Genomic DNA, 109,725 nt, shown 5'->3' on the forward strand with positions numbered 1-109,725 from the left:
TGTCGTCATCGCTGCTTGGCGTGCTGGCCCAGCGCCTGGTGCGGGTGCTCTGTCCGTCGTGCAAGGAACCCTATGCGGCCGATGAGGCCGAATGCGCGCTGCTCGGTGTGCCGGCCAGTTCGCCGCCGACGCTTTACCACGCCAGTGGTTGCGCCCATTGCCATCAACAGGGCTATCGTGGACGTACCGGCATCTACGAACTGGTGGTCTTCGATGAAACCATGCGCACTCTGGTGCATAGCCGCGCTTCCGAGCAAGACATGACCCGCCACGCCCGCACTCTGGGCCCGAGCATCCGTGACGATGGCCGGCGCAAGGTGTTGGAAGGGGTGACCACGGTCGAGGAAGTGCTGCGCGTGACGCGAGAGGAATGATGGCAAGTGGGATGTTTTTAGGTGCGACTTCAGCCGTGGGTCGGGGCAGATCGCGACTGAAACGGAATGCCGCCCAGCCGTTCCTACGGGAACAACCGGAGCGATTTGCCGATGGCTGCCTTTGAATATATCGCCCTCGACGGGCGCGGCCGCCAGCAGAAGGGCGTGCTGGAAGCCGACAGCGCGCGCCAGGTGCGCCAACTGCTGCGCGAGCGCCAGCTGGCGCCGCTGGAGGTCAAGGCCACGCGCAGCCGCGAGCAGGACAGCGGGCAGGCGCGCCTGGGTTTTGTACGTGGCCTGTCGGCGCGCGACCTGGCGCTGGTCACTCGCCAGTTGGCGACGCTGATCCAGGCGGCGCTGCCCATCGAAGAAGCGCTGCGCGCCGCCGCTGCGCAATCCACCAGTTCGCGTATCCAGGGCATGCTCCTGGCGGTGCGCGCCCGCGTGCTGGAAGGTCACAGCCTGGCCGGCAGCCTGAAGGAGTTCCCCGCTGCTTTTCCCGAGCTGTACCGCGCCACGGTGGCAGCGGGTGAGCATGCCGGGCACCTTGGTCCGGTGCTGGAGCAATTGGCCGACTACACCGAACAGCGCCAGCAGTCGCGGCAGAAGGTGCAACTGGCGTTGCTCTATCCGGTGATCCTGATGTGCGCCTCCTTGCTGATTGTCGGCTTTCTGCTCGGCTACGTGGTGCCGGACGTGGTCAAGGTGTTCGTCGACTCGGGGCAGACCCTGCCGGCGCTGACGCGCGGGCTGATTGCCCTGAGCGATTGGGTCAAGGCCTGGGGGCTGGTTGCCCTGGTGGCGCTGATACTGGCGGTCGTCGCCTTGCGTGCAGCCCTGCGTGACGAGGCGTTCAGGCTGCGCTGGCATCGATTTCTGCTGCGCATACCGCTGGTGGGGCGACTGGGCCGTGCCACCGATTGCGCGCGTTTTGCCTCGACCCTGGCGATCCTTACCCGTAGTGGTGTGCCGCTGGTGGAGGCGCTGGCGATTGCCGGCGAGGTGATCGGTAACCGGGGGATCCGTGGCGAGGTGCTGGTGGCGGCGCAGAAGGTGCGCGAAGGTGGCAGCCTGACCCGCTCGCTGGAGGCCACCGGCCAGTTCCCGCCGATGATGTTGCATATGATCGCCAGCGGCGAACGCTCCGGTGAGCTGGATCAGATGTTGGCGCGCACGGCAAAGAATCAGGAGAACGACCTCGGCGCACAGATCGCTCTGCTGGTCGGCTTGTTCGAGCCGTTCATGCTGGTATTCATGGGGGCAGTGGTGCTGGTGATCGTACTGGCCATCCTGCTGCCGATTCTTTCTTTGAACCAAATGGTGGGATAGCAGGTGAGAAAATCTCAGGCGGGCTTCACGCTCATCGAAATTATGGTCGTGGTGGTGATTCTGGGCATTCTGGCGGCACTGGTGGTGCCGCAGGTGATGAGTCGGCCCGATCAGGCCAAGGTCACCGCCGCGCAAAACGACATCCGCGCCATCGGCGCGGCGCTGGACATGTACAAGCTCGACAACCACAACTACCCCAGCACCCAACAGGGTCTGGAGGCGCTGGTGAGCAAGCCGAGCGGTAACCCACAAGCGAAGAACTGGAACAAGGACGGCTACCTCAAGCGCCTGCCCATCGACCCCTGGGGCAACCCTTATCAATACCTGGCCCCCGGCACCAAGGGTGCCTTCGACCTCTATTCGCTGGGGGCCGATGGCAAGCAGGGTGGCAGTGACCTGAACGCCGATATCGGCAACTGGGATCTCTGACTCGACCATGCCGTCGTTCGCCTGTGGGAGCGAGCGTCGCGAGCGAAGCATGCGTCGCAGAAAACCTTCGCGAGCAGAGCTCGCTCCTACGTTTAAGGCGCAGCGTGGCTTCACCCTGATCGAGCTGCTGGTGGTACTGGTCATTCTCGGCAGCCTGATCGGCCTGGCGGTGTTCAGCACCGGCATCGCCGGGCCGGCGCGCGAATTGCGCAGCGAGGCCGAGCGCCTAGGTGGGTTGATCGGTGTGCTGGTCGACGAGGCGGTGCTGGACAATCGTGAATATGGCTTGAGCTTTACCCGCGATGGTTACCGGGTGCTGCGCTACGACCCGCAGCGCGGCGAATGGCAGGCGCTGGATCGTCAGTCTCATCGCCTGCCGGAGTGGGCCGAAGTGACGCTTGAGGTGGAGGGCGAAGTGGAAGGCGAGGCCTTGACTCTCGGGGGCGAGGCCAGTGCTGATGCACCGCAGTTGCTGATCCTTTCCAGCGGTGAGATGACGCCCTTCCGTCTGCGCCTGGCCGAACGCCGTCGTGACGGCCTGCGTCTGCAACTGTCCAGCGATGGCTTCGGTCTGCCGCGTGTCGAGGAGCTGGGCATGGGGCGCGCCAGATGAGATCAGCGCGCGGCTTTACCCTGCTCGAAGTGCTGGTGGCCCTGGCCATCTTCGCCCTGATTGCCGCCAGCGTACTGACTGCCAGCGCACGCAGCGTGCGCACGGCCAGCCAGCTTGAGAACAAGACCCTGGCCATGTGGGTGGCGGACAACCGACTGACCGAGCTGCAGCTGGCTGACACGCCACCGGCTGATGGCCGCGACCAGGGCCAGGTGGAGTTCGCCGGCCGTCGCTGGTCGTGGCAGAGTGAAATTCAGGCCACCAGCGAGCCGGCCATGCGCCGCGTGACGCTGTGGGTCGCCGCCGAAGAGCGGGGCGCCAGGGGCGATCTGCGTGAGCGGGCGCAGGTCACGCTCAGCGGTTTCCTGGGGGCGCCGCAGTGACTCGTCCGCAGCGCGGCTTCACCTTGCTGGAGCTGCTGATCGCCATCGCCATCTTCGCCCTGCTGGGGTTGGCCACCTACCGCATGCTCGACAGCGTGCTCAGCGCCGATGCCGTCACTCGCGAGCACGAACGTCAGTTGCGCGAGTTGACCCGCGCCCTGTCAGCCTTCGAGCGTGATCTGCGCCAGGTCACGGTACGGCCGATTCGCGATGCTTTCGGTGATGCCCAGCCAGCGCTGCACGGCGATCTGGCTGATGCCACGGCGCTGGAGCTGAGTCGCGTCGGCTGGCGCAACCCGCTCGGCCAACCGCGTGCCGAAGTACAGCGGGTGCGTTGGCAGCTCAGTGGCGAGCAGTGGCAGCGGCGTTACTGGCGCGTGCTGGATCGCGCGCAGGACAGCACGCCGCAGATCCAGCAGGCGCTCGATGGTGTCGAGTCGTTGAGCCTGCGTTATCTGGACAAGGACGGCCAGTGGCAGCCTGACTGGCCGCCAGCCAATGCCTCTGGCGACGGTCTACTCACCGAGCTGCCGCGCGCTGTGGAACTGCGCCTGCAGCATCGCCGCTATGGCGAACTGCGCCGTCTGCTGCGCCTGCCCGATCTGCCGGCGCAGAACGCTGTCGGCGCGCCGCCGGAGGATTCTAACGAGGTGCCGCAGTCATGAAGCGGCAGAATGGGGTGGCGTTGATCACCGTGCTGCTGGTGGTCGCCTTGGTCACGGTGGTGTGTGCCGGGCTGATCGCCCGTCAGCAGCTGTCGATCCGCAGCAGCGCCAACCAGTTGCACGTGACCCAGGCCTGGCACTACGCCCTGGGGGGCGAGACGCTGGCCACGGCGGTGCTGGAGCGCGATCTGCGCCGGGGCGATCCGCGTCAGCCGGTGGATCACCTGCTGGAACCTTGGGCCGGGCCGCTGACGTTCCCGCTGGATGAAGGCGGCGAGCTACGGGTACGCATCGTCGACCCCAACGGCCGTTTCAACCTCAACAGCCTGGTGCGCCAGGGCCGGCCCAACGAATTGGCGGTGCTGCGCCTGCGCCGCCTGCTGTTGCGTCTGGGCATCGATAAACCCTATGCCGAGCGCTTGCTGGACTGGCTCGATAGCGACAATGAGTTGCAGGGCGGCAATGGCGCCGAGGACGGCCAGTACCTGCTGGCGACACCGGCTTATCGCACGGCCAATCGCGAGATCACCGACGTGTCCGAACTGCGCCTGCTGCTGGAGATGGAGGAGGCCGACTATCGCCGCCTGCGGCCTTTCGTCAGTGCGCTGCCGAGCGAGGCGTTGCTCAACGTCAACACCGCCAGCGCGATGGTGCTCTCCAGCCTGTCCGATGGACTGACGCCGGATGCGGCCCTGGCATTGATCGCCGGGCGTGGTGACGAGGGGTACCTCAGCCCGGCCGCTTTCGCTGCTCAGCCTGCGCTCGCCGGGTTGGGCGAACAGGTGCTACAGGGGCTGGCGGTCGGCAGCCAGTATTTCGAGGTGTTCAGCGAGGTGAACCTGGGTGAACGCCGGGTGGTATTGCGTAGCCTGCTACAGCGCAGCAATGATGGCCAGGTCAGTGTCCTGGCGCGTGATCTGGGGCAGGGCGGTATGCCGCCGCGGCCCATCGAGGAAGAACAAGAATGAACCCGTTATGGATTTTTCTGCCGCCTGAGGCGTGTCACGCGCTCTCGGCGGATCTACCCGTGCAGCGCGTCACGGCAGACGACAGTCGCACGCTCGGTCTGGCCGAGGCTCTGGTCGATTTGCCGGCACACTGGGAGCTGGTGCTGCCGGTTGAGGCGGTCACCGCCTGCGCCGTGCAACTGCCGACGCAGAAGGTGCGCTGGATGCGCCAGGCGCTGCCGTTCGCGGTGGAGGAACTGCTGGCCGAAGAGGTCGAGCTGATGCATCTGGCCCTGGGTGAGCAACTGGCCGATGGCCGTCACCGCGTCTATGCGCTGCGCGCCAGCTGGCTGCGCGAGTGCCTGGCCCTGTGCGCGGCGCAACCGCCGCAGGCGATTCGCGTCGATGCCGATCTGCTGCCACGCCAGGGCAGTCAGCTGCTCTGGTTGCAGTCGCGCTGGTTGCTCGGTGGCGAGGCGCCCTGGCGCCTGGCTTTGCAGAGTGAGGATTGGCCAGCGCTGGCAGGCCGTTGCCCATCGCCATGCGTCGCCAGTGCGCCAGCCGGGCAGGTGCTGCCCGAGCCGGTGGATGAGGTGCATCTGCTGGAGGACGCGCATCAATGGCTGGTGCGTCAGGGCAACGGTGTCGATCTGGCTCAGGGGGAGTTCGCCCTGCGCCAGGGTGGCGACAGTTGGCGGCGTTGGCGCCCGCTAGCGGGGGTATTGGCACTGTGCCTCGTGCTGCAGTGGGGCTTCAATTTCGCGCAAGGCTGGTACCTGCAGCGTGAAGCCGATGCTTATGCCGCGTCCAGCGAGGCGCTGTACCGCGAGTTGTTTCCTCAGGACAGCAAGCTGATCAACCTGCGTGCGCAGTTCGATCAACATCTGGCGCAGTCCACGGGCGGCGATAGTCCGGTGCTGGGCCTGCTGGCCGAAGTAGCAGCGGCGCTGCAGGCCGATGGCGCAGCGCTGGTGCAGGTCAATCAGCTCGATTACAGCGCGACCCGTGGCGATCTGTCGTTGCAATTGCAGGCGCCGGGTTTTGCCGAGCTGGAGCGTTTGCGTGAGCGCCTGGAGGAGTCCGGCCTGTCGGTGCAGATGGGCTCGGCCAGCCGTGAAGCCGAGGGCGTCAGTGCCCGCGTGGTGATAGGAGGATGATGGGCATGTCGAGGACGGGGTTGAGCGAAGGCCTGCAACTGCACTGGCAGCGCTCGCCGCTGGCGCAACGCTGGCAAACGCTGCCGGCACGTGATCGTCTGGCACTCGTGGCGCTGAGCGTTTTCCTGCTGTTGGTGCTGTTCTATCTGGCGCTGTGGCAGCCGGTGCAGCGTCAGGCTCAGGCTGCGCGTGCCGCGTTCGAAGAGCAGCGCGCCCTGTACGCCTATATGCAGAGCCGTGCGCCACAGGTGCAGGGGCGTGACCTGCAGCCACGCGCCAGCCTCGACCCGGCGCGCCTGCAGGGGGTGGTCACGGCAAGTGCCGCCGAGCAGGGCCTGGTGATCGAGCGTCTGGATACCGAGGGCTTTGGCGCGGTGCAGGTCAACCTGCAGCCCGTGGCATTCGCCCAGTTGCTGCGCTGGATTCAAGCGCTGGAGGGGCAGGGGGTGCGCATCGAGGAAGCCGGGCTGGACCGCGCCGAGGAAAATCGCGTGATAGCGCGCTTGAGCCTGCGCGTAGACGGGTAGGGTGCGCCATGCGCACCGGCTTCTTATGGGGCTCGCTACCACGCTGGGTCATCTCGGTGTGCGCGGCGCACCCTACGCGGTGGTGGTCTTGCGGGTAACAGCGCGCACCCGATTGGGCGGTTAGGGAACGTTGGTGCGCCGATACGGTGCCATTTACAACACTGGATGACACGCGAAACCGGCGGTGAGGCCCATGAATCGGGCTTTTGCTGATTTATGGCCTGAGTATTGCTGTAGATATCTGTTTACCCTTTTCTGCTTGATCACTCCTTTTGCGGGCTGTCAATATCTGCCGCCGGCGCTTCCTGTGCTTCTGTAATTAGTTGTCGCATTGAGGAAATATCGCCTCATTGCCTGCCGCTAGAATGCCGCACACCCAGCCAAGGCCCCTTTGTCGCTCGTCCACCACGACAGCGCAGCACCGCCTTCTACAATTCATAAAAGGCCCGGGCCCCTCACTGCCATCGATGTCATACCCAATTCGAAGGAGCAAAGAATGAAGAAGATCGCACTGCTTGGCGCCCTGGCGCTGTCCCTGATGTCGCCCCTGGCCATGGCCGAGAAGCCGCTGCGCATCGGCATCGAGGCGGCCTACCCGCCCTTTGCATTCAAGACTCCCGATGGCCAGATTGCCGGCTTCGACTACGACATCGGCAACGCCCTGTGCGAAGAGATGAAGGTCGAGTGCAAGTGGATCGAGCAGGAGTTCGACGGCCTGATCCCGGCCCTGAAAGTGCGCAAGTTCGACGCCGTGCTGTCTTCCATGTCGATCACCGAAGACCGCAAGAAGTCCGTGGACTTCACCGGCAAGTACTACGCCACGCCGGCCAAGCTGGCGATGAAGGCCGGTACCGAGATCAAGGACCCGCTGGTCGACCTGAAAGGCAAGAAGATCGGCGTGCAGCGTTCGTCCGTGTATGACCGCTACGCCACCGACATCTTCGCCCCGGCTGGCGCCGAGGTCGTGCGCTACAGCTCGCAGAACGAAGTGTTCCTGGATATGCAGTCCGGCCGTCTGGACGCCACCCTGGCCGACTCGGTCAACATCGATGACGGCTTCCTCAAGACCGATGGCGGCAAGGGCTTCGCATTCGTCGGCCCGGACTTCACCGACGTGAAGTACTTCGGCGAAGGCCAGGGCATCGCCGTGCGCAAGGGTGACAAGGCGCTGGCCGACAAGATCAGCGCGGCCATCCTGGCCATCCGCGCCAACGGCAAGTACAAGCAAGTGCAGGACAAGTACTTCGACTTCGACGTATACGGCGAGTAAGCGTCCCAGATAGATGAAGTGGCACTAACCTTTTGAGGTTGTGCCACTTTTTTCTTGGTTCTGCGGGGGCGGTGAATACCAATGCGGCTATTCGACCTGCGGTCCGTCGCGTGAGCGACAGAATTTTCTTTGTGCTAGGCGGCGCCAGGGGTGCCTGAGAGGTATTAGCGCATGCTTCAAGGCTACGGCTCGACCATTCTCGATGGTGCCTGGCTTACCGTGCAGTTGGCGCTGCTGTCGATGGCAGTTGCCGTCGCGCTTGGCTTGCTCGGTGCGGCTTTTCGTCTGTCACCGGTGAAATGGCTGGCCCTGCTGGGCGAGACCTATGCCACGGTGATTCGCGGTATTCCTGAGCTGGTGCTGATTCTGCTGATCTTCTTCGGCGGTCAGGACCTGGTGAACCGCATCGCCCCGTTGCTGGGCCATGAGGATTACATCGACATCAATCCGTTTGTGGCAGGTGTCGGCACGTTGGGCTTCATTTACGGCGCCTATTTGTCGGAGACCTTTCGTGGCGCCTTCATGGCTATCCCGAAAGGGCAGGGCGAGGCTGGCCTGGCCTATGGCATGAGCCCGCTGCGGGTGTTCTTGCGCATCCTCGTGCCGCAGATGATCCGCCTGGCGATTCCCGGTATCACCAACAACTGGCTGGTGCTGGTCAAGGCCACCGCGCTGATCTCCCTGGTCGGCCTGCAGGACATGATGGCCCGCGCCAAGAGCGCCGGTGATGCGACCCGTGAGCCTTTCACCTACATCCTTCTGGCAGCGGCTGTGTACCTGGCGATCACCAGTGTGTCGCTGCTGGTGCTGCGCTATCTCGAACGGCGCTATTCGGTCGGCGTGAAAGCCGCCGAGCTCTGAGGGAGTGACCATGCTTTTCGATTACAACGTGGTACTCGACAGCCTGCCGCTGTACTTCGGCGGCGTGCTGGTGACCCTCAAGTTGCTGATCATCGCGCTGGCCGTGGGCCTGCTGCTGGCTGTGCCGCTGGCGATCATGCGGGTGTCCAGGCAAAAGCTGATCAACTTCCCGGCATGGCTCTACACCTACGTGATCCGTGGTACGCCGATGCTGGTGCAGTTGTACCTGCTTTACTACGGCCTGGCCCAGTTCGAGGCCGTGCGCGAAAGCTTCATGTGGCCTTACCTGTCCAGCGCCACGTTCTGCGCCTGTCTGGCCTTTGCCATCAATACCAGTGCCTACACCGCTGAAATCCTCGCGGGCAGCCTCAAGGCCACACCGCCCGGCGAGATCGAGGCGGCCAAGGCCATGGGCATGTCGCGCAGCAAGCTCTATCGGCGCATCCTGCTGCCGTCGGCGTTGCGCCGCGCGCTGCCACAGTACAGCAACGAGGTGATCATGATGCTGCATACCACCAGCCTGGCCTCGGTAGTGACCCTTATCGACATCACCGGTGCGGCCAAGACCGTCAGCTCGCAGTACTACCTGCCGTTCGAGGCCTACGTCACCGCCGGCCTGTTCTACTTGGCACTGACGTTCATTATGGTGCGCCTGTTCAAGCTGGCCGAACGCCGCTGGCTGGCCTATCTGGCACCACGCAAGGCCTGATGCCATGACGATTGAAGAGAACCCGAACATGTACAAACTCGAAGTTCAGGACCTGCACAAGCGCTACGGCAGCCATGAAGTGATCAAGGGCGTGTCGATGGCGGCCAAGGCCGGCGACGTGATCAGCATCATCGGCTCCAGCGGCTCGGGCAAGAGCACCTTCCTGCGCTGCCTGAACCTGCTCGAGCAGCCGCATGCCGGCAAGATTCTGCTCAACAACGAAGAGCTTAAGCTGCTACCGGCCAAGGACGGTTCGCTGCGCGCCGCCGATGCCAAACAGCTGCAGCGCATGCGCTCGCGCCTGGCCATGGTGTTCCAGCACTTCAACCTGTGGTCGCACATGAGCGCCCTGGAAAACGTGATGGAGGCGCCGGTGCACGTACTCGGCGTAAGCAAGGCCGAAGCCCGCGACAAGGCTGAACATTACCTGGCCAAGGTCGGCGTCGCGCACCGTAAGGACGCCTACCCTGCGCACATGAGTGGTGGTGAGCAGCAGCGCGTGGCCATCGCCCGTGCCCTGGCCATGGAGCCGGAGGTGATGCTGTTCGATGAACCCACTTCGGCGCTCGACCCCGAACTGGTTGGTGAGGTGCTCAAGGTGATGCAGGACCTGGCCACCGAAGGTCGCACCATGGTGGTGGTGACCCACGAAATGGGTTTTGCCCGCGAGGTGTCGAATCAGCTGGTGTTCCTGCACAAGGGATTGGTCGAGGAGCGCGGTTGCCCGAAGGAAGTGCTGGTCAATCCGCAATCCGAACGGCTGCAGCAGTTCCTTTCCGGCAGTCTCAAATAATAAGAAGCTAGACTTCGCACTTAACTGGTGCGTTGAACCCATTGAATAGACACTAATGACTCCCCATCGAATCGGCTTTTTGTACTGGCCCGGCACCAAGGCCCTGACCCTGTCCCTGGCGGAGGAGGCCCTGCGTGTCGCCCAGCGCGTGCATCCGGAAGTGGTGTACGAGCTGGTGTTCCTTCAGGCCGAGCCGCTGGCAGCGGGTGACTGGCGTCTACCGGGCGAGCCCTGGGCCGGGCACCTGGAAGGGTTGGACAAGCTGTTCCTGCTGGCCGATGCGCCGCCAGCGCAGGTGTCTGCGGGGCTGGCGGCGGCGCTCAAGCAGCAGGTGCGCAGCGGTTGTCTGATCGGCGGGCTGTCTGCCGGGGTCTATCCGCTGGCTCAGCTCGGTTTGCTCGATGGTTATCGCGCGGCAGTGCACTGGCGCTGGCAGGACGATTTCGCCGAGCGCTTCCCCAAGGTCATCGCCACCAGCCATCTGTTCGACTGGGACCGTGACCGCCTGACCGCCTGCGGTGGTCTGGCGGTGCTCGATCTGCTGTTGGCGGTGCTGGCGCGCGATCACGGCGCCGAGCTGGCCGGTGCGGTGAGCGAGGAGCTGGTGGTCGAGCGCATTCGCGAGGGCGGCGAACGTCAGCGCATTCCGCTGCAGAATCGCCTCGGCTCCAGCCACCCGAAGCTGACCCAGGCCGTGCTGCTGATGGAAGCTAACATCGAGGAGCCGCTGACCACTGACGAGATCGCCCAGCACGTGTGCGTGTCGCGTCGTCAGCTCGAACGCATCTTCAAGCAGTACCTCAACCGCGTGCCCAGCCAGTATTACCTGGAGCTGCGCCTGAACAAGGCACGGCAACTGCTGATGCAGACCAGCAAGTCGATCATCCAGATCGGCCTGTCCTGCGGCTTCTCCTCGGGGCCGCACTTCTCCAGCGCCTACCGCAACTTCTTCGGCGCCACGCCGCGCGACGACCGTAACCAGCGCCGCAGCAACAGCCCCTTCGAGTTGACGTCGACGCCGGTCGAGCGCGGTTGATCCATTCTGTGGGAGCCGTAGCCCGGATGAAATCCGGGGGGGCGGGTCGGTCCCGGCTTTATTCGGGCTATGCATAGCAGGGTTCGATACTGACCGGTCAGCCTGCGGAGAATTTTTCCAGCGGCGTGCTCCAGGCGGCGATCTGCGATTAAACTGCGCCTTTCCGACGCTTTCTGTCGCTTGGACGAAAACCCGCGGAAAACCTGGGGTGGCGCTGTAAGAAGTTGTCGCATGGCGACAATGCCGACCCCGATTCAGTCCCTACAATCCTTGCATTCCCTGTCGTTTCGGGCGCTTCGTCGCCTCTCTGCGGCCGGTATTTCTCATCAGGAGAGCTTTGATGTCCGTTCAGCACGATGCGGTGCAACGCGCCGATTTCGATCAGTTCATGGTCCCCAACTACGCCCCTGCTGCCTTCGTCCCCGTGCGCGGCCTGGGTTCGCGAGTCTGGGATCAGAGTGGTCGAGAGCTGATCGACTTCGCCGGCGGCATTGCCGTCAACGTGCTTGGCCACTGCCACCCGGCACTGGTCGCGGCGCTGACCAAGCAGGCCAATACCCTGTGGCACATCTCCAACGTATTCACCAACGAGCCGACCCTGCGCCTGGGCAAGAAGCTGGTCGAAGCGACCTTCGCCGAGCGCGTGTTCTTCTGCAACTCCGGCGCCGAGGCCAACGAGGCTGCGTTCAAGCTGGCGCGTCGCGTTGCCCATGACCGCTTCGGCCCGGAAAAGCACGAGATCATCGCCGCTACCAACAGCTTCCACGGCCGCACTCTGTTCACCGTCAGCGTCGGCGGCCAGCCGAAGTACTCCGACGGTTTCGGGCCGAAGATCCAGGGCATCACCCATGTGCCGTACAACGATCTGGAGGCTCTGAAAGCCGCGATTTCCGACAAGACCTGCGCCGTGGTGCTGGAGCCCGTGCAGGGCGAGGGCGGCGTGCTGCCGGCCGAAAAGGCCTATCTGCAAGGCGCTCGCGAACTGTGCAACGCACACAACGCGCTGCTGGTGTTCGATGAAGTACAAAGCGGCATGGGCCGTACCGGCGAGCTGTTCGCCTATATGAATTACGGCGTGGTGCCGGACATTCTCTCCAGCGCCAAGAGCCTGGGCGGTGGTTTCCCCATCGCGGCGATGCTCACTACCACCGATCTGGCCAAGCACTTCTCGCCCGGCACCCACGGCACGACCTACGGCGGCAACCCGCTGGCCTGTGCGGTCGGTGAGGCAGTGCTGGATATCGTCAACACCCGCCAGACCCTGGACGGTGTGAAGACCAAGAGCGAACAGTTCAAGACGCGCCTGTTGGCTCTGGGCAAGCAGTACGGTCTGTTCGAGCAGGTACGAGGCATGGGCCTGCTGCTCGGCTGCGTACTCAACGAGGCGTGGATGGGCAAGGCCAAGCAGGTGCTCGATGCCGCTACCGCCGAGGGTCTGATGATTCTGCAGGCCGGCCCGGATGTGGTGCGTTTCGCTCCGAGCCTGGTGGTCGAAGATGCCGATATCGACGAAGGCCTGGCGCGTTTCGAGCGTGCGCTGAGCAAACTGACGGCCGCCTGAGTCCCTGCTGACTTGCTGCGGGAGGCGCTTTAGCTGCGACAATCGCCGCTGCGACTGCATGGATGCAGAAGGTAGAGCGAATCAGGATGCCCGAGCCGAAAGCGCCTCCCACGGCTGTTTGCCCGACCCGGGCTATGAATACCCTGTTTAGAAGGAGTGACCCATGCTGGTGATGCGCCCTGCGCAAATGGCGGATCTGGCCGAAGTGCAGCGATTGGCTGCTGACAGCCCGGTAGGTGTCACTTCATTGCCGGACGATGCAGGCCGGCTGGGCGACAAGATCGCCGCCTCGGATGCGTCGTTCGCCGCTGAAGTCAGTTTCAACGGCGAGGAGAGCTATTTCTTCGTCCTCGAGGACACCGAGAGCGGGCGCCTGGTCGGTTGTTCCGGCATCGTCGCTTCGGCGGGATATTCCGAACCCTTCTACAGCTTTCGCAACGAAACCTTCGTGCACAACTCGCGTGAGCTGAAGATCCACAACAAGATCCACGTGCTGTCGCTGTGTCACGACCTGACCGGCAACAGCCTGCTCACCAGCTTCTACGTCGAACGCCCGCTGGTCAGCAGCGTGTTCGCCGAGCTCAATTCGCGCGGCCGCCTGCTGTTCATGGCGGGGCACCCGGAGCGTTTCGCCGATGCCGTGGTGGTGGAGATCGTCGGCCACAGCGACGAGAACGGTGATTCTCCGTTCTGGGACGCGCTGGGGCGCAACTTCTTTGACATGACCTACGCCGAGGCCGAGCGCCTGTGCGGTCTCAAGAGCCGCACCTTCCTCGCCGAGCTGATGCCGCATTACCCCATCTACGTGCCGCTGCTCTCCGATGAGGCGCAGGAGGCCATGGGCCAGGTGCATCCGCGCGCGCAGATCACCTTCGACATCCTCATGCGCGAAGGCTTCGAGACCGACCATTACATCGACATCTTCGACGGTGGCCCGACCCTGCATGCACGCACCTCGGGCATCCGCAGCATCGCGCAGAGCCGCCTGGTGCCGGTGAGGATCGGCGAGGCCGAGGCGGGCGGGCGCCAGTATCTGGTGAGCAACGGCCAACTGCAGGATTTCCGCGCCATCGTCGCCGATCTCGACTGGGTGCCGGGTAAGCCTGTGGTGCTCAGCGCACAGGCGGCCGAGGCCCTGGGTGTCGGCGAAGGTGCCAGCGTCAGGTTGGTAGCGGTTTAACAGGCTCGCTCCGGCTGGAGTGGGCGCCCTTCAAGGGCAGAGGAGAGTGCCGGCGGCACTCTTGAGGAATCTGGAGGCTTTATGATCGTTCGTCCCGTGCGCAGTGCCGACTTGCCGGCTCTGATCGACCTGGCTCGCAGCACCGGCGCTGGCCTGACCACGCTGCCGGCCAACGAGGAGCGCCTGGCGCACCGGGTCGGCTGGGCGGAGAAGGCATTTCGTGGCGAGGCCGAGCGTGCCGATGCCGACTACCTGTTCGTCCTCGAAGACGATGCCGGCAAGGTGGTGGGCATTTCTGCGGTGGCCGGCGCCGTCGGCCTGCGCGAGCCCTGGTACAACTACCGGGTCGGCCTGACCGTCAGCGCTTCTCAGGAGTTGAACATCCATCGCCAGGTGCCGACGCTATTCATGGCCAACGACCTGACCGGCAACTCCGAATTGTGCTCGCTGTTTCTGCATGCCGATTACCGCACTGGCCTCAACGGCCGTTTGCTGTCGAAGGCGCGCTTTCTGTTCATCGCCGAGTTTCGCCAGCTGTTCGGCGACAAGGTGATCGCCGAGATGCGCGGCATGTCTGACGAGCGTGGACGCTCGCCGTTCTGGGAAAGCCTCGGTCGGCATTTCTTCAAGATGGAGTTCTCCCAGGCGGACTACCTCACCGGCGTCGGCAACAAGGCCTTCATCGCCGAGTTGATGCCCAAGTTTCCGCTGTACACCTGTTTCCTTTCCGAGGACGCACGTGCCGTGATCGGCCGTGTCCACCCGGACACCGAACCGGCGCTGGCCATGCTCAAGGCCGAGGGTTTCAGCTACCAGGGCTATGTCGATATCTTCGACGCGGGCCCGGCCATCGAGGCGGAAACCGCGAAGATTCGCGCCGTGCAGGGCAGCCAGAACCTGGTACTGGCCATCGGTACGCCGGGTGATGACGCCGAGCCGTTCCTGGTGCACAACCGCAAGCGCCAGGACTGCCGTATCACCGCTGCACCAGCGCGCCTGGCGGCCGGCACTTTGGTGGTCGATCCGCTGACGGCCAAGCGTCTGCGCCTTTCTGCGGGTGATCAGGTACGCGCCGTGCCGTTGGCGGCGCACCGCTGAGTTATTGGTTTTGCGCGGCGGCCCAAGCCGGCCGCTGGAAAATGCTGGGAGTGGTAAAACAAGATGAACACTCATTACATCGCAGGTCAGTGGCAGTCCGGTCAGGGCGAGTCGCTGCAATCGCTCGACCCGGTCAGCCAGGCCGTGCTCTGGCAGGGTCAGGGCGCCACCGCTGCGCAGGTCGATGCAGCCGTTGCCGCTGCGCGTGGCGCTTTCTCGTTGTGGGCAGCGCATTCGCTGGATGGCCGCATCGCCGTGCTGGAGCGCTTCGCCGCCTGCCTGAAGTCGCGTGCCGACGAAATGGCCCGGGCGATTGGTGAGGAGACCGGCAAACCATTATGGGAAGCTGCCACCGAAGTGAACAGCATGGTGGGCAAGGTCGCCATTTCCATTCAGAGCTATCGCGAGCGCACCGGTGAGAAGAGCGGCCCGCTGGGCGACGCCACCGCGGTGTTGCGCCACAAACCGCACGGCGTGGTGGCGGTGTTTGGCCCCTACAACTTTCCCGGCCACTTGCCTAACGGCCATATCGTGCCGGCGCTCCTGGCTGGTAACTGCGTGCTGTTCAAGCCCAGCGAGTTGACGCCGAAGGTGGCCGAGCTGACGGTCAAATGCTGGATCGAGGCCGGGCTGCCCGAGGGCGTGCTCAGCCTGCTGCAGGGCGGTCGTGAAACCGGCGTCGCGCTGGCCGGTCATCCTGGTATCGACGGGCTTTTCTTCACTGGCTCCAGCCGCACCGGCAACCTGCTTCACGCCCAATTCGCCGGGCGCCCGGACAAGATCCTGGCGCTGGAGATGGGCGGCAACAACCCGCTGATCGTCGATCAGGTCGCGGATGTCGATGCCGCGGTGTACACCATCGTCCAGTCCGCGTTCATCTCGGCTGGCCAGCGCTGCACCTGCGCGCGTCGTCTGCTGGTGCCACAAGGGCAGTGGGGTGACGCCCTGCTGGCGCGTCTGGTGCAGGTTGCCGGGCAGATCAAGGTCGGTCGCTTCGACGAGCAGCCGGCGCCGTTCATGGGCTCGGTGATTTCCCTGCAGGCCGCCGCGCAGCTGATGCAGGCCCAGCAGGACTTGCTGGCCGGCGGCGCCACGGCATTGCTGGCGATGACCCAGCCGCAGGAGGGGGCTGCGCTGCTGACGCCCGGCATTCTCGATGTCACGGCCGTGAGCGACCGTCCTGACGAAGAATTCTTCGGTCCGCTGCTGCAGGTGATCCGCTACGACAGTTTCGAGGCTGCCATCGCCGAGGCCAACGCCACGGCTTATGGTCTGGCCGCCGGCCTGCTGTCCGACTCACGTGCGCGCTTCGAGCAGTTCTGGCTGCACAGCCGCGCCGGTATCGTCAACTGGAACAAACAGCTCACTGGCGCCGCCAGCACTGCGCCTTTCGGTGGCATCGGCGCTTCGGGCAACCATCGCGCCAGTGCCTACTATGCAGCGGATTACTGCGCCTACCCGGTGGCCGGGCTTGAGAGCGAAAGCCTGGCCTTACCCGCGACCCTGACCCCGGGAGTGACTCTGTAATGACCGCTTATGAGATGTCCGCTTTTGAAATGAATGTCGACGGCCTGGTCGGGCCGACTCACAACTACGGTGGGTTGTCCTACGGTAACGTCGCGTCGCAGAGCAACTGTCAGGCCGTGTCGAGCCCCAAGGAAGCCGCCAAGCAAGGGCTGGCGAAGATGAAGGCGCTGATGGACATGGGCTTCAAGCAGGGCGTACTGGCCCCGCAGGAGCGTCCGGACGTTGCCGCCTTGCGCAGCCTGGGCTTTACCGGTAGTGACGCGCAGGTGATCGCCAAGGCCGCCAAGGGCGCCATGCCTCTGCTGGTGGCGAGCTGTTCGGCCTCCAGCATGTGGACGGCCAATTCCTGCACTGTCAGCCCCAGCGCCGACACGGCAGATGGGCGCGTGCACTTCACCGCCGCCAACCTCAACTGCAAGTTCCACCGCAGCATCGAGCACCCCACCACCAGCCGCGTGCTGCAGGCGATGTTCGCCAGCGAGAAACACTTCGCTCATCACCCGGCGTTGCCGGCGGTCAGTCAGTTTGGTGACGAAGGTGCGGCCAACCATACGCGCTTCTGCAAGGGCTATGGCGACGCCGGTGTGGAGTTCTTCGTCTACGGCCGCAGCGCCTTCGACAGTCGCTATCCGGCCCCGCAGCGCTACCCGGCGCGGCAGACCCTGGAAGCCTCTCACGCGGTGGCCCGCTTGCATGGCCTGGGCAAGGCCGGGGTGGTGTTCGCCCAGCAGAATCCGGAGGTGATCGATCAGGGCGTGTTTCACAACGACGTGATCGCCGTGGGCAACGGCGAGGTGCTGCTCTATCACCAGGATGCCTTCTTGGGCACCGACAAGGTACTGGCCGAACTGGGTGAAAAACTGGCCCGGCGCGGCGGTAACTTCCAGGCCATCTGCGTGCCAGCTTCTGCCGTCAGTGTGCAGGATGCGGTGCGTTCCTACCTGTTCAACAGCCAGCTGCTGACGCGTGCCGATGGCAGCATGCTGTTGGTGGTGCCAGAGGAGTGCAAGAGCAACGCCAGCGTCTGGCGCTACCTGGAGCAACTGACCGCGAGCGGCGGGCCGATCCGCGAGGTGCGCGTGTTCGACCTCAAGCAGAGCATGCAGAACGGCGGTGGTCCGGCTTGCCTGCGCCTGCGTGTGGCGCTCAATGAGCAGGAGCTGGCCGCGGTCAATCCGGGCGTGCTGATGAGCGACGCGCTGCATGACACATTGGTGGCATGGGTCGACAAGCATTACCGCGATCGCCTCAGCGAAGCCGATCTGGCCGACCCGCAATTGCTGACCGAATGCCGCACGGCATTGGATGAACTGACGCAGATCCTTAAACTGGGCTCGGTCTATCCTTTCCAGATAGCCTGAACCTGACCTCGATTCCCGGAGATTTTATGAGCGACGCGCTGCAACTGATTCTTGAAGACAACGACGGTACCCAACTGGAAACCTCCTGCAGCCGCTTTGCCGTGGTCTGGCAGGGCAAGGAACTGTGGGTCCAGGCCGTTGGCGATCAGTTGCTGATCGGCGTCGATGTGGAAGAGGGCGATACCGAGTACGTCAACCTGCTGTTGCGTCCGCAGGCTACCAACCTGGTCAGCCTGCAGCTGGAGATGGAGCCGATGATTGCCGACGAGGATGATCATGTTCATGGCCCGGACTGCAACCACTGATCGAATCTTGTAGGGCGGGCCGGGCGGCGCTCCGCTTCAGCCCACCCTGCGAAAATGCTGCGAACCAAGGAGTCCCCATGCTTGCCCTCGGCAAACTGCTTGAACTGACCCTGGCCGGCCACGAGCCGTCGGCGAAGATTCAACTGACGCCCGATGGTACGCGTCTGCGCTGGCTCGACGAAGGTGCGCTGGAGGTGACGCCGCCTGCAGCGCGCGACAATGGCCTCGACCTGCTGCTGTCGGCCGGCGTCCACGGCAACGAAACCGCACCAATCGAGCTGCTCGATCGTCTGCTGCGCGGCATCGCGCGCAATGAACTGCATCCGGCGGCGCGCATTCTCTTTCTGTTCGGCAATCCCGAGGCCATGCGCCGCGGTGAGCGCTATATCGAGCAGGACCTCAACCGCCTGTTCAGTGGTCGTCACGAGCAGTCCAGTGGCTTCGAGGCTATTCGCGCCTGCGATCTGGAGCATCTGGCCGCCACCTTTTTCGGCAAGCAAACAGGCCGCACTCGTCTGCATTACGACCTGCACACCGCCATTCGCGGCTCGAAAATCGAGCAGTTCGCCCTTTATCCCTGGCAGGAAGGTCGCGCTCACTCGCGGCGTGAGCTGGAGCGCCTGCGCGCTGCCGGCATCGAGGCGGTGCTGCTGCAGAACAAGTCTTCGATCACCTTTAGCGCTTACACCTATGCGCAGCTTGGTGCCGAGGCTTTCACCCTGGAGTTGGGCAAGGCGCGCGCCTTCGGTCAGAACGAGTTGGTCAACCTCGACCTGCTGGAGAATGCGCTGCACGCACTGATCGAAGGGCGCGAAGTGATCAGCGGCGAGCCGACGCTCGATGGCTTGCAGCTGTTTTCGGTATCACGTGAGGTGATCAAGCACAGCGACAGCTTCCAGTTGCACCTGCCGGAGGATATTGAAAACTTCACCGAACTGGAGCCCGGTTACCTGCTCGCCGAAGACATCGCCGACAGCCGCTGGATAGTGGAAGAGAAGGGCGCGCGAATCATCTTCCCCAATCCCAAGGTCAAGAACGGTCTGCGCGCCGCCATCCTGATCGTCCCCGACGACGGTGCCGGCCTGGCGTAGCGGCGTTTGTGGGAGGGGCTTTAGCCGCGATGCTACGGCGTATTGATCGCCGCTAAAGCGCCTCCCACGGCTATCCGCGATTTTGCCCGCAACTGTATCTTTCACCGTCTGGGCGACCTCTTTAGCATGAGCCTTTCGCCAATTGCCGGGAAAGCCTGTCATGCCCCTGATCGACCTGCGTAGCGACACCGTCACCCAACCCACCGTTGCCATGCGCGAAGCCATGATGGCTGCCGAGCTGGGCGATGACGTGTATGGCGAAGACCCCACGGTAAACCGTCTGGAGGCCTGGCTGGCCAATGAGCTGGGCTTCGCGGCGGCGCTGTTCGTTCCCACCGGCACCATGAGCAACCTGCTCGGCCTGATGGCTCATTGCGAGCGGGGTGACGAATACATCGTCGGCCAGCAAGCCCACACCTACAAGTACGAGGGCGGCGGTGCGGCCGTGCTTGGCTCCATCCAGCCGCAGCCGATCGACGGCGAAGCCGACGGCTCGCTGGATCTGGCCAAGGTCGAAGCGGCGATCAAGCAGGACGACTTCCACTTCGCCCGTACCCGCTTGCTGGCTCTGGAAAACACCATGCAGGGCAAGGTGCTGGCGCTCGACTACCTGGCAGCCGCCCGCGAACTCACTCGCCGCCGTGGCTTGAGCCTACACCTCGATGGCGCCCGCCTGTACAACGCCGCGGTCAAGCTCGGGGTGCCGGCGCGCGACATCACCCGACACTTCGACTCGGTCTCGGTATGCCTGTCCAAGGGCCTCGGTGCGCCGGTCGGTTCGGTGCTATGCGGCAGCACTGCGCTGATTGCCAAGGCGCGGCGTCTGCGCAAGATGGTCGGTGGCGGCATGCGTCAGGCCGGGGTGTTGGCGGCGGCGGGGCTGTATGCCCTGCATCATCAGGTTCAGCGTCTGGCTGAGGATCATGCCAACGCGGAGCGCCTGGGCACTGCACTGACCGAACTGGGCTACAGCGTCGAGCCGGTGCAGACCAATATGGTTTATGTGCAACTTGGTGAGCGCGCCGGGCAGATCAAGGCCTTCATGGCCGAACGCGGCATTGCCGTCAGTGCCGCGCCGCGCCTGCGTCTGGTCACTCATCTGGATGTCAGCGCCGAGCAGATCGTGCGGGTGATCGAGGCGTTCGACGCTTTTCGCTCTCATTGAGCAATATGCCGACAGTTCATAGCTGTCGGCTATCAACAAGGTACTAGCCGCGCGCGGTGGGCCCGATATAATGCGGCCCTTTGCCGGCTTTTGCCGTGGCCGCCTGATTCCGTGGATATCCCTATGAAAAGCGCAGAAATCCGTGAAGCCTTCCTGAGCTTCTTCGAAGAAAAAGGGCACACCCGTGTCGCTTCCAGCTCGCTGATTCCGGCGAACGACCCGACCCTGCTGTTCACCAACGCAGGCATGAACCAGTTCAAGGACTGCTTCCTCGGTCTGGAAAAGCGCGCCTACACCCGCGCCACCACCAGCCAGAAGTGCGTGCGTGCCGGCGGCAAGCACAACGACCTGGAGAACGTTGGCTACACCGCACGTCACCACACCTTCTTCGAAATGCTGGGCAACTTCAGCTTCGGTGACTATTTCAAGCGTGACGCCATTCATTACGCCTGGGAGTTCCTGACCTCCGACAAGTGGCTGAACCTGCCCAAGGAAAAGCTCTGGGTTACCGTTTACGCCACCGATGACGAGGCTTACGAAATCTGGAACAAGGAAATTGGCGTACCGGCCGAGCGCATGATCCGCATCGGCGACAACAAGGGCGCGCCATACGCTTCCGACAACTTCTGGGCAATGGGCGATACCGGCCCGTGCGGCCCGTGCACCGAGATCTTCTTCGACCACGGCGAGCACATCTGGGGCGGCCCACCCGGCAGCCCGGAAGAAGATGGTGATCGCTACATCGAGATCTGGAACAACGTGTTCATGCAGTTCAACCGCACTGCAGACGGTGTGCTGCACCCGCTGCCGGCGCCGAGCGTGGACACCGGCATGGGCCTGGAGCGCATCAGCGCCGTGCTGCAGCACGTCAACTCGAACTACGAGATCGACCTGTTCCAGAACCTGCTGGCTGCCTCGGCCAAGGCCATTGGCTGCAGCAACGAAGGCCAGGCTTCGCTGAAGGTGGTGGCCGACCATATCCGTTCCTGCAGCTTCCTGATCGCCGACGGCGTCACTCCGTCCAACGAAGGCCGTGGCTACGTGCTGCGCCGCATCGTGCGTCGCGCCTGCCGCCACGGTAACAAGCTGGGTGCCAAGGGCAGCTTCTTCTACCAGATCGTCGCCGCCCTGGTGGCCGAGATGGGCGAAGCCTTCCCCGAGCTCAAGCAGCAGCAGGCGCACATCGAGCGCGTGCTCAAGACCGAAGAAGAGCAGTTCGCCAAGACCCTGGAGCAGGGCCTGAAGATCCTCGAGCAGGATCTGGCTGGCTTGAAAGGCTCGGTCATCCCGGGTGATGTGGTGTTCAAGCTGTACGACACCTACGGCTTCCCGGTTGACCTGACCGCCGATATCGCCCGCGAGCGCGAGCTGTCGGTGGACGAGGAAGGTTTCGAGCGTGAGATGGAGGCGCAGCGCGAGCGCGCCCGCTCTGCCAGCGCCTTCGGTATGGACTACAACGCCCTGGTCAAGGTTGACGCCGACACCCGCTTCCTCGGCTACGAAGGCACCAGCGGCAGCGGCAAGATCATTGCCCTGTTCAAGGCCGGTGCTGCGGTCGACAGCCTCGCCGAAGGCGAGGAGGGCGTGGTGGTGCTGGATCAGACCCCGTTCTACGCCGAATCCGGTGGTCAGGTCGGGGACTGCGGTTACCTGGAAAGTGCTGGCGTACGCTTCGACGTGCGCGACACCACCAAGGCCGGCGGTGCCTTCCTGCACCACGGTGTGGTGGCCAAGGGCGGCCTGAGTGTCGGCACCAGTGTCAAGGCTGAAGCCGAAGCCGGCGTGCGTCAGGCCACCGCGCTGAACCACTCCGCGACTCACCTGCTGCACGCCGCGCTGCGTCAGGTGCTGGGCGATCACGTGCAGCAGAAGGGCTCGCTGGTCGACAGTCAGCGCCTGCGCTTCGACTTCAGCCACTTCGAGGCGATCAAGCCCGAGCAGATCAAGCAGCTGGAAGACATCGTCAACGCCGAGATTCGCAAGAACTCCGAGGTCGAGACCGAGGAAACCGACATCGAAACCGCCAAGGCCAAGGGCGCCATGGCGCTGTTCGGCGAGAAGTACGGCGATCAGGTGCGGGTGCTGAGCATGGGCGGCGATTTCTCCGTCGAGCTCTGCGGCGGTACCCACGTATCGCGTACCGGCGACATCGGTCTGTTCAAGATCACCAGCGAAGGCGGCGTGGCCGCTGGCGTGCGTCGTATCGAAGCGGTCACTGGCGCCGCCGCGCTGGCCTGGCTCAATGGCGCCGAGGAGCAGCTCAAGGAAGCCGCTTCCCTGGTCAAGGGCAGCCGCGACAACGTGTTGGACAAGCTCTCGGCCCTGATCGAACGCAACCGTCAGCTGGAAAAGGAGCTGGAGCAGCTCAAGGCCAAGGCCGCCAGCGCCGCCGGTAACGACCTGGCCGGTTCGGCCGTGGACGTGAAGGGCACCAAGGTGCTGGCTGCGCGTCTCGATGGTCTGGACGGCAAGGCGCTGCTGGCGCTGGTTGACCAGTTGAAGAACAAGCTGGGCAGCGCTGTGATCCTGCTCGGCGGTGTGTTCGACGAGAAGGTGGTGCTGGTCGCTGGTGTGACCCAGGATCTGACCGCCAAGGTCAAGGCCGGTGACCTGATGCGTCAGGCCGCGGCAGCTGTGGGCGGCAAGGGCGGCGGTCGCCCGGACATGGCTCAGGGCGGCGGCGTTGATGCCGGCAAGCTGGATGAAGCCCTGGCTCTGGCCGCTACTCTGGTCGAGCAGGCTTCGTAACGAGCGAGAAAGCGGGGCCCGCAGTGCGTCCGGCGGGCCTTGGCAGTATGACCCGATGCGGGTTTAATGGGCGCCCTTCGAGGAATCAGGCGGCTTTTTGAAATGGCTTTGATCGTACAGAAGTTTGGGGGCACCTCCGTCGGCACCATCGAGCGTATCGCGCAGGTGGCCGACAAGGTGAAGAAGTTCCGCGACAACGGTGACGACATCGTCGTCGTGGTTTCCGCCATGAGCGGCGAAACCAACCGCCTGATCGATCTGGCCAAACAGATCACCGATGGTGAGCCGGTTGCGCGTGAGCTGGATGTCATGGTGTCCACCGGTGAGCAGGTGACCATTGCTCTGCTGGCCATGGCGCTGATCAAGCGCGGCGTGCCGGCGGTGTCCTACACTGGCAACCAGGTGCGTATCCTCACCGACAGCGCGCACAACAAGGCGCGCATTCTGCAGATCGATGACCAGAAGATTCGTACTGATCTCAAGGCCGGTCGCGTCGTCGTCGTCGCCGGCTTCCAGGGTGTCGACGAGCACGGCAACATCACCACCCTCGGTCGTGGCGGTTCCGACACCACCGGCGTGGCTCTGGCTGCGGCGCTGAAAGCCGACGAGTGCCAGATCTACACCGACGTCGATGGTGTCTACACCACCGACCCGCGTGTGGTGCCCAAGGCTCAGCGTCTGGAAAAGATCACCTTTGAAGAGATGCTGGAAATGGCCAGCCTCGGCTCCAAGGTGTTGCAGATTCGTTCGGTGGAGTTCGCCGGCAAGTACAACGTCCCGCTGCGCGTCCTGCACAGCTTTCAGGAGGGGCCGGGCACCCTCATTACCCTTGATGAAGAGGAATCCATGGAACAGCCGATCATTTCCGGCATCGCTTTCAACCGCGACGAAGCCAAGCTGACCATCCGTGGGGTACCGGATATCCCCGGCATCGCCTTCAAGATTCTCGGCCCGATCAGCGCCGCCAACATCGAAGTGGACATGATCGTGCAGAACGTCTCGCACGATAACACCACCGATTTCACCTTCACCGTGCACCGCAACGACTACAACAACGCCCTCGGCGTGCTGCAGAAGACTGCAGACGAGCTGGGCGCCCGTGAAGTGGTCGGCGACACCAATATCGCCAAGGTGTCCATCGTCGGTGTCGGTATGCGCTCCCATGCCGGTGTTGCCAGCCGTATGTTCGAAGCCCTGGCCAAGGAGACCATCAACATCCAGATGATCTCCACCTCCGAGATCAAGGTTTCCGTGGTGATCGAGGAGAAGTATCTGGAGCTGGCGGTACGCGCTCTGCATACCGCTTTCGAGCTGGATGCCCCGGCCCGACAGGGCGAGTGATTCAACTGATTTGAAAGGCGCGGCTGGTTCCGCGCCTTTCGTCTTTTTGACTGGCATGTGGGAACTTTCTTTCTGCGCGCGCTGGTCAATACTTGGGTGGAGGCTTTCAGGCTTGATTTAGCGGGAAGCCGGCACCATTTTCTTTTTGCAGACTGTTGTCCTGAGAAATGTAATCCGTTGAGGAGAAAGGAATGCTGATTCTGACTCGCCGGGTCGGAGAGACCCTGATGGTCGGTGATGATGTGACTGTCACCGTGTTGGGTGTGAAAGGTAACCAGGTGCGCATTGGTGTCAATGCGCCGAAAGAGGTTGCCGTACACCGTGAAGAAATCTACCAGCGCATCCAGAAAGAGAAGGGTGACGAACCAAGCCACTAATTTTTCTACAAATTTTTGTTTGCAAACGGGGAAAACATGTTTATCATGCGCCCCGTGTTGCGGAGAGGTGGCCGAGTGGCCGAAGGCGCTCCCCTGCTAAGGGAGTACACCTCAAAAGGGTGTCGGGGGTTCGAATCCCCCCTTCTCCGCCATTATTCAGCGAGCCGGGCGTAAGCCGGGCTGGCGAATCACCAGAGGTGATCTGGTATAAAAACACCAAACGGACTCATAGCTCAGCTGGATAGAGTACTCGGCTACGAACCGAGCGGTCGGAGGTTCGAATCCTCCTGAGTCCGCCATATTCAATGGCTTGCATCGCTGCAAGCCATTTTGTTTCAACCAGTGGTGATCTGGTCTAAAAGCGCCAAAGTTTGGACTCATAGCTCAGCTGGATAGAGTACTCGGCTACGAACCGAGCGGTCGGAGGTTCGAATCCTCCTGAGTCCGCCATATTCAATGGCGATGCAGCGATGCAGCGCCTTGCTTCAACCAGCGGTGATCTGGTCTAAAAGCGCCAAAGTGTGGACTCATAGCTCAGCTGGATAGAGTACTCGGCTACGAACCGAGCGGTCGGAGGTTCGAATCCTCCTGAGTCCGCCATACCCAAAGGGCCTGCAGCGATGCAGGCCCTTTTTCTTTGCGCATCATTTCTTCACGCAGCCGGCTTCGTCGAAGCTGACCTGCCGGCTGCTGCCGCCTTTGCGTTTTTCGCGGTAGTGATAGCGCTGCTGCCCATTGCTGCTCGTGATTCTGTCCGGCTTGCCCAGGCTGCTTTCCACGTCGGTTCTGCTCATGCCGCGGCGCACTTCCTTGCGGATGATTGCCTGGCGCCTCTCGCTACTGGTCAGCAGGTTGCCGCAGCCATCGTCCTGTTGACCGACGATGACCACCTCGCCACTGCTTGCCGAGGCAGCTGTCGTACGTCGGCCTGGGTCGGCCAGAGGGATTGGCTTGCCGCTGCTGGGCGTGTGGTTGCGCGCATCCTGCAGATGCTGCTGCTGATCGTCGGTGCAGCCGTGGCGGGTGAAGGTGATATGGCCGTCAGCGTCGACGCAGCGGAACACGCTGGCGGCCGAGCTGTCTGCAATAGGGTAGAGAAGCGCAGCGGCCAGTAGCGCTGCGACGTGCTGTCCTCGCATGAATCGTCCTCCGTGACGTTTGCCTGCTTCAGGTTAGACCGTTTTTTCGCGCTCGCCAGGGTGTCCTGGCGGGGAGCGCTGACGTCGCATAGCTAGGTTTTCATGCGAGATCGAAGTTTGTGATGCAAGCAGTTGTTCTTGCCGCGCTTTTGTCACGTACAAAGCTGTTTTGCGGTGTTATCATTCGCCGCGTCAGCCCCGCCGGGGCTTGTGGAATACCACCATGGACTTACCCAGTAGTTACTCAATACTCCCCTCGCACAATCGTGTAAGACCTGATTGATCCCCTCTGGCGTGCCCGCCAACTGGGGGTGGAGCGCGCTATGACTGAAGTAGAAGCCAAAAAGCCGCAAGAAAGCTTGCAGGATCGCCTGGCCCAGGTGATCGAACTGCTGCATCGGCACAAACTGGTCGAAGACCTGACTCATCGTCAGGAAGGCCAGCATCACGACCGGGTCGAGAACCTGGTGCATCGTCAGAATCTCGTCGAGCTGCAGCGCAAGCTCGAAGATCTGCACCCTGCTGACATCGCCCACATCCTCGAAGCCTTGCCGCTCGACGAGCGTCTGACCGTCTGGCAGCTGGTCAAGGCCGAGCGCGATGGCGACATCCTGCTGGAGGTCTCCGACGCGGTACGGGAAACCCTGATCGCCGACATGGACGATCATGAGATTCTCGCTGCGGCCAAGGACCTGGACGCCGACGAACTCGCCGACCTGGCGCCGGAACTGCCGCGCGACGTCGTTCATGAGCTGATGGAATCGCTCGACGCCCAGCAGCGCGAGCGTGTGCGTTCGGCCCTGTCCTACGAAGAGGATCAGGTCGGTGCGCTGATGGACTTCGAGATGGTCACCATCCGCGAAGACGTCAGCCTGGAAGTGGTTCTGCGTTACCTGCGCCGCCTGAAAGAGCTACCGGGCCATACCGACAAGCTGTTCGTGGTCGATTACGACGGCGTGCTCAAGGGCGTGCTGCCGATCAAGCGCCTGTTGGTCAACGACCCGGACAAGCAGGTCGGCGAAGTCATGGCCGACGATCCGGTGAGCTTCCACCCGGACGAGGACGGCTACGACGCCGCTCAGGCCTTCGAGCGTTACGACCTGATTTCCGCCCCGGTGGTGGACAAGAACGGCAAGCTGATTGGCCGTCTGACCATCGACGAGATGGTCGACCTGATTCGTGAGGAAAGCGAAAGCGAAGTGCTGAACATGGCCGGTCTGCGCGAGGAGGAAGACATCTTCGCCTCGGTGTGGAAGTCGGTTCGCAACCGCTGGGCCTGGCTGGCGATCAACCTGGTCACCGCATTCCTCGCTTCGCGTGTGATCGGCCTATTCGAAGGCTCGATCGAGAAGCTGGTGGCGCTGGCGGCGCTGATGCCCATCGTTGCCGGTATCGGCGGCAACTCGGGCAACCAGACCATCACCATGATCGTACGCGCCATGGCGCTGGATCAGGTCAGCACCGGCAATACCAAGCGTCTGGTACGCAAGGAGCTGGGTGTTTCCCTGATCAACGGCATTCTCTGGGGGGGCGTGATCGGCGCCGTCGCCTATGGGCTCTACGGCAGTTGGTCGCTGGGCGTGGTGATGACCGCGGCAATGACGCTGAACCTGTTGTTGGCGGCGCTGATGGGGGTGCTGATCCCCATGACCCTGGCACGCCTGGGGCGCGACCCGGCCATGGGGGCCAGCGTGATGATCACTGCCATGACCGACAGCGGCGGTTTCTTCATCTTCCTGGGGCTGGCGTCGATCTTCCTGCTGTAGGTCCCGTCAGTTCATCAGCTCGACCAGTCGCCAGGTATCGAGAAAGGCCGTGACCCGGGTGATCTGGCCGTTCTCCAGCTGCATGTGCCAGGAGTAACTGTTCTCGTAGCGACTGCCGTCCTTGGCGGTCGCCTGGCCATCCCAGTGCACGACCACGTAAGGCCCTTGCGCCACGATCTGGCGGACGGTGGGCACGATGGGCGTGGCCAGTTTGTCAGTGATGGGTTTGACTGCATCTTCCATGAACGCCTCTCGCGTGCGGTAAGTCCCGGAGTAGGGGCTGCTGCCGGCCACGACCCAGACGGCGTCATCGGCCAGCAACTGGAAGATGCCGCCCTGGCCTGCGCGCCAATCATCGAAGGCTTTCTGAATCAGGGCCTGATTGGCCGCGGTGTTGTCACTTGCCCAGGCTGGGAGGCAGAGGGATGCGCTCAGTAGCAATACGGCGATGATCTTGTGCATGTTCATGGGCATTTTTCCTTGGCTGATGAATAGCGTTATTCGTCTATTGGGTTGCTTTTGCGGCGCAGTACCATGCCGCCGTGGTAGAGCACGTCGTTGATGAATTCACCATCGGCGGTAAAGCCGGTGTCGTCGACGTAGTCGATGTGGTTGCCGGTGACGCGGTAGTTGCCCCGGTAGGCGCTTTCGCGATTGCCGCGTGCCTCGTCATAACGGCCGTTGGCCAATAGCTCATGGCGGACATGGCCGTCGTCCGTTACCCACATGCCTACGTAAGGATGCGGGTGCTCGGATTCCGCCATTGCCACGCCGGGTAGCAAGGCGCCGCTGATCAGCAGTACCGCGATGGTGTTCTTCGCTGACATGGTGGTCTCCATCAATGGGGGCTGGCGGTTGGGCGCACGATCAGTTCGCTGACGTCGACGTCGTCGGGCTGTTCGATTGCATAGGCCACGGCGCGGGCGATGGCGTCCGGGGTGATGGCGACGCGACGGAAAGCTTGCATCGCCTCGCGCGCGCTGGCGTCGGAGATGCTGTCGGCCAGTTCGGACTCGACCACGCCAGGGCAGATGGTGGTGACGCGAATGCGCTCGCTTTCCTGGCGCAGGCCGTCGGAAATCGCCCAGACGGCATATTTGGTGGCGCAGTAGACCGCTGCTGTCGGCGATACGGCGTGGGCGCCGATGGAGGCGATATTGATGACCTGGCCGCGTCCGCGTTCTTCCATGCCTGGCAGTACGGCGGCAATACCGTGCAGCACGCCCCTGATGTTGACGTCGATCATGCGATTCCACTCATCCACTTTCAGGGCATTGAGCGGCGACAGTGGCATGACCCCGGCGTTGTTGATGATAACGTCGACGGGGCCGTGCTGGGCTTCGGCATGCTCGACGAACGCCTGCATGTCGTGTAGCTGGCTGACGTCGAGGGCGCGGCAGGAGGCGTGTCGACCTTGTGCCTGCAGGTCTTCTACCAGTGCCTGCAGGCGCTCGATGCGCCGTGCACCGAGGGCTACGTGATGACCCAGGCTTGCCAGGTGTCTGGCGGTGGCTTCGCCGATGCCGCTGCTGGCGCCGGTGATGAGGATGACTTTGCTCATGTCGGTCTCCATTGCGTTATGGAGCGTCCATGCTAGGCAGGGGCCGGCCGGCTGCTAAGTCTCGTTACTCTTTCGATATTGCCTGTTTCTATTGAATGCTCCCTACAATGCCCAGGTATCGATAACGAGTCGAAAGCGGCGCATGAGCATGAGTCCTGAGAGCATCAAGCGGCGTATGGTCGAACTGATGCTGCGTCTGGCCCCCGAGGAGGGGTACACCGCGGCGCAGCTCGACGGGGTGACCTTCATGCGCTCCAATCGCTCGCTGCCTGTAACCCCGGCGCTGTATGAGCCGAGCATCGTGATCGTGATCCAGGGGCGCAAGAGTGGGCTGCACGACGGCAAACTGTATGTTTACGATGCGCAGCACTATCTGGTACTGGCGCTGCCCCTGCCGTTCTCCATCGAAACCGAGGCCAGTGCCGAAGAGCCCATGCTGGGGGTAGCGCTGCGGGTCGACCCGCTGTTGGTGGCCGAGCTGGTCATGGAGCTGGAAGAGCCCCAGCCAACTCAACCGGCAACGCTTTATTCCAGCCCTATGGATGCGCGCCTGAGTGACGCCACGTTGCGCCTGCTGGAGGCCCTGGCTGACCCTGAGGAGGTGCGCCTGCTCGGTCCATCGATTCTGCGTGAGATCGTCTTTCGCGTGCTGCAGGGTGAGCAGGGCAATGGCCTGCGCGCGACCCTGGCGCAGAACAGTCATTTCGGTCGTATCGCGCGCGTCCTGCAGCGGATTCACCGGGATTATCAGCAATCGCTCGATGTGCCTTCGCTGGCCGAAGTCGCCAGCATGAGCGTGCCGACCTTCCATGTGCATTTCAAAGCAATGACCAGCCGTTCACCGCTGCAGTACCTCAAGGCCATTCGCCTGCATCAGGCGCGCCTGCTGATGATCCGCAACGACATGAGTGCGCTCAGCGCTGCACAGCGCGTCGGGTATGAAAGCCCGTCGCAGTTCAATCGGGAGTTCAAGCGTCTGTTCGGGCGTACCCCTGGTGATGAGACACGTCACTTCAAGACCCTGCTGAGGCTGGCTCCCGCCGTTGATACCGCGGCTCGCTCGGCATCCTGAGGCTGCGCTCGCCAGGCCTGTCTGCTTCTTTGGTAGTGGGTGCTGATAGACCACTACATAAATAGCCCGTTCGGCCCTTTTGGCGTTTGCTTCAAACGCTTGTTTCACGCTAAGGTTCGCCAGCTTTGCCCAGGTACTGACTCTGGGCGCTCCTAATCAATAATGAACGCAGCCGCTTAGCTGCTGGCCAAAGGAGCCAAGATGACCCCCAGTGAACTGCTGCTCGAGGGTGTCGAACTCATGCTGTTCGGCATGGGCTTCGTATTTGTCTTTCTGGTGTTGCTGGTGGGTGTGGTCAGTCTGATGTCACGTCTGATCGCGACCTTCGCTCCGCCCGCGCCGACCCCGGCCATTTCTTCTCCAGCGCCTAGTGTCAAGTCGGCCAGCCATGGGCCAGATGCAGAGACACTGGCCGCCATCCAATCCGCTATTGCCCAGCACCGCGCACGCCGCGGTTGATCAGGTTCAGAGGGAGCACCTGTATGACTGCCGTAAAACAAGCACTCGGAATCACCGATGTGGTGCTGCGTGATGCGCATCAGTCGATCCTGGCGACGCGTGTTCGTCTCGAAGACATGCTGCCGATTGCGCCCAAGCTCGATCAGGTCGGCTTCTGGTCGGTGGAGTCCTGGGGCGGCGCGACCTTCGATGCCTGCATTCGTTACCTCGGCGAAGACCCCTGGGAGCGCATCCGCGAACTGAAGAAGGCCATGCCCAACACCCGTCAGCAGATGCTGCTGCGTGGGCAGAACCTGCTCGGCTACCGCCACTACGCCGACGATGTGGTGGAGAAGTTCGTCGAGCGCGCGGCGGTCAACGGCGTCGATGTATTCCGCGTGTTCGATGCGATGAACGACCCGCGCAACCTGGAGACCGCACTCAAGGCCGTGAAGAAGCAGGGCAAGCATGCCCAGGGCACCATCTCCTATACCACCAGCCCGGTGCACACCTTGGACATGTGGGTCGATCTGGCCAAGCAGATCGAAGACATGGGCGCCGATTCGGTGGCCATCAAGGACATGGCGGGTATCCTTACCCCGTACACCGCCCTCGAGCTGGTGTCGCGCCTGAAGGCCAACCTGGCAATTCCGATTCACATGCAGTGCCACGCTACGGCGGGGCTGTCGTCGGTGGCCATTCTCAAGGCAGTGGAAGCCGGTATCGACAACGTCGACACCGCGATTTCCTCGCTGTCGATGACCTATGGTCATTCGCCGACCGAGTCGGTGGTGGCCATGTTCCAGGGCACCGAGCGTGACACCGGGCTCAACCTCGAGCTGCTCGAAGAAATCGCCGCGTACTTCCGCGAGGTGCGCAAGAAGTACGCGAAGTTCGAGGGCAACCTCAAGGGTGTCGATTCACGCATCCTGGTCGCCCAGGTGCCAGGCGGCATGCTCACCAACATGGAAAGCCAGCTCAAAGAGCAGGGCGCCCAGGACAAGTTCGACCAGGTGCTGGCCGAGATTCCGCGCGTGCGCGAAGACTTGGGTTTCATCCCGCTGGTGACCCCCACTTCGCAGATCGTCGGCACTCAGGCGGTGATCAATGTGCTCACTGGTGAGCGCTACAAGTCCATCACCAAGGAAACCGCTGGCGTGCTCAAGGGCGAGTACGGCGCCGCCCCCGCGCCGTTCAACGCCGAGCTGCAGGCCCGTGTACTCGAGGGCAGAGAGGCCATTACCTGCCGCCCGGCCGACCTGCTCGAGGCCGAAATGGACAAGCTGACCGCCGAGCTCAAGGGCATCGCCCGGGAGAAAGGCATCAAGCTGGCCGCCGACGAGATCGACGACGTGCTGACTTACGCGTTGTTCCCGCAGATCGGCCTGAAATTTCTGAAAAACCGCGGCAACCCGGCGGCCTTCGAGCCGGCACCGACCGGCAAGGAAACTCCGGCTCGCGAGGCCGGCAAGCCCGAGGTCTACACCGTCGAAGTCAATGGCAAATCCTTCGTCGTGCAGGTGAACGAGGGCGGCGATATCGAAGGCATCAAGCCTGTCGGTGGTACAGCGAGCGCCGCACCGGCGGCGGCTCCGGCCGCAGTCGGCGGCGGCGAGCCGCAAGCCGCGCCGCTGGCCGGCAATATCTTCAAGGTGTTGGTGCAGCCGGGCCAGGCCGTGGAGGAGGGGCAACTGGTGATCATCCTCGAAGCGATGAAGATGGAAACCGAGATCCGCGCCTTCAAGGCCGGTACCGTCGGTGCGGTCAACGTCAAGGTCGGCGATGCAGTGGCAGTGGGCGCAAGCCTGCTGACCATCGGCTGAGGGGCGCGTCATGGAAAAGCTCCTCAAGCTCTGGCAGAGCACCGGTCTGTACCATCTGGAGCCCGGTCAGGCGTTCATGATCGCGGTGTGCCTGTTGCTGATCTACCTGGCCATCAAGAAAGGCTTCGAGCCCCTGTTGCTGGTACCCATCGGCTTCGGTGGCCTGCTGTCGAATATCCCGGTGGCCAACATGGCCGAAGGCGCGGGCTTCCTGCATCTGATCTATGAAGTGGGCCTGCCGACCAGTATCTTCCCGCTGCTGATCTTCCTCGGCGTCGGCGCCATGACCGACTTCGGTCCGATGCTGGCCAATCCGAAGACGCTGCTGCTTGGCGCCGCCGCGCAGTTCGGCATCTTCGGCACCTTGCTCGGCGCACTGGCGATCACCGCGCTGGGCATTCCCGGCATGGAGTTCACCCTCAAGGAGGCGGCGTCCATCGCCATCATTGGCGGGGCAGACGGGCCGACCTCGATCTTCGTCACCTCCAAGCTGGCGCCTGATCTGCTCGGCCCCATTGCCGTGGCGGCCTATGCCTACATGGCGCTGGTACCGCTGCTGCAGCCGCCGATCATGCGCGCGCTGACCACCAAGGAAGAGCGCGCCATCGTCATGCAGCAACTGCGTCCGGTGGGGCAGACCGAGAAGATCATCTTCCCTATCGTGCTGTGCATTCTGATCGGTATGCTGCTGCCTGACGCCGCGCCGTTGATCGGCATGTTCGCCCTCGGCAATCTGCTGCGCGAGGCCGGTGTGGTCGAGCGTCTGGCCGATACCTCGCGCAACGCGCTGATCAATATCGTCACCATCTTCCTCGGCCTGACCGTGGGTTCGAAGCTGTCGGCCGAGGCCTTCCTGCAACTCAAGACCCTGGGCATTCTCATGCTGGGCATGGTGGCGTTTTGCGCGGGCACCGCGGCCGGTGTGCTGATGGCCAAGCTGATGAATGTGTTCAGCACGCACAAGGTCAATCCGCTGATCGGTTCGGCTGGCGTGTCGGCAGTGCCGATGGCGGCTCGGGTATCGAACAAGGTCGGCCTGGAGGCCAATCCGCAGAACTTCCTGCTGATGCATGCCATGGGGCCGAACGTGGCCGGGGTGATCGGCTCGGCCGTGGCGGCGGGGGTGTTGCTCAGTTTCGTTGGCTGATTGGCGCGGAGTTCGCTCCGCGTCTTTTCGTTGCCCATAAAAAAACCGGCTCAAGGCCGGTTTTTTTATGGGCTCGCCTCAGGCTTCTTCGGCGGCCATTTCCACGTCATGGGCAATCAGAGCGACCAGCGCGTTCTGCTGGCGGCGCGACAACTGACGAAAACGCTGCAGCAATTCACGCTCATGGAGGCTCAGTTCGGGGCTGTCGAGACGCAGGCTGAGATCGTCATCCAGCGCACCTTCCTGAAGCATGCTTTGCTCCAGACGGGCGATGATTTCCGAATTCATGCTGCGATGATGGTTGCGTGCTACGTCAGCGATACGCTCACGCATGCCATCTGGCAAGCGAACGACAAATTTGTCAGCCGTGCGGCTGGAATAAATAGCCTGTTTCATAGGGCGCATACATTACCGGTTAGTTCAGGGAGCGATACTGGTAGTCAGTGTCGAGATTGTCACCGGTTTGACCGTGTTTCGCACTAGCCGTTCAACCGGTATCGCGTTCTGCGTCACTATGACCCGAGGGTCATCTGAACAGTTCCTTGACGCCAAATACGTGTCGGATTGTGATTCAGGTGGCGGCTTTATGCCAGCACCGATTGTCTGAAATGCGTGGTATTCGGCAGAACTCATCTTGATGCGTCGCTCGAGCATAAAAGTTTCAAGTTTCGGTCACTCAATCGTCATCTCCGGTTCACCGGGCTGACACAGCTTGCGCCTACCTTGGTCTACACCAGAAGGCGCGAGTTAGCTGCCTTCGTATCGACAATGATAGTAGAGGGCCAGCCCATGCGCGCAGCGATTCGAGTCGACCGTCTGAACAAGAGCTTCGGTCGCAAACAGGCGTTGTTCGACCTGGCGCTGTCGGTACAGCCAGGTGAAATGGTGGCCTTGATCGGTGCTTCGGGGTCGGGCAAGTCGACCCTGCTGCGCCATCTCGCCGGCTTGGCGCGCGGCGATGCCGGCAGTATCGAAGTGCTCGGTCGCCAGGTCCAGGCCGACGGTCGCCTCAACGGTGACGTGCGCCGTCAGCGCGCCGATATCGGCTACATCTTCCAGCAGTTCAATCTGGTCGGCCGCCTCAGTGTGATGCAGAACGTGTTGCTCGGCGGTCTCGGGCGCATGCCGCGCTGGCGTGGCAGCCTCAGCCTGTTCAATGCCGATGAAAAACAGCGTGCCATGCAGGCGCTGGAGCGGGTCGGTCTGGCCGAGTTCGCCGCGCAGCGTGCTTCGACCCTCTCCGGGGGGCAGCAGCAACGCGTGGCCATCGCTCGCGCGCTGTGCCAGCAGGCCGAGGTGATTCTCGCCGACGAGCCGATCGCCTCGCTCGACCCGGAGTCGGCACGCAAGGTGATGGAGATTCTTGCCGACATCAACCGCCGCGACGGCAAGACGGTGGTGGTGACGCTGCATCAGGTCGACTACGCGGTGCGCTATTGCCAGCGCGCGGTGGCGCTCAAGGGCGGGCGCATTCATTTCGACGGACCCACCGACAGCTTCAACCCCGATTTCCTCAATGACCTCTACGGCGGCGATCTCGATATCAGCCTGCTGCTGCCGCAAGGGCAGCGCCCACGGGCCGTAGAGCGTCCGCTGACGTTGGCCAAGGCCTGACGTCGCCTTTCTCATTCGAAACAACAACGCCAACCCGCAACAGGAGTGTGCTCCATGTTCAAACGCATCGGCCAGGTGCTGGCTGCCTCGGCGCTCGTCACCGGTTCCCTGCTGGGCTCGGTCCAGGCCGCCGAGGAACTCAACTTCGGCATCATCTCCACCGAGTCCTCGCAGAACCTCAAGGCCATGTGGGACCCCTTCCTGGCTGACATGAGCAAGCAGACCGGGGTGAAGATCAACGCCTTCTTCGCCCCGGACTATGCCGGGATCATCCAGGGCATGCGCTTCGACAAGGTCGACGTGGCCTGGTACGGCAACAAGTCGGCGATGGAAGCGGTGGACCGCGCCGGCGGCGAGATCTTCGCCCAGACCGTGGCGGCTAACGGCGCACAGGGCTACTACAGCCTGCTGGTGGCGCACAAGGACAGCCCGATCAATTCGGTCGAGGACATGCTCAAGAACGCCAAGAGCCTGACCTTCGCCAACGGCGACCCCAACTCCACTTCCGGTTACCTGGTGCCCGGCTACTACGTGTTCGCCCAGAACAACGCCGACGCCGGCAAGATCTTCAAGCGCTCGCTCAACGGCAGCCACGAGGTCAACGCCTTGTCGGTGGCCAACAAGCAGGTCGATGTCGGCACCTTCAACAGCGAGGGCATGGAGCGTCTGGAGGTGACCGCGCCGGACAAGGCCGCGCAGCTCAAGGTGATCTGGACCTCGCCGCTGATCCCGTCCGACCCCATCGTCTGGCGCAAGAACCTACCGCAGGAAACCCGCGACAAGCTGCGCGACTTCTTCATGACCTACGGTGCCAAGCCGGAGGAGAAGAAGGTGCTCGAAGGCCTGCAGTGGGGCCAGTTCAAGGCTTCCGACAACGATCAGCTGCTGCCGATTCGTCAGCTCGAGCTGTTCAAGAAACGCACCGAAGTGGCCAACAACGACAAGCTCAAGGACTCCGACAAGCAGGCTCAGCTCAAGGAGCTGGACGCCGAGCTGGCCAAGCTGGAGCAGCGTATGGCCGAGCGTGAGAAGCAGGGCGGCGCCAGCGCCGGTTGATCCTGGCAGCCCCTCGGTATCCACCGAGGGGCTGACTGCAGTCGTTTTCCCCGAGATGCCTTGATGACCACTTTGACCACCCATACCCCGACCGTCGATAGCAAACGCAGCTGGCTGCAGTTGATCGGCTGGGGCCTGTTCTTCGCCGTACTTGCCTGGTCCTGGCAGGGCGCGGAAATGAACCCGCTGGCGCTGGTGCGCGATGCCGGCAACATGGCCACCTTCGCCGCCGACTTCTTCCCGCCGGACTTCAGCAACTGGCAGCACTACCTCAAGGAGATGGTGGTTACCGTGCAGATCGCCCTCTGGGGCACGGTGCTGGCCATCGTCTGCGCGATTCCGCTGGGCATTCTCTGCTCCGAGAACATCGTGCCCTGGTGGGTGTACCAGCCGGTGCGGCGGGTGATGGATGCCTGCCGTTCGATCAACGAAATGGTCTTCGCCATGCTCTTCGTCGTCGCGGTCGGCCTCGGCCCCTTCGCTGGCGTGCTGGCGCTGTTCATCAGCACCACCGGGGTGTTGGCCAAGCTGTTCGCCGAGGCGGTCGAGGCCATCGACCCTGGCCCGGTCGAAGGCGTGCGCGCCACTGGTGCCAGTGCCCTGCAAGAGGTGATCTTCGGCGTCATCCCACAGGTGTTGCCGCTGTGGATCTCCTACTCGCTGTACCGCTTCGAGTCCAACGTGCGCTCGGCCACCGTGGTCGGCATGGTCGGCGCCGGCGGTATCGGAGTGATCCTCTGGGAGGCCATACGCGGCTTCCAGTTCGCCCAGACCTGCGCCCTGCTGATCGTGATCATCCTGGTGGTGAGCGCCATCGACATCCTGTCACAGCGCCTGCGCAAGCTCTTTATCTGAAGGAGGAGGAGGGCGCCTGCGTGCGCCCTTTTCAAACGATGAACTTGTCTAGACAAAGCGAACCGCTGTACCGCGAGCTGGCCGCCGTGTTGCGCGAAGACCTGCAGCGCATGAGCCCAGGCGACTACCTGCCGGGCGAGATGCAACTGGCCGCACGTTTTTCCGTCAACCGCCACACCCTGCGCCGCGCCGTCGACGAGCTGGTGCTCGAAGGCCGCCTGCTGCGCCGCCAGGGCAAGGGCACCCAGGTGTTGGCCAAGCCGCTGGTGTATCCGGTGGAGGCGGGCAGTGCCTTCAGCCAGTCGCTGTCGGCGCTCGGCCACCGGGTTGAAGCGAAACTGATCGAGCGCCTGCGCCGTAGCGGCAGCAGTGAGGAGTGCCGCCATCTGCAACTGCCCGATGGTAGCGAGCTGATCGAACTGGCCACGCTGCGCCTGCTCGACGGCCAGCCGCTGAGCCTGATCCGTCACCGTTTCTGCGCCAGCCTGGCGCCACTGTTGGCCGACTACCAGGGCGGTTCGCTGCGCCAGTACCTGGCCGAGCGCGACCTGCCGCTGGCGCGCACTTTCAGCCTGATTGGCGCGCGTCTGCCCAGCCGCGAAGAAGCCGCGCACCTGCTGATGCCGCGCCATGCGCCGCTGCTCAGCGTACTCACCCTGTCCCGCGACCCCGCTGGCCGGGCGGTGGAGCTGGCGCAGTCCAGTAGCCGCGCCGACCGCTTCCAGTACCAGGTAGCGACCTGATGGAGACCCGCATGAATGACCTTGATCCGAACATCGCCGCGCGCCAGCGCTGGATGGGGGTACTGGCCCGCGCTGGTGACGCCCTCGATGCCCATGAAGCGGCGCTGAAAGACAGCGCCTATCAGCTGATCCGCGCCCCCGAGGTAGGCATGACCCTGGTGCGCGGGCGCATGGGCGGTACCGGCAGCGCCTTCAACCTCGGCGAGATGACCGTGACCCGCTGCGTGGTGCGCCTGGCCGACGGCCGTACCGGCTACAGCTACCTGGCTGGTCGCGACAAGCGCCGCGCCGAACTGGCCGCCCTGGCCGACGCCCACCTGCAGGGCGGTGACCAGGCGCGCTGGCTCGGTGACCTGATCGAACCCCTGGCCCGCCAGCAGCGCGAACAGCGACTGGCCCGGGCCGCACAGACTGCCACCACCCAGGTGGAGTTCTTCACCCTGGTCAGAGGAGAGGATTGATGACTACGCCGCACAGCTCGCACTGGCTGCAACCGGCCTTCGACGACCCGGTGCTCGACGCTCAGGTCAGCTTCCGCGCTGCTCTCGCAGCCCTGGCCGAACCCGGCCTGGCCCAGCCGATGGTGCGCGCCCACACCCTGGGTGATCTGACCCCGGCCACTTATGGCCTGTGCCTGGCCTTCCTCGACAGCGACACGCCGCTTTGGCTGGCGCCGCGCTTCGATACGCCGTTGATTCGCGCCAACCTGGCCTTCCACTGCGGCTGCCCGATCGTCGCCGAGCGCGAGATCGCCCTGTTCGCTCTGCTCGATGAGAGCGAGTTGAGCGATCTGTCGGACTTCGACAACGGCAGCGAGCGCTACCCGGATCAGTCCTGCACGCTGCTGATCCAGTTGGGTGATCTACACGCTGGCCCAGCCCTGCGCTGGCGCGGTCCGGGCATCAAGGACGTGCGCAGCGTCAGCCTGCCGTTGCCGGCCTCGTTCTGGCAGCAGCGCCAGGCGCGCAACGCTTTTCCCCGTGGCCTGGACTGCTTCTTCGCCGCTGGCGGCGAGGTGATCGGCCTGCCACGCAGCACCCACGTGCTGATCGAAACCGAGGAGGCCGCCTGATGTATGTCGCCGTCAAGGGTGGCGAACGCGCCATCGACAATGCCCATCAACTGCTGGCCAACCGTCGCCGCGGTGATACTGCCGTCGCCGAACTGGGCGTTGAGCAGATCCGCCAGCAGCTGCCGCTGGCCGTAGCCCGTGTGATGAGCGAAGGCTCGCTGTACGACGAGGAACTGGCTGCGCTGGCGATCAAGCAGGCCGCAGGCGACTTGATGGAAGCCATCTTCCTCTTGCGCGCCTACCGCACCACGCTGCCGCGCTTCGGTGCCAGCGAGCCGCTGGATACCATGAAGATGCAGCTGGAGCGACGCATCTCCGCCACCTTCAAGGACCTGCCCGGCGGCCAACTGCTCGGCCCGACCTTCGATTACACCCACCGCCTGCTGGATTTCGCCCTGTTGGCCGAGGGCGACTATCCGGCGCCAGAAGCGGTCGTTACCGATGAGCCCAAGCCTTGTCCGCGGGTGCTGGATTTTCTTGCAAGCGAAGGCCTGATGGCTCGCGAGGCGGACGACGGCGCGCCGGTACCCGATATCACCCGCGAGCCGCTGGCTTTTCCCGCCAGCCGCGCCGAGCGCCTGCAGGCGCTGGCCCGTGGCGACGAGGGCTTCCTGCTGGCGCTGGGTTATTCCACCCAGCGTGGCTACGGGCGCAATCACCCCTTCGCCGGGGAAATCCGCATTGGCGACGTCGAGGTATGGATGACGCCCGCCGAACTGGGTTTCGCCGTGCCGCTGGGCGATATCGAAATCACCGAGTGCGAGATGGTCAACCAGTTCGTCGGGGAAAGCGCCGAGCAGGCGCAGTTCACTCGCGGCTACGGCCTGGCCTTCGGCTACGCCGAGCGCAAGGCCATGGGCATGGCCCTGGTCGACCGCGCGCTGCGTGCCGGCGAGTACGGCGAAGAGGTGCAGGGCCCGGCGCAGGAGGAGGAATTCGTGCTGATGCACTGCGACAACGTCGAGGCCGCCGGCTTCGTTTCGCACCTGAAGTTGCCGCACTACGTCGACTTCCAGGCCGAACTGGAACTGATCCGCAAGCTGCGTCGCCAGGCGCCGGCAGAGGAGAACCGCTGATGAATCTGTCCAATGCAAGCGGCGCCCGTGAGGCGTCGGCCTACAACTTCGCCTATCTGGATGAGCAGACCAAGCGCATGATCCGCCGTGGCCTGCTCAAGGCGGTGGCGATTCCCGGCTACCAGGTGCCTTTCGGTGGTCGCGAAATGCCGTTGCCCTATGGCTGGGGCACCGGTGGCATGCAGCTGACCGCCGCCATTCTCGGTGCAGACGATGTGCTCAAGGTCATCGACCAGGGTGCTGACGACACTACCAATGCGGTGTCGATTCGCCGCTTCTTCGCCCGTACCGCAGGTGTCGCCACCACCGAACGCACGGTGGAAGCCAGCGTGATCCAGACCCGCCACCGTATTCCGGAAACGCCGCTGTCGGCCGGGCAGATCATGGTCTATCAGGTGCCGATTCCCGAGCCACTGCGTTTTATCGAACCGAGCGAGCAGGAGACGCGGACCATGCACGCGCTGGAAGACTACGGCGTGATGCACGTGAAGCTGTATGAGGACATCGCCACCTTTGGTCATATCGCCACCGCCTATGCCTACCCGGTGACGGTGGACGAGCGCTACGTGATGGATCCGTCGCCAATCCCGAAATTCGACAACCCCAAGCTGGACATGAGCCCGGCGCTGATGCTGTTCGGCGCTGGTCGCGAGAAGCGCCTGTACGCCGTGCCGCCCTTTACCCGCGTGGTCAGCCTGGACTTCGAGGATCACCCCTTCGCCGTACAGCAGTGGGACGAGTGCTGCGCCTTCTGTGGCAGCAGCGAGTCCTTCCTCGACGAGCTGATCGTCGACGACGCCGGCAGCAAGCGCTACGTCTGCTCCGACACCGACTACTGCCGCCAGCGCACCGAGCGCCTTGAGGAGAACCTGCAATGAGCGCAGCCGAACGTCTGCAACCTGTCGTGGCAGCGGCCGAGCCGCTGTTCTCGGCGCGTGATCTGACCCGCCTGTACGGCCCGGACAAGGGCTGCCAGGGGGTGAGCTTCGACCTCTATCCCGGCGAGGTGCTGGGTATCGTCGGCGAGTCCGGATCGGGCAAGTCCACCTTGCTCAGCCTGCTCTCCGGGCGCTGCCCGCCGGACCGCGGCACTGTGAGTTATCGCGGCCGTGACGGCCAGTGGCTCGACCTGTACAGCGCCAGCGAGGCCGAGCGGCGCACGCTGCTGCGCACCGAGTGGGGCTTCGTCGAGCAGAACCCGCGTGACGGCCTGCGCATGGCGGTGTCGGCCGGCGCCAACATCGGCGAGCGGCTGATGGCCCAGGGTGTGCGCCACTACGGCGAACTGCGCGCCGCCGGGCTCGACTGGCTGAGCCAGGTGGAGATCGACCCGGCGCGTATCGACGATCTGCCACGCACCTTCTCCGGCGGCATGCAGCAGCGCCTGCAGATCGCCCGCAATCTGGTCTCCGCGCCGCGCCTGGTATTTATGGACGAGCCGACTGGAGGGCTGGACGTGTCGGTGCAGGCGCGTTTGCTCGACCTGCTGCGTGGCCTGGTGCGCGAGCTGGACCTGGCGGTGGTGATCGTCACCCACGACCTGGCGGTAGCGCGCCTGCTGGCCGACCGCCTGATGGTGATGCGCCGTTCGCGTGTGGTGGAGGCGGGGCTGACGGATCAGATTCTCGACGATCCGCAGCATCCCTATTCGCAGCTGCTGGTGTCGTCGGTGTTGCAGCCTTGATTCCGTCTTGTGGGAGGGGCTTTAGCCGCGATCCCTTTTGTCGCGGCTAAAGCCCCTCCCACGCACGCAGAGATTATTGACCATGAACAACCTGATCGAGGTCAGCGGCCTCAGCAAGACCTTCACCCTGCACCAGCAGAACGGCGTCGTCCTGCAGGTGCTGCGTGACCTGAATTTCGCCGTGCGCGGCGGCGAGTGCCTGGTGCTGCACGGCCAGTCCGGCGCCGGCAAGTCGACCCTGCTGCGCACCCTGTACGGCAACTATCTGGCGGCCGGCGGCAGCATTCGCATCCGTCACCAGGGCGAGCCAGTTGAGCTGGTCGGCGCCGAGCCGCGCCAGGTGCTGGCGGTGCGCCGGCAGAGCCTGGGTTACGTCAGCCAGTTCCTGCGCGTCATCCCGCGCGTCTCTACCCTGGACGTGGTGATGGAGCCGGCGTTGGCCCGCGGCTGGACGCGCAGTGACGCCGAGGCGCGGGCCAAGAGCCTGCTGAGTCGGCTGAATATCCCCGAGGCGCTCTGGCAACTGGCGCCGGGCACCTTCTCCGGCGGCGAGCAGCAGCGCGTCAATATCGCCCGCGGCTTCATGGTCGAGTGGCCGGTGCTGCTGCTCGACGAACCCACCGCCTCGCTGGACGACGCCAACCGCCAGGTGGTGCTGGAGCTGATTCTCGAAGCCAAGGCGGCCGACAGCGCGCTGATCGGCATCTTCCACGACCGCATCGCCCGCGAGGCGTTGGCCGACCGTTACCTCGACATGAGCGCCGCCGCGGCGCAACCGGAGTACGTCTATGTCGTCTGAACAGATTCTCAGCAACGCCCGTATCGTCACTGCCGAGCGCGAGTTCCTCGGTACCCTGTTGCTGCGTGACGGGCTGATCGCCGCGGTGGACGAGGGCGCCAGTCGCCTGCCGCAGGCCCGGGACCTGGGCGGCGATTACCTGCTGCCGGGGCTGGTGGAACTGCACACCGACAACCTGGAAAAACACATGAGCCCCAGGCCTGGCGTGGATTGGCCGTCGATCTCGGCGGTGCTGACCCACGATGCGCAAATCGTCGCCGCCGGCATCACCACGGTGTTCGATGCGCTGGCCATCGGTGACATCAACCCGCGTGGCCGGCGCATGCAGCAGTTGCCGGCGATGATCGAGGCCATCGCCGCCAGCGAGGCGGCGGGGCAGACCCGCGCCGAGCACCGCCTGCACCTGCGCTGCGAGCTGTGCCACCCCGATGCCCTGACCATCTACCGCGACCTGGTGGAGCACCCGTTGGTGGCGCTGGTGTCGGTGATGGACCACTCACCCGGCCAGCGCCAGTTCGCCAAGGTGGAGAAGTACCGCGAGTATTACATGGGCAAGTACCACCTGAGCCCGGCGGAGATGGAGGATTTTCTCCAGGAACAGATCGCCAACTCGCGTCAGTACAGCGACCGCCAGCGTCGCGCCATAGTCGAAGACTGCCACGCCCGCGGCATCTCGGTGGCCAGCCATGACGACGCGACCCTGGCCCACGTGCAGGAGTCGGCCGGCTTCGGCATGGCCATCGCCGAGTTTCCCACCACCCTGGAAGCGGCCAGAGCCAGCCACGAGCTGGGGCTGAAGGTGCTGATGGGGGCACCGAATGTGGTGCGCGGCGGCTCGCACTCCGGCAATATCGCCGCCGCCGAACTGGCGCGCCACGGCGTGCTGGATATCCTCTCCAGCGACTACTACCCGGCCAGCCTGCTGCATGCGGCCTGGCTGCTCGCAGGGCAGGACAACGACTATGATTTGCCTGCGGCCATCGCCACCGTGAGCCGCGCGCCGGCCAGGGCGGCCGGACTGGATGACCGCGGCGAGATCCGCGTCGGTCTGCGCGCCGACCTGGTACAGGCCAGGGCCCATGACCAGCAGCCGGTGATCCAGCAGGTGTGGCGCCAAGCACGAAGGGTATTCTGATGCAGGGCAGGTTGATCTATCTGATGGGGCCTTCGGGCTCGGGCAAGGACAGCCTGTTGCAAGCCGCGCGTGCGCCGCTGGAGGCGCACGGCTGCCGTTTCGCCCGGCGGGTTATCACCCGTAGCGCCGAGTCCATCGGTGAGGACGCACTGGGCGTCACCCCGGACGAGTTCGAGCGTCTGCAGGGCGAAGGCGCCTTCGCCCTGAGCTGGCGTGCCAACGGCCTGGCCTACGGCATCCCGCGCGAGATCGACGACTGGCTGAGCGCCGGCCAGGACGTGCTGATCAATGGCTCGCGCGGTCATCTCGAGGCGGCTCGTCAGCGCTATCCGCAGCTGCTGGCGATATTGCTGCAGGTCGACGAAGCGGTGCTGCGCCAGCGCTTGCTGACCCGTGGCCGGGAAACGCCGGAGCAGATCGAGCAGCGCCTGGCGCGCAGCCGCAAGTTGCAGCAGGAGGATAGGGAACGCACTGTCATCCTCGACAACTCCGGCCCCCTGCAACAAACCGTCAGCCGCCTGCTGCATCTGCTCGATGAGGCCCGCCAATGCGCCTGACCCTGCTTGGTACCGGCGATGCCCGTCAGGTGCCCGTGTACAACTGCAGTTGCCCGGCCTGCGATGCGGCGCGCGTGTATCCGGCGCGGCGCCGTGGCCCCTGTTGCGCGCTGATCGAATGCGGCGCGCAGCGCTGGCTGATCGACAGCGGCCTGACCGATCTCACCGAGCGCTTCGCGCCGCACAGTCTCAGCGGCATTCTGCAGACCCACTACCACGCCGACCACGCCCAGGGCCTGTTGCACCTGCGCTGGGGGCAGGGCCTGGTGATTCCGGTGCATGGCCCGGACGACCCGGAAGGGCTGGCCGATCTGTACAAGCACCCCGGCATTCTCGATTTCAGCCAGCCATTCGCCGCATTCGAGCGTCGCCAATTGGGCGAACTGCAGGTCACCGCGCTACCGCTGACCCACTCCAAGCCTACCTTTGGGTATTTGTTTGAGGGGAAGGGGTTCGAAGGGCAGGGCAGGCGTATCGCCTACCTCACCGATACAGTCGGCGTACCCGAGGCCAGCTGTGCCGAGCTCGGGCGTGCGCCGCTGGATCTGCTGGTGCTCGATTGCTCCACCGCCCCGCAACCCGTCGCACCACGCAACCACAACGACCTGACCCGCGCGCTGGAGGTCATCGAGCGGCTGCAGCCGACGCATGCGGTGCTGACCCATATCGGCCATGCCTTCGATACCTGGTTGCTGGAGCACCCCGAGGCGCTGCCGAGTGGCGTCAGCCTGGCCAGCGATGGCCTGGTGCTTTGAACTTGGTGTAACCAAATGTTTCGATTCGCGCGGCTTTGCCGTTACAGTGCAAAGCCTTCCGATTTCTCGCGCTAAGAACATCATGAACGCTCGTCGTATTACCCTGTTGCTGTGTACGGCCGAAACGCTGGGTATGGCCGGCTTTGCCCTGTTCGCCGCATTGCTGCCGCAATTCCAGGTGCTCTGGGGGTTGAGCAATACCGAGGCGGGCTGGATCGGCGGCGGCTTCTTTCTCGGCTATATGCTGGCCGTGCCGGTGCTCACCGGCCTGACCGACCGCCACGATGCCCGGCTGATCTACCTGTGGGCCATGCTGCTGACGGCCGTGGCCAGTGCCGGCTTCGTCTTCGCCGATGGCTTCTGGTCGGCGCTGCTTTGGCGTGTGCTGGCTGGCATCGGTCTGGCGGGCACTTACATGCCGGGGCTCAAGGCGTTATCAGAGCGCATCGACGGTGCTTCGCAGTCACGGGCAATCGCCTTCTATACCGCCAGTTTCGGCCTGGGTACGGCGCTGTCCTTCACCCTTTCCGGCGAACTGGCCAAGCTCGGTGGCTGGCAGGTGCCGGCATTGCTCAGCGGCGCCTGCGCGTTGCTGGCCTGGGCGCTGGTGTACTGGGGGCTGGCGCCGAAACCGGTGGTGGCGCATACGCCGCGCAATCTGCTGGACCTGGCACCGCTGAAAAGTCGCGCGGTGTTGGCCTACTGCCTGGCCTACGCGATGCACAACCTGGAGCTGTTCGCCCTGCGCGCCTGGCTGGTGGCCTTCGTGGTGTTCTCCGGGCATTTTCAGGGCGTCGATCCCTGGTTGTCTGGTACCTGGGTGGCGATGTTGGCAACGCTGATCGGCATGCCGTCGAGCATTCTTGGCAATGAGCTGGCGCTGCGTTTCGGTCGCCAGCGTTGGCTGATCGGCGTGATGCTCGCTTCCGCGCTGCTGGCAGTCGTGGTCGGCCTGGGGGCGGCACTGCCGTTCTGGGTGATGCTGGTGCTGGTGCTGCTTTACGCGGTGACCGTGACCGCCGACTCGGCCTCGCTGACTGCCGGGCTGGTCAGCGTGGCCCCGGCCAGCCACCGTGGTGCGGCGATGGCGCTGTATTCTTGCACCGGTTTCACCGGCGCCTTCCTCGGCCCGCTGTTGTTCGGCATGACCCTCGATGCCCTGGGCGATCAGCAGTTGCTCGGCTGGTGGGCTGCGTTCGCGCTGATGGGCCTGCTACTGACGTTGGGGCCGCTGGCGCTGTGGTGGGCGGGTAGGGGGCAAGAGGGCAGTGGGCATCTGTAGAGCAGACGCACCTGCCCTCAGGTTCACGCCTTCGTTCCCAATGCCTCGGCCTTGCGCAGCCAACTCTGGCGCTGTTCCTCATTGGACGGGCGAACCGGGGCGAATTCGCTCAGGCGGCGAGTCTTGATCCCGCAGAAACCGAGAATGGTGCGCACCATCTGCCGATGTGCCGGGGCGCCGTAGATCCAGCGGAAGTACCAGCGCGGCGTGTCCATGGTCACCAGCAGGTCGGCGCTGCGCCCACTGAGGAGCTTGTCCCAGAGTTGTGAGCGGTTGCGGTACTTGAAGGCGAAGCCGGGCAGGAACACCCGGTCGAAGAAACCCTTGAGCAGTGCAGGAATGCCGCCCCACCAGACAGGATAGACGAACACCAGATGCTCGGCCCAGTGGATCAGACGCTGAGCTTCGAGCAGGTCCGGCTCCAGATTCTGGCTCTGCTCGTAACCTTCACGCAGTATCGGGTCGAACTGCATCTCGCCCAGTCTGAGCTGGCGCACCACGTGCCCCTTGCTACGTGCTCCCAGGCTGTACGCCTCGGCCAGGGCATGGCAGAGGCTGTCCTTCTTGGGGGTGCCGAGAATCAGCAGGATTCGTTTGCCATCGCCTTCCAGCGGTGTGGCGCCGCTCTTGCCTTCAGTCATGCCGCCTGGCTCCGAGCATGTCCTGTGGTCGTACCCATTGGTCGAATTCCTCTTCGTTCAGGTAGCCAAGCTGCAGAGCGGCCTGGCGCAGGGTGCTGCCTTCGGCGTAGGCCTTCTTGGCGATTTCGGCGGCCTTGTCGTAGCCGATATGCGGATTGAGCGCGGTCACCAGCATCAGACCATTCTCCAGATGCGCGGCCATTTGCGTGGCATCCGGTTGCAGATCGGCGACACAGTGCTGCTGAAAATTGCGGCAGCCGTCGGCGAGCAGGCGGATCGATTGCAGCAGGTTATGGATGATCACCGGCTTGAACACGTTGAGCTGCAGGTGGCCCTGGCTGGCAGCGAAGCTGATGGTGGCGTCGTTGCCCAGCACCTGGCAGGCGAGCATCGACAGCGCTTCGCACTGGGTCGGGTTGACCTTGCCGGGCATGATCGAGCTGCCCGGCTCGTTGGCCGGCAGGCGCACCTCGGCGAAGCCGGCGCGCGGGCCCGAACCAAGCAGGCGCAGGTCGTTGGCCAGCTTCATCAGCGCTACGGCCAGGGTTTTCAGGGCACCGGACAGGTGTACGAGAGGTTCATGGCCAGACAGCGCAGCGAATTTGTTCGGCGCGCTGGTCAGTGGCAGGCCAGTTAGCGCGGCCAGTTCGGCAGCGATGGCTTCGGCGAAGCCGGCCGGGGCATTGAGGCCTGTGCCGACGGCGGTACCACCCTGAGCCAGTTCGCAGGCCGCGGGCAGGGCGGCACGAATGGCCGCTTCAGCGTGGCCGAGTTGAGCGACGAAGGCCGACAGCTCCTGGCCGAAAGTGATCGGCGTGGCGTCCATCATGTGCGTGCGCCCGGTCTTGACTAGGTTGGCGTGACGCTGCGCCTGCTCCTGCAGGCCGTCACGCAGCTCGGCCAGTGCTGGCAGCAGGCAATGGCGCACGCCCTGCACGGCGGCGATGTGCATGGCCGTGGGGAAGCAGTCATTGGAGCTCTGCGCGCGGTTGACGTGGTCGTTGGGATGCACCGGGGTCTTGCCGCCACGGTTGCCTCCAGCCAGTTCGTTGGCGCGCCCGGCGATTACCTCGTTGACGTTCATGTTGCTCTGCGTGCCACTGCCGGTCTGCCAGACCACCAGGGGGAACTGCGCGTCGTGCTGGCCCTCGAGCACTTCGTCGGCGGCCTGTTCGATCAGGCGGGCGATGTCCGCCGGCAGCTCGCCGCTGCGGCTGTTGACCCGTGCCGCGGCTTTCTTGATCAGCGCCAGGGCGTGCAATACGGCCAGCGGCATGCGTTCCTGGCCGATGGCGAAGTTGATCAGCGAGCGCTGGGTCTGCGCGCCCCAGTAAGCGTCGTTAGGGACTTCGATGGGGCCAATGCTGTCGGTTTCGGTGCGGCTCATGGCGTTCTCCGGGGCAAGTGCAAGGTTGCTGGCAGTTTAGGTCGTACCGCCGAAGACTGGTTCCACAACTTATCTATAAGGTTGATTGGAGCCTTTGAGCGTGCGACTACCAGCGGGCGTGGGTTTCACCCAGCCAGCCCAGCGCTCCGTCCACCGGCACGCGCTCGCCTTTAGGGCCGCGCAACACTCCGTCGTAATGACCGAAGCGCTGTACGGTGTTGGCGTGGAAGGGGCCGAGTTTGGGGCAGGCCTTGTGCAGTTGGCGGGGCGTGAAGCGTAGCGCCACGCAATCATCTTCGCTGTCCAGGCGCCAGGGGGCCAGTGGCGCCTGTGAACTGCGCTCGATATGCAGGGGGCTGTCGAGCAGTTGCACTTCACCGCCGAACCACAGGGAATTTTCCGACAGGCCGCTGTGATCGAGCCAGCCAGCACCGAAGTTACCGGCGATGCCGCCCGCTGCAGCGAATGCCGCCCGCTGCCAGTAAGTGTTCAGCGGCCAGACGCCGCGACCGAAGTCCAGTGCGGCGAAGCTCTGGCCCGGCACGCAGCGGTAATGCTTGCCGCCCAGCTGCAGACTGCCGGCGGTGGGCAGGCCGAGTTGCCGACAGGTGGCATGAAAGCCGCCATGTTGCAACGGCGCGACCAGATTGACTGATTGCAGATGGGCAGGGCGCTGAATGTCCAGGGCCACCTGCAGGGGCTGGCCGCCGATATCCGGGGCGGCAGCGGTGAGGCGCAGGCGTCCGGGGTGCTCGTCAATGCGCAGTTGCAGGCGAGAGTGACTGAAGGCGTGGCTCTCCAGCGGCAGGTCGGGCAGTTGGCAGCCCAGAGCGAAGGGGCGGAACTGGGCATGGGCAACGGCCTGGCCGGATTCCAGATCGAGAAAGTAGGCGGCGCCGTAGCCCAGGTAATCGAGGTCGGCGAGAGTCAGCGAGAGCATCCACTGCGGCGTGGTGATACACCAGTGATTCCAGCGCTTGCGCCGCCCGGCGTGACCATGCAGCGTGCAGTCCACCTGCGGTCGATTGGACCAACCAATGGCCTCGTCCAGCAGTCGACCTTTGCTGTCGCAAAGCGGCTGGAGCGGAAGGGGCGCGTGTGAAGTGAGGCTGGTCATCGGGCACGTCCGTGTGTGTGCGCGGGCTGGCGATCAATTGCCGGCTCTTGAGGTGCGCACGCCTTGTTTAATAGTGGGGCGGTCGCAAAGAATGCCGAGCCCACCCGAGCATGAGCAAGTACTGGCATTTTGGCAACTGACCAGTGGGTGCGCCGGTCAACATGACGGGTGTGAGCCAGCGCACAACGTGCATCGCTTGAGGGATTTCCGCGCAGGGCACAAAATGCCGCCTTCGTAGTCTACCCAGACTCATTCACAACCTCTGGACGCTCTCCATGCTCCGTTTTTCCAAACTCTGCACCGCCGTTCTGCTCAGCGCGAGCGCATCCCTGGCCATGGCCGATGCTGCCAGTCACGCCGCCGATGCCGAGCGTTTTCTCAAGCTGGCCCACGCCGACAAGCTGACCGTGCCGGTGTACGGCCAGGTGCAGCAGATGTTCGCCCAGCGTTTCGCCCAGGCACCGGATGGCAAGAAAGCCGTGCTTGAGAGTTATCAGGCCAAGGCCAATACCGCACTGGACAATGCCGTCGGCTGGGACAAGCTGAAGCCGGACATGGTCAAGCTCTACACCAGCAACTTCAACGAGCAGGAGCTCAAGGACCTGATCGCCTTCTACGAGTCGCCGCTGGGACAGAAGGTGCTGCAGAAGATGCCGACCCTGACCGCACAATCCGCACAGATCACCCAGAGCAAGCTGGAAACCGCCGTGCCCGAGGTGAACAAGCTGCTGGCCGACATGAGCAACGAGCTCGGCCTGCCGAAACAGCCCTGATGGAGCCCGAGATGTCCAAGCAAGACCTGATCGTCACCGCCCTGGCTGCGCTGCAGCCCGAGTATCTCGATGTGCTGGATGAGAGCCATATGCACAGCCGCGGTCTGGAGACCCACTACAAGGCGGTGATCGTCAGCTCGGCATTCGCTGGGCTGAATTCGGTCAAGCGACATCAGAAGGTCTATGCCACGGTCGGCGAGTTGATGGGGCAGATCCACGCGCTGGCGCTGCACACCTACACCCCGGAGGAGTGGGCGGCGCAGGGTGTGGCCCCGGCCTCGCCGACCTGCCGCGGCGGTCATTGATGTAGCCCAACCCGCGGCAGCGATCATTTCCCCCGATTGCATCCGGCTGCGCGACAGGCTGTCGCGCCCTGTCGCCAACATGCCCCGGCAATTGTCCGCTTTGCTACAATCGCCCCCGCGCCGGCCCACGCCGGCGCTTTTGTTGAGATTCTCGATCTAGCGAGCTAGAGCCATGCAAGGCAAAAACAGGCGAGGAAGCGCAGTGTACTTTTGTACATGAGCATTCCGAGCCTGTTTTTAACGCAGCAGGGCCGACGCGCAGCTGATCGAAGTCCAGTCCGCCCTTTACGTGGGCGACTACTGAGAGAATATTCATGACCGACAAGATCGTCGTCGCGGCGTTGTATAAATTCGTCTCCCTGCCGGATTACCAGGCGCTGCGCGAACCCCTGCTGCAAACTTTGATCGATAACGACATCAAGGGCACCCTGCTGCTCGCCGAAGAGGGCATCAATGGCACCGTTTCCGGCACCCGCACCGCTGTCGACGCGCTGCTCGCCTGGTTCCGCCAGGATGCCCGTCTGGCCGATATCGACCACAAGGAATCCTATTGCGATGAACAGCCGTTCTATCGCACCAAGGTCAAGCTGAAGAAGGAAATCGTCACCCTCGGTGTGCCGGGTGTCGACCCCAACCAGCGCGTCGGCACCTACGTCGAGCCGCAGGACTGGAACGCCTTGATCAGCGACCCCGAAGTGCTGCTGATCGACACGCGCAACGACTACGAAGTGGCCATCGGCACCTTCGAGGGCGCCATCGACCCCAAGACCAAGTCTTTCCGCGAGTTCCCCGAGTACATCAAGGCCCACTTCGACCCGAGCAAACACAAGAAGGTGGCGATGTTCTGCACTGGTGGTATCCGCTGCGAGAAGGCCTCCAGCTACATGCTCGGCGAGGGTTTCGAGGAGGTCTATCACCTCAAGGGCGGCATCCTCAAATACCTCGAGGAAGTACCGCAGGAACAGACCAAGTGGCAGGGCGACTGCTTCGTCTTCGACAATCGTGTAACCGTGCGTCATGACCTGTCCGAGGGCGACTACGATCAGTGTCACGCCTGCCGCACACCGATCTCCGTGGAAGACCGCCAGTCCGAGTTCTACAGCCCCGGCGTCAGCTGTCCGCATTGCTGGGATTCGCTGCCGGAGAAAACCCGTGAAAGCGCCCGCGAGCGGCAGAAGCAGATCGAGCTGGCGCGTGCGCGCAACCAGCCGCACCCGATTGGCCGCGACCCCCGCCAACTGAACGAGGCCTGACCCATGGCTAGCCGCCTGCTCTACGTGATGGACCCTATGTGCTCCTGGTGCTGGGGTTTCGCCCCGGTGGTCGAAGCACTGGCCGAGCAGGCGGCTGCCGCCGGCGTGCCGCTGCAGATCGTGGTGGGTGGCCTGCGCCGCGATCAGGTGGCGATCGATGCGGCAGCGCGGGTGCGTTACCTGGGCTACTGGCAGGCGGTCAACGCCAGTACCGGGCAGCTGTTCGACTTCGAGCACGGGCTGCCCGAGGGGCTGGTGTACGACACCGAGCCAGCCTGCCGTGCGCTGGTCACCGCGCGCCAGCTCGATGCCGCCAGCGCCTGGGCGCTGCTCAAGCTGATTCAGCAAGCCTTCTACACCGAGGGTGCCGACGTCACCCAGGCCAGCGTGCTGGTGCAACTGGCCGAGCAGGCGGGCATCCCGCGCATCGAGTTCGCCGAAGCCTTCGACAGTCAGGCCATGCAGGAGGCGACTGCCGCCGACTTCACCTGGGTGCAGGACCTGGGCATCGCCGGTTTCCCCACGCTGCTGGCGGAGCGCGACGGCCAGCTGGCGCTGCTGACCAACGGCTATCAACCGCTCGAGGTACTGGCGCCGCTGCTGGGCCGCTGGCTGGAGCGCGCTGCCAATGCCTGATCGGTTGAGCTGGGCAGAAATCCGTCGCCTGGCCCTGCATCACAAGAAAGCGCTGATCCTGGCCAATCTGGTCGCCGTGCTGGCGACCTTGTGCAGCGTGCCGATCCCGTTGCTGTTGCCGCTGCTGGTGGACGAAGTGCTGCTGCATGACGGAGACGCGGCGCTCAAGGTGATGGACAACTTCCTGCCGGCGGATTGGGAAACGGCAGCCGGCTATATCGGCCTGATGCTGCTGCTGACCCTGCTGCTGCGCGGCTCGGCGCTGATCTTCAACGTGTTGCAGGCACGCCTGTTCGCCAGGCTGTCGAAAGACATCGTCTACCGCATCCGCATGCGCCTGATCGAACGGCTCAAGCGCATCTCCCTTGGCGAATACGAGAGCCTGGGGGGCGGTACCGTGACCACCCATCTGGTCACCGACCTGGATACCCTGGACAAGTTCGTCGGGGAGACCCTCAGCCGTTTTCTGGTGGCGGTGCTGACCTTGGTCGGCACCTCGGCCATCCTGATCTGGATGCACTGGCAGCTGGCCTTGCTGATCCTGCTGTTCAACCCCCTGGTGATCTACGCCACCGTGCTGCTGGGCAAGAAGGTCAAGCACCTGAAGAAGCTGGAGAACGACAGCACGTCGCGCTTCACCCAGGCACTGACCGAGACTCTGGAAGCGATCCAGGAAGTGCGCGCCGGCAACCGCCAGGGCTACTTCCTCGGCCGCCTCGGCGGGCGGGCGCGTGAGGTGCGCGACTATGCCGTTGCCTCGCAGTGGAAGAGCGATGCCTCCAACCGGGCCAGCGGCCTGCTGTTCCAGTTCGGTATCGACGTGTTCCGCGCGGCGGCGATGCTCACCGTGCTGTTCTCCGACCTGTCCATCGGCCAGATGCTCGCGGTCTTCAGTTACCTGTGGTTCATGATCGGCCCGGTCGAACAATTGCTCAGCCTGCAGTACGCGTTCTATGCCGCAGGTGGTGCGCTGGCCCGTATCAACGAGCTGCTGGCACGCAAGGACGAGCCGCAGTACGACGGGCGCGTCGACCCGTTCAAGGGCCGCGACACGGTCGGTATCGAGGTGCGCGGGTTGACCTTCGGCTATGGCGAGGAGCCAGTGCTGGATCGTCTCGATCTGTCTATCGGTCCGGGCGAGAAAGTGGCGATCGTCGGCGCCTCCGGTGGCGGCAAGAGCACCCTGGTGCAGCTGCTGCTGGGGCTGTACACGCCGCAGGCCGGCAGCATCCGCTTCGGCGGTAGCACGCTGGAGGAGATCGGCCTGGATTGCGTGCGCGACAACGTCGCGGTGGTGCTGCAGCACCCGGCGCTGTTCAACGACACGGTACGTGCCAACCTGACCATGGGGCGTGAGCGCAGCGACGAGGCTTGTTGGCAGGCACTGCGTATCGCCCAGCTCCACGACACCATCATGCAACTGCCGCAGGGTCTGGACAGCGTGGTCGGGCGCAGTGGTGTGCGGCTCTCTGGCGGGCAGCGTCAACGCCTGGCCATTGCCCGCATGGTGCTGGCCGAGCCGAAGGTGGTGATTCTCGACGAGGCCACCTCGGCGCTGGATGCCGCCACCGAGTACGCGTTGCACAAAGCGCTGGCGCAGTTCCTTGAAGGTCGCACCACGCTGATCATCGCCCACCGCCTCAGTGCGGTGAAGCAGGCCGACCGAGTGCTGGTGTTCGATGGCGGCAGCGTCGCTGAGGATGGCGACCACCAGCAGTTGATCGCTGAAGGTGGCCTGTACGCCAAGCTGTATGGGCATTTGCAGCAGGGGTGAGGTGTCTATTCTTTGCGGCTGAAACGGTATGCCGCCCAGCCGCTCCTATGGGGGCAGTAGGGAATTTGTAATGTTGTAGGGCGGGAAAGGTAGGAGCGGCTTCAGCCGCGATGATCTTTTGCGTACCCAATGCCCCCGGATCGCGTCCGGCTACACATCATTCAGGCCTGTCGCGGCTGAAGCCCCTCCCACAAGGTCTCGCTGCTGCAATGAGATGCTGCCCCTGCTCTGTGGGAGGCGCTTCAGCGGCGACGCTCTAGCTCAGTCATGGCTCATCAGCGCTTCGCTCAACTCCTCGAACAGCGTCTGCACCGAGCGCAAGGCGCGGCAGTCCGGGCGGGTCAGCAGCCAGAGTTCGGTGTCGCAGCCAGCCAGTGGTGGGCCGAGTGGCTTGAGTTCGGGGTGGGCGCGCAGCACGAAGTCGGGCAGGGCGGCGACGCCCAATCCGGTGCGTGCCAGTTGCGCCACCGCGTACATGCTGCTGCAGCGGTAGTTGGGGGTGACGCCCGGCAACTCGCGCAGGCGCCAGAGTACCGTGGCGTGATCCGGCATCGCCTCGTCCAGAGCGATCCAGCTCTGCCGTGCCAGGTCGCTGCGATCCTGGCCATCATCGCGCGCGCAGACCAGGTAGGACACGCTGGCCAGGCGCCGGCCGACCAGGTGCTCCGGCGGCTCGTTGGTCAGGCGCAGGGCCAGGTCGGCATCGCGCCGGCTGAGGTTGGCAAAGTCGTTGGAGGTCACCAGCTCCAGCGCCAGCGCCGGGTAACTGGGCATGAAGCGCGCCATTGCCGGCAGCAGCAGGCTGCTTAATACCGCATCGGTGCAGGTCAGGCGCACCGTACCGCTGACTACCTGCTTGCCCAGCTCCAGCGCCACGCGGGCGGCATCCAGCGCCTGTTCGGCGCGCTCGGCCTGCTCGGCCAGGGCGCGGGCGGTTTCGCTGGGCTCATAACCGCGTCGGCTCTTCTCGAACAGCGCCACACCCAGGGCGGCTTCCAGCCGGCGCACGGCGCGAAACACCGTGGACACGTCGACCTGCATCAGTTCTGCCGCGCGCGCCAGGGAGCGGCCACGCACCAGGGCGAGCACCAGGGACAGGTCGGTATGGTCGATCTGATATTGCATGGCTGCAAACTCTGCTTGTCTATTCGCCAATTATCATTGCGCGAGCGCCATCTTATAGTGGCAGGGAGACCGCCATGCAAGAGGGGATAGGCGTATGTACAGCAAGTGTCGAGTCAAGGTCGCTCTGGTGGGTGACTACAATGCGGCGATTGCCGCGCACCGGGCGATTCCCGAGGCGCTGCGCCTGGCCAGCGAGGCACTGGGTGTGGCGGTTGAACATGACTGGCTGGCCACTGACAGTCTCGTCGATGACGCTACCCTGATGGCTTACGACGGCATCTGGTGCGTGCCGGGCAGCCCCTATGCCGCCACCGAAGGTGCGTTGCGCGCCATTCGTTTCGCGCGCGAGCAGGGCGTGCCCTTCCTGGGCACCTGTGGCGGCTTCCAGCACGCGCTGCTGGAGTACGCGCGCAACCGCCTGGGCTGGATGGATGCCGAACACGCCGAGCTGTCGCCGCAAGCGCAGAACCCTCTGATCGCGCCCCTGAGCTGTACCTTGCTGGACGTCAGCGAGCACGTGCACCTGGTCTCCGGCTCGCGCATTGCCGAGCTCTACGGTGTGCGCGAGATCAGCGAGCAGTATCTGTGTCGCTACGGCCTCGCCGATGCCTTCGTCGAGCCACTGATGGCCCAGGCGCTGAAGGCCTCCGGGCATGACCAGGCGGGCGCGGTGCGTGCCATCGAACTGGAAGATCATCCGTTCTTCATCGCTACCCTGTTCCAGCCCGAGCGTGCGGCGCTGGAGGGGCGTCTGCCGCCGCTGGTTGCCGGCCTGGTCGGCGCCTGCGCAGTGCAGTCGGTGCATGAAGCGCAACAGGAGGCGGTCGCGTGATCGCCACCACTCCCGAGCCCCCTTACTATGTGGTGATCTTCACCTCGGTACGCACGGAGGTGGATGCCGGTTATGCCAAGGCGGCGCAGCGCATGCTTGAGCTGGCTGCGCAGCAGCCCGGCTTTCTCGGCGTGGAGTCGGCACGCAGCGACGGCCTGGGCATCACCTTGTCCTACTGGCAGAGCGAGGAGGCCATTCGCACCTGGCGCGAGCATGCCGAGCACAGCGCCGTTCGCGAGCAGGGACGCGCCGACTGGTACGCCGCTTTCACCACTCGCGTGGCCAAGGTGGAGCGCGCCTACACATTCTCGCGCCGAGCTGAGTGATAGCGGCAAGCCGGTTGACCGCTTTGTAAGGATTTTTTTACGGTTGTCAGGGCTTTGCATGCCTTGTCTGGAAGGCGTAAGGAAAATTTGCCACTGTCGCACTCGACCATTGCGTCGACGTATCGCAAACCATCTTGAGAGCGGCCCTGCGCTCGGTTGTCATGAGGTTGTCCGCAACGCATTCGTGCGGCTGCCATAACAATGACAATCAGGAGGCGAAATGACCGCCGTGGCCAAGATCGAGCAGCACAACCCCATCGGAACCGATGGTTTCGAGTTCGTCGAATTTACCGCACCGAATGCCGAAGGCATCGAGCAACTGCGCCAGTTGTTCACCGCCATGGGGTTCACCGAGACCGCCAAGCACCGCTCGAAAGAGGTGTGGCTGTTCCAGCAGAACGACATCAACATCGTGCTCAACGGCAGCCCCACCGGCCACGTGCGCGCCTTCGGCGAGAAGCACGGCCCCAGCGCCTGCGCCATGGCCTTCCGGGTGAAGAACGCCGCTCAGGCCGCTGCCTACGTCGAGCAGCAGGGCGCCAAGCTGGTGGGCAGCCACGCCAACTTCGGCGAGCTGAACATTCCCTGCGTCGAAGGCATCGGCGGCTCGCTGCTGTATCTGGTTGACCGTTACGGCGACAAGAGCATCTACGACGTCGACTTCGAGTACATCGAAGGCCGCAGCCCGAATGACAACGCCGTCGGCCTGCAGTGCATCGATCACCTGACCCACAACGTGCGCCGCGGGCAGATGGATGTCTGGTCCGGCTTCTACGAGCGTATCGCCAATTTCCGCGAGATCCGCTACTTCGATATCGAAGGCAAGCTCACTGGCCTGTTCTCCCGCGCCATGACCGCGCCCTGCGGCAAGATCCGCATTCCGATCAACGAGTCGGCCGACGACAAGTCGCAGATCGAGGAATTCATCCGCGAATACCACGGCGAAGGCATCCAGCACATCGCGCTGTCCACCGACGACATCTACGCCACCGTGCGCCAACTGCGCGCCAATGGCGTGGACTTCATGACCACCCCGGACACTTACTACGAGAAGGTCGATACCCGCGTCGCCGGGCATGGTGAGCCGACCGACGTATTGCGCGAGCTGAACATCCTGATCGATGGCGCGCCTGGCGATGACGGCATCCTGCTGCAGATCTTCACCAACACGGTGATCGGCCCGATCTTCTTCGAGATCATCCAGCGCAAGGGCAATCAGGGTTTTGGCGAGGGCAACTTCAAGGCCCTGTTCGAGTCGATCGAGGAAGACCAACTGCGTCGCGGTGTGATCTCCGAGGAGTGATGCCATGAGCCGTCAATGGATCCGCTTTCCCTTGCGTGAAGGCGAGTGCTCGCGCCAGGCGCATTGCGACCTGCCGCAGGGCACCTATGAGCGCGAGATGGGCCGTGAGGGCTTCTTCGGCCCCACCGCGCACCTGCACCACAAGCATCCGCCCACCGGCTGGATCGACTGGGAAGGCCCGCTGCGCCCGCATGCGTTCAACTTCAACGACATCCCCAGCGAGCGCGATTGCCCGCTGGCGGCGCCGCTGACCCTGCACAACGCCGACGTCAAGCTGCGCGTCTGGCGCACCCACGGCGCCATGCGCCATCTGGTGCGCAACGCCGATGGTGACGAGTTGCTGTTCGTGCATGAAGGCAGTGGGCATTTCTACTGCGACTTCGGCCATCTGGAGTACCGCGACGGCGATTACCTGCTGATCCCCCGCGGCACCGCCTGGCGCATCGAGGCCAGCACATCGAGCTACTTCCTGCTGATCGAGAACACCGACGGCGCCTACCAGTTGCCGGACAAGGGCCTGTTGGGCCCGCAGGCGATCTTCGACCTGGCGGTGCTGGAGCACCCGCATATCGACGACGCCTTCAAGGCACAGCAGGACGAGAGCACCTGGCAGATCCGCATCAAGCGGCGCGGCCAGATCAGCACCGTGACCTACCCCTATAATCCGCTGGATGTGGTCGGCTGGCATGGCGACAACACCGTGGTGCGCCTGAACTGGCGCGACATTCGCCCACTGATCAGCCACCGCTACCACCTGCCGCCGTCAGTGCACACCACCTTCGTCGCCAATGGCTTCGTGATCTGCACCTTCACCCCGCGTCCGGTGGAATCCGACCCCGGTGCGCTCAAGGTGCCGTTCTTCCACAACAATGACGACTACGACGAAGTGCTGTTCTATCACCGTGGCAACTTCTTCAGCCGCGACAACATCGAGCAGGGCATGGTCACCCTGCACCCGTGCGGCTTCCCCCATGGGCCACACCCCAAGGCGCTGAAGAAGAGCCAGGAGGATCCGGCCACCTTCATCGACGAGGTGGCGGTGATGATCGACACCCGCCGCGCCCTGGACGTGGCCGATGCCGCCGGCGCGGTGGACGTGGCCGAATACGTCAACTCCTGGCGCGCGCCGGGTTTGTAGGATTAAACGAAGCTGTGGGAGCGAGCTCTGCTCGCGAAGCTTTTTGTTCGGTCAGGGTTCGCTCCTACCTCAGATTTCGAAGGATTACCGATGAAACTCGCATCACTGAACCAAGGCCGCGATGGCGTGCTGATCGTCGTTTCCCGCGATCTCACCCGTGCCGTCGTTGTGCCGCAGATCGCTTTCACCCTGCAGGCTGCGCTGGACGACTGGGCCGTGACCCGGCCCAAGCTCGAAGCGATCTATCAGCGTCTCAACGACGGCCTGGAAGAGGGCGCCTTCGCCTTCGATCAGGCCGCCTGCCACAGCCCGCTGCCGCGCGCCTACCACTGGGCCGACGGCAGTGCCTACGTCAACCACGTCGAGCTGGTGCGCAAGGCCCGTGGCGCCGAGATGCCGGAGTCGTTCTGGCACGACCCGTTGATGTATCAGGGCGGCGCAGATGCCTTTATCCCGCCGCACAGCCCGATCCGCCTGGCCGACGAAGCCTGGGGCATCGACCTGGAGGCCGAGCTGGCAGTGATCACCGACGACGTGCCGATGGGCGCCACGCCGGCCGAAGCGGCAGGCCATATCCGCTTGCTGATGCTGGTCAACGACGTCTCGCTGCGCAATCTGATCCCTGGCGAGCTGGCCAAGGGCTTCGGTTTCTACCAGAGCAAGCCGTCGTCGAGCTTCTCCCCGGTCGCTATCACCCCGGACGAGCTGGGCGAGAGCTGGAAGGACGGCAAGGTGCATCGGCCGCTGGTGTCGCATATCAACGGCGCGCTGTTCGGCCAGCCGAACGCCGGCGTTGACATGACCTTCAACTTCCCAACCCTGGTAGCGCATGCCGCCAAGACCCGCCCGCTGGGCGCCGGCACCATCATCGGTTCGGGCACCGTGTCGAACTACGACCGCAGCGCCGGCTCTTCCTGCCTGGCGGAAAAGCGCATGCTGGAAATCGTCGAGCAGGGCGAGGCGAAGACGCCGTTCCTCAAGTTCGGTGATCGGGTGCGCATCGAGATGTTCGACGTTGCCGGGCAGAGCATCTTCGGCGCCATCGATCAGGTGGTGGAGCACTACGACGCCCGCTGATTCGTAGGAGCGGCTTTAGCCGCGATGTTGTCAGCTGATCGCGGCTGAAGCCGCTCCTACCGCGTTTCGAAAGGAATCCGCAATGTTGAAACTCTACGGCTACTGGCGCTCCAGCGCTGCCTACCGTGTGCGTATCGCCCTCAACCTGAAGGGCCTGGCTTACCAGCAGGTGCCAGTGCACCTGGTCAAGGATGGCGGGCAGCAGCACGGCGCCGACTACCGCGCGTTGAATCCGCAGGGGCTACTGCCGCTACTGGTGGACGAGGAGAGCGGCGGCGTACGCATCGCCCAGTCGCTGGCGATCATCGAATACCTCGAAGAGATCTTCCCGGTGCCGGCGCTGTTGCCAGCCGATCCAGCCGAGCGTGCCCAGGTGCGGGCGCTGTCGCTGCATATCGCCTGCGACGTGCATCCGCTGAACAACCTGCGCGTGCTGCAGTACCTGTCCAGCGAACTGGGCGTCGCCGATGAGGCGAAAAACGCCTGGTACCGGCACTGGGTCGCGCTGGGTCTGGCCGCCGTGGAGGAGGGCCTGGCTGCGTTCGACGGGCGCCTGTCGCTCGGCGAGCGGCCTGGATATCTGGAAGCCTGCCTGATTCCGCAGCTGTATAATGCGCGGCGTTTTAACTGTGACCTTGCCGCGTACCCACGCATTGTCGCCATGGCGGCGCGCTGTGAACCCCTGGAGGCCTTCCAACTGGCCGCGCCGGAGGCACAAGTCGACGCCCAGTGACACCTTCGGCTTCAACCCAAGCCTTGCATTCCGCTGCGCCACAAGCGCGGCGGGTCCGATTCCGTCACAGATAAAAACAAACAGGTGACGCATGACCCGTGAAAAACCGAAGAACCTCTGGCTCTCGCGCTGGGGCTTCATCCTCGCTGCAACCGGCTCGGCCGTCGGCCTGGGCAATATCTGGAAATTCCCCTACATCACCGGTGAATACGGCGGCGGCGCCTTCGTGCTGATGTACCTGGCGTGCATCCTGGCCATCGGCATTCCGGTGATGATGACCGAGATCGCCATCGGCCGCCGTGGTCGCGGCAGTCCCATCGACGCCATCGGCCGTGTGGTCCGCGAGAACGGCGGCAACCCGCTGTGGAAGGCGGTTGGTGGTATGGCCATGCTCGCCGGTTTCATGATCCTGTGCTTCTACGTGGTCGTCGCCGGCTGGGCCTTCGCCTATACGTGGAAGATGCTCGACGGCTCCCTGGCCGCCACCAGCGTCGAGACGCTGGGTGGGGTGTTCGAAGCGCACAACGCCAACCCCTGGCAGCTTGGCGGCTGGAGCGTGCTGGTGGCGCTACTGACCCTGTGGATCGTCGCCAGGGGCGTGCAGAAAGGCATCGAAAAAGCGGTGCGCTGGATGATGCCGGGGCTGGCCCTGATGTTGATCGTGCTGGTCGGCTACGCCTTCACCAGCGGCAGCTTCCAGGCTGGCTTCGATTTCCTGTTCCATTTCGATGCCTCGAAAATCACCGGCGAGGCGCTGTTGGCCGCATTGGGCCATGCCTTCTTCACCCTCAGCCTGGCCTCGGGCGCCATCCTCACCTACGGCTCCTACATCCCCGACGGCCAATCCATCGCCCGCACCACTTTCCTGGTGGCGATCTGCGACACCTGCGTGGCGCTGCTGGCCGGCCTGGCGATCTTTCCGATCATCTTCGCCAACGGCATGAGTCCCGGGGCAGGCCCTGGTTTGATTTTCATGAGTCTGCCGCTGGCCTTCCAGCAGATGCCATTTGGTACCGCTTTCGGCGTGCTGTTCTTCGCCATGGTGTCGATCGCTGCGCTGACCTCGGCCATTTCCATGATCGAGGCCAGCGTCGCTTACCTTAACGAAAAACATGGCATCAGCCGCCTGAAGTCGGCGGCGCTGGCTGGTGTCGTGTTGCTGCTGATCAGCCTGCTGGCCATGCTCTCGTTCAACCTGCTGGCGGGCTGGACGCCGCTGGGCAAGAACTTCTTCGACTGGCTGGACTACTTTACCTCGCGCTGGATGATGCCGCTGGGCGGTATCTTCATGGTGGTGCTTGCAGGCTACGCGCTGCGCGGCGAAATCATGCGTGACGAGCTGGGCCTGCCTCCTGCGGGCTACGCGCTCTGGTTGTTCATGGTGCGCTACGTCAGCCCGGTGCTGATCATGGTGGTGTTCCTGCATGCACTGGGCTGGCTGCTGTTCGACCCGGTGCTGCAGTGGTACTGGATTGCCGGCGCCATCGGTCTGCTGGCTGTGGCCGGCGAATTGCTGCGGCCACGAGTGATGCCGGTACTGACTGGCCGCTGAGTCGTTGATGGCAGGTCGAGGCGCAGCTCCGTGAGGGTCTGCGCCTTTTTTGTCGGCGAAAAATCGCCAGTAAATCGGCGCCAATAAGCGGATAGTTGCCGAGCATGGCCAGATGCTTACTTTTCAGGGGCTATGCTTAACAACACCACTTGGCGAATTGCCAGTACTCAAGCTGGGCGCCTTTGCTGCCGATATATGGGGTTCGATTTGGCACAGCAGTTGCGTTGCCTTCCGACCAGGCCGCGTTCACGAGACGTGGCTTTATAAGAAGAACCTGGAGTTGTCCCTATGTTTGAACCTGCCGCACGCCTATTCGCCAACCTTGCCGTCGGCAAGAAGTTATTCATCGGCTTCGGTCTGGTATTGCTGCTCACTGCAGCCATGACCGGCAGCGGCTTTCTCGCTGTACAGGCGGTGCTGCAAGGACATGCCCAGGTCGGCCAGTTGGCACAGGTCAACCAGGAGATTCTTCAGGCACGTCGCCTGGAGCGCAGCTTCGCCATCGAGCAGACCCCGCAGAGTGCCGAGCTCGTGCGGGCCAGCCTGCTCAAGGTGCAGGCGCTGCTGGAAAAGCTCGCGCAGGACGGTTCAGGTGCCAGCTCGCGTAATCAGACCATGCAGCAGGCCGTGGCCGAGTACCTCAAGCAGTTCGACAACTATGTCGAGCAGCAGGACAAGGCACGCGAAGCGCGGCAGGACATGCGCAACGCCGCTGCCGAAGCGCGCGACCAGTTCGAGGTGATCGAGCTGGACATGTACGACGCGGTACGTGAACTGCGTCTGCAGGGCGACCGACTGCGCGGCAGCGATCCGCTGACCCTGGCGGAAACCGCATCCGGCCTGAGCAAACGCATGCTCGATCTGCGTGGCCATGAAAGCCTGTACATCATCGACGGTTCGGCTGAGGCGCTGGAGGAATGGGAATACGTCAGCGAAGACCTGCAAACCGTGGCTCGCAGCCTGATGGTATGGCTCAACGACGACCAGAAAGGCGCCATTGACACCGCGCTGCAGGCGCTGACCTTCTACCAGCGTTCCTTCCTCTATTACCAGCAACTGCGTGAGCAGAATCTGGCCACTGAGAACGCCATGATCGAACGTGCGCGCTCGGTGGTGGACCTGGCCGAAGCAGCCCAGGCGGCGGCCGAGCAAAGCATGCTCGACGACAGCCAGCGCTCGCTGGTGATGCTCGGCATCATGGGGGCTGCCGCAGTGGTGCTGGGCCTGTGCGCGGCGTTGCTGATCACCCGCTTGATCGTCGCACCGCTGCGCCAGACCGTGACATTCGCCCAACGCATCGCCGCAGGCGATCTCAGTCAGAACATCCCGCAGGATCGCCGCGACGAAGTGGGCCAGTTGCTGGCCGCCATGCAGGACATGACGCTCAGCCTGCGCACCCTGGTCGGACGTATTGGTGGGGGCGTCGGGCAGATCGCGGCGGCTGCCGAGCAATTGTCGGCGATTACCGCGCAGACCAGCGCCGGGGTGCAGACGCAGAAACTGGAAACCGAGCAGACCGCCACCGCCATGCACCAGATGGCTGCGACCGTGCAGGAAGTGGCACAGAATGCCGAGCAGGCCTCGCTGGCGGCGCGCGATGCGGATCTGGAGGCGCAGCAGGGCAATCGCGTGGTGCAGCAGGCGGTGGATCAGATCGACAGTCTGGCCAGCGAAGTGGAACAGTCCGCCAAGGCCATCGCCGACCTGAATCAGGAAAGCGCGCGCATCGGCAGTGTGCTGGAGGTGATTCGCAACGTCGCCGAGCAGACCAACCTGCTGGCGCTCAACGCGGCCATCGAAGCGGCACGTGCAGGTGAGCAGGGCCGTGGTTTCGCCGTGGTCGCCGACGAAGTACGCGCGCTGGCCAAGCGCGCTCAGGACAGCACCGAAGAGATCGAGAGCCTGATCGCCGGCCTGCAGCGGATGGCCAAGGGCGCCGTGCAGCAGATGGACAGCAGCCGCGACCTGACCCGCCGCACCGTCGAGCTGGCGGGCGAGGCTGGTGACGCGCTGGGGCGCATCACTCAGGCAGTGAGTACCATCGAGCAGATGAACCAGCAGATCGCCGCCGCTGCCGAGGAGCAGAGCGCCGTGGCCGAGGCGATCAACGAGAGCGTCACTCGCGTGCGCGATATCGGTGAGCAGAGCGCTACCGCCACGGAACAGACTGCGGCCTCCAGCGCCGAGCTGGCGCGTTTGGGTGTCGAGCTGCAGGAGTTGGTGCGCCAGTTCCGCACCTGACTCGGGCGAACCGGGACGCCGGCCCCGGGCGGGGGTAGGGCGTACTCAGGAGCGTCAGCGAACAGTCCGCCGTCTTCGGTGCGGCAAACGTCCTAACGGCGTACTGCTTCGCGAGTACGCCCTACAGCGCTCGCTCCCACATGTTCAGGTTCGGGCTGGACTGAAGCGCTGGCCCGATATCGCAGGATGATAGAGCGGCTGCACCTTGTTGCCCGCTGGGTCCAGCAGGTGAAAGCTGCGCGCGCCGTCGCCATGATCGAAAGGCCGATCCAGCAGTGTCACCCCTTGTGCCTTGAGGTACTGGTACCAGGCGTCCAGTTCCTCGATGCTGTCGACGATGAAGCCGTAATGATCCACCAGCGCCACGCCGTGGCTCTCGGCATAGGCGCGGCCGAGCGACAGGTTGTCGTTGCCGCAGGTCAGGTAGACCAGGTCCTCGTTGGCGCGGTGCAGCAACTGCATGCCCAGCACGTCCACGTAGAAACGCTCGCATTCTTCCAGGTTGGGTACCAGCAGGGCCAAATGACGCAGGCCATTGAGGCGTGATGGGCGTTCGAGCATCTTTTTACACTCCAATATGTATACAATTATTTTTCAAATATAAAACATAATGGAGGTTGCCGTGTACGTGCTATTGCTCAAGACCCAACTCAAGCCCGGCAGTTTCGGGGCGTTCATGGATGCCATGCGCGTCAACGCCGCTGCTTCGGTGCGCGATGAGCCGGGCTGCCTGACCTTCGACGTGATGCGTGACCGCAGTGATCCCGATCTGGTGTGGCTGTACGAGGTGTACGTCGACGAGGCGGCTTTCGAGGCGCATACGCGAACCGCGCATTTCCTCGCCAGCCGGCCGCTGGTGGAACCACTGATCGAGCGTCAGGAGGCTATCGAAGCCGATATGCTGGCGCTCAATCCATCGCGCTGAAGTGAGGCTGCCCGTTGCACCACTGGCCGTTCCGAAGGCTCGGTCAGGCCGTGCTCTGTGCCATCTGCATATCCAGCACCCGGATATGCCCTGGCTCGGGATAGTGCCAGTGCACGTCCAGATCCCAGAAGCGCGCACCATAGCGGCGCTCGGGCTGCGGCTGCTGGTAGGCCGGGCGCGGATCCTGCGCCAGGCACTGCTCGATCAGCTCCACCAGCGGCTCGTTCAGACGTTGCGCATGCTGGTGCGCCAGGCGTAGGGCGTCATCCTGCCAGTCCACTGTAATCAGGGGTGGTGGTGCATCTGCCATATCGTTGCGGGCATCGGCCACAGAATCGGCGTACGGCACATAGGGTTTGATATCCAGCACCGGGGTGCCGTCGAGCAGGTCGATGCCGGACAGGTGCAGGCGGTCCGGCTCCACTCGTTCCAGGCGTACCACTGACTGGCCGATGCCGTTGGGGCGATGGGTGGCGCGGGTGCTGAACACGCCTACCGCCTGGTTTCCGCCCAGGCGCGGCGGGCGCACTTTCAGGCGTGGCTTGTCTTCCAGCGCCTGATGAAAGAGAAACAGCAACCAGACATGGCTGACCTGTTCCAGGCCCTGCACGGCCTCGCCCTGATCGAAGGGTGGCAGCAGTTCCAGCACGCCGCGCGCGGCGGGCGCCAGGTGCGGCTGGCGAGGAATGGCGAATTTTTCCTTGAAGCAGGAGCGAACGATACCGACCGGAGAAACCAGATGCTGCATGGTGTCCTGCTTAGCGTCTGTTGACGGGGGCGTCGTATGCCACGCGGCAGCCGGCATCGCGGAATGGGCCGGTGAAGCGAATCCAGCCCTCACCAGGGCTGACCTGGGCGCAGGTCAGGTGGCCGTCGACCTTGCTTTGCCAGAGAAAGAATGGTGCCGGCGCGGCGAGGCCGGGCAGGCTCAGGGCGAGCAGTGCGGTGAGCAGTAGGATACGCATGATGGTGGTCTCCAGAGCGTGACGGACACAGCCTAACACGACCTCAGAATCGTTCTTTCTCGCCCAGATAGCGCCATTGCCCGACCGGCAACTTGGTCATGGGGACGCCGCCGATGCGGATGCGCTTCATGCCCAGCACCTTCAGGCCCAACGCCGTACAGATCTGCCGCAGCAGGTCAGGGGCCGGATTCTTCAGCGCGAAGCGCAGGCGCTGTTCGCTCTGCCAGCTGGCCTTGCATGGCGGGAACTGCGTGTCCTTGTGCAGCCAGCCTTTCTTCAGGCGCTCCAATGCGCTGGCGGGCACTTCGCCGGCTACTTCGACCAGATATTCCTGTTCCAGCTTGGCCGCATCCTCGCGCAGCTTGCGTTGCGTGCGCCAGTCCTGGCTGAGCACTATCAGGCCGCTGGCGCCGGTCTGCAGCGGCAGGCTCTGCTCCTGGCGCAGGAAGTGGCCATGCAGGACGCGCTGGGTGTGCGGGTCTTGTTCCCAGTGGCGTTCGCGTACCAGCAGGTGCTGCAACTGTGCGGCGTTGCAGCCAGTCGAGCCATGCACCAGCAGGGTGACGGGCTCCACGGGATCAAGGCTGGCATCGGGGTGCAACTCGACGCGCTGATCCTCGACCTTGAATTGCGGCGCCTCGACCACCTTGCCGTCCACCGTCACCCAGCCCCCTGCGATGTAAAGATCGGCTTCACGGCGCGAGCAACCGAACAGCTCGATGACGCGTTTGGACAGACGAGTGGCTTCGCTCATGACTGGGCTCGACAAAAAGAAGGTCATTGTACCGGCAAGAAGCTGTGCTGCCGGGAAAGAAAAAGCCCCGCATGCTGCGGGGCTTTTCAGGAGATAGGTCGGTCAGACCAGTTCGCCCCACATGTCGTACTCGTCGGCATCGACGATGCGCACGCGCACCTTGTCGCCCGGCTTGACGTTGGGGGAATCGATGAACACGCTGCCGTCGATCTCCGGGGCGTCGGCCCAGGAGCGGGCCACGGCCCCTTCGCTGTCCACTTCGTCGATCAGTACGTCCATCTCCAGGCCGATCTTGGCCTGCAGACGTGCAGAGCTGATAGCCTGCTGGTGCGCCATGAAGCGCTCCCAACGGTCCTGCTTGACGTCGTCAGGCACCACTTCCAGGCCCAGGTCGTTGGCTGGTGCGCCTTCGACCGGCGAATACTGGAAGCAACCGACGCGGTCGAGCTGCGCTTCGGTCAGCCAGTCCAGCAGGTACTGGAAGTCCTCTTCGGTCTCGCCGGGGAAACCGACGATGAAGGTGGAGCGGATGGTCAGCTCCGGGCAGATCTCACGCCACTTCTTGATGCGCGCCAGGGTCTTGTCTTCGAAGGCCGGGCGCTTCATCGACTTGAGTACTTTCGGGCTGGCGTGCTGGAAGGGGATGTCCAGGTACGGCAACAGCTTGCCGGCGGCCATCAGCGGGATCACATCATCGACGTTGGGGTAGGGGTAGACGTAGTGCAGACGCACCCAAACGCCCATCGACGACAGCGCTTCGCACAGCTCGAGCATGCGCGTCTTCACCGGCTGGCCGTTCCAGAAGTCCAGCTTGTACTTCAGGTCGACGCCGTAGGCGCTGGTGTCCTGGCTGATCACCAGCAGCTCTTTCACGCCAGCTTTGACCAGGCGCTCGGCTTCGCTGAGCACATCGCCCACCGGGCGGCTGACCAGCTTGCCGCGCATGGACGGGATGATGCAGAAGCTGCAGGTATGGTTGCAGCCTTCAGAAATCTTCAGGTACGCATAGTGGCGCGGGGTCAGCTTGATGCCTTGCGGCGGCACCAGGTCGATCAGCGGGTTGTGCTCGGTCTTCGGCGGGATGACTTCGTGTACGGCGTTGACCACCTGCTCGTACTGCTGCGGGCCGGTGACGGCCAGCACGCTCGGGTGCACGTCGCGGATGCTGTCTTCGGCCACGCCCATGCAACCGGTGACGATCACCTTGCCGTTTTCCGCCAGCGCTTCACCGATGGCGTCCAGCGATTCGGCCTTGGCACTGTCGATGAAGCCACAGGTGTTGACCACCACCACGTCGGCATCCTGGTAGGTCGGAACGATCTCGTAACCTTCCATGCGCAGTTGGGTCAGGATTCGCTCGGAGTCGACCGTCGCTTTTGGACAGCCAAGGGAGACAAACCCTACTTTAGGTGTGGCGGTGGACATGCGGGCTAACCTCTAAGGGCGCCTGGGTGGCGCCTCTGATCAAAAAGTGCGCAATTCTAGCGGCGGATCATACGCTTGACCAGTGCTGGTCAAGGAGCGGAAACGAAAAAGGCCACTCGATTGAGTGGCCTTTATCTGAAGGTGGTTGCGGGAGCAGGATTTGAACCTACGACCTTCGGGTTATGAGCCCGACGAGCTACCAGACTGCTCCATCCCGCGCCGGCAATTCTACGCTTACTTAAGGCCTTGTCAATCGATTTGTTTCTTTTGATCGAAAAAGTTAATTTTCGTCAAAGCAAAAAGGCCACTCATTGAGTGGCCCTTTCGTGAAGCTGGTTGCGGGAGCAGGATTTGAACCTACGACCTTCGGGTTATGAGCCCGACGAGCTACCAGACTGCTCCATCCCGCGTCTGTGGGTCGGCATTCTACAGCCAGATGCTCAGGTGTCAACCGCTATTTGCGAGAAAAGTGTTTTCAACTCAGGTGCTTAGCGTTAAACAGCTGTTAGACTTCAGTGCTCCAGGCCAGGCTGGGCGAGGCTTCCGAGGGTGATGTGCGCAAGATAATTCACGTGGACTGCGACTGCTTTTACGCCGCCATCGAGATGCGTGACGACCCGAGTCTGGCCAGTCGTCCGCTGGCAGTCGGCGGTTCGGCGGACCGCCGCGGGGTAATCGCCACCTGCAACTACGAGGCGCGCGCCTATGGTGTGCGTTCGGCGATGTCGTCGCGGCATGCGCTGAAGTTGTGCCCGGATCTTCTGATCGTCAAACCGCGCTTCGAGGTATACCGCTCGGTCTCTCGTGACATTCACGGCATCTTTCGTCAGTTCACCGACCTGATCGAGCCGCTGTCGCTGGACGAGGCGTATCTGGATGTCAGTGACTCGCCGCATTTCGCTGGTAGCGCCACGCGCATCGCCCAGGAAATTCGCCGTCGTGTGGCGCAGGAGCTGCACATCACCGTGTCGGCTGGCGTCGCGCCGAACAAGTTCCTGGCCAAGATCGCCAGCGACTGGCGCAAACCCAACGGGTTGTTCGTCATTACCCCGGATCAGGTCGACGATTTCGTTGCGCAGTTGCCGGTGAACAAGCTGCATGGCGTCGGCAAGGTCACGGCTGACAAGCTGACGCGCTTAGGGATTCGTACCTGTCTGGATCTGCGGGAATGGAACAATCTGGCGCTGGTGCGCGAGTTCGGCAGTTTCGGTGAGCGCTTGTGGCGCCTGGCCCACGGTATCGACGAACGTGCCGTGCAAGTGGATAGCCGCCGCCAGTCGTTGAGCGTGGAGCACACCTACGATCAGGATCTGCCGGATCTGGAAACCTGCCTGGAGAAACTGCCGGCGCTGCTCGAAGAGATGAACGGCCGCCTGCAGCGCCTGGACGCCAGCTATCGACCGGACAAGCCTTTCGTCAAAGTGAAGTTTCATGATTTCACCCAGACCACTCTGGAACAGGCAGGGGCCAGTCGGGATCTGGAGAGCTATAGGCTATTGCTGAGCAACGCATTCGCCCGTGGCGACAAGCCGGTGCGCCTGCTCGGGGTGGGAGTCAGGCTGCATGATCTGCGCGGGCGGCAGGAGCAACTGGAGTTGTTCGCGCCGTAGGGCGGACTCAGGAGCGAAGCGAACAGTCCGCCGTTCTGCGGCGCTGTGCAAATCCAACGGCGTACTGCTTCCGAGCGGCCGGCGTAGCGGTATGCCCTACGCCTCACTCGGGCCAGAGGCGAATCGGCTTGCCGGTGGCCGGCCACAGCTGCAACTGGCCGATGTCGTTGAAGTCCCAGCGCTGCACTTCCTCCAACGCCGCGAGGAAGCGCTGCTCCTGCTCCATCAATGAGGGCGCGCACATCTTGCGGGTGCTACCCGGGGTTTCGAAACGGACAGCGTCATCCTTCAGCGTGTAGCCAGCGAACCAGTGGTTGCAGCCGGCATGCCCGTGAGCGCGACCGTCAGCGGCAAAGGTGACGGTCAGGTGGCTGCGGTCGATCAGCGGGCTTTCGCCGATCCATTCCACCTGGTAGCTGCGTTCGGTTTCCAGCTGTGGTGCGTCGCTGGCACAGCCGACCAAGGTGGCGGTGAGCAGGGCAAGGGGCAGGGCGCGGTACATGGTGTCAGGCCTCCTGGCAGGTGCGGCATAGGTGACGGCCAGCGTCGTTACGCCAGCCAAGCTCGGCGATACGGGCTTCGGCGGCTGGCGCTTGCGCGGCTTTGCCGAGCGCGGCATCGACGGCGAATTCGAAATCCAGCTGCTTGCCGCAGCTGTCGCAGTTCACTTGCCAGTTATGAATGGCCAGTTCCTTGAACTGCGGACCCTTGCACACGGCCAGCCATTGGCCGGGCGGGTTGATCAGGTGGCGTACCTTCTCCACTTCCAGGCGCATGTGCAGGTCGCGACTGCCCTTGAGGGTGACCAGCAGCACGTCATTGGCCTGGATCGAACCGCCGTTGCCGGTGACCTGGTAGCGGCCCGGCGCCAGTGCGCGGCATTCGGTGAGGGTGTGTTGCGGGTTGAGCAGGGAATAACGGAAATCGTGTTCGGCCATGGGTCCTCCAGATCAGCCGGCATGCTATCACGCGCCGGCCTTGACCTCATTGCTTGGCCGGCCGGCGAGCCAGGCGGCGATGTTGTCCAGCGTGGTGCGGGCGATGGCGTCGAGCGCCTCGTGGGTGAGAAAGGCCTGGTGCGCGGTAACGATGACGTTGGGAAAGCTCAGCAGGCGGGCCAGGGTGTCGTCCTGCAATGGCAGGTCGGAGTGATCCTCGAAAAACAGTTCCGACTCCTCCTCGTAGACGTCCAGCCCCAGGTAGCCGAGCTGGCCGCTTTTCAGCGCCTTGATCAGTGCCGGCGCCTCGACCAGCGCGCCGCGGCCGGTGTTGATCAGCATCGCGCCACGTTTCATCTGCGCCAGACGCGCAGCATCTATCAGGTGGTAGCTGTCATCGGTCAGTGGGCAGTGCAGGCTGAGGATGTCGCTGCTGGCGATCACTTCTTCGAGTGGTGCCTGGCGTGCACCGAGGTCATCGAGCCCGGTCAGCGGGAACGGATCGTAGATCAGTACCTGGCAACCGAAGCCGTGCATGATGCGGGCGAATACCTGGCCGATCTTGCCACCGCCAACCACGCCGACGGTCTTGCCGTGCAAGTCGAAGCCGGTCAGGCCATGCAGGGAAAAATCACCCTCGCGGGTGCGGTTGAACGCGCGGTGGATGCGCCTGTTCAGCGCCAGTACCAGGGCCACGGCGTGTTCGGCCACGGCATGCGGCGAATAGGCCGGTACTCGCACCACTGGCAGACCGAGGCGCTGCGCGGCTGTCAGGTCGACATGGTTGTAACCGGCCGAGCGCAGGGCGATCAGGCGCGTGCCGCCGGCGGCCAACTGTTCCAGTACCGGCGCCGACAGATCATCATTGATGAAGGCGCATACCACTTCACTGCCTTTGGCCAGGGCCACGCTGTCGTGGGTCAGGCGCGCTTCATGAAACTGCAGCTGCCAATCGGGCGAGCCGTTTGCGGCCAGGAAGGACTCGCGGTCGTAGGTTTTGCTGCTGAACAGGCAGATACGCATGGCAGTTCCTCAGGCGCTTTGTGCCGCCGCTTCGGTCAGGCGCGCGATTGCGGCGTCCAGTTCGTCCAGGGCGCGCTGGGCCTCGGGGTCGTCCTGTTTGAGCAGCGTCTCGCTGCGCTGGCAGGCCATGCGCAGTTGCGGCACCCCGCAGTAGCGCGTGGCGCCGTGCAGGCGATGCACCCGCTCGATCAGGGCAGTGCGTTCGCCAGCATCGCGAGCCTGGCGGATGGCCAGGCGGTCGCCGGGCAGACCGGCCAGCAGCATGCTCAGCATGTCCGCCGCCAGATCGGCTTTGCCTGCAGCCAGGCGCAGGCCTTCTTCGGCGTCGAGTACCTTGGGCTGCGACTGCGGCGCAGCAGCCGGTGCAATCCTCTGATTGGGCTGGTTGCGCAGATTCAGTCCCGTCCACTTGAGCACCACCTGGGCCAGTTGGCGTTCGTTGATCGGCTTGGTCAGGTAGTCGTCCATGCCGCTCTGCAGCAGGGCTCGCTTCTCGTTGGCCAGCGCATGGGCGGTAAGGGCGATGATTGGCGTGGCGCTGCGACCCTGTTCGCTTTCCCACTGGCGAATCGCTTCGGTGGCTTCGCGGCCATCCATGCCGGGCATCTGCACGTCCATGAACACCAGGTCGAAGCTGCCGTGCTGTACCGCTTCTATAGCCGCGTAGCCGCTGTCCACGGCGGTGACCTGAGCACCGAGGTCATCGAGCAGGGTTTGCACCAGCAGCAGGTTGGCCGGGTTGTCGTCGGCGCAGAGGATTTGCGGTCGGCGCGTGTTGCTGATGGTGAGCGACTCGCTGGCCGGGCGTTGTGGGCTGACCAGTTCCACCAGCGCCTTGTACAGCTTGCGTGTGCAGGGTGGTTTGGCCTGGAGTTGCGCGTAGGCATCGGACAGCGAGTCGTGAAACTGCCCCAGTTCGGTGGTCGGGCACAGCACCAGGGCCTTGCAGCCGAGCCGATCGAGCTCCTCGATACGCTGGCCGAGGCTGTCGGGTGGTAGCTGGCTGGCGGTGATGCCAAGCACAGCCAGGCTCAGCGGTCGTTCGTGATTCTGCTGCTGGTTAACCGCAGCGAAGAGTTGGCCGGGATCAGCGAAGCTTTCCACCTCCAGGCCGCAGTCTTCGAGTTGGTGGGTCAGCGCCTGGCGCGCCAGCTCGTGGCTTTCCAGCACGGCCACGCGGCGGCCCTGGAGGGCGGCACGTGGCAGGTCTTCAGCGTCGTCGCGGGCCTTGGGCAGGGTCAGGGTGATCCAGAACTCAGAGCCTTCGCCCGGGGTGCTGTCGACGCCGATCTCGCCGCCCATCTGCTCGATCAGGCGTTTGGAAATCACTAGGCCGAGGCCGGTGCCACCGGCCTGGCGGCTGAGCGAGTTGTCGGCCTGGCTGAAGGCCTGGAACAGCGCGCGCAGGTCTTCATCCGACAGGCCGATGCCGGTGTCCATCACGCTGATACGCAGTTGCGCGCTGTCGGCACTTTCGTCCTCGACCATGGCGCGCATGACGATGGTGCCTTCGCGGGTGAACTTGATCGCATTGCTGACCAGGTTGGTCAGTACCTGCTTCAGGCGCAGCGGATCACCGCGCAGAGCCAACGGGGTGTCGCGGTAGATCAGGCTGACCAGCTCCAGCTGCTTTTCATGGGCTGCGGGGGCGAGGATGGTCAGGGTGTCCTGCAGCAGGTCGCGCAGGTTGAAGGGGATGGATTCGAGCATCAGCTTGCCCGCTTCGATCTTGGAGAAGTCGAGCACCTCATTGATGATGCCGAGCAGGCTGTCGGCGGACTTCTCGATGGTCGACAGGTAATCCTGCTGGCGCGGGCTGAGCTCGCTCTTCTGCAGCAGGTTGGTGAAGCCGAGGATGCCGTTGAGCGGGGTGCGGATCTCGTGGCTCATGTTGGCCAGGAACTCGGACTTGATGCGGCTGGCTTCCAGAGCCTCCTTGCGTGCGAAGTCCAGCTCGATGTTCTGGATCTCGATGGTTTCCAGGTTCTGCCGCACGTCCTCGGTGGCCTGCTCGATGCTGTGTTGCAGTTCTTCCTGCGCGTTCTGCAGGGCCTCGGCCATGCGGTTGATGCCGGCGGCCAGCTCATCCATCTCATGGCTGCCCAGCGGCGGCAGGCGGGTTTCCAGGTGGCCATCCTTGAGTTGGGCGACACCGGCCTTGATCTCGCGCAATGGCTCGTTGATGCTGCGGCCCATGCGCAGAGCGAGCAGGGCGGTGACGGCAAGGCCGCCGGCGATCAGCAGCAGGCTGGCGAACAGGCTGCGGTAGCCGCTGAGCAAGGTGCCCTGATGCGAAAGCTCCAGTTCGACCCAGCCGAGCAGCTCAGGCTGGCGGTCCTCAGTGAAGTCGTCGCTGAGCACCAGATGCTGGTCGTAGACCGGTAGCAGAAAACGCGTGGCGTCCTGGCCGCTGAGCAAGCTGACGCCGGCCTGGCCGCTGGGTGACGGGTTGAGCATGCTGGGCCCGGCATGTGCCAGTGACGTGCGCTCAGGGGTGAGAAAACCCACCGCACGCACATCTGGGTGCTCCAGTGCCTGGCGAGCGATACGTTCGAGTTTTTTCGTGGCCTGCTGTTCCAGCGCGGGGGCCGCCAGGGGCGCCAAGTGTTCGACCAGCATCTCACCGCGCTGCAGCAGTTGCGTCTGCAAACCTGACAGTTGCACCCAGGTGAAATAGCCACCCAGCACCAGCGCCAGCAGGCTGGTGGGGAACAGGGTGAGCAGCAGCACGCGGCCTTTGATGCCTAGATCCTTGAACACGGCGTTCCTCCTTAATGACATCTGGGCAGTGTAGCGATTCAGCGCGGCGGAATCTGTAGGTGAGCGATTGTCGTTTAGTAGGTAGAATTGTTCTCATTCTGCATCTTCGGTTTCTCTCCATGAACGCCAGCTCCACTTCTCCAGCCCGGATCCTCGCTGTCGAGGACGACCCTCTGCTTGCCAGTCATCTGCAGTCTCACCTGATGGCCCGTGGTTTCGACGTGACCCTCAGCCATGACGGCAGTGATGGCTTGCGCTTGGCTGAGAACGAGGATTTCGATCTGATCCTGATGGACATCCTGCTGCCCGGCACCAATGGCCTGGTGGCGCTGCAGCAATTGCGCCAGCGCCGCAGTGTGCCGGTTCTGCTGATGTCTGCGTTGGGCGATGAGCAGAACCGCATCGCCGGTTTCAGTCAGGGCGCCGACGACTATCTGCCCAAGCCTTTCAGCCTGGGCGAGCTGAGCGTTCGAGTGGACGCGATCCTGCGGCGTGTCGCCTATGAGCGCCGCGAGCCGCAGTCGAGTACAGAGGGCAACGGTTTGCAGTTCGACGAGGGCCGTAGCGATGTGGCTTTTCGTGGCGCCTGGGTCGGCCTGACGCCCAGCGAATACCGGGTGCTGGAGCTGCTCTGGCGGCACAAGGACGAGGCGCTGAGCAAACCCTTCCTTTATCAGCAGGCGCTGCGCCGCGCATACGCTCAGCACGACCGCAGCCTGGACATGCACGTCAGTCATATCCGTCGCAAATTGCAGGCCGTCGGCTACGAGGCCACACGTGTCGACACCGTCTGGGGCAAGGGCTACATCCTGACGCAGGCCGGGGCATGAACCTGCCGGGGCGACATTCGCTGCTCTGGCGGCTGGCCGGAGCATTGGCGCTGTTCTGCCTGCTGCTGGTCAGTCTGCATGTGGATGTCGGCCGTGAGCTGATCGATGCCACGTCCTACTTGCCCGAGTCCACCCGGCAGACGCTCAAAGGCTATGCCCGGGAGGCGGAAACGACGTGGCGCGAGGAGGGCGCAGCAGGCGTCGATGCCTTTCTGCAGCGGCTGCAGGAGCGTGAGCAGATCTGGGCCGTGGTGGTCGATCAGCACAAGGACTCGCTGTCCTCGCAAACCTTGACGGCCGAACAGGCGCAACGCCTCGATTTCGTGCGCAGGCTGGAGTTCCCGGTAGGGCGGCCAGGCGGCACGCCGACCTTCTACATTCCTTTCAGCGACGGCAATGCTCGGCTGGTGATGGAGTTGCCGCAGCGTTTGAACCCGCGCAAGTACAACGAACTGTGGGAGTTGCTGCTGCAGCGCGTGCTGCCGGCGGTGCTGGCCGTGGTCGTGGCCGTTCTGCTGTATCGCTTGCTGATCGCTCCGCTGGCGATCCTTAGGCGTCAGGCCGCGGCACTCAGTGCAGGCGACCTGTCTGCTCGGCTCGGGCCGCAGGTGACACGGCGCAAGGATGAGCTGGGTGAGCTGGCACGAACCTTCGATCATATGGCCGAGCGCCTGCAGGGCACCGTGGCGTTCCAGCGCCAGTTGCTGCGCGACCTGTCCCATGAGCTGCGCACGCCGTTGGCCCGCTTGCGTGTGGCGGGGGAGAGCGAACAGGACATCGAGGCCCTGCGTCAGCGCCTGGTCCGTGAAGTCGAGGAAATGGAAAAGCTGGTCGGCGACGCGTTGGAGCTGGTGTGGCTGGATACCGAACGGCCCAGCTTGCCGCTGGAAGAGGTGGACATCGTCAGGCTCTGGGATGTGCTGAGGGAAAACGCCGGCTTCGAGACGGGCTGGCCCATCGAGCGCATGCCCTGCGAGTTGCCGGCTGATTGCCGGGTGCTAGGCAATCTCAACGGCCTGGCGCAGGCGTTGGAGAACATCCTGCGCAATGCCATTCGCCACTCGCCGGAGGGTGGTGTGGTGCGCCTGGCCGGACAGCGCGAAGGGGACCAATGGCTTTTGTGCATCGAGGATCAGGGGCCGGGTGTCGCCGAGAGCGAGTTGGAGAACATCTTTCGTCCCTTCACCCGGCTCAGCGCGGCTCGTCCGGGTGGTGACGGCTTCGGCCTGGGGCTGGCCATTGCGCGCAGCATGATCGCTACCCAGGGCGGGCACCTGTGGGCAGAGAATGCACGGCCTGGGCTGCGACTGAAGCTGCGGCTGAAAAGTGTATAGTTCGTAAATTAGATTTACTCTCAAATGTAAATTCTTACTATTTGCGTCTGACCCGGCAGGGCCGGCAAGTAGTAGCGCTTCTTTTTCTTCCTAGTGCTCGCTCTCGATGGCGTGTTGTCCATCGGAGGCTTTGCCACGGCCCTTTCGATTGGCTTCGGCCGTTTGCTCCCGCTGACCATGGCGGAGCTTGCTGCCGATGTTCCGAGTTGGGTCAGCCGGTGAAGCCTATGTCCGGGGGAGTGCAGGGTTCGAGTTCCTGTGCAGGACGGCCGCTGGCAACAAGCCGACAACTCGATTTACCTTGATCACTGGGAGCAATCCACATGTCACTCAACCAGCAACGTCTCGCTGCATCGTCTCGGCCTCGATTCAACAGAACCCTGCTGGCTGTCACGCTGGCCTCGCTGGCCTGTTCGGCGGGTGCCGAGGAAAAGTCCGAGCAACTGGAGCTTGGGGCGGTAGTGGTCACCGCTACGGGTTTTGAGCAAAGCGTCAAGGATGCGCCTGCCGCCATCACCGTCATCTCCGCAGAAGAACTGAAGAAGCGCTCCTACACCGATATCACCGACGCGCTGAAGAATGTCGCTGGGGTGCAGATTGCCGGTGGCGGCGTGGAGCGCTCGATACAGATCCGCGGCATGACCTCGGGCTATACGCTGTTTCTGATCGATGGGCGGCCGATGCAGGGCAACGACTCCTTCGGCCTCAACGGTACCCAGAACGGTACGCCAATCAATTTCCTGCCACCGATCGAGGCGATCGAGCGTATCGAGGTCATTCGTGGCCCGGCTTCGTCCCTGTATGGCTCCGATGCCATGGGCGGGGTGATCAACATCATCACCAAGAAAATCCGCAACGAGTTCGCCGGTAGCATCACCACCGAGTACAGCCTGGCCGATAGCGCCAACAAGGTGAACGAGGACGGTTATCAGACCAGTGCCTATCTGAATGCGCCGCTGATCGAGGATGTGCTGGCCCTGCAGGTCAACGGTTCCTTCCTGCACCAGGATGAAAGTCATTTCCTCGGCGGTGACGACAGTGCTGCCTCTGACCCCAGGTACAGAAGAAGCAATCTGGGCGGCAAGCTGGGTTGGAACATCGACGAGCAGAACCTGGTCACCTTCAACTACAACGAGGCGCTGCAACGCCGTTGGGCCAATCCGGGCAAGAGCATCGACATGGCTGACGAGCCGAGCTACAACGAGTCGATTCTCAAGACCTACGCCATAACCCACGAAGGGCGTTACGACAACCTGCTGCTGGATACCTACGTCAACTACGACACCTCGGAGAACCCGACCCGTGTCAACGCCAATACCGGCAATGGCATCGAGTACAACGTGCTGACGGCCAACACCCAGGCCACCTATTTCCTCGGCTCTCATGCGCTGACCGGCGGCCTGACCCACAAGTACGAAGAGCTCAAGGACGGTGCCAGCAGCGGTCTGCGTCCGCCGGTCGTACCGGTAGCCGATGCGGTGGTAGAGATGGAGCGCTACCAGAACTCGATCTTCCTGGAAGACAACTGGAGCCTGACCGACGACCTGTCGCTGACCTTGAGTGCCCGCTACGACGACAACGAGGCATTCGGCAGCGAAGTCAGTCCCAAGGTCTATGCCGTCTATCACCTGACCGAGAACTTCACCCTCAAGGGCGGCGTGACCTCCGGCTACAAGGCGCCGAGCCTGCGCCAGGCCGCAACCGATTTCGGCTCCAGCTCCCGGGGCGGCGTCATCATCGGTAACCCCGAGCTGACGCCGGAAACCAGCCTCAATCGCGAGATCGGCATCGGCTACGAAAACTTCGATCTGGGCCTCAACACCACCTTGACCGTCTACCAGACCGACTACAAGGACAAGATCAACCGCACCGGTCGCGTCTGCCAGCCGAACGTGCCCTGCGTGTACAACGGCACCGCCTATCCGGCGCATCAATACGGCTACACCGCCTACGAAAACGTCGACGAGGCGGAGCTCAGGGGCGTCGAGTTCACCCTCGACTACCAACTGCTCGACAACCTGATTTACCGCCACAGCTACACCTACACCAGCACCGAACAGAAGACCGGCCAGTACAAGGGCGAGCCGCTCAACGACATGGCCAAGCACATGTTCAACGTTTCGCTGGACTGGCAGGCCACGCAGCAGCTGAACCTCTGGACCCAGCTCAACTACCGGGGCGAGACATCCGGTCGCTGGCAGACCGGCACCAGTGGCGCCGCCAGCAACGGCGTGACCTATCCGGCCTATACCTTTGCCGATATCGGCCTGGTGTACCGGCCAAGCAAAGATCTCAGCCTGAAGTTCGGCGTGTACAACGTTACCAACAAGGAAGTCACCACCGACGATGACTATGCCTACAACCTCGATGGCAGGCGCTACGTGTTCGGCCTGACTCAGAGCTTCTGAGGCGCTGCACATCGCCCAGGCCGCCCTGCGCTGGCCTGGGCCGCCAGTTCCTGGTGCGCTGCTACGGCAGCACACCGCACTCAATAGCGAGGAATCCATATGACGCTGTTCAAGCGTAGCCTGATCAACCTGCTGCACCTTGGCATGCTGCTGTGCGCCGTGTCGGCCCATGCCGCCTACCCACTGGTCATCGAGCATGGCCAGGGCAGCCTGACCCTGGAGCAGGCGCCCACGCGCGTCGCGGTGTTCGATCTGGGCGTACTCGATACGCTCGACGCCCTGGGCATCGCCGCCGCTGGCGTACCGCAGATGGCCGGGCCGGCCTACCTGAAGGCGAAATACGAAGGGCGCAAGACCGTCAATGTTGGCACCCTGTTCGAGCCGGATCAGGCGGCTTTGGAGCGTCTCAAGCCGGACCTGATCATCATCGGCGGTCGTTCCAGCAATCGGTTCGAGGCGCTTTCGGCGCTGGCGCCGACTATCGACCTGAGCATCGCCCCAGACCACTTCCTGGCGGGCGTGCAGGGTAATCTGAAAGTGCTGGGCGAGATCTTCGACAAGCAGGCGCAGGCTGCACAGCTCCAGGCACAGCTGGATAAGGAACTGGCTGCCGTTCATGCAAAGACTACCGGCCAGAGCTCGCTGACGCTGTTCACCGTCAATGACGCGCTGATGCTGCATGCGCCGGGCGAGCGTTTCGGCATGCTCAACGAAGTGCTGGGTACTCGCTCGGTGGTCGAGTCGGTGGATCCTGCGAGCGTTGCGCAGGGGCGTCCGGCGCCGGATTCGCCCGAGGCCAGGCAACTGCGCGAGCGGCAGAAGGTGCGCCTGGAGGCGGCGTTGAAAGAACAGCCGCAGTGGTTGGTGATCCTCGACCGTGGAGCGGCAACCGGCGGTGAAGGCAAGGCCGACGAGACGCTGGGCAAGCATGCCGGTATAGCAACCAGCAAGGCTTGGGCCGATGGCACGGTGTTCTATCTCGATCCGGCGACCTGGTATATCGCCACTGGCGGCTATCAGGGCCTTATTAGCACTCTGAAGGCTTTCGCTGCCGCGCAATAAAAGAGGCGGCATATGGCCCGGATGCAGTCCGGGTCACTACCAGACAATCCCGGATTGCATCCGCGGCAAGGCTTGATCACCGCCTGCAACCGATCATGGCGTGATGAAGCGACGGGTTCGGCGTATCATGATGCCCCTTCGCGTCAGTCTGGATTCGAGCGACCCATGACCCTGCAATTCCCCACCATTGCCGACTGCATCGGCAATACCCCCCTGGTACGCCTGCAACGCCTGGGCGGTGAAACCAGCAACACCCTGCTGGTCAAGCTGGAAGGTAACAACCCGGCCGGTTCGGTCAAGGATCGTCCGGCACTGTCGATGATCAACCGCGCCGAGCTGCGTGGCGATATCCAGCCTGGCGATACCCTGATCGAAGCCACCAGCGGCAATACCGGCATTGCCCTGGCGATGGCGGCGGCGATCAAGGGCTACAAGATGATCCTGATCATGCCGGACAACTCCACCGCCGAGCGCAAGTGGGCGATGACCGCCTATGGTGCCGAGCTGATCCTGGTCAGCAAAGAGGAGGGCATGGAGGGCGCCCGTGATCTGGCCGAGCGGCTGCAGGCCGAGGGGCGCGGCAAGGTGCTTGACCAGTTCGCCAACGGTGACAACCCCGAGGCGCATTACAGCGGCACCGGCCCGGAAATCTGGCGCCAGACCGGCGGAACCATCACCCACTTCATCAGCTCCATGGGCACCACCGGCACCATCATGGGCACTTCGCGCTACCTCAAGGAGCAGAACCCGGCGATCCAGATCGTCGGTCTGCAGCCGCAGGAAGGCTCGGCCATCCCCGGCATCCGTCGCTGGCCGCAGGAGTACCTGCCGAAGATCTATCAGGCCGAACGTGTCGATCAGGTGATGGACATGGGCCAGGCCGAGGCCGAGCACGTCATGCGGCGCCTGGCGCGGGAAGAGGGCATCTTCTGCGGTGTTTCGTCCGGCGGTTCGGTGGCCGGCATGCTGCGCCTGTCGCAACAGGTGGAGAACGCGGTGCTGGTGGCGATCATCTGCGACCGTGGCGACCGTTACCTGTCCACCGGCGTTTACGAAGAACCGGCGCACTGATGGCCAGACGCAGTTCCAACCTGCGCTTTCAGCCCAGCGGCGGCAGCCGTGCGGCGCAGGTTCCAGTCGGCAAGAAGCAGAAGCTCGCCATCGAGCGCCTGGCCGGTGACGGTCGCGGCATCGCCTTCGAAGGCGGGCGCACCTGGTTCGTCAGTGGCGCTCTGGCCGGCGAGCAGGTCGAAGCGCGGGTGCTCAGCGCCCGCAGCCAGACCGTCGAGGCGCGCGCCGAGCGCATCTTCATCGCCAGCAGCGAGCGCCGTGAGGCGCCCTGCATGCACGCCGACCGCTGTGGCGGTTGCAACCTGCAGCACATGCCCCATGCCGATCAGTTGGCCCTGAAACAGCGCACGCTGGCCGAGCAGCTGTCACGTCTGTGCGGTGTGCAGCCGGATGAGTGGGCCGCGCCGCTAGCCGGTCCTGAATTCGGCTACCGCCGCCGCGCGCGTATCGCCGTGCGCTGGGACGCCAAGGCGCGTCAGCTGCAGGTCGGCTTTCGCGCAGAGGCCAGCCAGGACATTGTCGCCATCGATGAGTGTCCGGTGCTGGTACAGCCTTTGCAGCCTATTTTCCGCGCGTTGCCGGCGTTGTTGCGCAGCCTGGAAAAACCGCAGGCAGTCGGGCACGTGGAACTGTTCAGTGGTACTGCCGAAGCGTTGCTGCTGCGGCACACAGCAGCGTTGGCGGAGGCTGATCTGAGCCGCCTGCGGGCATTCTGCGGCGAGCATAGTGCGCAGCTGTGGCTACAGGGTGAAGGACAACCGCAGCCGGATGAGCAGAGCGCCGAGCTGGGCTTTGAGTTGCAACGCTGGCACCTGCGACTGGCTTATCGGCCTGGCGATTTTGTGCAGGTCAATGGTCTGGTCAACGAGGCGATGGTCGCTCAGGCGCTAGACTGGTTGGCAGTGCAACCTGGTGAGCGGGTGCTGGATCTGTTCTGCGGCCTGGGCAATTTCGCCCTGCCGCTGGCGCGTCAGGCTGCTGAGGTAGTAGCGGTGGAAGGTGTCGAGGCGATGGTGCAGCGGGCCGCTGGTAACGCGCATAACAATGGCTTGGACAATGCGCACTTTTTTCGTGCCGATCTGTCCAACCCGCTGGCCTCCGAGGCCTGGGCGCGTGGCGGTTTTACCGCGGTGCTGCTCGACCCGCCACGCGATGGCGCGTTGCAGGTGGTGCGTGGGATGAGTGAGTTGGGCGCGCGGCGCCTGGTCTACGTCTCCTGCAACCCGACGACCCTGGCGCGCGATGCGGCCGAGCTGGTGCAGCAGGGCTATCGCCTGCGCCGTGCCGGGATTCTCGACATGTTCGCGCAGACGGCGCATGTCGAGGCGATGGCTCTATTCGAGAAACCCGAGACTTAGGTCTTGGGCCAAAGCGGTACGTTCGGTACCGCAGGGATGTGCAGGATGCGCATTCTTTCAGTTAATCCGACCGGCTCAGAGAAGGCCGGCGACTGCTCGGTGCGACCTATGCGCGCCGTAGGGAAGGTAAGACGATGGTTCAGGTGAGAGCGCATCAGCCAGTCAACGATGACGGCAGCATCAATCTCGAGGCCTGGTTGGAGCATGTTACTCGCGTCGATCCGGCGCTGGATCGTCAGGCATTGCAAGAAGCCTGCGAGTTCGCCCGTGATCTGGAGCAGCAGGCCAACACCACACCGCATCACTGGAGCGAGGACGCATCTACATTCCGTGCCGGCCTCGACATCGCAGAAATCCTCGCCGATCTCAAGCTCGATCAGGATTCGCTGGTCGCGGCGATCATTTATCGCGGCGTACGTGAAGGCAAGATCACCCTGGCTGCGGTGCACCAGCGCTTCGGTCCGGTGGTGGCCAAGCTGATCGAAGGTGTGCTGCGCATGGCGGCGATCAGCGCCAGTATCAATCCGCGTGAATCGGTGGTGGTCGGCTCGCAGACGCAGGTCGAGAACCTGCGCAAGATGCTGGTGGCCATGGTCGATGACGTGCGCGTGGCGCTGATCAAACTGGCCGAGCGTACCTGCGCCATTCGCGCAGTCAAGGAAGCCGACGAAGAGAAGCGTCAGCGCGTGGCGCGCGAGGTGTTCGACATCTACGCGCCGCTGGCTCACCGCCTTGGTATCGGCCACATCAAGTGGGAGCTGGAAGACCTGTCCTTCCGCTACCTGGAACCTGAGCAGTACAAGCAGATCGCCAAGCTGCTGCACGAGCGTCGTCTCGATCGCGAGCAGTACATCAACGACGCCATGGCCCATCTGCGTCAGGAACTGGAGGCCACCGGCATCAAGGCCGACATCAGCGGCCGGGCGAAACACATCTATTCGATCTGGCGCAAGATGCAGCGCAAGGGTCTGCAGTTCAGCCAGATCTACGACGTGCGTGCGGTGCGCGTGCTGGTGCCGGAGGTGCGCGACTGCTACACCACCCTGGGTATCGTGCACACCCTGTGGCGGCACATTCCCAAGGAGTTCGACGACTACATCGCCAACCCCAAGGAAAACGGCTATCGCTCGCTGCACACCGCCGTGCTCGGGCCGGAGGGCAAGGTACTGGAGGTGCAGATTCGCACCCACGCCATGCACGAAGAGGCCGAGCTGGGCGTGTGCGCGCACTGGCGCTACAAGGGCACCGACGTCAAGTCCGGCTCCAACCACTACGAAGAGAAGATTTCCTGGCTGCGTCAGGTCATCGAGTGGCACGAGGAGCTTGGCGATATCGGCGGTCTGGCCGAGCAGCTGCGCGTCGATATCGAGCCGGATCGGGTTTACGTCTTCACCCCCGACGGTCATGCCATCGACCTGCCCAAGGGCGCCACGCCGCTGGACTTCGCCTACCGCGTGCACACCGAGATCGGTCACAACTGCCGCGGCGCCAAGATCAACGGGCGCATCGTGCCGCTGACCTACAGCCTGCAGACCGGTGAGCAGGTGGAGATCATCACCAGCAAGCAGGGTACGCCCAGTCGTGACTGGCTCAACCCCAATCTGGGCTACGTCACTACCAGTCGTGCGCGGGCCAAGATCGTCCACTGGTTCAAGCTGCAGGATCGCGACCAGAACGTCGCCGCCGGCAAGCAGTTGCTCGAACGCGAGCTGGCGCGCCTGGCCCTGGTTGGCGCGGACTTCGACAAGCTGGCCGAGAAGGCCAACCTGAAAACCGCCGAGGACCTGTTCGCGGCCCTGGGCGCTGGCGACGTGCGCCTGGCCCATGCGGTCAACCTGGCCCAGCAACTGCTCGAGCCGGAGCGTAGCAACGAGCAACTGGAACTGATCCCGCGCAAGGCGCAGGGCTTCAAACCGGGCAAGCGTGGCGATATACAGATCCAGGGCGTCGGCAACCTGCTGACACAGATGGCCGGCTGTTGCCAGCCGCTGCCGGGCGATCCGATCGTCGGTTACATCACCCTCGGCCGTGGCGTCACCATTCACCGTCAGGACTGCCCAACGGCGTTGCAGCAGACTGCGCGCGAGCCGGAGCGGATGATCCAGGTGAGCTGGGGGCCGGTACCGGTGCAGACCTACCCGGTGGAAATCGTCATCAAGGCCTACGACCGTTCCGGTCTGCTGCGTGACGTGACCCAGGTGCTGCTCAACGAGAAGCTCAACGTGCTGGCGGTCAACACGCGTTCGAACAAGGAGGACAACACCGCCTCCATGTCGATCACCGTGGAGATTCCCGGGCTCGATGCCCTTGGCCGTCTGCTGGCGCGTATCGGTCAGTTGCCCAATATCATCGAGGCGCGTCGCCACCGCGTATCCTAGCGAGAGCTTTCATGTATCGACTCGACGACCTGCTGCACCTGATGGCGCGTCTGCGTGACCCGCAACATGGCTGCCCGTGGGATCTGAAACAAAGCTACGCGACCATCGTGCCCTACACCCTGGAGGAGGCTTACGAGGTCGCCGACGCCATCGAGCGTGGCGACTTCGAGCATCTGCCGGGTGAGCTCGGCGACCTGTTGTTCCAGGTGGTCTATTACAGCCAGCTGGCGCAGGAGGAGGGGCGTTTCGACTTCGCCCGGGTGGTCGATGGCATCACCAGCAAGTTGATTCGTCGCCACCCGCACGTGTTTCCCGACGGCGATCTGTACGGTGCGCCGGATGCGGCGAAGCTGGAGGAGGCTGCGGTCAAGCAACGCTGGGAAGAACTCAAGGCGCAGGAGCGCGCGGAGAAGGCTGCTGCCCCCGAGCAGCTTTCTTTGCTCGATGACGTGCCGGCTGCGCTGCCTGCACTCTCACGTGCGGCCAAGCTGCAGAAGCGTGCGGCCCAGGTCGGTTTCGACTGGCCCGAGGCACTGCCGGTGGTGGACAAGGTGCGCGAAGAGCTGGATGAAGTGCTCGAAGCCATGAGCGAGAACGACGCCGAGGCGGTTGCCGAGGAGATCGGCGACCTGCTGTTTGTCGTCACCAACCTGGCGCGCCACTTGAAGGTCGACCCGGAAGCGGCATTGCGCGCGGCCAACGGCAAGTTCGAGCAGCGCTTTCGCTTTATCGAACAAAGCGTGCGTGAAGCCGGGCGCAGCATGGACGCTTGCTCGCTGGAGGAACTGGATGCCCTGTGGGGCGAGGCCAAGAAGCTGGAGAAGCAGGCGCCTGGCTGTTGATGGATGCCGCTCGGATTGCATTCGGGTTGCGGCTTGGCTTTCGGGCTGGAGCCGCCGCTGCTTAGCCCTTATGCTGGGCGCCTTGGACTGGCAGCGCGAATCTGTGTCGCTGCCGCAACTGAATCATGTTCGGGATCTTTAGTCATGGGTCTTTCCCTGCGCGACCAGCTGCTCAAAGCCGGCCTGGTCAATGAAAAACAGGCCAAGCAGGCTGGCAAGCAACAGCAAAAGCAGAAGCGTCTGGTGCAAAAAGGCCAGGCCGAACTGGATGACAGCACACGCCAGGCCGCACTGCAGGCGCAAGCCGAAAAGGCCGCACGTGATCAGGAGCTGAATCGTCAGCAGCAGGAAAAGGCCGAGCAGAAAGCCCGCGCGGCGCAGGTCAAGCAACTGATTGAGCGTTCACGCCTGCCCAAGCTCGACGGCGAGGACTACTACAACTTCGTCGACGACAAGAAGGTCAAGCGCTTGCCGGTCAACACCATGGTGCGCAACAAGCTGTCCAACGGCTGGCTGGCCATCGTCCGTCATGGTGGTGGTTACGAGATCATTCCGCGCGAGGCTGCGCTGAAGATTCAAGAACGTGATGCCTCGCGCATCGTCCTGCTCAACACCCACGTCGAAGAGCCGGATGCCGATGATCCCTACGCGGCCTATCAGATTCCCGATGATCTGATGTGGTAATGCAGCGTTACTTCACGTTTGCGTAGGGTGCGCTGCGCGCACCGCAGATTTAGTGCGATTGCCGCCGGTGCGCATGGCGCACCCTACTGGTCGGAGCGTCGCGTTCAGCAGCGATTGCCGCTCAATAGCACCCGGCCAAAGCTGGCGCCTTCATCCTGTGGGGTGATCGCCAGCAGGCGATCCATGCGCAGGCGCTGCTCGCCATCGGTGGTACGCACCAGCAGAAACTCTTCCTTGCTCGCCGTGGTTTCCGTGGTCAGGGCCTGGCCCAGCAGGTGAGAACCGTCGACCAGTTCGATGTCCAGCTGATAGTGATGCATGCAGGCGATCTCCAGGTAGTCGTAGAGATCGCAGGCCAGGGGTTGGTAGTCGTCCATCGAGTTTTCCTCCGCGCTCGCCAGAGCCTAGTCGAGAAATGACTCCGACTGTTTTCCAGACAGATAAAAAACGCCGCAACCCGGTACAGGCGTTGCGGCGTTTTCGTGTGGCTGGAGTGTTTACATCAGGGGGATGGTGTAGCTGACGATCAGGCGGTTTTCGTCCAGATCACCGATGCTCGCATTGGAGCGCACCATTGCGTTACGCCAGCGCACGCCGAGGTTCTTCAGTGGGCCTTCCTGGATGATATAGCTGATATCCACGTCGCGTTCCCATTCCTTGCCGCTTGCGCCACCCACGCCGTCGAAGCCGTCACCGGTCACGTAGCGGACGAATGCCGTCAGGCCCGGAATGCCATAGCTGGCGAAGTTGACGTCATAACGTGCCTGCCAGGATTTCTCGTCCTTGCGGGTGAAGTCGAGAATCTGGATGTAGTTGACGATGTAGGGATCGGTCTCGGTCAGGAAGGGGAAGGCATTGTCGCCACCGACCTTCTGATAACCCACGCGGAAGGTGTGCGCACCAATGCCGGCCCAGAGGTTGACCGAGGTCAGGTCGTTATCCAGCTTGCCGCCGAGTTTGCGGCCGTTGTCCTGGGAGTCGAAGTAGGCCAGGTTGGCGCCCAGCTTCCAGTCGCCGATCGGCTGCACGTGGATCAGGTTGTACAGCTTCTGATCATAGATATCTTCCAGCTCGCCGTACCACACACCGACCGTGGTGTTGCCGCCATTGAACTTGTAGTCGCCGCCGGCGAAGTTGTAGCGGTCGCTTTCGCCGCCGACGTTGGTGGCGGTGATATCCACCCTGTCGGTGGACGCGCGTTGATTGACTTCACGCAGTTGGCCGCCATTGAGCGTCAGACCGTCGATTTCCTGCGAGGTGATCATGCCGCCGGTGAACACCTGCGGTAGCAGGCGCGAGTCGCCGGAGGAGACGATGGGCAGCTTGGGCATCAGCCCGCCGACCTTGCCGACGGTCTTGGAAATGCGTGCCTTGACCGCGCCGCTGAGCTCGGAATATTCGTCCGGCCCCTCGTTGCCGAAAGCGTTTGGCAGCAGGCCGGTGCCGGCGCGTTCATCAGACGAGTCGAGCTTCAGGCCCAGGCCGGCATAGGCGTCCAGGCCAAAACCAACGGTGCCTTCGGTGAAGCCGGACTCAGCCTTGAGGATGAAGCCCTGCGCCCATTCCTCGCGTTTGGACTGCTGGGCAGCCGTCGTGTCGCGCAGGTCGCGATTCATATAGAAATTGCGCAGCTCCAGCGTCGCTTTGCTGTCGCCGATGAAGTCAGCCTGTGCCAGGCTCGGCAAGGTCAGGCTGGCGCCCAGCGTGGCGAGGGCCACGGCGCGGGCGAGGGGAGTTTTACTCATTATTGTTGTCTCCTCGTTGTTATTAGCAGGTCGGCCACGATGTGACCGGCCAGTTACGGCGCGATGAAATAAAGCATCTCGATAGCGAGTCGACTGTAAGACTTTAGTCTCGCGGGGCTTTGAGCGCGGTTGGAGCGTAGGTGAGGGCGGCCTCTAGATCGCGGTTGTCAGGGTTTTTCTGGGTTTGGCCATCGATCGGGAAAATCTCGCCGGAGCACAAACGAGCTGAGAAAAATCGACAACCGTTGGTCGATAAAGGTTAAAGCTTGCCTTTCAACGGCCGTTAAGTTCGGCAGATAACCTGTTTGGGTACCCAGTCATGAATCCTCTGAGCTCACTGAATTCCGCCGCTTCCCGCACTGCGCAAGCCAGCCAGGCTTTGGCGGCGCGCAGTAATGCCGCCGATGCCCAGGCCACCTTGGCCAATCGCCTCGCCGAGAAGCTCGGTGTGCCGCCGGGCTCGCTGTCTGGGTCACGTGATGAATACACCCCGGAGAAAGTGGCGGGGCGGATTTTGGGCTTCATCGAGCAGCGTCTGCAGAGCGAGGCCGCTGCTGGCGCTGATCCGGCCAAGTTGGACAAGCTGCTGTCCCAGGCGCGTGATGGAGTCGAGAAGGGCTTTGCCGAGGCGCGCAAGATTCTCGATGGCATGGGCGTGCTCAAGGGGCAGGTGGCCAGCGATATAGACGATACCTACAAGCGTATTCAGGATGGCTTCGGCGATCTCGACAAACGCTTCGGCAGCGCTGCCCCGGGTGCCTCGGACAATGTTGCGGTGGCCGGTTACAGCGAGCGTTTCAGCGCGTTGGCGGAGACCTTCGACCTGTCCGTCACGACCCGCGATGGTGATCGCCTGCGCATTTCCGTGGCGCAGGCCTCGGCCAGCTGGTCGCAGAGCAGTTTCGCCGCTTCCAGCGACGGTAAGGCCACCACTGTGGTGGGCAGTAATCAGTCTGGCAGCCTGCGCATCGGTGGCTGGCAGGTGGATGTCGAGGGTGAGCTGGACGACGACGAGATTAAAGCGTTGGAGAAGCTTTTCAGTCAGGTGCAGGATCTCTCCGACAAGTTCTACGCTGGTGATCTGGCAGGTGCCTTCGACCGTGCCATGGCGCTGGATATGGACGGTGAGCAACTGGCTTCGATGTCGCTGCGCCTGACGCAGACCAGCGTGCGCCAGGCCACCGATGCCTATGGCGCCGTGGCTGGGCAGGGCGCCAGTGCGGTCAATGCCGGGCTGCAGGAATATGCTCAGGGCCTGCTCGATGCACTGCGCAGTGCCGGTGATCTGGCCCAGGACGCTGGCGGCATGCTCAAGGAGCTGCTCAAGGGTGGCTTCTCGCTCGACGAGCGCTTCGATCTGCCGCGCCTGGAAAAGGCCGACAGCCTCAACCGCAGCCTGCTCGACGGCTTGCAGTCGCTGCTTGCCGGTCAGGCGGGCAACAAGGGAGCTGACGCGAGCTGATTCAGGCCGATGCTAAACTGCACACCTTGCTGATAGTGAGGTGCGCTCATGACGCCTGAATGCCAACTTTTCGGAACCCTGGGCTGCCATCTTTGCGAGGTGGCCGAGGCGCTGCTCATGCCATTCGTCGAGAATGGGCTGCTGGTCGAGTTGATCGATATCGCCGAGCACGAAGGGATGGTCGAGCAGTACGGTCTGCGCATTCCGGTGCTGCGCCGCTGCGACAGTGGAAGCGAGCTGAACTGGCCATTCGATGCCGAGCAGGTGGTGGCTTTTCTGAGCTGAAAGGCGCTACCGACAAAGCGAAGGCAATAAAAAACCCGCCGATTAAGGCGGGTTTTTGATTTGGTCGGAGAGACAGGATTCGAACCTGCGACCTTCTCGTCCCGAACGAGACGCGCTACCAAGCTGCGCTACACTCCGAATGAGCCGTATTCTACCGAAAAACTTTTACCGCACAAGGGGTTAGCCTGAAAAAATCATCAGGCCGGTCATCCCTTTCTGCGGCCGGGGCGTGCCCCATTGTCCTTCAGCGGTGCCTTGGGCTCTCGCTTCAGAGTTCCTTGACGGTCTGCACCTGATCCTTGTTGATCGTGGCGCGCTTGCCGTCGAGTTGCTCGAATTCGTAGAAGCCGGATTCTTCATCGAACTTGGGTTTGTCTACCGTCTGTATTTCACGCCCGTCATTCAGGGTGATCACCGACGGCGTGGAGCAGCCGGCCAGCACAGTGAAGCCGATTGCCATCAGCAGGGCGGGGATTATCCGTTTGGTCATGGTCTGTCTCCTTGGGTGCTAAAGAGGTGCTATACCCTCGCTCAGACGTGAAACTACCGTATGAGTTCCGCGCAGGGCTTCTCGCTTCAGCAAGGCGATATGCCGTTCGCGAGCGTTTCCGGTGTGTTCAGGTTGGCCAGGCGGGCATCTTCCAGCGTGCAGTCGACGGCGATGGGGGCCAGGTTGCCGAACCAGCGTTGCGGGCTGCGTTCACCGGATTGCCAGGCGTGTTCCAGGTCGTCTCTGAGCCCCGTGGGCAATAGGCAGAACAGTGGCTGCCAGTAGTTGCCCTGGCGGATCACCACCGGCCGGCTCCCTGCGTGGGCAAGCAGTGACTCGATCAGTGCGCGGTCCACCAGAGGTGCGTCACAGGGCAGCACCAGCATTTGCTCGTGGCGTGCCGCAGCCATGCCGGCGCGGATACCCGCCAGCGGCCCCTGAAAGTCCTGATCCTGATCTGCGACCAGTTGGTCGGCGTAGCGTGCATAGTGCTCCGTGTTGCGGTTGCAGGAGATGATCAGGTCGTCGCTCAACGGTCTGGTCAGATCATGCAACCACGCGATCAGTGGTCGACCGCGCCACTCCAGCAGGCCCTTGTCGCGGCCGCCCATGCGCAGGCCTCGGCCACCGGAAAGCAGTAGCACCGAGCAGGTAAGGCGGGCGTTGAATGCGGGCATGTGTGCAGTCTCCGAAGGCAGGCTGTGTGATATAACAGCGCCCATTCTCTCCCAATTGGATGCCTGCCATGAACCATAAGGCCGACGCGGTTTTTGTACCGCTGAATATTGCCGTGCTGACCGTCAGCGACACGCGCACGCTGGAGACCGACACCTCGGGTCAACTGCTGGTCGACCGTCTGACCGCCGCCGGGCACCAACTGGCCGCTCGCGTTCTGCTCAAGGATGACCTCTACAAGATCCGCGCCCAGGTGGCGACCTGGATTGCCGAGGATCAGGTTCAGGTGGTGGTGATCACTGGCGGTACCGGTTTCACTGGGCGTGACAGTACGCCGGAAGCGGTCGCCTGCTTGCTGGACAAACAGGTCGACGGTTTTGGCGAGCTGTTCCGGCAGATCTCCGTGGCCGATATCGGCACGTCCACCATCCAGTCGCGTGCGCTGGCCGGTCTTGCCAACGGCACGCTGGTGTGCTGCCTGCCGGGTTCGACCAATGCCTGTCGTACCGCCTGGGACGGCATCCTCGGCGAACAACTGGATGCACGGCATCGTCCCTGCAACTTCGTGCCGCATCTGAAGCAGGTGGGCGCCTGCGAGACACGCGGATGAGTGGTTGCGACCACCCCGGTCTGCTGCCCATGGAGGCGGCGCTGGAGCGCCTGCTGGCTCTGGCGGATGCGGCGCCAATCGAGCAGATCGAGCAGGTCGTGCTGGCCGAGGCTGATGGTCGTGTGCTGGCCGAGCCGCTGATTGCGGCGCTGGATCTGCCGCCTTGGGCCAACAGCGCCATGGACGGTTACGCCCTGCGCCTGGCCGATTGCAATGGCCAGGCGTTGCCGGTCAGCCAGCGCATTCAGGCGGGCACCGCGCCCACACCGCTGGAGCCCGGAACCTGCGCGCGCATCTTCACTGGTGCGCCGCTACCGGAAGGTGCCGACACCGTCGAGATGCAGGAAAACGTTGAGCTGGATGAGGCAGGGCGCGTGCATTTCCGCGAGCCGCTGAACGTCGGGCAGAACGTACGGGCTCAAGGTCAGGAAACCCGCAGCGGCGAATGCGTGCTGCCGGCCGGTACCCGCCTGGGACCAATCGAACTGGGGCTGGCAGCCTCTCTTGGGGCTGCACGGCTGTCGGTGCGTCGGCGCCTGCGCGTTGCTGTGCTGTCCACCGGTGATGAGCTGGTCGAGCCGGGGCAGGCGCTTGGGGCGGGGCAGATCTACAACAGCAATCGGCGTCTGCTGATTGCCTGGTTGCAGCGGCTGGGTTGCAGCGTGGTGGATGCGGGCATATTGCCTGATGACCTGCAGCGCACCCGCGAAGCGCTGGGCGCTCTGGACAAGGTCGATCTGATTCTCTCCACCGGTGGCGTTTCGGTGGGGGAGGCGGATTTTCTCGGCATAGCCCTGCGCGAGGCGGGCGAACTGGCGCTGTGGAAATTGGCGATCAAGCCAGGTAAACCGCTGACCTTCGGCCACTACCAGGGCGTTCCGGTAATAGGTTTGCCAGGCAACCCGGCCTCGACACTGGTCACCTTCGGACTGCTGGCGCGTCCTTACATGCTGCGTCGTCTTGGTGTGCAGCGGGTCGAACCACTGGGCTTCGCGGTGCCGGCAGGTTTTACCTGGGGGAAGCCGGGTATGCGCCGTGAGTACCTGCGCGCGCGTCTGGAGCAAGGGCGCGTGGTGCCCTATGCCAACCAGAGTTCCGGCGTTTTGCGCAGCGCCGCCTGGGCCGAAGGGTTGGCCGAGGTGATGGAGGGCAGCACGCTGACCGAAGGGGATATGCTGCGTTTCATTCCCTTGAGCGAGATTCTCGGCTAGCGCCTGAATCGCCCGGCTGCAGGCATGGTCGGGCGCTTTAGATGGCGCGGCGAAACTACTGGGTCACATTTCTAACGATAGAATTTGCAAATGGGCCTTGTAGAAGGCATAGTCGCCGACTTGTAAATTCAACCGACACGGTCGTGCCCATGCTAAAACGCTTCGCACCCCTCGTGCCTCTTGCACTCACAGTCTTGCTCGCTGCCTGCGCCGGCCACTCGCCGCAACCGCAGACAGGCGATGCTGCGGCCGAGCCAGTTGCTCGCCCGCTCTCTCAGCAGGTTGAACCTGCCGACGATGAAATCACCGCGCTGATCGACGACAAACCCTATGAAATGCCGCAGCTGGCAGACAGCCTGCTCGATCTCGGGCGTTCGCTGATCGGCACTCGCTATCGCTACGGTGGCACCTCGGTGCAATCCGGTTTCGATTGCAGCGGTTTCGTTGGCTACCTGTTCCGCGAGGAAGTCGGCCTGGAACTGCCACGTTCCACGCGTGAGCTGATCAACCTCGATGCGCCGAAGGTGGCGCGCGCCGATCTGGAGCCGGGCGATCTGATCCTGTTCAATGATCGTGGTCGTGGTCGCGTCAGTCACGCCGGCATCTATCTGGGTGATGATCAGTTCATCCACTCCAGCAGCAGCCGCAGCGGTGGTGTGCGCATCGACAGCCTCGACGACAGCTACTGGAACCGCAGTTATCTGCAGGCCAAGCGCGTCCTGGCGTTGGCTCCGGTGGAAGAGCAGGTCGCCGCCAAGCGCCATAACTGATGTATCACGGCGTAACTCCAGGGTTGCGCCGTTCGTCGTGTCTCGGGCAGAGTAGAGCGCATTCAGGCTCAGGATCGCCTCGCTTATGCCCGTCACGACCCGTGTTGCCCTCATCGCTCTCGTTCTGCTGCTGAGTGCCTGCAGCAGTCGCGCTCCTTCTCCCCAGCCCAGTTACACCCCTCCAGCCACTTCGTCGTCTTATCAGGGCGGCGCTGAAGACGTGCTGTTCCGTGCCCTCGGTCTGGTCGGTACGCCGTATCGCTATGGTGGCAATACCCCCGAAGGTGGTTTCGACTGCAGTGGCCTGATCGGCTACGTTTATCGCGATGCTGCCGGTATCAGTCTGCCGCGTTCGACGCGTGAGCTGAGCACCATGCGCACCCCTGATGTCCGTCGCGACGCCCTGAAAAGTGGTGACCTGGTGTTCTTTGCCACCAATGGTGGCCGCGCCGTCAGTCATGCCGGGATCTATGTCGGTGATGGCCGCTTCGTCCATGCCCCCTCCACCGGTGGTACCGTGCGCCTGGACAGCCTCACCAGCGGTTACTGGCAGGGCGTCTATCTCGATGCCAAGCGGGTCATCACCCCAGAGCTCGCGCGTAATCCCTGATTTACTGTCCATGGTCGATCTCATTCGCCTGCCGCCTCAGCCTGAGGTCTGCCAGCTGTGCGCGCGCCCCGTCGCATTGACCCGGCATCACCTGATTCCCAAGGCGCTGCACGACAAGGCTTATGTGCAGAAGCGCTACCCTCGTCATGAACGTATCACCGCCACGCTGTGGGTCTGCCGCGCCTGCCATAACCAGATTCATCGTCTTTTCAGTGAAAAGGAGCTGGCGCTGACCTACAACAGCCGCGAGGCACTACTGAGCGACGAGCGTTTGCGAACGTTCGTCGACTGGTTGGCGAGCAAACCGCCCGGGTTCATGCCCAGGCACTGAGTGGCGTTGACGGGCAGGGCTGCCAGCCTCTACCCTGCGCGCCTTGCTTCAGGTGCCCCGCGTTGCCGTGAATGGCGGCCATGGGGTGAAACAGGGAAGCCGGTTCCAATGCCGGCGCTGCCCCCGCAACGGTAGGTGAGTCAAACGCTGCTCGAAGCCACTGTGCTATGCACGGGAAGGCGCGGCGTCGAACCCATGGTTCGCTCACAAGCCCGGAGACCGGCCTGTCGCAGTTTCACGGCATCGCGGAGGGCGCTGTCCGGCCAACGCTCCGGTTCTACCGGGGGCGTTCGTGTTGTTTCGTCTTCCGCTCGCCTGACCAGCCATTGGCGCCTGGATGAGTGCGTGCGGATCATCGCGATCTTCTTCCTCATTGCCGTTCGTACTGTTCGATGAACAGGCGGCGCGGGTGCCTGACGTGCAGGAGCACAGCATGAGTGAGACCGCCGAGCGCGACGCCCGCCACAAGGCGCGCATGCAACGCAAGAAAGCCCTGATCGACGAAAAGATCGCCCAGGCCCAGGACGAATACGGCCTGCTGCTGGTGCACAGCGGCAATGGCAAGGGCAAGAGCAGCAGCGCCTTCGGCATGGTCGCGCGCGCCCTTGGCCATGGCATCAAGGTCGGCGTGGTGCAGTTCATCAAGGGCGCGGCCAGCACCGGTGAAGAAACCTTCTTCCGCCGTTTTCCCGAGGAAGTCAGCTATCACGTGATGGGCGAAGGCTTCACCTGGGAAACCCAGGATCGCCAACGTGATATCGCCAAGGCGCAGCAAGCCTGGGCGGTGGCACGGCATCTGCTCAGCGATGAGTCGGTCGGCCTGGTGGTGCTGGATGAGCTGAACATCGCCCTCAAGCATGGCTACCTCGAACTGGACACGGTGCTGGCTGATATCGAAGCCCGGCCGCTGTTGCAGCACGTGGTGGTGACGGGGCGCGGTGCGTTGCCTGGGATGATCGAGGCGGCTGACACCGTCACTGAAATGAGCCTGGTCAAGCATGCGTTCAAGTCCGGAGTAAAAGCACAGAAGGGCATCGAATTCTGATGGGCGCACGTCATTGTCCAGCGCTGCTGATCGCTGCGCCGGCGTCCGGCCAGGGTAAGACCACTGTCACCGCTGCGCTGGCACGTCTGCATACGCGCCAGGGTCGGCGGGTGCGGGTGTTCAAGTGCGGCCCGGACTTTCTCGATCCGATGATCCATGCGCGTGCCAGCGGCGCGCCGGTGTACCAGCTCGACCTGGCCATGGTCGGCGAAGCAGAGAGCCGTCGCCTGCTGTGGCAGGCGGCCGGCGAGGCCGATCTGATCCTGATCGAAGGGGTGATGGGCCTGTTCGACGGCAAGCCCTCGGCGGCCGACCTGGCCCGCCACTTCGGCGTGCCGGTGCTGGGCGTGATCGACGGTGCGGCCATGGCGCAGACCTTCGGCGCCCTGGCCCACGGGCTTGCCACCTTCCAGCCGGACTTGCCCTTTGCCGGCGTGCTCGGCAACCGTGTCGCCAGCACGCGGCATGGCGAGATTCTGCGTGATGCGCTGCCAGCGAGCATTCGCTGGTTTGGCGCGTTGCCGCGTAGCGCTGCGGTGGAGCTGCCCAGCCGCCATCTGGGGCTGGTGCAGGCCGGTGAGTTGGCCGATCTGGACGCACGTCTGGACGCCGCGGCCGATGCGCTGGCGGCCAGTGCCAACGTCGACCTGCCGCCTGCGGTGAGCTTCGCTGCGCCGCAGGTCGATGAACTGGCGCCGCTGTTGGCTGGCGTACGTATCGGCGTGGCGCGCGATGCGGCGTTCGCCTTCCTTTATCAGGCCAATCTCGATCTGCTGCAGGCACTGGGCGCCGAGTTGCATTACTTCTCGCCGCTCACTGATCGCGAGCTGCCAAAGGTGGACAGCCTCTATCTGCCTGGCGGATATCCGGAGCTGTACCTTGCCGAGCTGGAAGGTAACCAGCTGATGGCCGCGGCGATTCGTGCTCATTATCAGGCCGGCAAGCCCTTGCTCGCCGAATGTGGCGGCATGCTCTATCTGCTCGATGAACTGCGCGACAAGCAAGGTGCCAGCGGGCGCATGCTCGGCCTGCTGGCGGGCAGCGCGGCCTTGCAGCCACGGCTGACCGCCCTGGCCTTGCAGCAGGTGACGCTGCCCGAAGGCGAGCTACGTGGCCACAGTTACCACCACTCGCGGCTGGAAAGCCCCTTGCAGCCTCTGGCGTTCGGCCGCTGCCCGAACGGCAAGCCGGTGGCTGAGGCGGTTTATCGCCTGGGGCGACTCACGGCCAGCTATATCCACTTCTACCTACCGTCAAACCCGGAGGCGGCCGCTGCGCTGTTACGCCCATGAGCGAGCATGCCTTCAGCCATCAGGAGCGCGCGGCGGTGTATCGCGCCATCGCCGAGCGCCGCGATATGCGTCATTTCAGCGGCGGCGAGGTGCCAGCCGAGGTCCTGGCTCGGCTGCTCGAAGCCGCCCACCACGCGCCGAGCGTTGGCCTGATGCAGCCTTGGCGCTTTGTGCGCGTCAGTGACCGGCAACTGCGTGAGTCCATTCATGAGCTGGTGGAGGCCGAGCGGGTGCACACTGCCGAGGCCCTCGGCGAGCGCAGTGACGAGTTCATGCGGCTGAAGGTCGAAGGTATTCGCGACTGCGCCGAGCTACTGGCGGTGGCGCTGATGGAAGGACGCGACGCACATGTCTTTGGACGACGCACCCTGCCGGAAATGGATATGGCCTCGGTGGCCTGCGCCATTCAGAATCTGTGGCTGGCTGCGCGGGCCGAAGGGCTCGGGCTCGGTTGGGTATCGTTGTTCGACCCCGAGGCACTGGCGGCATTGTTGGGCATGCCGGCGGGCAGCAAGCCGGTAGCGCTGCTGTGCCTGGGGCCGGTTCAGGCCTTTTACGACAAACCGATGCTGGTGGAGGAGGGTTGGGCCACGCCCCGACCGCTATCGGAATTGTTGTTCGAGAATCGATGGGGATCATCTGGTGAGTGAACGATGAGCCTGGCGCTGATCACCTGCGTCGGCGTGGCGCTGGACGCCGTGCTGGGCGAGCCCAGACGCGCGCATCCGCTGGTGGCCTTCGGTCGCCTGGCGGGGCGCCTGGAGCAGCGCTTCAACCCGGCTGGTGGCGGCTGGCGCAGCCATGGCGTAACGGCCTGGTGCCTGGCGGTGCTGCCCCTGACCCTGCTCACCTGGCTGTTGGTGCACCTGACCTCGCTTGGCTGGGCGGTGGAGATCTTCGCCCTGTACTTCGCCCTTGGTCTGCGCAGCCTGTATGAGCACGCGCAGCCGGTGGCCCGTGCGCTGCGTCTGGGTGACCTAGCCCTGGCGCGCGAGCGCGTCGGCTGGATGGTCAGCCGCAATACCGCCGAGCTGGACGCAACCGGGGTGGCCCGTGCCGGCACCGAATCGGTGCTGGAAAACGGCTCCGACGCAGTGTTCGCCGCCTTGTTCTGGTTCATCGTCGCTGGCGCGCCGGGCGTAGTCCTGTACCGCCTGAGCAACACGCTCGATGCCATGTGGGGCTATCGCAACGAACGCTTCGAGCGTTTTGGCTGGGCCGCGGCGAAGATCGATGACGTGCTCAATTACATCCCGGCGCGCCTGGTGGCGCTGACCTATGCGCTGCTTGGGCGTACTGCCCTGGCCATGCGCTGCTGGCGCCGGCAGGCGCCCTTGTGGGACAGTCCCAATGCTGGCCCGGTGATGGCCGCTGGTGCCGGAAGCCTGGGCGTTAGTCTGGGCGGTGCGGCGGAGTATCACGGCGAGGTGCATGAACGCCCACAACTGGGCGAAGGCCCACCGCCGCGGGCGCGGGATATCGAACGGGCGATGAACAGGGTTATCGCCGGGGTTGGCTTGTGGCTGTTATGCCTGATCGTCTGGGAGGTGTTGGGTGCTTGAACATGGAGGTCGTCTGCGCGCAGCGGCGCAGCGCTATGGCATCCCACTGGAGGACTGGCTGGATCTGTCCACCGGGGTCGCACCCTACGGCTGGGACCTGCCGGCGGTACCGGGCTCTGCCTGGGCGCGCCTGCCTGAATCGGACGACGGCCTGGAGCAGGCGGCGCGCGATTATTACGGCGCCGTCAGCCTGCTGCCGGTAGCCGGCTCGCAGGCGGCGATCCAGGCCCTGCCACGTCTGCGCGCGCACAGCAGCGTGGGTATCCTCGCACCGACCTATGCCGAGCACGCTGCCGCCTGGCGCCGCGAGGGGCATCGGGTGATCAAGTTGAGCGAGGGTTCGGTGCATCGCGCGCTGCCGCAAGTGGATGTACTGCTGGTGGTCAACCCCAACAATCCGACCGGCCGCCTGATCGAGCCGGCGCGCTTGCTCGACTGGCACGATGAACTGGCCGAGCGCGGCGGCTGGCTGGTGGTCGACGAAGCCTTCATCGATTGCACGCCGGAGCACAGCCTGGCCGCCTACAGCGACATGCCGGGGCTGATCGTGCTGCGCTCGTTTGGCAAGTTCTTCGGTCTGGCCGGTTTACGTCTGGGTTTTGTCCTGGCTGCACAGGCCTTGCTGGATGAGCTGGAGGCGCTGCTCGGGCCCTGGGCCGTCAGTGGCCCGGCGCGCAGCGTGGCGCGCAGCCTGCTGGTCGATGGCGAGGGGCAGCACCGCCAGCGTGAGCGCCTGCTGGCTGACGGCGAGCGCCTCAAGGCGCTGCTGCGTGACTGTGGCTTGCCGTCGACCGGTGGCTCGTCGCTGTTCCAGTTCTGCTGCACCCGCCGCGCCGTGCCCTGCGCCGAGCTACTGGCACGGCGGGGCATCCTGGTACGCCTGTTCGCCGAGCTGGACAGCCTACGCTTCGGCCTGCCGGCGGACGAGGCTGGCTGGCTGCGACTGGAGCAGGGGCTGCTGGAATGCGCGCCGATATTGGCCAGTCTCGAGGAAACGCCCTGATGACCACCCTCATGGTGCAGGGCACCACCTCCGATGCCGGCAAGAGCACACTGGTGACGGCGCTGTGTCGCTGGGTACGGCGCCAGGGCGTCTCCGTGGCGCCGTTCAAGCCGCAAAACATGGCGCTCAACTCGGCAGTGACCGCCGATGGCGGCGAGATCGGTCGAGCGCAGGCGGTACAGGCGCAAGCGGCCGGCCTGGCGCCACATACCGACATGAACCCGGTGCTGCTCAAGCCCAACAGCGACATGGGCGCCCAGGTGATCATTCACGGCCGTGCCATCGGCAACATGCAGGCGCTGACCTATCACGGCTACAAGCCGGTGGCCATGGCGGCTGTGCTGGAGTCACACGCCCGCTTGCTCGAGCGTCATCAACTGGTGCTGGTCGAGGGCGCGGGCTCGCCGGCCGAGATCAACCTGCGCGCCGGCGACATTGCCAACATGGGCTTTGCCGAGGCGGTGGACTGCCCGGTAATCCTGATTGCCGATATCGACAAGGGCGGCGTGTTCGCCCATCTGGTTGGCACCCTGGAGCTGCTCAGCCCGAGCGAACAGGCGCGTATCCAAGGGTTCGTAATCAATCGCTTTCGCGGTGATATCGCGCTGCTCAAACCAGGGCTGGACTGGTTGGAGCAGCGCACCGGCAAGCCCGTGCTCGGCGTACTGCCGTATCTGATGGATTTCCACCTGGAAGCCGAAGACGCCGTCGATACCCGGCAGCAGGCCAAGGATGCACAGGCGCTGCGCGTGGTGGTGCCGGTGTTGCCACGTATCAGCAACCACACCGATTTCGACCCGCTAAGGCTACACCCGCAGGTGCAACTGACCTTCGTCGGGCCGGGCCAGGCCATCCCGCCGAGCGATCTGGTCATCCTGCCCGGCTCCAAGAGTGTGCGCGCCGATCTCGCACGGCTGCGCGAGCAGGGCTGGGACGCGGCCATCACCCGCCACCTGCGCTACGGCGGCAAGCTGCTGGGCATTTGTGGCGGCCTGCAGATGCTTGGCCGGCAGATTCACGACCCGCACGGTCTGGAAGGCGCTGCCGGCAGCAGCGAGGGCCTCGGCCTGCTGGATTTCGAGACGCTGCTGGAGCCGGAAAAACAGCTGCGTAACGTCCGCGGTCGGCTGTGCCTGGAGCAGGCTGATGTCAGCGGCTACGAGATTCATGCCGGCGTCAGTCGTGGTCCGGGTCTCAACGGCGCCGTGCAGCTCGATGACGGTCGCAGCGATGGCGGTCTCAGCGCCGATGGCCAGGTGCTCAGCACCTACCTGCACGGCCTGTTCGAGCAACCCTCGGCGCTCGCCGCACTGTTGCGCTGGGCCGGGCTGCATGAGGTGCAGACGGTGGACTACCAGGCGTTGCGCGAGCGCGATATCGACCGCCTGGCGGACCAGGTGGAACTGCATCTGGATACTGAAAAACTCAGAGCGCTTTGCGGCCTGTAGGAGCGAGCTCTGCTCGCGAAGCTTTTATGTCCCGTACGCGAGCAGAGCTCGCTCCTACGGGAGAAATGAATGTGGATGGAAGCATGCTTGAATTGATCCTCGGCGGTGCCCGTTCCGGCAAGAGCCGGCTGGCGGAGAAGCTGGCCGACGAGTCTGGATTGGAGGTCGTTTACATCGCCACCAGCCAGCCGCTCGATGGCGAGATGAATGCGCGCGTCGCTCAGCATCGCGCGCGTCGCCCGCCGCACTGGGCGCTGGTCGAGGAGCCGCTGGCGCTGGCCCATGTGCTGCGCGAACAGGCCGCGCCCGGTCGTTGCCTGCTGGTGGACTGCCTGACCCTGTGGCTGACCAACCTGCTGATGCAGGACGATCCGGCTCGGCTGGCAGCCGAACGCGATGCGCTACTCGGCTGCGTGGACGAACTGCCCGGACGAATCCTGCTGGTCAGCAACGAAACCGGGCTGGGTGTGGTGCCGCTGGGCGAGCTCACCCGCCGTTATGTCGATGAGGCCGGCTGGCTGCACCAGGCGCTGGCCGAGCGCAGCCAGCGCGTGCTGTTCACAGTCGCCGGTTTGCCCATGGTGTTGAAGGGAGAGGCGTTATGAGTCTGCAATGGTGGCAAGGGCCTTGTCAGCCGCTCGATCATGTTGCGCGGCTCAAGGCCGAGACACGTCAGCAGCAATTGACCAAGCCGGCGGGTTCGCTGGGGCGGCTGGAGAGTCTCGCGATCCATCTGGCCGCATTGCAGGGGCGCGAGCGGCCGAGCCTGGACACACTGTCGATCGCCATCTTTGCCGGTGACCATGGCGTGGTGGCCGAAGGGATTTCCGCCTACCCGCAGGCGGTGACGGGGCAGATGCTGGCCAACTTCGTCACTGGCGGTGCGGCGATCAGTGTGCTCGCGCGTCAGTTGGATGCGGCGCTCGAGGTGATCGACCTGGGTACTGCCGAACCCTTGCCGCCGCTGCCAGGCGTGCGTCATCTGCAGGTCGGTGCTGGTACGCAGAACTTTGCCCGTGATCCGGCGATGACCCTGGCGCAGGTGATGATCTGCCTGGAGGCCGGTCGCGACAGCATCCAGCGTGCGCGCGCCAGCGGTTGCGATCTGTTCGTCGGTGGCGAGATGGGCATCGGCAACACCACCGCGGCGGCAGCGCTGGCCTGCTGGCTGCTGAGTTGCCCGGCGAGCGAGCTGGCAGGTCCCGGCACCGGGCTGGATGGCGCGGGTGTGGCGCACAAGGCGCGGGTGATCGATGCCGCGTTGGCCCTGCACTGTGCGCGGATCGACGGGCCATTGCAGGCGCTGATCCACCTGGGTGGCTTCGAGATTGCAGCGCTCACCGGCGCCTACCTGGCCGCCGCGCAGCAGGGTATCGCGGTATTGGTCGATGGCTTTATCTGCAGCGTTGCGGCCTTGCTCGCCGTGCGCCTGAACCCTGGCTGCCGCGACTGGCTGCTGTTCGCCCATCACGGTGCCGAGCCCGGTCATGTTCGTGTGCTGCAGGCGCTGGAGGCCGAGCCGCTATTGGAGCTGGGCTTGCGTCTGGGTGAGGGCAGCGGCGCCGCGCTGGCCGTGCCATTGCTGCGTCTGGCCTGTGCCCTGCATGGCCAGATGGCGACCTTCACCGAAGCGGCCGTCGCCGAAAGGCCGAGCTGATGCTGCATCTGGAATTGCTGCGTCACGGTGAAACCGAGCTGGGCGGTGGGCTGCGTGGCAGCCTGGATGATGCGCTGACCGAGCAGGGCTGGGCGCAACTGCGCGCAGCGGTGCAGGACGCCGGCCCCTGGGATAGCCTGATCAGCTCGCCACTGCAGCGTTGCGCGCGTTTTGCCGAGGAAATCGCGCTGGCCAATGCCTTGCCGCTGCACTACGAGGCGGATCTGCAAGAGCTGCATTTCGGTGATTGGGAAGGGCGCACTGCTGCACAGCTGATGGACAGCGATGCTGAAGCGCTGGGCTGCTTCTGGGCCGATCCCTATGCGTTCACACCGCCTAATGGCGAGCCGTTGCTGCAGTTCGAGGCGCGTGTGCTGGCTGCCTTGCGACGCTTGCAGCAGCGCCATGCGGGAGAGCGGCTGCTGCTGATCACCCACGGCGGCGTGATGCGCCTGCTACTGGCGCGCGCGCGTGGCCTGCCACGCCAGGACCTGCTGCAGGTCAACGTCGGCTATGCCCAGCGTTTTCGTCTGAGCCTGGATGCCGATGGGCAACTGGCGGAGTTGCCATGATCGCGTTGCTGATCGCCCTGCAGTTCCTCACTCGTCTGCCGGTCAGCCTGCCGGGCATGCCCACCCCCGAGCAGGTGGGGCGCTCGCTGCTTTGGTACCCGCTAGTGGGGCTGCTGCTCGGCCTGCTGCTGTGGGGCGCTCATCTGCTGTTGGGGCAGACACCGGCGTTATTGCAGGCGGCGATCATTCTGGCGTTGTGGGTGGGGTTGAGCGGCGGTCTGCATCTGGACGGCCTGGCCGATACCGCTGATGCCTGGGTCGGCGGTTTCGGTGATCGCGAGCGCACTCTGACGATCATGAAGGACCCGCGCAGCGGCCCCATTGCGGTGGTGGTGCTGGTGCTGCTGTTACTGCTCAAGTTCGCTGCGTTGTTCACGCTCCTGCAGGCCGGGCAGGGCATCTACCTGTTGCTGCTGCCCTGGCTGGGGCGCAGCCTGTTGCCGTTGCTGCTGGCAACCACGCCCTACGTGCGGGCCGGCGGGCTGGGTCAGGCCCTGGTCGATCATCTGCCGAGGGGGCAACTGCATTGGGTGCTGGGCGTGCATCTACTGGGCATGCTGCTGTTCGGCTGGGCGGGGCTGCTGGCGTTGGCCACGGCATTGCTGCTGTTCGTCTGGCTGCGCCGCGCGTTGCTGCTACGCCTGGGCGGCACTACCGGAGATAGCGCCGGTGCACTGGTCGAACTGGCCGAGTGCGCCGTGCTCCTGACGCTGGCCCTGAGTCTCTGATCTCAACTGTTATGGCGAGGCGGTGGGCAACTGTATGAGTGCCAATCGCCGATGCGGGTATATACCTGTATCCATGTTGCCGACCTCCTGTCTCTGTACCCAACTGCGCCGCGCCAGCCGCGGTGTCACCCGCCGTTACGACGATGCCCTCGCGGCCGTCGGGCTCGGTGCTGCGCAGTTTTCCCTGTTGCGTCATGTGCAGCGGCTCGGTCAACCGAGCATTTCCCTGCTCGCCGATGCCATGGGGCTCGATCGCAGCACGCTCGGGCGCAACCTGCGGGTGCTGGAGGAACAGGGGCTGGTGCAACTGGGAGAAGGGCGCGATTTGCGCGCTCGCGAGGTACGGCTCACAGAAGCCGGCCTGCAACGCATCGAACAGGCGCTGCCGCTGTGGGAACAGGTGCAGCGTGAACTCAATGCCCGGTTAGGCGCAGATCGCCGTGCCGAGCTGATGAGGCTGCTCGAAGAACTGGCCTGAAGGCCGCATCACTGCCTACACGGTCGCAGGCGACCGTCCGCTGGAGATACCGATGACAACTGCATGGCGTTCAACCACCTGGCTGCTGCTCGGCGCATCGCTGATCCTGGCGCTGTCGCTCGGCACGCGCCATGGCTTCGGCCTGTTCCTGCCGCCGATGAGTGCGGAATTTGGCTGGGGCCGTGAGGTGTTCGCCTTCGCCATCGCCCTGCAGAACCTGATCTGGGGTCTGGCCCAGCCGATCACCGGTGCACTGGCCGACCGTTTTGGCGCGCGCAAGGCCATCGTCATCGGCGGCGTGCTCTACGTGCTGGGTCTGGTGTGCATGGGCATGGCCGACTCGCCGCTGTCGTTGTCACTGAGCGCAGGTCTGTTGATCGGTATCGGTCTGTCCGGCACGTCGTTCTCGGTGATTCTCGGCGTGGTCGGTCGCGCCGTGCCGGTGGAAAAACGCAGCATGGCCATGGGCATTGCTGCGGCGGCCGGCTCCTTCGGTCAATTCGCCATGCTGCCGGGCACGCTCGGTCTGATCAGCTGGCTCGGCTGGTCGGCAGCGCTGTTGGCCTTGGGGCTGCTGGTGGCGTTGATGATTCCGCTGGCGGCGATGATCCAGGAGACGCCACTACCAGTGACCAATGGTCCGCAGCAGACGCTGGTCGAAGCGCTGCGTGAGGCCACCAGTCACTCCGGTTTCTGGCTGCTGGCGCTGGGCTTTTTCGTCTGCGGCTTTCAGGTGGTATTCGTCGCCGTGCACCTGCCGGCCTATCTGGTCGATCACCACCTGCCGGCGTTGACCGGTACTACGGTGCTGGCGCTGGTCGGCCTGTTCAATATCTTTGGCACCTACATCGCCGGCTGGCTCGGTGGACGCATGTCCAAGCCGCGCCTGCTCAGTGCGCTGTATCTGCTGCGCGGTGTGGTGATCACGCTGTTCCTGCTGGCACCGCTGACGCAGTGGAGTGCCTACCTGTTCGGTATCGCCATGGGCCTGCTGTGGCTGTCGACCGTGCCGCTGACCAACGGTACCGTGGCGACCCTGTTCGGCGTGCGCAACCTGTCGATGCTCGGCGGTATCGTCTTCCTGTTCCACCAGCTCGGTTCCTTCCTCGGTGGCTGGCTGGGCGGCTACCTCTACGACACCACCGGCAGCTATGACCTGGTCTGGCAGATCTCCATTGGCCTGAGTGTGATGGCTGCCGCGCTGAACTGGCCAGTGCGCGAGGTGCCGGTTGCGCGGTTGCAAGGTGCGCCGGCGTGAGCCACAAGGTACTGCTGATCACCGGCCTGACGCTGGGCCTTGGTCTACTGTTGGCGCTGGCCTGGTGGGGCTGGCGCCAGGGTGGGCTGGCGTTGCTGCAGTTGGGCGTCGGTATCTGCTAGTTGCTTGCGTCTGGGCCTGCGAGTAGCGTGGTGGAATCGCGTCATCGCCTGAGGTCACTGCCATGTCTGTTCGTCGTCTTGCCTGTTCCCTGTTGCTCTCCAGCCTGGCGTTGCCGGTGCTGGCCGCAGACTGCCCGGCCATGCTCCAGGGTGAGCTGCCCAAGCTGCGCGCCAAAGGTGAAAACATCGAGCTCTGTCAGTACGCGGGCAAGCCGCTGGTGGTGGTCAATACCGCCAGCTTTTGCGGCTTCACCCCACAGTTCAAAGGGCTCGAAGCGCTTTACCAACGATACAAGGATCAGGAATTGGAGGTATTGGGCGTGCCGTCCGACGACTTCCGCCAGGAATCCGCCGATAGTCAGGAGACGGCCACCGTCTGCTATGTCAACTACGGCGTGACCTTCGCCATGACCGAACCGCAGCCGGTTTCCGGTGCCAATGCCATCCCGTTGTTCAAGGGCCTGGCCGAGCAGAGCCGGCAGCCGCGCTGGAACTTCTTCAAGTACGTGGTCGACCGTCAGGGCAAGGTGGTGGCGAGTTTCTCCAGCCTGACCAAGCCTGACGATCCCGAGCTGATTGCGGCCGTCGAAAAGGCGATCGCCTCGCAACCCTGAGAGTCTCTGAACAGGCTCTGATTCCTCTCGCTTCACGGCCCTTCACCCATCTGGGCGATGGGCCGTGTCCGTCTGCCTGCCTAGACTGGCCAGGCGCCGGACGCAGTTCACCCGGCGTGCCCTACAAGAACAATAAGGAGGCACCCATGCGTCGCGTCTATACCGCTGCCCTTGCAACACTCGCTCTGCTTGGCGCCATCGAGGCCCAGGCCAACTACACCAAGACCAAGTATCCGATCGTGCTGGTACACGGCGTGACCGGGTTCAATACCATCGGCGGGCTGGTCAATTACTTCCATACCATTCCCTGGAACCTAGAGCGCGATGGCGCCCGGGTGCACGTCGCCAGTGTCGCTGCCTTCAATGACAGCGAGCAGCGCGGCGCCGAGCTGGCCCGGCAGATCGTGCCCTGGGCCGCAGCCGGAGGCGGCAAGGTCAACCTGATCGGCCACAGTCAGGGCTCGCCGACCTCGCGCGTGGCGGCTTCGCTGCGGCCGGATCTGGTGGCCTCGGTGACCTCGATCAACGGCGTCAACAAGGGTTCCAAGGTCGCCGACGTGGTGCGCGGCGTGCTGCCACCGGGTAGCGGTATCGAAGGTGGTGCCAATGCCATCGCCAATGCTCTGGGCGCGGTGATCAATCTGCTGTCTGGCTCGAGCAACCCGCAAAACGGTATCAACGCGCTGGGCACCTTGACCACCGCGGGCACCAGTGCGCTGAACAGTCGCCACCCGTGGGGCGTCAACACCAGCAGCTACTGCGCCAAGTCGACCGAAGTGCACAACGTACGCGGTCACAGCATCCGCTACTACTCCTGGACTGGTAATGCCGCCTATACCAACGTGCTCGATGCGGCTGATCCATTCCTGGCCTTCACCGGCCTGGTGTTTGGCAGCGAGAAGAACGACGGTCTGGTGGGCGTGTGTTCCACCTATTTGGGGCAGGTGATCGACGACAGCTACAACATGAACCACGTCGATGCGATAAACCACCTGTTCGGCATTCGTGGCTGGACCGAGCCGGTGTCGCTGTATCGTCAGCATGCCAATCGCCTGAAGAACAAGGGCGTCTGATCCCGGTGAACGCGGCGGGGCAACTCGCCGTAGTGAGGTCGCATGTCCAAATTCTTCAGTCTTTCCCTGGTTGCCGTGGTGGTCGCTGGTGGCCTTACCCTGTACTGGCGCTGGCCGGCAGCAGTGCCTGAAGCGCAGCCTGCTGCCACTGCCACTGCCACTGCCACTGCCGCCGTGCCGTCACGGCAGTCGTCGATCGAGCAGGCTTCGACTTCCCCCGCCAAGGCGCCCGCCGAGGCGCAGCCGCCAATAGCCGCGACCTTGCCCAGCCTGGCCGGTACCGAGGTGGATGGCCGGCTGCGTACCGACGCGGCCGGCAATCTGCTGCTGGATCTGGCGGTTCGCGATTACTTCGATTACTTCCTCAGCGCGGTCGATCATTCCGGGCTCGATGCGGTGATCGAGGCGTTGCTGGCCGATGCCGGCCGGCGCCTGCCGGAGCCTGCACTCGGGCAGATGATCAGCCTGCTCGGTGATTACCTGGACTACAAGCGTGCCAGCATGGCGCTGATGCAGCAGCCGTTGGATGCTCGGCAGCAGGTCGAGCCGCAGGCGCAGTTACAGGCTCTGCAGTCGGCATTCGCGCGCCTGGACGAGCTGCGCCGCGCACATTTCTCTGCAGCTGCGCAGGAAGCGCTGTTCGGCGCCGAACAGGCCTACGCCCGTTACACCCTCGATAGCCTGGCAGTGCAGCAGCGTGATGACCTCGGCGAGGCGCAGCGCACGCAATTGCTCGAACAGTTGCGTGAGCGTCTGCCCGACGCGCTGCGAGAAAGTGAGCAGCGCCAGCAACTGGCTTTGGAGCAATTGCAGCGCAGCGAGCAACTCTGGCGTGATGGTGCGGACGAGCAACAGGTGCGCGAGTTCCTGGCGATGACCTATGATCCGGACACCGTACAGCGCCTGCTCGATGAGCAGCGGCGCGAGCGCGGCTGGCAGCAGCACTACCAGGCCTATCGCAATGAATTGGCCAGCCTGCAGGGTCGTGGGCTGAGCGAGGCAGATGGCGAGCAACTGCAGCGCCAGTTGCGCGAGCGGCTGTTCAGCAGTGAAGACCGACACCGTGTGGAAACCTATGACGCCATTGCCGCGAAGCAACCGGAGCCGCTCGACCCCTGACGGATGTCGCCCATGAGCGAGCGCCTGCTCTTGGCTCAGCAGCGCCGAGGCTATCGCTCGCTGCGTTTCGTCGCCGAGCTGGAGGCGGGTTTTGCCGAGCATCGGGTGCAGCGCATTCGTCGGCGTCTGCCTCTGATTGCCCCCACTGCAGCGCTGTTCCAGCTGATCTATGCGCTGTTGGATTTTCTGCTGATGCCGCTGACGGTCAGTCTCTCGGTGCTACCGCTGCGCCTGCTCGCGCTGGCGGTGTTGGCGCTGTCCTTTTTCTACTGTCGCCGGATCGAGGCACCGCCTGCCAGGGTGCCATTGGTCTATGCCGCGGCCTACTGGGTCAACGGTGTCAGCGTCGCGTTGATCGTGCACCTGTGCTGGCAGCAGGGCGTGGCGATGCCCTACGATGGCCTGTTCCTCGTCCTGTTGTTCGGCTACGCCCTGCTTGGGCTGTCGTTCCGTGCGATCAGTCTGTGCAGCTGGAGCTTCTGCCTGTTGTTCATCGGTGTGGGTGTGCTGTTCGGCGAAACCGGCGGTGAGCTGGCCTACCAGGGCCTGTTTCTGTTCTGCGCC

114 protein-coding genes, 7 tRNA genes and 1 riboswitch (2 of these 122 cut by a window edge) are annotated in these 109,725 nt (G+C 63.8%); of the genes, 96 read left to right on the plus strand and 25 right to left on the minus strand.

Annotation, left to right across the window (positions count from 1 at the left end):
• From gspE to JWV26_RS19205, 29 genes are all read left to right on the plus strand, one after another.
• Positions 1-374, plus strand: partial view of a type II secretion system ATPase GspE gene (gene gspE / locus JWV26_RS19065; protein WP_206417578.1) — the end only. It extends 1,114 nt beyond the left edge of the window; only the last 374 of its 1,488 coding nucleotides appear in the window; the start codon falls outside the window, past its left edge; the stop codon is at positions 372-374.
• A 111-nt stretch (positions 375-485) separates the two neighbouring features.
• Positions 486-1,703, plus strand: a complete 1,218-nt coding sequence (gene xcpS, locus JWV26_RS19070) for a GspF family T2SS innner membrane protein variant XcpS (protein ID WP_206417579.1) — start codon at positions 486-488, stop codon at positions 1,701-1,703.
• A gap of 42 nt (positions 1,704-1,745) precedes the next feature.
• Positions 1,746-2,132, plus strand: coding sequence for a type II secretion system major pseudopilin GspG (gene gspG, locus JWV26_RS19075; RefSeq protein ID WP_017677561.1), 387 nt, complete (start codon positions 1,746-1,748; stop codon positions 2,130-2,132).
• A gap of 49 nt (positions 2,133-2,181) precedes the next feature.
• On the plus strand, positions 2,182-2,745 hold the full coding sequence (gene gspH, locus JWV26_RS19080) for a type II secretion system minor pseudopilin GspH (RefSeq protein ID WP_206417580.1): 564 nt from the start codon (positions 2,182-2,184) through the stop codon (positions 2,743-2,745).
• Positions 2,742-3,128: a type II secretion system minor pseudopilin GspI gene (gspI, locus tag JWV26_RS19085; RefSeq protein WP_064494480.1), complete on the plus strand. Its 387-nt coding sequence runs from the start codon at positions 2,742-2,744 to the stop codon at positions 3,126-3,128. Before gspH ends, gspI begins: the two co-directional genes overlap by 4 nt.
• Positions 3,125-3,793 (plus strand): type II secretion system minor pseudopilin GspJ, encoded by a 669-nt coding sequence (gene gspJ / locus JWV26_RS19090; protein WP_196456160.1) that lies wholly within the window; start codon positions 3,125-3,127, stop codon positions 3,791-3,793. Before gspI ends, gspJ begins: the two co-directional genes overlap by 4 nt.
• Positions 3,790-4,761, plus strand: a complete 972-nt coding sequence (gene gspK, locus JWV26_RS19095) for a type II secretion system minor pseudopilin GspK (RefSeq protein WP_206417581.1) — start codon at positions 3,790-3,792, stop codon at positions 4,759-4,761. The genes gspJ and gspK overlap by 4 nt, the downstream gene beginning before the upstream one ends.
• A complete protein-coding gene (gene gspL / locus JWV26_RS19100; protein ID WP_206417582.1) occupies positions 4,758-5,897 on the plus strand; it encodes a type II secretion system protein GspL in 1,140 nt (379 codons plus the stop codon). Before gspK ends, gspL begins: the two co-directional genes overlap by 4 nt.
• A gap of 5 nt (positions 5,898-5,902) precedes the next feature.
• Positions 5,903-6,424: a type II secretion system protein M gene (locus JWV26_RS19105; protein WP_152029969.1), complete on the plus strand. Its 522-nt coding sequence runs from the start codon at positions 5,903-5,905 to the stop codon at positions 6,422-6,424.
• 496 nt (positions 6,425-6,920) lie between these two features.
• Positions 6,921-7,694: an ABC transporter substrate-binding protein gene (locus tag JWV26_RS19110; protein ID WP_079784100.1), complete on the plus strand. Its 774-nt coding sequence runs from the start codon at positions 6,921-6,923 to the stop codon at positions 7,692-7,694.
• A gap of 171 nt (positions 7,695-7,865) precedes the next feature.
• Entirely contained in the window at positions 7,866-8,555 is a 690-nt protein-coding gene (locus JWV26_RS19115; protein WP_072424546.1) for an ABC transporter permease, read from the plus strand.
• 10 nt (positions 8,556-8,565) lie between these two features.
• Positions 8,566-9,264, plus strand: a complete 699-nt coding sequence (locus JWV26_RS19120; RefSeq protein ID WP_079784099.1) for an ABC transporter permease — start codon at positions 8,566-8,568, stop codon at positions 9,262-9,264.
• Between the two features lie 28 nt (positions 9,265-9,292).
• The gene (locus tag JWV26_RS19125; RefSeq protein ID WP_074914056.1) at positions 9,293-10,057 is read left to right on the plus strand and encodes an ABC transporter ATP-binding protein; all 765 of its coding nucleotides are present in this window, start codon (positions 9,293-9,295) and stop codon (positions 10,055-10,057) included.
• 55 nt (positions 10,058-10,112) lie between these two features.
• Entirely contained in the window at positions 10,113-11,093 is a 981-nt protein-coding gene (gene argR, locus JWV26_RS19130) for a transcriptional regulator ArgR (protein WP_206417583.1), read from the plus strand.
• A 340-nt stretch (positions 11,094-11,433) separates the two neighbouring features.
• On the plus strand, positions 11,434-12,654 hold the full coding sequence (locus JWV26_RS19135; RefSeq protein WP_017677549.1) for an aspartate aminotransferase family protein: 1,221 nt from the start codon (positions 11,434-11,436) through the stop codon (positions 12,652-12,654).
• Positions 12,655-12,817: 163 nt separating this feature from the next.
• A complete protein-coding gene (gene aruF / locus JWV26_RS19140; RefSeq protein ID WP_072424549.1) occupies positions 12,818-13,834 on the plus strand; it encodes an arginine/ornithine succinyltransferase subunit alpha in 1,017 nt (338 codons plus the stop codon).
• 81 nt (positions 13,835-13,915) lie between these two features.
• On the plus strand, positions 13,916-14,932 hold the full coding sequence (gene astA / locus JWV26_RS19145) for an arginine N-succinyltransferase (protein ID WP_072424550.1): 1,017 nt from the start codon (positions 13,916-13,918) through the stop codon (positions 14,930-14,932).
• 63 nt (positions 14,933-14,995) lie between these two features.
• Positions 14,996-16,459: a succinylglutamate-semialdehyde dehydrogenase gene (gene astD / locus JWV26_RS19150; RefSeq protein WP_196456172.1), complete on the plus strand. Its 1,464-nt coding sequence runs from the start codon at positions 14,996-14,998 to the stop codon at positions 16,457-16,459.
• Between the two features lie 14 nt (positions 16,460-16,473).
• Positions 16,474-17,820, plus strand: a complete 1,347-nt coding sequence (gene astB, locus JWV26_RS19155) for an N-succinylarginine dihydrolase (RefSeq protein ID WP_072424803.1) — start codon at positions 16,474-16,476, stop codon at positions 17,818-17,820.
• A gap of 26 nt (positions 17,821-17,846) precedes the next feature.
• Positions 17,847-18,125 (plus strand): hypothetical protein, encoded by a 279-nt coding sequence (locus JWV26_RS19160; RefSeq protein WP_003461883.1) that lies wholly within the window; start codon positions 17,847-17,849, stop codon positions 18,123-18,125.
• 77 nt (positions 18,126-18,202) lie between these two features.
• A complete protein-coding gene (astE, locus tag JWV26_RS19165) occupies positions 18,203-19,216 on the plus strand; it encodes a succinylglutamate desuccinylase (protein ID WP_021488632.1) in 1,014 nt (337 codons plus the stop codon).
• A 160-nt stretch (positions 19,217-19,376) separates the two neighbouring features.
• Positions 19,377-20,381, plus strand: a complete 1,005-nt coding sequence (gene ltaE / locus JWV26_RS19170; protein WP_196456174.1) for a low-specificity L-threonine aldolase — start codon at positions 19,377-19,379, stop codon at positions 20,379-20,381.
• 123 nt (positions 20,382-20,504) lie between these two features.
• Positions 20,505-23,129: an alanine--tRNA ligase gene (alaS, locus tag JWV26_RS19175; RefSeq protein WP_074914063.1), complete on the plus strand. Its 2,625-nt coding sequence runs from the start codon at positions 20,505-20,507 to the stop codon at positions 23,127-23,129.
• 102 nt (positions 23,130-23,231) lie between these two features.
• Positions 23,232-24,470 (plus strand): aspartate kinase, encoded by a 1,239-nt coding sequence (locus tag JWV26_RS19180; RefSeq protein WP_072424555.1) that lies wholly within the window; start codon positions 23,232-23,234, stop codon positions 24,468-24,470.
• A 191-nt stretch (positions 24,471-24,661) separates the two neighbouring features.
• Positions 24,662-24,847, plus strand: a complete 186-nt coding sequence (gene csrA, locus JWV26_RS19185) for a carbon storage regulator CsrA (protein ID WP_003244478.1) — start codon at positions 24,662-24,664, stop codon at positions 24,845-24,847.
• A 61-nt stretch (positions 24,848-24,908) separates the two neighbouring features.
• A tRNA-Ser gene (locus JWV26_RS19190) sits at positions 24,909-24,999 on the plus strand.
• A gap of 70 nt (positions 25,000-25,069) precedes the next feature.
• Positions 25,070-25,146: transfer RNA gene (locus JWV26_RS19195), tRNA-Arg, on the plus strand.
• Positions 25,147-25,220: 74 nt separating this feature from the next.
• A tRNA-Arg gene (locus JWV26_RS19200) sits at positions 25,221-25,297 on the plus strand.
• Positions 25,298-25,370: 73 nt separating this feature from the next.
• A tRNA-Arg gene (locus tag JWV26_RS19205) sits at positions 25,371-25,447 on the plus strand.
• Positions 25,448-25,491: 44 nt separating this feature from the next.
• Here the strand turns inward: JWV26_RS19205 and JWV26_RS19210 are convergent.
• Positions 25,492-25,986, minus strand: coding sequence for a DUF4124 domain-containing protein (locus JWV26_RS19210; RefSeq protein WP_206417584.1), 495 nt, complete (start codon positions 25,984-25,986; stop codon positions 25,492-25,494).
• Between the two features lie 323 nt (positions 25,987-26,309).
• On the opposite strand from JWV26_RS19210, the gene mgtE reads away from it, so the two are divergent.
• Complete coding sequence (gene mgtE / locus JWV26_RS19215) at positions 26,310-27,752, plus strand: magnesium transporter (RefSeq protein WP_074914065.1); 1,443 nt, start codon at positions 26,310-26,312, stop codon at positions 27,750-27,752.
• Between the two features lie 6 nt (positions 27,753-27,758).
• Here mgtE and JWV26_RS19220 read toward each other — a convergent pair whose 3' ends face one another.
• From JWV26_RS19220 to JWV26_RS19230, 3 genes are read right to left on the minus strand one after another with little or no spacing between them, the layout of a single operon-like run.
• Positions 27,759-28,220: a nuclear transport factor 2 family protein gene (locus JWV26_RS19220; RefSeq protein ID WP_072424558.1), complete on the minus strand. Its 462-nt coding sequence runs from the start codon at positions 28,218-28,220 to the stop codon at positions 27,759-27,761.
• Between the two features lie 29 nt (positions 28,221-28,249).
• Positions 28,250-28,579: an Atu4866 domain-containing protein gene (locus JWV26_RS19225; protein WP_241201232.1), complete on the minus strand. Its 330-nt coding sequence runs from the start codon at positions 28,577-28,579 to the stop codon at positions 28,250-28,252.
• Between the two features lie 11 nt (positions 28,580-28,590).
• Positions 28,591-29,313, minus strand: coding sequence for an SDR family oxidoreductase (locus tag JWV26_RS19230; protein ID WP_206417585.1), 723 nt, complete (start codon positions 29,311-29,313; stop codon positions 28,591-28,593).
• 175 nt (positions 29,314-29,488) lie between these two features.
• On the opposite strand from JWV26_RS19230, the gene JWV26_RS19235 reads away from it, so the two are divergent.
• From JWV26_RS19235 to JWV26_RS19250, 4 genes are all read left to right on the plus strand, one after another.
• Entirely contained in the window at positions 29,489-30,385 is an 897-nt protein-coding gene (locus tag JWV26_RS19235; RefSeq protein WP_072424804.1) for an AraC family transcriptional regulator, read from the plus strand.
• Between the two features lie 201 nt (positions 30,386-30,586).
• Positions 30,587-30,844, plus strand: coding sequence for an OadG family protein (locus tag JWV26_RS19240; RefSeq protein ID WP_074914070.1), 258 nt, complete (start codon positions 30,587-30,589; stop codon positions 30,842-30,844).
• 23 nt (positions 30,845-30,867) lie between these two features.
• On the plus strand, positions 30,868-32,646 hold the full coding sequence (gene oadA / locus JWV26_RS19245; RefSeq protein ID WP_206417586.1) for a sodium-extruding oxaloacetate decarboxylase subunit alpha: 1,779 nt from the start codon (positions 30,868-30,870) through the stop codon (positions 32,644-32,646).
• 10 nt (positions 32,647-32,656) lie between these two features.
• Entirely contained in the window at positions 32,657-33,793 is a 1,137-nt protein-coding gene (locus JWV26_RS19250; RefSeq protein ID WP_074914077.1) for a sodium ion-translocating decarboxylase subunit beta, read from the plus strand.
• 78 nt (positions 33,794-33,871) lie between these two features.
• Here JWV26_RS19250 and JWV26_RS19255 read toward each other — a convergent pair whose 3' ends face one another.
• Positions 33,872-34,198 carry an Arc family DNA-binding protein gene (locus tag JWV26_RS19255; protein ID WP_003461866.1) on the minus strand — a complete coding sequence of 109 codons (327 nt, stop codon included), beginning with the start codon at positions 34,196-34,198 and terminating at the stop codon, positions 33,872-33,874.
• Between the two features lie 384 nt (positions 34,199-34,582).
• Between JWV26_RS19255 and phnC the strand changes: the two genes are divergently transcribed.
• The 14 genes from phnC to JWV26_RS19325 all read left to right on the plus strand — a co-directional run bounded on the left by phnC (position 34,583) and on the right by JWV26_RS19325 (position 46,421).
• Complete coding sequence (gene phnC / locus JWV26_RS19260; RefSeq protein ID WP_072424563.1) at positions 34,583-35,407, plus strand: phosphonate ABC transporter ATP-binding protein; 825 nt, start codon at positions 34,583-34,585, stop codon at positions 35,405-35,407.
• Between the two features lie 54 nt (positions 35,408-35,461).
• Positions 35,462-36,463 (plus strand): phosphonate ABC transporter substrate-binding protein, encoded by a 1,002-nt coding sequence (gene phnD, locus JWV26_RS19265; RefSeq protein ID WP_074914079.1) that lies wholly within the window; start codon positions 35,462-35,464, stop codon positions 36,461-36,463.
• Between the two features lie 63 nt (positions 36,464-36,526).
• Positions 36,527-37,318: a phosphonate ABC transporter, permease protein PhnE gene (gene phnE / locus JWV26_RS19270; RefSeq protein ID WP_072424564.1), complete on the plus strand. Its 792-nt coding sequence runs from the start codon at positions 36,527-36,529 to the stop codon at positions 37,316-37,318.
• A gap of 20 nt (positions 37,319-37,338) precedes the next feature.
• Complete coding sequence (gene phnF / locus JWV26_RS19275; protein WP_083563746.1) at positions 37,339-38,061, plus strand: phosphonate metabolism transcriptional regulator PhnF; 723 nt, start codon at positions 37,339-37,341, stop codon at positions 38,059-38,061.
• A gap of 11 nt (positions 38,062-38,072) precedes the next feature.
• Positions 38,073-38,522, plus strand: a complete 450-nt coding sequence (gene phnG, locus JWV26_RS19280; RefSeq protein WP_196456184.1) for a phosphonate C-P lyase system protein PhnG — start codon at positions 38,073-38,075, stop codon at positions 38,520-38,522.
• A complete protein-coding gene (gene phnH, locus JWV26_RS19285) occupies positions 38,522-39,133 on the plus strand; it encodes a phosphonate C-P lyase system protein PhnH (RefSeq protein WP_196456186.1) in 612 nt (203 codons plus the stop codon). The genes phnG and phnH overlap by 1 nt, the downstream gene beginning before the upstream one ends.
• The gene (locus tag JWV26_RS19290) at positions 39,133-40,209 is read left to right on the plus strand and encodes a carbon-phosphorus lyase complex subunit (protein ID WP_206417587.1); all 1,077 of its coding nucleotides are present in this window, start codon (positions 39,133-39,135) and stop codon (positions 40,207-40,209) included. The genes phnH and JWV26_RS19290 overlap by 1 nt, the downstream gene beginning before the upstream one ends.
• Positions 40,209-41,087: an alpha-D-ribose 1-methylphosphonate 5-phosphate C-P-lyase PhnJ gene (locus JWV26_RS19295; protein ID WP_206417588.1), complete on the plus strand. Its 879-nt coding sequence runs from the start codon at positions 40,209-40,211 to the stop codon at positions 41,085-41,087. The genes JWV26_RS19290 and JWV26_RS19295 overlap by 1 nt, the downstream gene beginning before the upstream one ends.
• Positions 41,084-41,893 (plus strand): phosphonate C-P lyase system protein PhnK, encoded by an 810-nt coding sequence (phnK, locus tag JWV26_RS19300; protein WP_072424570.1) that lies wholly within the window; start codon positions 41,084-41,086, stop codon positions 41,891-41,893. Before JWV26_RS19295 ends, phnK begins: the two co-directional genes overlap by 4 nt.
• Positions 41,894-41,975: 82 nt before the next feature.
• Positions 41,976-42,692, plus strand: coding sequence for a phosphonate C-P lyase system protein PhnL (gene phnL, locus JWV26_RS19305; protein ID WP_206417589.1), 717 nt, complete (start codon positions 41,976-41,978; stop codon positions 42,690-42,692).
• On the plus strand, positions 42,682-43,827 hold the full coding sequence (locus JWV26_RS19310; RefSeq protein ID WP_206417590.1) for an alpha-D-ribose 1-methylphosphonate 5-triphosphate diphosphatase: 1,146 nt from the start codon (positions 42,682-42,684) through the stop codon (positions 43,825-43,827). Before phnL ends, JWV26_RS19310 begins: the two co-directional genes overlap by 11 nt.
• Entirely contained in the window at positions 43,827-44,384 is a 558-nt protein-coding gene (gene phnN / locus JWV26_RS19315) for a phosphonate metabolism protein/1,5-bisphosphokinase (PRPP-forming) PhnN (protein WP_206417591.1), read from the plus strand. Before JWV26_RS19310 ends, phnN begins: the two co-directional genes overlap by 1 nt.
• Entirely contained in the window at positions 44,375-45,139 is a 765-nt protein-coding gene (gene phnP / locus JWV26_RS19320) for a phosphonate metabolism protein PhnP (protein ID WP_206417592.1), read from the plus strand. The genes phnN and phnP overlap by 10 nt, the downstream gene beginning before the upstream one ends.
• A gap of 82 nt (positions 45,140-45,221) precedes the next feature.
• Positions 45,222-46,421 carry an MFS transporter gene (locus JWV26_RS19325; protein ID WP_206417593.1) on the plus strand — a complete coding sequence of 400 codons (1,200 nt, stop codon included), beginning with the start codon at positions 45,222-45,224 and terminating at the stop codon, positions 46,419-46,421.
• A gap of 23 nt (positions 46,422-46,444) precedes the next feature.
• Here the strand turns inward: JWV26_RS19325 and JWV26_RS19330 are convergent, their stop codons facing one another.
• The 3 genes from JWV26_RS19330 to JWV26_RS19340 form a co-directional block, all read right to left on the minus strand.
• A complete protein-coding gene (locus tag JWV26_RS19330; protein ID WP_072424576.1) occupies positions 46,445-47,062 on the minus strand; it encodes an NAD(P)H-dependent oxidoreductase in 618 nt (205 codons plus the stop codon).
• Entirely contained in the window at positions 47,055-48,449 is a 1,395-nt protein-coding gene (locus JWV26_RS19335; protein ID WP_206417594.1) for a class II fumarate hydratase, read from the minus strand. The genes JWV26_RS19330 and JWV26_RS19335 overlap by 8 nt, the downstream gene beginning before the upstream one ends.
• 106 nt (positions 48,450-48,555) lie before the next feature.
• Positions 48,556-49,566, minus strand: a complete 1,011-nt coding sequence (locus JWV26_RS19340) for a DUF2804 domain-containing protein (protein WP_072424578.1) — start codon at positions 49,564-49,566, stop codon at positions 48,556-48,558.
• Positions 49,567-49,841: 275 nt separating this feature from the next.
• On the opposite strand from JWV26_RS19340, the gene JWV26_RS19345 reads away from it, so the two are divergent.
• The 5 genes from JWV26_RS19345 to JWV26_RS19365 all read left to right on the plus strand — a co-directional run bounded on the left by JWV26_RS19345 (position 49,842) and on the right by JWV26_RS19365 (position 54,307).
• A complete protein-coding gene (locus JWV26_RS19345) occupies positions 49,842-50,339 on the plus strand; it encodes a DUF2059 domain-containing protein (protein ID WP_206417595.1) in 498 nt (165 codons plus the stop codon).
• 11 nt (positions 50,340-50,350) lie between these two features.
• Positions 50,351-50,644: a BolA family protein gene (locus JWV26_RS19350; protein WP_072424579.1), complete on the plus strand. Its 294-nt coding sequence runs from the start codon at positions 50,351-50,353 to the stop codon at positions 50,642-50,644.
• 314 nt (positions 50,645-50,958) lie between these two features.
• Entirely contained in the window at positions 50,959-51,897 is a 939-nt protein-coding gene (trhO, locus tag JWV26_RS19355) for an oxygen-dependent tRNA uridine(34) hydroxylase TrhO (protein WP_206417596.1), read from the plus strand.
• 3 nt (positions 51,898-51,900) lie between these two features.
• Positions 51,901-52,533, plus strand: a complete 633-nt coding sequence (locus JWV26_RS19360) for a DsbA family protein (protein WP_206417597.1) — start codon at positions 51,901-51,903, stop codon at positions 52,531-52,533.
• Positions 52,526-54,307, plus strand: coding sequence for an ABC transporter ATP-binding protein (locus JWV26_RS19365; RefSeq protein WP_206417598.1), 1,782 nt, complete (start codon positions 52,526-52,528; stop codon positions 54,305-54,307). The genes JWV26_RS19360 and JWV26_RS19365 overlap by 8 nt, the downstream gene beginning before the upstream one ends.
• Before the next feature lie 261 nt (positions 54,308-54,568).
• Here the strand turns inward: JWV26_RS19365 and JWV26_RS19370 are convergent, their stop codons facing one another.
• Positions 54,569-55,432 (minus strand): LysR family transcriptional regulator, encoded by an 864-nt coding sequence (locus tag JWV26_RS19370; protein WP_206417599.1) that lies wholly within the window; start codon positions 55,430-55,432, stop codon positions 54,569-54,571.
• A 94-nt stretch (positions 55,433-55,526) separates the two neighbouring features.
• Between JWV26_RS19370 and JWV26_RS19375 the strand changes: the two genes are divergently transcribed.
• The 8 genes from JWV26_RS19375 to JWV26_RS19410 all read left to right on the plus strand — a co-directional run bounded on the left by JWV26_RS19375 (position 55,527) and on the right by JWV26_RS19410 (position 64,634).
• Positions 55,527-56,264 carry a CTP synthase C-terminal region-related (seleno)protein gene (locus JWV26_RS19375; protein WP_074914100.1) on the plus strand — a complete coding sequence of 246 codons (738 nt, stop codon included), beginning with the start codon at positions 55,527-55,529 and terminating at the stop codon, positions 56,262-56,264.
• Entirely contained in the window at positions 56,261-56,590 is a 330-nt protein-coding gene (locus JWV26_RS19380) for an antibiotic biosynthesis monooxygenase family protein (RefSeq protein WP_074914102.1), read from the plus strand. Before JWV26_RS19375 ends, JWV26_RS19380 begins: the two co-directional genes overlap by 4 nt.
• 220 nt (positions 56,591-56,810) lie before the next feature.
• A complete protein-coding gene (hppD, locus tag JWV26_RS19385; protein ID WP_021490103.1) occupies positions 56,811-57,893 on the plus strand; it encodes a 4-hydroxyphenylpyruvate dioxygenase in 1,083 nt (360 codons plus the stop codon).
• Between the two features lie 4 nt (positions 57,894-57,897).
• Complete coding sequence (locus tag JWV26_RS19390; RefSeq protein ID WP_074914103.1) at positions 57,898-59,031, plus strand: homogentisate 1,2-dioxygenase; 1,134 nt, start codon at positions 57,898-57,900, stop codon at positions 59,029-59,031.
• Between the two features lie 90 nt (positions 59,032-59,121).
• Positions 59,122-60,108 (plus strand): fumarylacetoacetate hydrolase family protein, encoded by a 987-nt coding sequence (locus tag JWV26_RS19395; protein WP_072424588.1) that lies wholly within the window; start codon positions 59,122-59,124, stop codon positions 60,106-60,108.
• Positions 60,109-60,190: 82 nt separating this feature from the next.
• Complete coding sequence (gene maiA / locus JWV26_RS19400; protein ID WP_074914105.1) at positions 60,191-60,841, plus strand: maleylacetoacetate isomerase; 651 nt, start codon at positions 60,191-60,193, stop codon at positions 60,839-60,841.
• Between the two features lie 91 nt (positions 60,842-60,932).
• Positions 60,933-62,393 carry a sodium-dependent transporter gene (locus JWV26_RS19405; RefSeq protein ID WP_074914106.1) on the plus strand — a complete coding sequence of 487 codons (1,461 nt, stop codon included), beginning with the start codon at positions 60,933-60,935 and terminating at the stop codon, positions 62,391-62,393.
• A 288-nt stretch (positions 62,394-62,681) separates the two neighbouring features.
• On the plus strand, positions 62,682-64,634 hold the full coding sequence (locus JWV26_RS19410; RefSeq protein WP_074914108.1) for a methyl-accepting chemotaxis protein: 1,953 nt from the start codon (positions 62,682-62,684) through the stop codon (positions 64,632-64,634).
• Between the two features lie 144 nt (positions 64,635-64,778).
• On the opposite strand, the gene JWV26_RS19415 is transcribed toward JWV26_RS19410, so the two are convergent.
• Positions 64,779-65,195 carry a VOC family protein gene (locus JWV26_RS19415; RefSeq protein WP_196456212.1) on the minus strand — a complete coding sequence of 139 codons (417 nt, stop codon included), beginning with the start codon at positions 65,193-65,195 and terminating at the stop codon, positions 64,779-64,781.
• Between the two features lie 61 nt (positions 65,196-65,256).
• Here JWV26_RS19415 and JWV26_RS19420 point away from each other — a divergent pair, with 61 nt between their 5' ends.
• A complete protein-coding gene (locus JWV26_RS19420) occupies positions 65,257-65,559 on the plus strand; it encodes a putative quinol monooxygenase (protein ID WP_017677499.1) in 303 nt (100 codons plus the stop codon).
• 43 nt (positions 65,560-65,602) lie between these two features.
• On the opposite strand, the gene tsaA is transcribed toward JWV26_RS19420, so the two are convergent.
• From tsaA to JWV26_RS19450, 6 genes are all read right to left on the minus strand, one after another.
• Positions 65,603-66,307, minus strand: coding sequence for a tRNA (N6-threonylcarbamoyladenosine(37)-N6)-methyltransferase TrmO (gene tsaA, locus JWV26_RS19425; RefSeq protein WP_072424593.1), 705 nt, complete (start codon positions 66,305-66,307; stop codon positions 65,603-65,605).
• A gap of 10 nt (positions 66,308-66,317) precedes the next feature.
• Positions 66,318-66,524 (minus strand): hypothetical protein, encoded by a 207-nt coding sequence (locus JWV26_RS19430; RefSeq protein ID WP_074914111.1) that lies wholly within the window; start codon positions 66,522-66,524, stop codon positions 66,318-66,320.
• Positions 66,525-66,567: 43 nt separating this feature from the next.
• Positions 66,568-67,278, minus strand: coding sequence for an rRNA pseudouridine synthase (locus JWV26_RS19435; protein WP_074914112.1), 711 nt, complete (start codon positions 67,276-67,278; stop codon positions 66,568-66,570).
• Between the two features lie 102 nt (positions 67,279-67,380).
• On the minus strand, positions 67,381-68,703 hold the full coding sequence (gene rimO / locus JWV26_RS19440; RefSeq protein ID WP_064494515.1) for a 30S ribosomal protein S12 methylthiotransferase RimO: 1,323 nt from the start codon (positions 68,701-68,703) through the stop codon (positions 67,381-67,383).
• A gap of 142 nt (positions 68,704-68,845) precedes the next feature.
• A tRNA-Met gene (locus tag JWV26_RS19445) sits at positions 68,846-68,922 on the minus strand.
• Positions 68,923-69,036: 114 nt separating this feature from the next.
• Positions 69,037-69,113 (minus strand) — tRNA-Met (locus JWV26_RS19450).
• 195 nt (positions 69,114-69,308) lie between these two features.
• Between JWV26_RS19450 and dinB the strand changes: the two genes are divergently transcribed.
• Positions 69,309-70,313: a DNA polymerase IV gene (gene dinB, locus JWV26_RS19455; protein ID WP_420890304.1), complete on the plus strand. Its 1,005-nt coding sequence runs from the start codon at positions 69,309-69,311 to the stop codon at positions 70,311-70,313.
• Positions 70,314-70,416: 103 nt separating this feature from the next.
• Here dinB and JWV26_RS19460 read toward each other — a convergent pair whose 3' ends face one another.
• Genes JWV26_RS19460 through JWV26_RS19475 form a run of 4 tightly spaced genes read right to left on the minus strand, consistent with a single transcriptional unit; the run spans position 70,417 to position 75,034 of the window.
• Positions 70,417-70,815, minus strand: a complete 399-nt coding sequence (locus JWV26_RS19460; RefSeq protein ID WP_074914114.1) for an META domain-containing protein — start codon at positions 70,813-70,815, stop codon at positions 70,417-70,419.
• A 4-nt stretch (positions 70,816-70,819) separates the two neighbouring features.
• Complete coding sequence (locus JWV26_RS19465; protein ID WP_003461765.1) at positions 70,820-71,251, minus strand: hypothetical protein; 432 nt, start codon at positions 71,249-71,251, stop codon at positions 70,820-70,822.
• 27 nt (positions 71,252-71,278) lie between these two features.
• Positions 71,279-72,274 (minus strand): 2-hydroxyacid dehydrogenase, encoded by a 996-nt coding sequence (locus tag JWV26_RS19470; protein WP_074914116.1) that lies wholly within the window; start codon positions 72,272-72,274, stop codon positions 71,279-71,281.
• Positions 72,275-72,283: 9 nt separating this feature from the next.
• A complete protein-coding gene (locus JWV26_RS19475) occupies positions 72,284-75,034 on the minus strand; it encodes a response regulator (RefSeq protein WP_074914117.1) in 2,751 nt (916 codons plus the stop codon).
• Between the two features lie 119 nt (positions 75,035-75,153).
• Here JWV26_RS19475 and JWV26_RS19480 point away from each other — a divergent pair, with 119 nt between their 5' ends.
• The 9 genes from JWV26_RS19480 to JWV26_RS19520 all read left to right on the plus strand — a co-directional run bounded on the left by JWV26_RS19480 (position 75,154) and on the right by JWV26_RS19520 (position 87,001).
• Entirely contained in the window at positions 75,154-75,864 is a 711-nt protein-coding gene (locus tag JWV26_RS19480) for a response regulator transcription factor (RefSeq protein WP_072424600.1), read from the plus strand.
• Positions 75,861-77,198 carry a sensor histidine kinase gene (locus JWV26_RS19485; RefSeq protein ID WP_074914119.1) on the plus strand — a complete coding sequence of 446 codons (1,338 nt, stop codon included), beginning with the start codon at positions 75,861-75,863 and terminating at the stop codon, positions 77,196-77,198. Before JWV26_RS19480 ends, JWV26_RS19485 begins: the two co-directional genes overlap by 4 nt.
• Positions 77,199-77,521: 323 nt before the next feature.
• Complete coding sequence (locus JWV26_RS19490) at positions 77,522-79,606, plus strand: TonB-dependent receptor domain-containing protein (RefSeq protein WP_074914120.1); 2,085 nt, start codon at positions 77,522-77,524, stop codon at positions 79,604-79,606.
• A gap of 99 nt (positions 79,607-79,705) precedes the next feature.
• The gene (locus JWV26_RS19495; RefSeq protein ID WP_074914121.1) at positions 79,706-80,668 is read left to right on the plus strand and encodes a siderophore ABC transporter substrate-binding protein; all 963 of its coding nucleotides are present in this window, start codon (positions 79,706-79,708) and stop codon (positions 80,666-80,668) included.
• Between the two features lie 165 nt (positions 80,669-80,833).
• Positions 80,834-81,739 carry a cysteine synthase CysM gene (gene cysM, locus JWV26_RS19500; RefSeq protein WP_017677484.1) on the plus strand — a complete coding sequence of 302 codons (906 nt, stop codon included), beginning with the start codon at positions 80,834-80,836 and terminating at the stop codon, positions 81,737-81,739.
• On the plus strand, positions 81,739-83,097 hold the full coding sequence (gene rlmD, locus JWV26_RS19505) for a 23S rRNA (uracil(1939)-C(5))-methyltransferase RlmD (RefSeq protein ID WP_196456225.1): 1,359 nt from the start codon (positions 81,739-81,741) through the stop codon (positions 83,095-83,097). Before cysM ends, rlmD begins: the two co-directional genes overlap by 1 nt.
• 134 nt (positions 83,098-83,231) lie before the next feature.
• The gene (relA, locus tag JWV26_RS19510; protein ID WP_021490068.1) at positions 83,232-85,475 is read left to right on the plus strand and encodes a GTP diphosphokinase; all 2,244 of its coding nucleotides are present in this window, start codon (positions 83,232-83,234) and stop codon (positions 85,473-85,475) included.
• Positions 85,476-85,486: 11 nt separating this feature from the next.
• Positions 85,487-86,317 carry a nucleoside triphosphate pyrophosphohydrolase gene (gene mazG / locus JWV26_RS19515; RefSeq protein WP_206417601.1) on the plus strand — a complete coding sequence of 277 codons (831 nt, stop codon included), beginning with the start codon at positions 85,487-85,489 and terminating at the stop codon, positions 86,315-86,317.
• 144 nt (positions 86,318-86,461) lie between these two features.
• A complete protein-coding gene (locus JWV26_RS19520) occupies positions 86,462-87,001 on the plus strand; it encodes a DUF2058 domain-containing protein (RefSeq protein ID WP_017677480.1) in 540 nt (179 codons plus the stop codon).
• A 104-nt stretch (positions 87,002-87,105) separates the two neighbouring features.
• Here JWV26_RS19520 and JWV26_RS19525 read toward each other — a convergent pair whose 3' ends face one another.
• Positions 87,106-87,378: a Rho-binding antiterminator gene (locus tag JWV26_RS19525; protein WP_079784061.1), complete on the minus strand. Its 273-nt coding sequence runs from the start codon at positions 87,376-87,378 to the stop codon at positions 87,106-87,108.
• Between the two features lie 120 nt (positions 87,379-87,498).
• Positions 87,499-88,746: an OprD family porin gene (locus JWV26_RS19530; RefSeq protein WP_072424607.1), complete on the minus strand. Its 1,248-nt coding sequence runs from the start codon at positions 88,744-88,746 to the stop codon at positions 87,499-87,501.
• A 319-nt stretch (positions 88,747-89,065) separates the two neighbouring features.
• Between JWV26_RS19530 and JWV26_RS19535 the strand changes: the two genes are divergently transcribed.
• Positions 89,066-90,208 carry a DUF5610 domain-containing protein gene (locus JWV26_RS19535; RefSeq protein ID WP_196456233.1) on the plus strand — a complete coding sequence of 381 codons (1,143 nt, stop codon included), beginning with the start codon at positions 89,066-89,068 and terminating at the stop codon, positions 90,206-90,208.
• A 48-nt stretch (positions 90,209-90,256) separates the two neighbouring features.
• Complete coding sequence (locus tag JWV26_RS19540; protein WP_003461739.1) at positions 90,257-90,493, plus strand: glutaredoxin family protein; 237 nt, start codon at positions 90,257-90,259, stop codon at positions 90,491-90,493.
• 61 nt (positions 90,494-90,554) lie between these two features.
• Here JWV26_RS19540 and JWV26_RS19545 read toward each other — a convergent pair.
• The 3 genes from JWV26_RS19545 to mobA all read right to left on the minus strand — a co-directional run bounded on the left by JWV26_RS19545 (position 90,555) and on the right by mobA (position 91,660).
• Positions 90,555-90,631, minus strand: a tRNA-Pro gene (locus JWV26_RS19545).
• A 130-nt stretch (positions 90,632-90,761) separates the two neighbouring features.
• Positions 90,762-90,983, minus strand: coding sequence for a YgdI/YgdR family lipoprotein (locus JWV26_RS19550; RefSeq protein ID WP_017677476.1), 222 nt, complete (start codon positions 90,981-90,983; stop codon positions 90,762-90,764).
• Between the two features lie 86 nt (positions 90,984-91,069).
• Complete coding sequence (gene mobA / locus JWV26_RS19555) at positions 91,070-91,660, minus strand: molybdenum cofactor guanylyltransferase MobA (protein WP_072424610.1); 591 nt, start codon at positions 91,658-91,660, stop codon at positions 91,070-91,072.
• A gap of 68 nt (positions 91,661-91,728) precedes the next feature.
• Between mobA and moaB the strand changes: the two genes are divergently transcribed.
• From moaB to JWV26_RS19660, 22 genes are all read left to right on the plus strand, one after another.
• Positions 91,729-92,268: a molybdenum cofactor biosynthesis protein B gene (gene moaB, locus JWV26_RS19560; protein WP_045732987.1), complete on the plus strand. Its 540-nt coding sequence runs from the start codon at positions 91,729-91,731 to the stop codon at positions 92,266-92,268.
• A complete protein-coding gene (locus tag JWV26_RS19565; protein WP_206417602.1) occupies positions 92,265-93,479 on the plus strand; it encodes a molybdopterin molybdotransferase MoeA in 1,215 nt (404 codons plus the stop codon). The genes moaB and JWV26_RS19565 overlap by 4 nt, the downstream gene beginning before the upstream one ends.
• 149 nt (positions 93,480-93,628) lie before the next feature.
• A complete protein-coding gene (locus tag JWV26_RS19570; RefSeq protein ID WP_206417603.1) occupies positions 93,629-94,249 on the plus strand; it encodes a C40 family peptidase in 621 nt (206 codons plus the stop codon).
• 85 nt (positions 94,250-94,334) lie between these two features.
• Positions 94,335-94,859: a C40 family peptidase gene (locus JWV26_RS19575; protein WP_206417604.1), complete on the plus strand. Its 525-nt coding sequence runs from the start codon at positions 94,335-94,337 to the stop codon at positions 94,857-94,859.
• Between the two features lie 10 nt (positions 94,860-94,869).
• A complete protein-coding gene (locus tag JWV26_RS19580; RefSeq protein ID WP_206417605.1) occupies positions 94,870-95,190 on the plus strand; it encodes a hypothetical protein in 321 nt (106 codons plus the stop codon).
• A gap of 33 nt (positions 95,191-95,223) precedes the next feature.
• Positions 95,224-95,432: riboswitch (cobalamin riboswitch) on the plus strand.
• Between the two features lie 191 nt (positions 95,433-95,623).
• On the plus strand, positions 95,624-96,235 hold the full coding sequence (cobO, locus tag JWV26_RS19585; protein WP_045733356.1) for a cob(I)yrinic acid a,c-diamide adenosyltransferase: 612 nt from the start codon (positions 95,624-95,626) through the stop codon (positions 96,233-96,235).
• Complete coding sequence (locus JWV26_RS19590; RefSeq protein ID WP_206417606.1) at positions 96,235-97,527, plus strand: cobyrinic acid a,c-diamide synthase CobB; 1,293 nt, start codon at positions 96,235-96,237, stop codon at positions 97,525-97,527. The genes cobO and JWV26_RS19590 overlap by 1 nt, the downstream gene beginning before the upstream one ends.
• The gene (bluB, locus tag JWV26_RS19595) at positions 97,524-98,177 is read left to right on the plus strand and encodes a 5,6-dimethylbenzimidazole synthase (protein ID WP_206417607.1); all 654 of its coding nucleotides are present in this window, start codon (positions 97,524-97,526) and stop codon (positions 98,175-98,177) included. Before JWV26_RS19590 ends, bluB begins: the two co-directional genes overlap by 4 nt.
• Positions 98,178-98,180: 3 nt before the next feature.
• Positions 98,181-99,089, plus strand: coding sequence for an adenosylcobinamide-phosphate synthase CbiB (gene cbiB / locus JWV26_RS19600; protein WP_206417608.1), 909 nt, complete (start codon positions 98,181-98,183; stop codon positions 99,087-99,089).
• Entirely contained in the window at positions 99,082-100,092 is a 1,011-nt protein-coding gene (gene cobD, locus JWV26_RS19605; protein ID WP_079784053.1) for a threonine-phosphate decarboxylase CobD, read from the plus strand. The genes cbiB and cobD overlap by 8 nt, the downstream gene beginning before the upstream one ends.
• A complete protein-coding gene (locus tag JWV26_RS19610) occupies positions 100,092-101,540 on the plus strand; it encodes a cobyric acid synthase (RefSeq protein WP_074914269.1) in 1,449 nt (482 codons plus the stop codon). The genes cobD and JWV26_RS19610 overlap by 1 nt, the downstream gene beginning before the upstream one ends.
• A gap of 83 nt (positions 101,541-101,623) precedes the next feature.
• A complete protein-coding gene (cobU, locus tag JWV26_RS19615; protein WP_074914271.1) occupies positions 101,624-102,145 on the plus strand; it encodes a bifunctional adenosylcobinamide kinase/adenosylcobinamide-phosphate guanylyltransferase in 522 nt (173 codons plus the stop codon).
• Positions 102,142-103,197 (plus strand): nicotinate-nucleotide--dimethylbenzimidazole phosphoribosyltransferase, encoded by a 1,056-nt coding sequence (gene cobT / locus JWV26_RS19620; protein ID WP_093049581.1) that lies wholly within the window; start codon positions 102,142-102,144, stop codon positions 103,195-103,197. The genes cobU and cobT overlap by 4 nt, the downstream gene beginning before the upstream one ends.
• Entirely contained in the window at positions 103,197-103,769 is a 573-nt protein-coding gene (gene cobC / locus JWV26_RS19625; protein WP_074914276.1) for an alpha-ribazole phosphatase family protein, read from the plus strand. Before cobT ends, cobC begins: the two co-directional genes overlap by 1 nt.
• Positions 103,766-104,497 (plus strand): adenosylcobinamide-GDP ribazoletransferase, encoded by a 732-nt coding sequence (locus tag JWV26_RS19630; protein WP_206417609.1) that lies wholly within the window; start codon positions 103,766-103,768, stop codon positions 104,495-104,497. The genes cobC and JWV26_RS19630 overlap by 4 nt, the downstream gene beginning before the upstream one ends.
• Before the next feature lie 73 nt (positions 104,498-104,570).
• Entirely contained in the window at positions 104,571-104,975 is a 405-nt protein-coding gene (locus tag JWV26_RS19635) for a MarR family winged helix-turn-helix transcriptional regulator (protein ID WP_074858922.1), read from the plus strand.
• A gap of 52 nt (positions 104,976-105,027) precedes the next feature.
• A complete protein-coding gene (locus JWV26_RS19640) occupies positions 105,028-106,233 on the plus strand; it encodes an MFS transporter (RefSeq protein ID WP_206417610.1) in 1,206 nt (401 codons plus the stop codon).
• A complete protein-coding gene (locus JWV26_RS24560) occupies positions 106,230-106,355 on the plus strand; it encodes a hypothetical protein (protein ID WP_274521347.1) in 126 nt (41 codons plus the stop codon). The genes JWV26_RS19640 and JWV26_RS24560 overlap by 4 nt, the downstream gene beginning before the upstream one ends.
• A gap of 62 nt (positions 106,356-106,417) precedes the next feature.
• Positions 106,418-106,969 (plus strand): glutathione peroxidase, encoded by a 552-nt coding sequence (locus JWV26_RS19645; RefSeq protein ID WP_206417611.1) that lies wholly within the window; start codon positions 106,418-106,420, stop codon positions 106,967-106,969.
• A 146-nt stretch (positions 106,970-107,115) separates the two neighbouring features.
• The gene (locus tag JWV26_RS19650; protein ID WP_206417612.1) at positions 107,116-108,042 is read left to right on the plus strand and encodes an esterase/lipase family protein; all 927 of its coding nucleotides are present in this window, start codon (positions 107,116-107,118) and stop codon (positions 108,040-108,042) included.
• Positions 108,043-108,084: 42 nt separating this feature from the next.
• Positions 108,085-109,161 carry a lipase secretion chaperone gene (locus tag JWV26_RS19655; RefSeq protein ID WP_206417613.1) on the plus strand — a complete coding sequence of 359 codons (1,077 nt, stop codon included), beginning with the start codon at positions 108,085-108,087 and terminating at the stop codon, positions 109,159-109,161.
• A gap of 12 nt (positions 109,162-109,173) precedes the next feature.
• Positions 109,174-109,725: the beginning of a hybrid sensor histidine kinase/response regulator gene (locus JWV26_RS19660; protein WP_093049597.1), read on the plus strand. Its footprint extends 1,197 nt past the window's final position; 552 of the gene's 1,749 nt are visible here — the first part of the coding sequence; it begins with the start codon at positions 109,174-109,176; the stop codon falls past the right edge of the window.

The organism is Ectopseudomonas toyotomiensis (assembly GCF_017167985.1).
GTDB classification, from domain to species: domain Bacteria; phylum Pseudomonadota; class Gammaproteobacteria; order Pseudomonadales; family Pseudomonadaceae; genus Aquipseudomonas; species Aquipseudomonas toyotomiensis.

What these genes read in the sequence shown, in the direction of transcription:
- xcpS (WP_206417579.1), top strand. Translation starts at nt 486, where the DNA reads ATGGCTGCCTTTGAATATATCGCCCTCGACGGGCGCGGCCGCCAGCAG.
- gspG (WP_017677561.1), top strand. Translation starts at nt 1,746, where the DNA reads ATGGTCGTGGTGGTGATTCTGGGCATTCTGGCGGCACTGGTGGTGCCG.
- gspH (WP_206417580.1), top strand. Translation starts at nt 2,182, where the DNA reads ATGCGTCGCAGAAAACCTTCGCGAGCAGAGCTCGCTCCTACGTTTAAG.
- gspI (WP_064494480.1), top strand. Translation starts at nt 2,742, where the DNA reads ATGAGATCAGCGCGCGGCTTTACCCTGCTCGAAGTGCTGGTGGCCCTG.
- gspK (WP_206417581.1), top strand. Translation starts at nt 3,790, where the DNA reads ATGAAGCGGCAGAATGGGGTGGCGTTGATCACCGTGCTGCTGGTGGTC.
- gspL (WP_206417582.1), top strand. Translation starts at nt 4,758, where the DNA reads ATGAACCCGTTATGGATTTTTCTGCCGCCTGAGGCGTGTCACGCGCTC.
- JWV26_RS19105 (WP_152029969.1), top strand. Translation starts at nt 5,903, where the DNA reads ATGTCGAGGACGGGGTTGAGCGAAGGCCTGCAACTGCACTGGCAGCGC.
- JWV26_RS19110 (WP_079784100.1), top strand. Translation starts at nt 6,921, where the DNA reads ATGAAGAAGATCGCACTGCTTGGCGCCCTGGCGCTGTCCCTGATGTCG.
- JWV26_RS19115 (WP_072424546.1), top strand. Translation starts at nt 7,866, where the DNA reads ATGCTTCAAGGCTACGGCTCGACCATTCTCGATGGTGCCTGGCTTACC.
- JWV26_RS19120 (WP_079784099.1), top strand. Translation starts at nt 8,566, where the DNA reads ATGCTTTTCGATTACAACGTGGTACTCGACAGCCTGCCGCTGTACTTC.
- JWV26_RS19125 (WP_074914056.1), top strand. Translation starts at nt 9,293, where the DNA reads ATGTACAAACTCGAAGTTCAGGACCTGCACAAGCGCTACGGCAGCCAT.
- argR (WP_206417583.1), top strand. Translation starts at nt 10,113, where the DNA reads ATGACTCCCCATCGAATCGGCTTTTTGTACTGGCCCGGCACCAAGGCC.
- JWV26_RS19135 (WP_017677549.1), top strand. Translation starts at nt 11,434, where the DNA reads ATGTCCGTTCAGCACGATGCGGTGCAACGCGCCGATTTCGATCAGTTC.
- aruF (WP_072424549.1), top strand. Translation starts at nt 12,818, where the DNA reads ATGCTGGTGATGCGCCCTGCGCAAATGGCGGATCTGGCCGAAGTGCAG.
- astA (WP_072424550.1), top strand. Translation starts at nt 13,916, where the DNA reads ATGATCGTTCGTCCCGTGCGCAGTGCCGACTTGCCGGCTCTGATCGAC.
- astD (WP_196456172.1), top strand. Translation starts at nt 14,996, where the DNA reads ATGAACACTCATTACATCGCAGGTCAGTGGCAGTCCGGTCAGGGCGAG.
- astB (WP_072424803.1), top strand. Translation starts at nt 16,474, where the DNA reads ATGTCCGCTTTTGAAATGAATGTCGACGGCCTGGTCGGGCCGACTCAC.
- JWV26_RS19160 (WP_003461883.1), top strand. Translation starts at nt 17,847, where the DNA reads ATGAGCGACGCGCTGCAACTGATTCTTGAAGACAACGACGGTACCCAA.
- astE (WP_021488632.1), top strand. Translation starts at nt 18,203, where the DNA reads ATGCTTGCCCTCGGCAAACTGCTTGAACTGACCCTGGCCGGCCACGAG.
- ltaE (WP_196456174.1), top strand. Translation starts at nt 19,377, where the DNA reads ATGCCCCTGATCGACCTGCGTAGCGACACCGTCACCCAACCCACCGTT.
- alaS (WP_074914063.1), top strand. Translation starts at nt 20,505, where the DNA reads ATGAAAAGCGCAGAAATCCGTGAAGCCTTCCTGAGCTTCTTCGAAGAA.
- JWV26_RS19180 (WP_072424555.1), top strand. Translation starts at nt 23,232, where the DNA reads ATGGCTTTGATCGTACAGAAGTTTGGGGGCACCTCCGTCGGCACCATC.
- csrA (WP_003244478.1), top strand. Translation starts at nt 24,662, where the DNA reads ATGCTGATTCTGACTCGCCGGGTCGGAGAGACCCTGATGGTCGGTGAT.
- JWV26_RS19210 (WP_206417584.1), bottom strand. Translation starts at nt 25,986, where the DNA reads ATGCGAGGACAGCACGTCGCAGCGCTACTGGCCGCTGCGCTTCTCTAC.
- mgtE (WP_074914065.1), top strand. Translation starts at nt 26,310, where the DNA reads ATGACTGAAGTAGAAGCCAAAAAGCCGCAAGAAAGCTTGCAGGATCGC.
- JWV26_RS19220 (WP_072424558.1), bottom strand. Translation starts at nt 28,220, where the DNA reads ATGAACATGCACAAGATCATCGCCGTATTGCTACTGAGCGCATCCCTC.
- JWV26_RS19225 (WP_241201232.1), bottom strand. Translation starts at nt 28,579, where the DNA reads ATGTCAGCGAAGAACACCATCGCGGTACTGCTGATCAGCGGCGCCTTG.
- JWV26_RS19230 (WP_206417585.1), bottom strand. Translation starts at nt 29,313, where the DNA reads ATGAGCAAAGTCATCCTCATCACCGGCGCCAGCAGCGGCATCGGCGAA.
- JWV26_RS19235 (WP_072424804.1), top strand. Translation starts at nt 29,489, where the DNA reads ATGGTCGAACTGATGCTGCGTCTGGCCCCCGAGGAGGGGTACACCGCG.
- JWV26_RS19240 (WP_074914070.1), top strand. Translation starts at nt 30,587, where the DNA reads ATGACCCCCAGTGAACTGCTGCTCGAGGGTGTCGAACTCATGCTGTTC.
- oadA (WP_206417586.1), top strand. Translation starts at nt 30,868, where the DNA reads ATGACTGCCGTAAAACAAGCACTCGGAATCACCGATGTGGTGCTGCGT.
- JWV26_RS19250 (WP_074914077.1), top strand. Translation starts at nt 32,657, where the DNA reads ATGGAAAAGCTCCTCAAGCTCTGGCAGAGCACCGGTCTGTACCATCTG.
- JWV26_RS19255 (WP_003461866.1), bottom strand. Translation starts at nt 34,198, where the DNA reads ATGCGCCCTATGAAACAGGCTATTTATTCCAGCCGCACGGCTGACAAA.
- phnC (WP_072424563.1), top strand. Translation starts at nt 34,583, where the DNA reads ATGCGCGCAGCGATTCGAGTCGACCGTCTGAACAAGAGCTTCGGTCGC.
- phnD (WP_074914079.1), top strand. Translation starts at nt 35,462, where the DNA reads ATGTTCAAACGCATCGGCCAGGTGCTGGCTGCCTCGGCGCTCGTCACC.
- phnE (WP_072424564.1), top strand. Translation starts at nt 36,527, where the DNA reads ATGACCACTTTGACCACCCATACCCCGACCGTCGATAGCAAACGCAGC.
- phnG (WP_196456184.1), top strand. Translation starts at nt 38,073, where the DNA reads ATGAATGACCTTGATCCGAACATCGCCGCGCGCCAGCGCTGGATGGGG.
- phnH (WP_196456186.1), top strand. Translation starts at nt 38,522, where the DNA reads ATGACTACGCCGCACAGCTCGCACTGGCTGCAACCGGCCTTCGACGAC.
- JWV26_RS19290 (WP_206417587.1), top strand. Translation starts at nt 39,133, where the DNA reads ATGTATGTCGCCGTCAAGGGTGGCGAACGCGCCATCGACAATGCCCAT.
- JWV26_RS19295 (WP_206417588.1), top strand. Translation starts at nt 40,209, where the DNA reads ATGAATCTGTCCAATGCAAGCGGCGCCCGTGAGGCGTCGGCCTACAAC.
- phnK (WP_072424570.1), top strand. Translation starts at nt 41,084, where the DNA reads ATGAGCGCAGCCGAACGTCTGCAACCTGTCGTGGCAGCGGCCGAGCCG.
- phnL (WP_206417589.1), top strand. Translation starts at nt 41,976, where the DNA reads ATGAACAACCTGATCGAGGTCAGCGGCCTCAGCAAGACCTTCACCCTG.
- JWV26_RS19310 (WP_206417590.1), top strand. Translation starts at nt 42,682, where the DNA reads ATGTCGTCTGAACAGATTCTCAGCAACGCCCGTATCGTCACTGCCGAG.
- phnN (WP_206417591.1), top strand. Translation starts at nt 43,827, where the DNA reads ATGCAGGGCAGGTTGATCTATCTGATGGGGCCTTCGGGCTCGGGCAAG.
- phnP (WP_206417592.1), top strand. Translation starts at nt 44,375, where the DNA reads ATGCGCCTGACCCTGCTTGGTACCGGCGATGCCCGTCAGGTGCCCGTG.
- JWV26_RS19325 (WP_206417593.1), top strand. Translation starts at nt 45,222, where the DNA reads ATGAACGCTCGTCGTATTACCCTGTTGCTGTGTACGGCCGAAACGCTG.
- JWV26_RS19330 (WP_072424576.1), bottom strand. Translation starts at nt 47,062, where the DNA reads ATGACTGAAGGCAAGAGCGGCGCCACACCGCTGGAAGGCGATGGCAAA.
- JWV26_RS19335 (WP_206417594.1), bottom strand. Translation starts at nt 48,449, where the DNA reads ATGAGCCGCACCGAAACCGACAGCATTGGCCCCATCGAAGTCCCTAAC.
- JWV26_RS19340 (WP_072424578.1), bottom strand. Translation starts at nt 49,566, where the DNA reads ATGACCAGCCTCACTTCACACGCGCCCCTTCCGCTCCAGCCGCTTTGC.
- JWV26_RS19345 (WP_206417595.1), top strand. Translation starts at nt 49,842, where the DNA reads ATGCTCCGTTTTTCCAAACTCTGCACCGCCGTTCTGCTCAGCGCGAGC.
- JWV26_RS19350 (WP_072424579.1), top strand. Translation starts at nt 50,351, where the DNA reads ATGTCCAAGCAAGACCTGATCGTCACCGCCCTGGCTGCGCTGCAGCCC.
- trhO (WP_206417596.1), top strand. Translation starts at nt 50,959, where the DNA reads ATGACCGACAAGATCGTCGTCGCGGCGTTGTATAAATTCGTCTCCCTG.
- JWV26_RS19360 (WP_206417597.1), top strand. Translation starts at nt 51,901, where the DNA reads ATGGCTAGCCGCCTGCTCTACGTGATGGACCCTATGTGCTCCTGGTGC.
- JWV26_RS19365 (WP_206417598.1), top strand. Translation starts at nt 52,526, where the DNA reads ATGCCTGATCGGTTGAGCTGGGCAGAAATCCGTCGCCTGGCCCTGCAT.
- JWV26_RS19370 (WP_206417599.1), bottom strand. Translation starts at nt 55,432, where the DNA reads ATGCAATATCAGATCGACCATACCGACCTGTCCCTGGTGCTCGCCCTG.
- JWV26_RS19375 (WP_074914100.1), top strand. Translation starts at nt 55,527, where the DNA reads ATGTACAGCAAGTGTCGAGTCAAGGTCGCTCTGGTGGGTGACTACAAT.
- hppD (WP_021490103.1), top strand. Translation starts at nt 56,811, where the DNA reads ATGACCGCCGTGGCCAAGATCGAGCAGCACAACCCCATCGGAACCGAT.
- JWV26_RS19390 (WP_074914103.1), top strand. Translation starts at nt 57,898, where the DNA reads ATGAGCCGTCAATGGATCCGCTTTCCCTTGCGTGAAGGCGAGTGCTCG.
- JWV26_RS19395 (WP_072424588.1), top strand. Translation starts at nt 59,122, where the DNA reads ATGAAACTCGCATCACTGAACCAAGGCCGCGATGGCGTGCTGATCGTC.
- maiA (WP_074914105.1), top strand. Translation starts at nt 60,191, where the DNA reads ATGTTGAAACTCTACGGCTACTGGCGCTCCAGCGCTGCCTACCGTGTG.
- JWV26_RS19405 (WP_074914106.1), top strand. Translation starts at nt 60,933, where the DNA reads ATGACCCGTGAAAAACCGAAGAACCTCTGGCTCTCGCGCTGGGGCTTC.
- JWV26_RS19410 (WP_074914108.1), top strand. Translation starts at nt 62,682, where the DNA reads ATGTTTGAACCTGCCGCACGCCTATTCGCCAACCTTGCCGTCGGCAAG.
- JWV26_RS19415 (WP_196456212.1), bottom strand. Translation starts at nt 65,195, where the DNA reads ATGCTCGAACGCCCATCACGCCTCAATGGCCTGCGTCATTTGGCCCTG.
- tsaA (WP_072424593.1), bottom strand. Translation starts at nt 66,307, where the DNA reads ATGCAGCATCTGGTTTCTCCGGTCGGTATCGTTCGCTCCTGCTTCAAG.
- JWV26_RS19430 (WP_074914111.1), bottom strand. Translation starts at nt 66,524, where the DNA reads ATGCGTATCCTACTGCTCACCGCACTGCTCGCCCTGAGCCTGCCCGGC.
- JWV26_RS19435 (WP_074914112.1), bottom strand. Translation starts at nt 67,278, where the DNA reads ATGAGCGAAGCCACTCGTCTGTCCAAACGCGTCATCGAGCTGTTCGGT.
- rimO (WP_064494515.1), bottom strand. Translation starts at nt 68,703, where the DNA reads ATGTCCACCGCCACACCTAAAGTAGGGTTTGTCTCCCTTGGCTGTCCA.
- dinB (WP_420890304.1), top strand. Translation starts at nt 69,309, where the DNA reads ATGCGTGACGACCCGAGTCTGGCCAGTCGTCCGCTGGCAGTCGGCGGT.
- JWV26_RS19460 (WP_074914114.1), bottom strand. Translation starts at nt 70,815, where the DNA reads ATGTACCGCGCCCTGCCCCTTGCCCTGCTCACCGCCACCTTGGTCGGC.
- JWV26_RS19465 (WP_003461765.1), bottom strand. Translation starts at nt 71,251, where the DNA reads ATGGCCGAACACGATTTCCGTTATTCCCTGCTCAACCCGCAACACACC.
- JWV26_RS19470 (WP_074914116.1), bottom strand. Translation starts at nt 72,274, where the DNA reads ATGCGTATCTGCCTGTTCAGCAGCAAAACCTACGACCGCGAGTCCTTC.
- JWV26_RS19480 (WP_072424600.1), top strand. Translation starts at nt 75,154, where the DNA reads ATGAACGCCAGCTCCACTTCTCCAGCCCGGATCCTCGCTGTCGAGGAC.
- JWV26_RS19485 (WP_074914119.1), top strand. Translation starts at nt 75,861, where the DNA reads ATGAACCTGCCGGGGCGACATTCGCTGCTCTGGCGGCTGGCCGGAGCA.
- JWV26_RS19490 (WP_074914120.1), top strand. Translation starts at nt 77,522, where the DNA reads ATGTCACTCAACCAGCAACGTCTCGCTGCATCGTCTCGGCCTCGATTC.
- JWV26_RS19495 (WP_074914121.1), top strand. Translation starts at nt 79,706, where the DNA reads ATGACGCTGTTCAAGCGTAGCCTGATCAACCTGCTGCACCTTGGCATG.
- cysM (WP_017677484.1), top strand. Translation starts at nt 80,834, where the DNA reads ATGACCCTGCAATTCCCCACCATTGCCGACTGCATCGGCAATACCCCC.
- rlmD (WP_196456225.1), top strand. Translation starts at nt 81,739, where the DNA reads ATGGCCAGACGCAGTTCCAACCTGCGCTTTCAGCCCAGCGGCGGCAGC.
- relA (WP_021490068.1), top strand. Translation starts at nt 83,232, where the DNA reads ATGGTTCAGGTGAGAGCGCATCAGCCAGTCAACGATGACGGCAGCATC.
- mazG (WP_206417601.1), top strand. Translation starts at nt 85,487, where the DNA reads ATGTATCGACTCGACGACCTGCTGCACCTGATGGCGCGTCTGCGTGAC.
- JWV26_RS19520 (WP_017677480.1), top strand. Translation starts at nt 86,462, where the DNA reads ATGGGTCTTTCCCTGCGCGACCAGCTGCTCAAAGCCGGCCTGGTCAAT.
- JWV26_RS19525 (WP_079784061.1), bottom strand. Translation starts at nt 87,378, where the DNA reads ATGGACGACTACCAACCCCTGGCCTGCGATCTCTACGACTACCTGGAG.
- JWV26_RS19530 (WP_072424607.1), bottom strand. Translation starts at nt 88,746, where the DNA reads ATGAGTAAAACTCCCCTCGCCCGCGCCGTGGCCCTCGCCACGCTGGGC.
- JWV26_RS19535 (WP_196456233.1), top strand. Translation starts at nt 89,066, where the DNA reads ATGAATCCTCTGAGCTCACTGAATTCCGCCGCTTCCCGCACTGCGCAA.
- JWV26_RS19540 (WP_003461739.1), top strand. Translation starts at nt 90,257, where the DNA reads ATGACGCCTGAATGCCAACTTTTCGGAACCCTGGGCTGCCATCTTTGC.
- JWV26_RS19550 (WP_017677476.1), bottom strand. Translation starts at nt 90,983, where the DNA reads ATGACCAAACGGATAATCCCCGCCCTGCTGATGGCAATCGGCTTCACT.
- mobA (WP_072424610.1), bottom strand. Translation starts at nt 91,660, where the DNA reads ATGCCCGCATTCAACGCCCGCCTTACCTGCTCGGTGCTACTGCTTTCC.
- moaB (WP_045732987.1), top strand. Translation starts at nt 91,729, where the DNA reads ATGAACCATAAGGCCGACGCGGTTTTTGTACCGCTGAATATTGCCGTG.
- JWV26_RS19565 (WP_206417602.1), top strand. Translation starts at nt 92,265, where the DNA reads ATGAGTGGTTGCGACCACCCCGGTCTGCTGCCCATGGAGGCGGCGCTG.
- JWV26_RS19570 (WP_206417603.1), top strand. Translation starts at nt 93,629, where the DNA reads ATGCTAAAACGCTTCGCACCCCTCGTGCCTCTTGCACTCACAGTCTTG.
- JWV26_RS19575 (WP_206417604.1), top strand. Translation starts at nt 94,335, where the DNA reads ATGCCCGTCACGACCCGTGTTGCCCTCATCGCTCTCGTTCTGCTGCTG.
- JWV26_RS19580 (WP_206417605.1), top strand. Translation starts at nt 94,870, where the DNA reads ATGGTCGATCTCATTCGCCTGCCGCCTCAGCCTGAGGTCTGCCAGCTG.
- cobO (WP_045733356.1), top strand. Translation starts at nt 95,624, where the DNA reads ATGAGTGAGACCGCCGAGCGCGACGCCCGCCACAAGGCGCGCATGCAA.
- JWV26_RS19590 (WP_206417606.1), top strand. Translation starts at nt 96,235, where the DNA reads ATGGGCGCACGTCATTGTCCAGCGCTGCTGATCGCTGCGCCGGCGTCC.
- bluB (WP_206417607.1), top strand. Translation starts at nt 97,524, where the DNA reads ATGAGCGAGCATGCCTTCAGCCATCAGGAGCGCGCGGCGGTGTATCGC.
- cbiB (WP_206417608.1), top strand. Translation starts at nt 98,181, where the DNA reads ATGAGCCTGGCGCTGATCACCTGCGTCGGCGTGGCGCTGGACGCCGTG.
- JWV26_RS19610 (WP_074914269.1), top strand. Translation starts at nt 100,092, where the DNA reads ATGACCACCCTCATGGTGCAGGGCACCACCTCCGATGCCGGCAAGAGC.
- cobU (WP_074914271.1), top strand. Translation starts at nt 101,624, where the DNA reads ATGCTTGAATTGATCCTCGGCGGTGCCCGTTCCGGCAAGAGCCGGCTG.
- cobT (WP_093049581.1), top strand. Translation starts at nt 102,142, where the DNA reads ATGAGTCTGCAATGGTGGCAAGGGCCTTGTCAGCCGCTCGATCATGTT.
- cobC (WP_074914276.1), top strand. Translation starts at nt 103,197, where the DNA reads ATGCTGCATCTGGAATTGCTGCGTCACGGTGAAACCGAGCTGGGCGGT.
- JWV26_RS19630 (WP_206417609.1), top strand. Translation starts at nt 103,766, where the DNA reads ATGATCGCGTTGCTGATCGCCCTGCAGTTCCTCACTCGTCTGCCGGTC.
- JWV26_RS19635 (WP_074858922.1), top strand. Translation starts at nt 104,571, where the DNA reads ATGTTGCCGACCTCCTGTCTCTGTACCCAACTGCGCCGCGCCAGCCGC.
- JWV26_RS19640 (WP_206417610.1), top strand. Translation starts at nt 105,028, where the DNA reads ATGACAACTGCATGGCGTTCAACCACCTGGCTGCTGCTCGGCGCATCG.
- JWV26_RS19645 (WP_206417611.1), top strand. Translation starts at nt 106,418, where the DNA reads ATGTCTGTTCGTCGTCTTGCCTGTTCCCTGTTGCTCTCCAGCCTGGCG.
- JWV26_RS19650 (WP_206417612.1), top strand. Translation starts at nt 107,116, where the DNA reads ATGCGTCGCGTCTATACCGCTGCCCTTGCAACACTCGCTCTGCTTGGC.
- JWV26_RS19655 (WP_206417613.1), top strand. Translation starts at nt 108,085, where the DNA reads ATGTCCAAATTCTTCAGTCTTTCCCTGGTTGCCGTGGTGGTCGCTGGT.